General features: G+C 71.2%; 82 protein-coding genes and 3 pseudogenes. 41 read left to right on the top strand and 44 right to left on the bottom strand.

Going from position 1 to position 91,259, the window contains the following annotated elements; all coding sequences use genetic code 11:
- Positions 1 to 46: 46 nt before the first annotated feature.
- Entirely contained in the window at positions 47 to 1,930 is a 1,884-nt protein-coding gene (locus ASG63_RS10590; RefSeq protein WP_056215682.1) for a methanol/ethanol family PQQ-dependent dehydrogenase, read from the bottom strand.
- Between the two features lie 383 nt (positions 1,931 to 2,313).
- Here ASG63_RS10590 and ASG63_RS10585 point away from each other — a divergent pair, with 383 nt between their 5' ends.
- From ASG63_RS10585 to ASG63_RS10575, 3 genes are all read left to right on the top strand, one after another.
- The gene (locus ASG63_RS10585) at positions 2,314 to 2,613 is read left to right on the top strand and encodes a hypothetical protein (protein ID WP_244479867.1); all 300 of its coding nucleotides are present in this window, start codon (positions 2,314 to 2,316) and stop codon (positions 2,611 to 2,613) included.
- Between the two features lie 43 nt (positions 2,614 to 2,656).
- Positions 2,657 to 3,532 (top strand): trypsin-like peptidase domain-containing protein, encoded by an 876-nt coding sequence (locus ASG63_RS10580; RefSeq protein ID WP_056215678.1) that lies wholly within the window; start codon positions 2,657 to 2,659, stop codon positions 3,530 to 3,532.
- A gap of 413 nt (positions 3,533 to 3,945) precedes the next feature.
- Complete coding sequence (locus ASG63_RS10575) at positions 3,946 to 5,142, top strand: FAD-dependent monooxygenase (protein ID WP_056215674.1); 1,197 nt, start codon at positions 3,946 to 3,948, stop codon at positions 5,140 to 5,142.
- Between the two features lie 87 nt (positions 5,143 to 5,229).
- On the opposite strand, the gene ASG63_RS10570 is transcribed toward ASG63_RS10575, so the two are convergent.
- From ASG63_RS10570 to ASG63_RS10545, 6 genes are read right to left on the bottom strand one after another with little or no spacing between them, the layout of a single operon-like run.
- Positions 5,230 to 6,186 carry an acetamidase/formamidase family protein gene (locus ASG63_RS10570; protein WP_056215670.1) on the bottom strand — a complete coding sequence of 319 codons (957 nt, stop codon included), beginning with the start codon at positions 6,184 to 6,186 and terminating at the stop codon, positions 5,230 to 5,232.
- Between the two features lie 23 nt (positions 6,187 to 6,209).
- On the bottom strand, positions 6,210 to 6,938 hold the full coding sequence (gene urtE, locus ASG63_RS10565) for an urea ABC transporter ATP-binding subunit UrtE (protein ID WP_056215666.1): 729 nt from the start codon (positions 6,936 to 6,938) through the stop codon (positions 6,210 to 6,212).
- Complete coding sequence (locus ASG63_RS10560; RefSeq protein WP_056215663.1) at positions 6,935 to 7,645, bottom strand: ABC transporter ATP-binding protein; 711 nt, start codon at positions 7,643 to 7,645, stop codon at positions 6,935 to 6,937. Before ASG63_RS10560 ends, urtE begins: the two co-directional genes overlap by 4 nt.
- Positions 7,642 to 8,757, bottom strand: coding sequence for an urea ABC transporter permease subunit UrtC (urtC, locus tag ASG63_RS10555; RefSeq protein WP_082559257.1), 1,116 nt, complete (start codon positions 8,755 to 8,757; stop codon positions 7,642 to 7,644). Before urtC ends, ASG63_RS10560 begins: the two co-directional genes overlap by 4 nt.
- The gene (gene urtB / locus ASG63_RS10550; protein WP_056215659.1) at positions 8,754 to 10,394 is read right to left on the bottom strand and encodes an urea ABC transporter permease subunit UrtB; all 1,641 of its coding nucleotides are present in this window, start codon (positions 10,392 to 10,394) and stop codon (positions 8,754 to 8,756) included. Before urtB ends, urtC begins: the two co-directional genes overlap by 4 nt.
- Positions 10,387 to 11,613 carry a transporter substrate-binding protein gene (locus ASG63_RS10545; RefSeq protein WP_056215655.1) on the bottom strand — a complete coding sequence of 409 codons (1,227 nt, stop codon included), beginning with the start codon at positions 11,611 to 11,613 and terminating at the stop codon, positions 10,387 to 10,389. Before ASG63_RS10545 ends, urtB begins: the two co-directional genes overlap by 8 nt.
- A gap of 250 nt (positions 11,614 to 11,863) precedes the next feature.
- On the opposite strand from ASG63_RS10545, the gene ASG63_RS10540 reads away from it, so the two are divergent.
- The gene (locus tag ASG63_RS10540; protein WP_056215731.1) at positions 11,864 to 12,235 is read left to right on the top strand and encodes a transposase; all 372 of its coding nucleotides are present in this window, start codon (positions 11,864 to 11,866) and stop codon (positions 12,233 to 12,235) included.
- Between the two features lie 251 nt (positions 12,236 to 12,486).
- Positions 12,487 to 12,642: a hypothetical protein gene (locus ASG63_RS25190; RefSeq protein ID WP_156394147.1), complete on the top strand. Its 156-nt coding sequence runs from the start codon at positions 12,487 to 12,489 to the stop codon at positions 12,640 to 12,642.
- Positions 12,643 to 12,780: 138 nt separating this feature from the next.
- On the opposite strand, the gene ASG63_RS10535 is transcribed toward ASG63_RS25190, so the two are convergent.
- The 6 genes from ASG63_RS10535 to ASG63_RS10510 form a co-directional block, all read right to left on the bottom strand.
- Positions 12,781 to 13,716, bottom strand: a complete 936-nt coding sequence (locus ASG63_RS10535) for an ABC transporter permease (RefSeq protein WP_056215652.1) — start codon at positions 13,714 to 13,716, stop codon at positions 12,781 to 12,783.
- The gene (locus ASG63_RS10530) at positions 13,709 to 14,830 is read right to left on the bottom strand and encodes an ABC transporter permease (protein WP_156394146.1); all 1,122 of its coding nucleotides are present in this window, start codon (positions 14,828 to 14,830) and stop codon (positions 13,709 to 13,711) included. Before ASG63_RS10530 ends, ASG63_RS10535 begins: the two co-directional genes overlap by 8 nt.
- Before the next feature lie 10 nt (positions 14,831 to 14,840).
- Positions 14,841 to 16,355 carry an ABC transporter ATP-binding protein gene (locus ASG63_RS10525; RefSeq protein WP_244479866.1) on the bottom strand — a complete coding sequence of 505 codons (1,515 nt, stop codon included), beginning with the start codon at positions 16,353 to 16,355 and terminating at the stop codon, positions 14,841 to 14,843.
- A 62-nt stretch (positions 16,356 to 16,417) separates the two neighbouring features.
- Positions 16,418 to 17,503, bottom strand: coding sequence for a BMP family ABC transporter substrate-binding protein (locus ASG63_RS10520; protein WP_056215646.1), 1,086 nt, complete (start codon positions 17,501 to 17,503; stop codon positions 16,418 to 16,420).
- 174 nt (positions 17,504 to 17,677) lie between these two features.
- Positions 17,678 to 18,691, bottom strand: coding sequence for an isopenicillin N synthase family dioxygenase (locus ASG63_RS10515; RefSeq protein WP_056215641.1), 1,014 nt, complete (start codon positions 18,689 to 18,691; stop codon positions 17,678 to 17,680).
- A gap of 86 nt (positions 18,692 to 18,777) precedes the next feature.
- The gene (locus tag ASG63_RS10510; protein ID WP_056215638.1) at positions 18,778 to 19,458 is read right to left on the bottom strand and encodes a cysteine hydrolase family protein; all 681 of its coding nucleotides are present in this window, start codon (positions 19,456 to 19,458) and stop codon (positions 18,778 to 18,780) included.
- A gap of 590 nt (positions 19,459 to 20,048) precedes the next feature.
- On the opposite strand from ASG63_RS10510, the pseudogene ASG63_RS10505 reads away from it, so the two are divergent.
- Together ASG63_RS10505 and ASG63_RS10500 are read left to right on the top strand one after the other, a co-directional pair.
- Positions 20,049 to 20,258: pseudogene (locus ASG63_RS10505) on the top strand ((S)-ureidoglycine aminohydrolase); the annotation flags it as partial.
- A gap of 59 nt (positions 20,259 to 20,317) precedes the next feature.
- Entirely contained in the window at positions 20,318 to 20,824 is a 507-nt protein-coding gene (locus tag ASG63_RS10500) for an ureidoglycolate lyase (RefSeq protein ID WP_056215630.1), read from the top strand.
- 46 nt (positions 20,825 to 20,870) lie between these two features.
- On the opposite strand, the gene ASG63_RS10495 is transcribed toward ASG63_RS10500, so the two are convergent.
- On the bottom strand, positions 20,871 to 22,118 hold the full coding sequence (locus tag ASG63_RS10495; protein WP_056215626.1) for an MFS transporter: 1,248 nt from the start codon (positions 22,116 to 22,118) through the stop codon (positions 20,871 to 20,873).
- Positions 22,119 to 22,212: 94 nt separating this feature from the next.
- Between ASG63_RS10495 and gcvA the strand changes: the two genes are divergently transcribed.
- Positions 22,213 to 23,097, top strand: coding sequence for a transcriptional regulator GcvA (gene gcvA / locus ASG63_RS10490; RefSeq protein WP_056215621.1), 885 nt, complete (start codon positions 22,213 to 22,215; stop codon positions 23,095 to 23,097).
- Between the two features lie 46 nt (positions 23,098 to 23,143).
- Here the strand turns inward: gcvA and ASG63_RS10485 are convergent, their stop codons facing one another.
- Entirely contained in the window at positions 23,144 to 24,562 is a 1,419-nt protein-coding gene (locus ASG63_RS10485; protein WP_056215618.1) for a phosphatase PAP2 family protein, read from the bottom strand.
- A 157-nt stretch (positions 24,563 to 24,719) separates the two neighbouring features.
- A complete protein-coding gene (locus ASG63_RS10480) occupies positions 24,720 to 24,932 on the bottom strand; it encodes a hypothetical protein (RefSeq protein WP_056215615.1) in 213 nt (70 codons plus the stop codon).
- 158 nt (positions 24,933 to 25,090) lie between these two features.
- Between ASG63_RS10480 and ASG63_RS10475 the strand changes: the two genes are divergently transcribed.
- From ASG63_RS10475 to ASG63_RS10465, 3 genes are all read left to right on the top strand, one after another.
- A complete protein-coding gene (locus ASG63_RS10475) occupies positions 25,091 to 25,339 on the top strand; it encodes a hypothetical protein (RefSeq protein ID WP_056215611.1) in 249 nt (82 codons plus the stop codon).
- Positions 25,340 to 25,464: 125 nt separating this feature from the next.
- Entirely contained in the window at positions 25,465 to 26,067 is a 603-nt protein-coding gene (locus ASG63_RS10470) for an amidohydrolase family protein (protein WP_056215607.1), read from the top strand.
- A 9-nt stretch (positions 26,068 to 26,076) separates the two neighbouring features.
- Complete coding sequence (locus ASG63_RS10465; protein WP_056215604.1) at positions 26,077 to 26,334, top strand: hypothetical protein; 258 nt, start codon at positions 26,077 to 26,079, stop codon at positions 26,332 to 26,334.
- A 186-nt stretch (positions 26,335 to 26,520) separates the two neighbouring features.
- Here ASG63_RS10465 and glmS read toward each other — a convergent pair whose 3' ends face one another.
- From glmS to ASG63_RS10450, 3 genes are read right to left on the bottom strand one after another with little or no spacing between them, the layout of a single operon-like run.
- Complete coding sequence (gene glmS, locus ASG63_RS10460; RefSeq protein WP_056215601.1) at positions 26,521 to 28,347, bottom strand: glutamine--fructose-6-phosphate transaminase (isomerizing); 1,827 nt, start codon at positions 28,345 to 28,347, stop codon at positions 26,521 to 26,523.
- 34 nt (positions 28,348 to 28,381) lie between these two features.
- Complete coding sequence (locus ASG63_RS10455) at positions 28,382 to 29,311, bottom strand: NAD-dependent epimerase/dehydratase family protein (RefSeq protein ID WP_056215598.1); 930 nt, start codon at positions 29,309 to 29,311, stop codon at positions 28,382 to 28,384.
- A 4-nt stretch (positions 29,312 to 29,315) separates the two neighbouring features.
- On the bottom strand, positions 29,316 to 30,092 hold the full coding sequence (locus ASG63_RS10450) for a sugar phosphate nucleotidyltransferase (RefSeq protein ID WP_244472537.1): 777 nt from the start codon (positions 30,090 to 30,092) through the stop codon (positions 29,316 to 29,318).
- 645 nt (positions 30,093 to 30,737) lie between these two features.
- On the opposite strand from ASG63_RS10450, the gene ASG63_RS10440 reads away from it, so the two are divergent.
- On the top strand, positions 30,738 to 31,151 hold the full coding sequence (locus tag ASG63_RS10440) for a phosphorelay protein (RefSeq protein ID WP_056215591.1): 414 nt from the start codon (positions 30,738 to 30,740) through the stop codon (positions 31,149 to 31,151).
- Here ASG63_RS10440 and ASG63_RS10435 read toward each other — a convergent pair.
- Positions 31,148 to 32,449: an SLBB domain-containing protein gene (locus ASG63_RS10435; RefSeq protein WP_056215588.1), complete on the bottom strand. Its 1,302-nt coding sequence runs from the start codon at positions 32,447 to 32,449 to the stop codon at positions 31,148 to 31,150. The two genes, ASG63_RS10440 and ASG63_RS10435, sit on opposite strands and share 4 nt — an antisense overlap.
- Before the next feature lie 80 nt (positions 32,450 to 32,529).
- Positions 32,530 to 33,990 (bottom strand): tetratricopeptide repeat protein, encoded by a 1,461-nt coding sequence (locus ASG63_RS10430; RefSeq protein ID WP_056215584.1) that lies wholly within the window; start codon positions 33,988 to 33,990, stop codon positions 32,530 to 32,532.
- Between the two features lie 645 nt (positions 33,991 to 34,635).
- On the opposite strand from ASG63_RS10430, the gene ASG63_RS10425 reads away from it, so the two are divergent.
- From ASG63_RS10425 to ASG63_RS10395, 7 genes are all read left to right on the top strand, one after another.
- On the top strand, positions 34,636 to 35,415 hold the full coding sequence (locus ASG63_RS10425) for a helix-turn-helix transcriptional regulator (protein WP_056215579.1): 780 nt from the start codon (positions 34,636 to 34,638) through the stop codon (positions 35,413 to 35,415).
- Positions 35,416 to 35,839: 424 nt separating this feature from the next.
- Positions 35,840 to 36,751, top strand: a complete 912-nt coding sequence (locus tag ASG63_RS10420; protein WP_056215576.1) for a hypothetical protein — start codon at positions 35,840 to 35,842, stop codon at positions 36,749 to 36,751.
- Entirely contained in the window at positions 36,745 to 37,668 is a 924-nt protein-coding gene (locus ASG63_RS25785; RefSeq protein WP_056215572.1) for a hypothetical protein, read from the top strand. Before ASG63_RS10420 ends, ASG63_RS25785 begins: the two co-directional genes overlap by 7 nt.
- Positions 37,665 to 39,236 carry a GT4 family glycosyltransferase PelF gene (gene pelF, locus ASG63_RS10410; protein WP_056215568.1) on the top strand — a complete coding sequence of 524 codons (1,572 nt, stop codon included), beginning with the start codon at positions 37,665 to 37,667 and terminating at the stop codon, positions 39,234 to 39,236. The genes ASG63_RS25785 and pelF overlap by 4 nt, the downstream gene beginning before the upstream one ends.
- Positions 39,224 to 40,669, top strand: coding sequence for an exopolysaccharide Pel transporter PelG (gene pelG / locus ASG63_RS10405; protein ID WP_056215564.1), 1,446 nt, complete (start codon positions 39,224 to 39,226; stop codon positions 40,667 to 40,669). The genes pelF and pelG overlap by 13 nt, the downstream gene beginning before the upstream one ends.
- Positions 40,662 to 41,633 carry an endo alpha-1,4 polygalactosaminidase gene (locus tag ASG63_RS10400; RefSeq protein ID WP_056215561.1) on the top strand — a complete coding sequence of 324 codons (972 nt, stop codon included), beginning with the start codon at positions 40,662 to 40,664 and terminating at the stop codon, positions 41,631 to 41,633. The genes pelG and ASG63_RS10400 overlap by 8 nt, the downstream gene beginning before the upstream one ends.
- A gap of 128 nt (positions 41,634 to 41,761) precedes the next feature.
- Complete coding sequence (locus tag ASG63_RS10395) at positions 41,762 to 42,760, top strand: GDP-mannose 4,6-dehydratase (protein WP_082501118.1); 999 nt, start codon at positions 41,762 to 41,764, stop codon at positions 42,758 to 42,760.
- A gap of 103 nt (positions 42,761 to 42,863) precedes the next feature.
- Here ASG63_RS10395 and ASG63_RS10390 read toward each other — a convergent pair whose 3' ends face one another.
- The 3 genes from ASG63_RS10390 to ASG63_RS25185 form a co-directional block, all read right to left on the bottom strand.
- A complete protein-coding gene (locus tag ASG63_RS10390) occupies positions 42,864 to 43,103 on the bottom strand; it encodes a DUF6894 family protein (protein WP_056215557.1) in 240 nt (79 codons plus the stop codon).
- Between the two features lie 263 nt (positions 43,104 to 43,366).
- Positions 43,367 to 43,852, bottom strand: a complete 486-nt coding sequence (locus tag ASG63_RS10385) for a Crp/Fnr family transcriptional regulator (RefSeq protein ID WP_056215553.1) — start codon at positions 43,850 to 43,852, stop codon at positions 43,367 to 43,369.
- Between the two features lie 75 nt (positions 43,853 to 43,927).
- Positions 43,928 to 44,101: a hypothetical protein gene (locus ASG63_RS25185; RefSeq protein WP_156394145.1), complete on the bottom strand. Its 174-nt coding sequence runs from the start codon at positions 44,099 to 44,101 to the stop codon at positions 43,928 to 43,930.
- 1,209 nt (positions 44,102 to 45,310) lie between these two features.
- On the opposite strand from ASG63_RS25185, the gene ASG63_RS10370 reads away from it, so the two are divergent.
- The 4 genes from ASG63_RS10370 to ASG63_RS10355 all read left to right on the top strand — a co-directional run bounded on the left by ASG63_RS10370 (position 45,311) and on the right by ASG63_RS10355 (position 49,942).
- The gene (locus tag ASG63_RS10370) at positions 45,311 to 46,219 is read left to right on the top strand and encodes a LysR substrate-binding domain-containing protein (RefSeq protein WP_056215717.1); all 909 of its coding nucleotides are present in this window, start codon (positions 45,311 to 45,313) and stop codon (positions 46,217 to 46,219) included.
- A gap of 134 nt (positions 46,220 to 46,353) precedes the next feature.
- A complete protein-coding gene (locus tag ASG63_RS10365; protein ID WP_056215542.1) occupies positions 46,354 to 47,547 on the top strand; it encodes a CaiB/BaiF CoA transferase family protein in 1,194 nt (397 codons plus the stop codon).
- Positions 47,544 to 48,512, top strand: a complete 969-nt coding sequence (locus ASG63_RS10360) for a hydroxymethylglutaryl-CoA lyase (protein ID WP_244476293.1) — start codon at positions 47,544 to 47,546, stop codon at positions 48,510 to 48,512. The genes ASG63_RS10365 and ASG63_RS10360 overlap by 4 nt, the downstream gene beginning before the upstream one ends.
- A gap of 107 nt (positions 48,513 to 48,619) precedes the next feature.
- Entirely contained in the window at positions 48,620 to 49,942 is a 1,323-nt protein-coding gene (locus tag ASG63_RS10355) for an MFS transporter (RefSeq protein WP_056215539.1), read from the top strand.
- Between the two features lie 43 nt (positions 49,943 to 49,985).
- On the opposite strand, the gene ASG63_RS10350 is transcribed toward ASG63_RS10355, so the two are convergent.
- Genes ASG63_RS10350 through ASG63_RS10335 form a run of 4 tightly spaced genes read right to left on the bottom strand, consistent with a single transcriptional unit; the run spans position 49,986 to position 55,266 of the window.
- The gene (locus ASG63_RS10350; protein ID WP_056215535.1) at positions 49,986 to 53,069 is read right to left on the bottom strand and encodes an efflux RND transporter permease subunit; all 3,084 of its coding nucleotides are present in this window, start codon (positions 53,067 to 53,069) and stop codon (positions 49,986 to 49,988) included.
- Between the two features lie 48 nt (positions 53,070 to 53,117).
- On the bottom strand, positions 53,118 to 54,404 hold the full coding sequence (locus ASG63_RS10345) for an efflux RND transporter periplasmic adaptor subunit (protein WP_082559253.1): 1,287 nt from the start codon (positions 54,402 to 54,404) through the stop codon (positions 53,118 to 53,120).
- On the bottom strand, positions 54,401 to 55,030 hold the full coding sequence (locus ASG63_RS10340) for a TetR/AcrR family transcriptional regulator (RefSeq protein ID WP_056215532.1): 630 nt from the start codon (positions 55,028 to 55,030) through the stop codon (positions 54,401 to 54,403). The genes ASG63_RS10345 and ASG63_RS10340 overlap by 4 nt, the downstream gene beginning before the upstream one ends.
- A gap of 2 nt (positions 55,031 to 55,032) precedes the next feature.
- Entirely contained in the window at positions 55,033 to 55,266 is a 234-nt protein-coding gene (locus ASG63_RS10335) for a hypothetical protein (protein WP_056215530.1), read from the bottom strand.
- 233 nt (positions 55,267 to 55,499) lie between these two features.
- Here ASG63_RS10335 and ASG63_RS10330 point away from each other — a divergent pair, with 233 nt between their 5' ends.
- The 5 genes from ASG63_RS10330 (at position 55,500) to ASG63_RS10315 (ending at position 59,214) form a co-directional block, all read left to right on the top strand.
- Positions 55,500 to 57,380: a glycoside hydrolase family 15 protein gene (locus ASG63_RS10330; RefSeq protein WP_244479865.1), complete on the top strand. Its 1,881-nt coding sequence runs from the start codon at positions 55,500 to 55,502 to the stop codon at positions 57,378 to 57,380.
- An 87-nt stretch (positions 57,381 to 57,467) separates the two neighbouring features.
- Entirely contained in the window at positions 57,468 to 57,674 is a 207-nt protein-coding gene (locus ASG63_RS10325; protein WP_056215527.1) for a hypothetical protein, read from the top strand.
- Positions 57,675 to 57,743: 69 nt separating this feature from the next.
- Entirely contained in the window at positions 57,744 to 58,622 is an 879-nt protein-coding gene (locus ASG63_RS10320; protein ID WP_056215524.1) for an SDR family oxidoreductase, read from the top strand.
- Positions 58,623 to 58,691: 69 nt separating this feature from the next.
- The gene (locus ASG63_RS24110; RefSeq protein ID WP_082501120.1) at positions 58,692 to 58,967 is read left to right on the top strand and encodes a BrnT family toxin; all 276 of its coding nucleotides are present in this window, start codon (positions 58,692 to 58,694) and stop codon (positions 58,965 to 58,967) included.
- Complete coding sequence (locus tag ASG63_RS10315) at positions 58,936 to 59,214, top strand: helix-turn-helix domain-containing protein (protein WP_056215521.1); 279 nt, start codon at positions 58,936 to 58,938, stop codon at positions 59,212 to 59,214. Before ASG63_RS24110 ends, ASG63_RS10315 begins: the two co-directional genes overlap by 32 nt.
- Positions 59,215 to 59,227: 13 nt before the next feature.
- On the opposite strand, the gene ASG63_RS10310 is transcribed toward ASG63_RS10315, so the two are convergent.
- From ASG63_RS10310 to ASG63_RS10300, 3 genes are all read right to left on the bottom strand, one after another.
- A complete protein-coding gene (locus ASG63_RS10310; protein WP_056215518.1) occupies positions 59,228 to 60,778 on the bottom strand; it encodes a GMC family oxidoreductase in 1,551 nt (516 codons plus the stop codon).
- A complete protein-coding gene (locus ASG63_RS10305) occupies positions 60,775 to 62,181 on the bottom strand; it encodes an alpha/beta hydrolase (protein WP_056215514.1) in 1,407 nt (468 codons plus the stop codon). The genes ASG63_RS10310 and ASG63_RS10305 overlap by 4 nt, the downstream gene beginning before the upstream one ends.
- A gap of 103 nt (positions 62,182 to 62,284) precedes the next feature.
- Positions 62,285 to 62,731: a MarR family winged helix-turn-helix transcriptional regulator gene (locus tag ASG63_RS10300; RefSeq protein WP_443189786.1), complete on the bottom strand. Its 447-nt coding sequence runs from the start codon at positions 62,729 to 62,731 to the stop codon at positions 62,285 to 62,287.
- A 242-nt stretch (positions 62,732 to 62,973) separates the two neighbouring features.
- Here ASG63_RS10300 and ASG63_RS10295 point away from each other — a divergent pair, with 242 nt between their 5' ends.
- A complete protein-coding gene (locus tag ASG63_RS10295; RefSeq protein WP_056215510.1) occupies positions 62,974 to 64,071 on the top strand; it encodes a branched-chain amino acid aminotransferase in 1,098 nt (365 codons plus the stop codon).
- Between the two features lie 24 nt (positions 64,072 to 64,095).
- On the opposite strand, the gene leuD is transcribed toward ASG63_RS10295, so the two are convergent.
- The 6 genes from leuD to ASG63_RS10265 form a co-directional block, all read right to left on the bottom strand.
- Positions 64,096 to 64,704: a 3-isopropylmalate dehydratase small subunit gene (gene leuD, locus ASG63_RS10290; RefSeq protein ID WP_056215506.1), complete on the bottom strand. Its 609-nt coding sequence runs from the start codon at positions 64,702 to 64,704 to the stop codon at positions 64,096 to 64,098.
- Positions 64,705 to 64,706: 2 nt separating this feature from the next.
- Positions 64,707 to 66,155: a 3-isopropylmalate dehydratase large subunit gene (gene leuC, locus ASG63_RS10285; protein WP_056215502.1), complete on the bottom strand. Its 1,449-nt coding sequence runs from the start codon at positions 66,153 to 66,155 to the stop codon at positions 64,707 to 64,709.
- A gap of 297 nt (positions 66,156 to 66,452) precedes the next feature.
- The gene (locus ASG63_RS10280; protein ID WP_056215497.1) at positions 66,453 to 67,565 is read right to left on the bottom strand and encodes a hypothetical protein; all 1,113 of its coding nucleotides are present in this window, start codon (positions 67,563 to 67,565) and stop codon (positions 66,453 to 66,455) included.
- Between the two features lie 157 nt (positions 67,566 to 67,722).
- On the bottom strand, positions 67,723 to 68,745 hold the full coding sequence (locus tag ASG63_RS10275) for a glycosyltransferase family 4 protein (RefSeq protein ID WP_162248640.1): 1,023 nt from the start codon (positions 68,743 to 68,745) through the stop codon (positions 67,723 to 67,725).
- A gap of 31 nt (positions 68,746 to 68,776) precedes the next feature.
- The gene (locus tag ASG63_RS10270) at positions 68,777 to 69,595 is read right to left on the bottom strand and encodes a hypothetical protein (RefSeq protein ID WP_056215489.1); all 819 of its coding nucleotides are present in this window, start codon (positions 69,593 to 69,595) and stop codon (positions 68,777 to 68,779) included.
- 119 nt (positions 69,596 to 69,714) lie between these two features.
- Positions 69,715 to 70,944: a lytic murein transglycosylase gene (locus ASG63_RS10265; protein WP_056215485.1), complete on the bottom strand. Its 1,230-nt coding sequence runs from the start codon at positions 70,942 to 70,944 to the stop codon at positions 69,715 to 69,717.
- 290 nt (positions 70,945 to 71,234) lie between these two features.
- Between ASG63_RS10265 and ASG63_RS10260 the strand changes: the two genes are divergently transcribed.
- The gene (locus ASG63_RS10260; protein WP_056215483.1) at positions 71,235 to 71,465 is read left to right on the top strand and encodes a hypothetical protein; all 231 of its coding nucleotides are present in this window, start codon (positions 71,235 to 71,237) and stop codon (positions 71,463 to 71,465) included.
- 13 nt (positions 71,466 to 71,478) lie between these two features.
- Here the strand turns inward: ASG63_RS10260 and ASG63_RS25180 are convergent, their stop codons facing one another.
- On the bottom strand, positions 71,479 to 71,616 hold the full coding sequence (locus ASG63_RS25180; RefSeq protein ID WP_156394143.1) for a hypothetical protein: 138 nt from the start codon (positions 71,614 to 71,616) through the stop codon (positions 71,479 to 71,481).
- A gap of 275 nt (positions 71,617 to 71,891) precedes the next feature.
- Between ASG63_RS25180 and ASG63_RS10255 the strand changes: the two genes are divergently transcribed.
- On the top strand, positions 71,892 to 72,689 hold the full coding sequence (locus ASG63_RS10255) for a lytic murein transglycosylase (protein ID WP_056215481.1): 798 nt from the start codon (positions 71,892 to 71,894) through the stop codon (positions 72,687 to 72,689).
- Between the two features lie 45 nt (positions 72,690 to 72,734).
- On the opposite strand, the gene ASG63_RS10250 is transcribed toward ASG63_RS10255, so the two are convergent.
- The 3 genes from ASG63_RS10250 to ASG63_RS10240 form a co-directional block, all read right to left on the bottom strand.
- Entirely contained in the window at positions 72,735 to 73,109 is a 375-nt protein-coding gene (locus tag ASG63_RS10250; RefSeq protein ID WP_056215479.1) for a hypothetical protein, read from the bottom strand.
- A 509-nt stretch (positions 73,110 to 73,618) separates the two neighbouring features.
- Positions 73,619 to 74,971 (bottom strand): L-serine ammonia-lyase, encoded by a 1,353-nt coding sequence (locus ASG63_RS10245; protein ID WP_056215476.1) that lies wholly within the window; start codon positions 74,969 to 74,971, stop codon positions 73,619 to 73,621.
- A 180-nt stretch (positions 74,972 to 75,151) separates the two neighbouring features.
- A complete protein-coding gene (locus ASG63_RS10240; protein WP_056215473.1) occupies positions 75,152 to 75,574 on the bottom strand; it encodes a hypothetical protein in 423 nt (140 codons plus the stop codon).
- Positions 75,575 to 76,200: 626 nt separating this feature from the next.
- On the opposite strand from ASG63_RS10240, the gene sfnG reads away from it, so the two are divergent.
- Entirely contained in the window at positions 76,201 to 77,316 is a 1,116-nt protein-coding gene (gene sfnG, locus ASG63_RS10235) for a dimethylsulfone monooxygenase SfnG (RefSeq protein ID WP_056215470.1), read from the top strand.
- Positions 77,317 to 77,360: 44 nt separating this feature from the next.
- Positions 77,361 to 78,620, top strand: a complete 1,260-nt coding sequence (locus tag ASG63_RS10230) for an SfnB family sulfur acquisition oxidoreductase (RefSeq protein ID WP_056215466.1) — start codon at positions 77,361 to 77,363, stop codon at positions 78,618 to 78,620.
- Between the two features lie 165 nt (positions 78,621 to 78,785).
- On the opposite strand, the gene ASG63_RS10225 is transcribed toward ASG63_RS10230, so the two are convergent.
- Positions 78,786 to 81,644, bottom strand: a complete 2,859-nt coding sequence (locus tag ASG63_RS10225; protein WP_082559251.1) for a hybrid sensor histidine kinase/response regulator — start codon at positions 81,642 to 81,644, stop codon at positions 78,786 to 78,788.
- Positions 81,645 to 82,267: 623 nt separating this feature from the next.
- Between ASG63_RS10225 and ASG63_RS25175 the strand changes: the two genes are divergently transcribed.
- Together ASG63_RS25175 and ASG63_RS10215 are read left to right on the top strand one after the other, a co-directional pair.
- The gene (locus ASG63_RS25175) at positions 82,268 to 82,762 is read left to right on the top strand and encodes a TadE/TadG family type IV pilus assembly protein (RefSeq protein ID WP_056215463.1); all 495 of its coding nucleotides are present in this window, start codon (positions 82,268 to 82,270) and stop codon (positions 82,760 to 82,762) included.
- A 45-nt stretch (positions 82,763 to 82,807) separates the two neighbouring features.
- Positions 82,808 to 83,413 carry a TadE/TadG family type IV pilus assembly protein gene (locus tag ASG63_RS10215; RefSeq protein ID WP_162248639.1) on the top strand — a complete coding sequence of 202 codons (606 nt, stop codon included), beginning with the start codon at positions 82,808 to 82,810 and terminating at the stop codon, positions 83,411 to 83,413.
- An 896-nt stretch (positions 83,414 to 84,309) separates the two neighbouring features.
- Here ASG63_RS10215 and ASG63_RS26940 read toward each other — a convergent pair.
- Together ASG63_RS26940 and ASG63_RS10205 are read right to left on the bottom strand one after the other, a co-directional pair.
- Positions 84,310 to 84,967, bottom strand: a pseudogene (locus tag ASG63_RS26940) (pilus assembly protein TadG-related protein); the annotation flags it as partial.
- A 152-nt stretch (positions 84,968 to 85,119) separates the two neighbouring features.
- Positions 85,120 to 86,131, bottom strand: a pseudogene (locus ASG63_RS10205) (HD-GYP domain-containing protein).
- A gap of 377 nt (positions 86,132 to 86,508) precedes the next feature.
- Here ASG63_RS10205 and ASG63_RS10200 point away from each other — a divergent pair.
- The 6 genes from ASG63_RS10200 to ASG63_RS10175 form a co-directional block, all read left to right on the top strand.
- Positions 86,509 to 86,745 (top strand): hypothetical protein, encoded by a 237-nt coding sequence (locus ASG63_RS10200; RefSeq protein ID WP_156394142.1) that lies wholly within the window; start codon positions 86,509 to 86,511, stop codon positions 86,743 to 86,745.
- Positions 86,742 to 88,028 (top strand): acyl-CoA dehydrogenase family protein, encoded by a 1,287-nt coding sequence (locus ASG63_RS10195; protein ID WP_244479863.1) that lies wholly within the window; start codon positions 86,742 to 86,744, stop codon positions 88,026 to 88,028. The genes ASG63_RS10200 and ASG63_RS10195 overlap by 4 nt, the downstream gene beginning before the upstream one ends.
- 9 nt (positions 88,029 to 88,037) lie before the next feature.
- Positions 88,038 to 88,628, top strand: coding sequence for an SAM-dependent methyltransferase (locus tag ASG63_RS10190; protein ID WP_407067280.1), 591 nt, complete (start codon positions 88,038 to 88,040; stop codon positions 88,626 to 88,628).
- A gap of 11 nt (positions 88,629 to 88,639) precedes the next feature.
- Entirely contained in the window at positions 88,640 to 89,365 is a 726-nt protein-coding gene (locus tag ASG63_RS10185; RefSeq protein WP_056215447.1) for a cytochrome b/b6 domain-containing protein, read from the top strand.
- Positions 89,358 to 90,098, top strand: a complete 741-nt coding sequence (locus ASG63_RS10180; RefSeq protein WP_056215442.1) for a molybdopterin-dependent oxidoreductase — start codon at positions 89,358 to 89,360, stop codon at positions 90,096 to 90,098. Before ASG63_RS10185 ends, ASG63_RS10180 begins: the two co-directional genes overlap by 8 nt.
- A 216-nt stretch (positions 90,099 to 90,314) precedes the next feature.
- On the top strand, positions 90,315 to 91,259 hold a 945-nt coding region (locus ASG63_RS10175; protein ID WP_156394141.1), incomplete at its 3' end, for an MCP four helix bundle domain-containing protein.

Genomic DNA, 91,259 nt, shown 5'->3' with positions numbered 1-91,259 from the left:
GGGGGGGGGACACGCGCACGCTGCGGGCGCGGCCTCGTCGTGCCGCCTACTTCGCGGCCGCCGTCTGGTACTCGCCGACGTTCGGGTCGTCGTAGGGGCCCTTGCCGCCCAGCGAGAACACCATCACGCCGCCGCCCATCTGGGTGTAGTTGGCGAGCTTCTTGAAGGCGCCCACCGCGCCGAGGCCGGCGGTCGGGTCCTGCAGGTCGAAGACCAGGCCGACGCCCGGCCAGCCGCCGACGCCGTAGTAGATCGCCACGTACTGCTCACCCTTGTGGGTGTAGGTGATCGGGTAGCCGATGGCGCCGGAGGGCATCTTGAACTTCCAGAGGAGGTCTCCGGTGTCCGAGTTGCGCGCCTTGATGTAGCCGTCGAGGGTTCCGTAGAACACCAGCCCGCCGGCGGTGGCCGTCGTGCCGCCCCAGACCGCGAAGCGCTCCATCTTCTCCCACTGGAACGCGCCCGTGATGGCGTTGTAGCTCTTGATCTGGCCGAGGCCCTCGTAGTTCTGCCGGTCGCCCTTCGGACCCGGATACATGTTCAGCGTCGCGCCGACGAAGAACTGACCCGCGCGGTAGGGCAGCATGAAGGGCTCCCAATCCATGCAGATGTGGTTGATGCCCATGAAGAACGCCTTGCGCTCCGGATCGTAGGAATCGTGGCCCTGGTTGTGGTAGCCCATCGCCGAGGGACAGATGTCCTTGCCGAGATGGTCCATCCGGGTGCCGTATTCCGGGTCGCGCACCGGCTGGCCGGTCTTCAGGTCCACCGACTTGAAGACGTTGACGGTGTCGTCGATCTTGTTGGCCGAGACCAGCGAACCGTCCGTGCGGTCCAGGGTGTAGACGATGCCGTTCCGGTCCGGATGGGTCAGGAGCTTGCGGTCCTTGCCGTCCTTGTCCTTCTGGTTGGAGAGCATCATCACGTTGACGCCCGCGTAGTCCCACTCGTCGTGCGGGGTCTTCTGGTAGCCGAACTTGGCCTCGCCCGTGTCGACGTCGCGGCCGAAGATCGTCATCGTCCACTTGTTGTCGCCCGGACGCATGGTCTCGTTCCACGGCGCCGGGTTGCCGGTGCCGAAGTAGATCAGGTTGGTGCCGGGATCGTAGGCGTACCAGCCCCAGTTCGTGCCGCCGCCGATCTTCCAGGCATCGCCCTCCCAGGTGGAGGTGCCGAGCCCCTTCTGGCCGTAATGGGCGTTGCGGATGTTGAAGTCGTCGGCCAGCAGCAGGTCCTTGTCCGGGCCGGTGGCGTAGGCGCGCCAGACCTGGGCGCCGGTCTTCACGTCGTAGGCGGTGAGGTAGCCGCGCACGCCGAGCTCGGCGCCGGAGGAGCCGATGATGACCTTGTCCTTGACCACGTAGGGCGCGATCGTCAGCGTCGAGCCGACCTTGATGTCGGAGTTCTCGACCTTCCAGACCGTCTCGCCGGTTTCGGCGTTGAGGGCCATGACGTTGCCGTCGAGGAGCGTCTTGAGGATGAGCGCCGGGGTCTTGCCGTCGCCGGGCCAGTAGGCGAGGCCGCGGTTCACGAGATCGCAGCAGGCCACCGCGCGGGCGGCCGGGTTCTGCTTGGGCTTGTCCTGCCAGAGGATCCTGCCCGGATCGTCGAGGCCCAGCGCGAAGGTGTTGTTGGGGAAGGAGGTGTGGACGTACATCTTCCCGTCCACCACCACCGGGGCGCCCTCGTGGCCGTTGAGCAGGCCGGTGGAGAACGTCCAGGACACCTTCAGGTCCTTCACGTTGCTGGTGTTGATCTGCTTGAGCGGGCTGTAATTGTCCGAGTCGTAGTTCTTGCCGGGCATCACCCAGTTGGCGTCGTCCTTCGCCATCTCGACGAGCTTGTCGTTCGCGGCGGCCATGCTCGGCAGACCCATCGGCGCCAGGGCGCCCAGCGCCATCACCGAGACCGAAGCCAGAAACCTGTTCATCCCAACGTCTCCTACCCTGATGGCCGCGTCCGTCGACCGTCCGGTCCGGCACAGCCTTTGATTTCGCCGGATCAGGACAAGCTCCTGTATTGATCCCAGGAGCCCGTCGCATTCATAAGACTATCTTGAGATATAGAGCTTCTTATGAAAGTTTTATTACTGATCGGCTGGCTATTTATAAAAGCATTTGTCTTTCCCGCTGTCTGCGGCCAGTTGGCACTTTTTTATCGGGATCAATCGGCAATCATTCGGTTGAAATCCGGTATTGAGAACGCTTTGATCCGGCAATCCGATGAATTTCGGCAAGACAATTGACACGGCATCCCCAGTGGAATGATGGTGCCCCCCAGCGGTAGGCTTGGGCGCCCAGAGAGAGACTTGCGATGATGATCCGCTGTCTTAGTATATTATTATGTTGTGCTGTCGGCGCGGCGTCGACCGCCGAGGCCGCGCGCCTGACGCTCGACGATCCGGTGGCGATCTGGTCGCGCACCCCGACCGCCGACCGGGTCGATTTCGCGACCCGGATGGGCAAGGCGTTCTCGAGCCTCTCGCCCCAGCTCGACCGGGACTACTTCGTCCGCTGCCTCGAAGAGACGGCCAACATCGGCAATCCGCGCGAGACCAAGCTGGAGCAGGCGGTGAAGATCTGCGTCTCCGTCCACCAGACCGCCGACGAGTAGGCGCTTGGGCCAGGTACCCTTAGGTCAGGGGAGCAGCGGACCGGTGCGGTCGGGTCGGGCCAGACTCACGCGGACCCGGGTCCCAGGGGGCAGGGCGCTCTGGCGCCTCGCGCTCGCCGGTGCCGGGCTCGTGGGCGCCGGGCTCCTGCACCTCGGCGGGAGCGGTGCGGGTCGGGCGGAGGGTCCGCAGCGATGGGCGGCGCTCTATCCGCAGGACGACCGGCGCGAACTGGCGGGGGCGGACTACGCCCGCTATCCCGGCGCCGGCGTGCTCTACTGCCGGTCGGACGGCATTCCCCGGAAGGCGGCCGCCGCCTGGCTGATCGGCAGCCCGCGCCTCGTGGTCCTGAACGCCCACAACTTCCGCAGCCGGCACCTGGAGCCCACGCGCGACGTCGCCGACTGCTTCTTCCAGATCGGGGGCCGGAACTACGCCTTCGCCCCGGGGACCCTGCGCCTCGGCACCGTGCCGGGGGCGATGTCGCTCCACATCACGGACGACTGGGCCCTGGTCGCGCTGGCGGAGCCGGCCGAGGGCGTGCGCCCGCAGCCGGTACCGGCCTTCCCCGACCTGCCGACCGGGTCCGTGCCGGTCCCGGTCGTCATGGTCTCCCCCGGCGGCCACGCGAACTATCCCGGCCAGAGCAGCCTCGAGCCCTGCACGATCCACCGGATCGACCCGCCGAGCGAGGACGCGATCCGGGGCGTCCGGCACGATTGCAACAACGGCTATGGCGGCTCCGGTTCGGGCCTGTTCGACGCCGAGGGCCGCCTCCTCGCCCTGCACAGCGCCTCCCTGTCCATGAACTCGCGCCGGGCCTTCGACATCGAGTACCATTACGGCTCGGCCCTGCTGTTCGAGGGCGGGCTCACGGATGCCATCCGGGCGCGCCTCGCCGCCGATCCGACGGTTCGCTGACCGGCGGGCGGAGCGGAGGGCGCGGCGGCCGTTGGGGTCGCGTTCCGCGCCGGCACCGGTTTCTTCCCGCACCGCCATGCCCCCGGGTTTCCATGCCCCCGGGGTTCCATGCCCCCGGGGTTCCATGCCGCGCTTCGCTCGACCGCCACCCGGTTCCCGGCCGCGTATCCCACCGCACCGGCCATTGAGGCACGCGACGCAAGGCCCGATACGGAACCGAGAGGCGCTCCGACCCAGACGACGCCCATCGCCGAACGACCGCGTTCGAGACGCCCCGGTTTGGCCACCCACGGCGGGGTCGGGACCCGCCGGTCCGCTCGATGACCGGATGGGCTGGACGTGCCCTGGTCCGCTGCCAGACGGCGACGCATATAGGCGGAGGTCGCGGCCGTTTTCCGCGCCCGGAAGGATCCATGACCCATCGTATCCTGGTCACCGGCGCCAGCGTTGCCGGTTCAGCCCTCGCCTGGTGGCTCGCGCGCCTGGGAAACGAGGTCACGGTGGTGGAGCGCGCGCCCGCGTTCCGGGACGGGGGTCAGAACATCGACGTGCGTGGCGTCGGCCGCGCGGTGTTGCGCCGGATGGGACTGGACGAGACCGCCCTCGAACAGGGCACGGGAGAAACGGGGACGGCTTGGGTCGACGGCGACGGCCGGATCGTCGCGACGTTCATGACCGACGACCTCGGCGGCGACGGGCCGACGGCCGAGATGGAGATCCTCCGCGGGGACCTGGCGCGTCTCCTGTTCGACGCGGCGCGGGACACCGTAAGCGTCCGTTTCGGCGACAGCATCACGGGCCTCCACGAGGACGGCGACGCCGCGACCGTGACGTTCGCCAGCGGCCTCACGGAGCGGTACGACGCCGTCGTGGTCGCGGAGGGCGTGGGCTCGGCGACGCGCGAACTCGTCTTCCCCGGGGAGAACGACCCGCGCTGGATGGATCTGACCATCGCCTACTTCACCGTTCCGCGGGTCGCCGACGATGATCGGCTGTGGCGCTGGTACAATGCGCCCGGGGGCCGGAGCGTGTCGCTGCGCCCCGACCGGAAAGGCACCACGCGGGCGATGCTGTCCCTCCAGCAGCCGCCCGCGGGCGAGCAGGCCTGGGATGTCCGCCGACAAAAGGCCTTCCTGCATGAGCGGTTCGCCGATGCCGGCTGGCAGGCCCGGCGCGTCCTGGCGGGCCTGGACACCACCGAGGACTTCTACTTCGATGTCCTGCGGCAAGTGCGAATGCCGCGTTGGTCGAAGGGCCGCATCGCCCTGACGGGGGACGCCGCTTGGTGCGCCACGCCGCTCGCCGGCATCGGCACCACCCTGGCCATCACCGGCGCCTTCGTCCTCGCCCAGGAGCTGTCGCGGACCTCCGATGTCCGGGCCGGCTTGGCCGCCTACGAGCGGGCCATGCGTCCGATGGTCGAGGCGGGCCAGGGCGTTCCGAAGATCGCGCCCCGGTTGGCGAACCCGCAGAGCCGGCTCGGGATCCGGCTGCTCCATGGCGCCCTGCGCGTGGCCAGCACGCGCTGGGTTCGTCGGGCTTCGGGAACGCTGTTCGCGCGTCCCCCGAAGGCGCCCGATCTCTCGGCGTACGACCGTCCGGTGCGTTGAGGCCCCAACCGGACGGTCCCATTCCAGCCCGCGCCTCCGGTGTCTGACGGCCGAGGCAGGGCCGCCTTCGGGACGCGCGCTTCCACGTCAGAGCGCGCGCTTCGGCTTCAGAGCGCGCTTCGGCATCAGCATGTGCACGCCCTTGTTGCCGTCCACCGTCTGGGTGATGCGCAGGTTCCCGGCCAGCGAGCAGAGCATGTAGGCCTGGTTGCGGGTCAGGTCCGTGCGGTCGCAGACGTGGCGCACCATCTCGCGCACGGCCTGGCGCATCGCCTCGTCCAGGCTCTCGTGCAGGCCGATCGACATCAGGTCCGTGGGCGTCTCGGCGAAAGGCCACGCGTAGCCGAGATCCTTGCGCACGGTGAGGCGGACCGTGCCGGTGAGGCCGGTCTCCAGGGCCGTGATGCAGACCTCGCCGTCGCCCTGCACGCCGTGTCCGTCGCCCGCGTAGAAGCCGGCGCCCGGGTTATAGACCGGCAGGTACAGGGTGGTGCCGACCCGGAGCTCCTTGTTGTCCATGTTCCCGCCGAACCCGCGCGGGACCGGGGTTCCGACCCGCCCCCAGGCGGCGGGGGGCGCCGTGCCCATGATGCCGAAGAACGGATCGAGGGGGAGTTCCGTGCCCCAGGGCAGCACGGCGACGCCGCGGGCGAGGTCGATGTCGGGGTGGATGGTCTCGTAGTCCGTGAACTCGTCCGGCAGGGTGCCGAGGAGCGGCAGGATCGCCACGAAGCCCCAGTCCATGCGGACCTTCAGGTCCAGGATGTCGACCTGGAGCACGTCGCCGGGCTCGGCACCGCGCACGTGGACGGGTCCGGTGACGAAGTGGGGGCCGGGCCCCTGCGCCAGGGTGTCGAGGGCGAGCCGGTAATCCGCGGGCACGCGGGCGGGATCGGGATGAAGCGTTTCCCGTCCGCCGGCCGGGAACGAGTGCAGCGTCACGGTATCGCCGGAGGCCACCTCCAGCACGGGGGGCAGGGTGGCGTCGAAGTAGCCCAGCACCATGCTCTCGGGGGTCGCGGGAATCTCGTGATGCATCGACATGCGGGCTCCTGGGTCGGGGGGGGTCAGACGGCGATGTGCCGGGAAACGGCGTCGTGGTTCAGGTCCTGGCGCAGGCCCTGCTCCACCACGGCGCCGCGGGAGAGAACCACGAAGGCGTCGGCGAGGCGGATCGCGAAGGCGAGGTACTGCTCCACCAGGACGACGGTGATGCGGCCCTGGAGCCCCGCGATCACGGCCTCGATGGCGGCGACGATCGAGGGCTGGATGCCCTCGGTCGGTTCGTCGAGGAGCAGGATGCGGGGCCGCGTCGCCAGGGCCCGGGCCATGGCGAGCTGCTGCTGCTGGCCGCCGGAGAGGTTGCCGCCCGGGCGGTGCCAGAGCTCGCGCAGGGCCGGGAACAGCGCGACGGCCTCGTCGACGGCGCCGCTCCGGTCCAGGCCGTGCGCCCGGGCGGCGACCCGGAGGTTCTCCGCGACGCTGAGGTCGGCGAAGATCTCCCGGCCCTGCGGCACGAGGGCGAGGCCGGAGCGCGCCCGCCGGCCGGGGGACCACCGCGTGAGGTCCACGCCATCGAGGGCGACCGTCCCCCGCGTCGCCGGGATCAGGCCGGCGAGGCAGCGCAGCAGGGTGGTCTTGCCGGCCCCGTTGCGGCCGAGCACGGCAAGGCAGGTGCCGGGCGCGACATGGAATCCGACGGTCCGGAGCACCTGGGCGCTGCCGTAATGCTGGTCGAGCCCCGACACCGTCAGGCCGGCCGGAGGAGCGGGGGATGGGTTGAGGGCTGGCGTCATCGGCCGAGGAACACCTCGATTACGCGGGCATCGGCGCGGGCCCCCGCCATGGCGCCCTCGAACAGGGTCCGGCCCTCGTGCAGCACCGTGACCCGGTCGGCCACCGCCTCGACGAAGGCCATGTCGTGCTCGATCACCAGGATGGCCCGGTCGGGCCGGCGCAGGGCGCCGATGAGGTCGGCGGTGCGCGCGGTCTCGTCGTCGGACAGCCCCGCCACCGGCTCGTCGAGGAGGAGGACCCGTGGTTCGGAGGCCAGCACCATGCCGATCTCGAGCCATTGCTTCTCGCCGTGGGCGAGGGCGCCGGCCGGCACGGCGGCGCGCGCTTCGAGGCCGGTCTCCGCCAGGGCCCGGGCGAGGCGGGCCGGCCGCTCCCGCGCCGGGCAATCGGGGCCGCAGCCGAGGGCGAGGTTCTCGCGCACCGTCAGGGCCGGGAAGACGCTGGGCTTCTGGAACTTGCGGCGCACCCCCGCCCGGGCGATCTCGGCCTCCGACGCTCGGGTCAGGTCGCGCCCGTCATCGAGGCGGATGCGCCCGGAACGCGGGCGGGTGATCCCCGTGATCGCATCGAGCAGCGTGGTCTTGCCCGCCCCGTTGGGGCCGATCACCGCGCGGACCTCGCCCGGATCGACGGCGAGGGAGAGGCCGTCCAGGGCCCGGAAGGCGCCGAACACGACCGTGAGGCTGTCGATGACGAGGGCGCTCACGGCCGCGATCCCGCGCGCCGGAGCCAGGTCGGCGTCAGCCGGAGCGCGGCGAGGTCGAGGAGGCCGTTGGGCAACCCGAGGACCACCACGAGGACGAGGCCGGAGAGGATGAAGGGCCAGGCCTCCGGCATCGCCGCGCTGAGCCAGACCTTGAGGGCGTTGACCGCCACCGCGCCGATCACGGCGCCCCCGAGCCGGCCCAGCCCGCCGATGGCGACCCAGACCGCGATCTCGATGGAGAGGTCGGGGCTGAGCACCCGTGGATTGATGATGCCGACCTGGGGCACGTAGAGGAGGCCGGCCAGCGCCGCGATGACGGCCGAGAGGCACCAGATCCCGAGCTTGAGGCGCGTGGTGCCGTAGCCGAGGGTGCGCAGCCGCGCCTCGTCGTCCCGGCAGGCCAGCATGCGGCGCCCCAGCGGGCTCGCCACCAGGACCCGCGCCCCGACGAGCACGGCCGCGAGGCACAGGAGCGTCGCGACGGCGAGACCGGTGACGACCCCGGGCGCGCCCATGGGCCAGCCGAACAGCCGCGAGAACCCCGTCATGCCGTTGTTGCCGCCCAGACCGGTATCGTTGCGAAACATCAGCAGCATGGCGACGTAGACCAGGGCCTGGCTGATGATCGAGAAGTAGACGCCGTTCACCCGCGAGCGGAACGAGGCGAGGCCGAACACGAAGGCGACGGCCGCCGCCAGTCCCAGCGCCAGGGCGAGGGCGTAGGGCGCGCTGGTCAGCCCGGTCCAGTAGGCCGGCAGGCTCTTCCAGCCCATGAACTGCATCAGGTCCGGGGGTGTGCCCGTGACCGCGTAGGCATGGGCCAGGAGGTGCATCGCGCAGACGTAGCCGCCGATGGCGAAGAACAATCCGTGCCCGAGGCTGAGGATGCCGAGATAGCCCCAGACGAGGTCGAGGGAGACGGCGAGGATCGCGAAGGCCGCCAGTTGCCCGACCAGGTTGACGAGGTAGGGGGCGGGCTGGAGCAGCACGAGGGCGAGGGCCGCCGCCAGGACGAGGCCGACGAGGCCCGCGAGCAGCGGGTCGCCCCCGAGGCTCGGGCCGGGCCGTCGGGCCGCCGGCACGCCGGGCGACAGGTCGAGGGCGCCGCTCATCGCCGACGCCGCACGGCGAACAGGCCCTCGGGGCGGCGCTGCAGGAACAGGATGATGCCGGCGAGCACGATGACCTTGGCGGCCACGGCCCCGTAGAGGGGCTCGATGAGGACGTTGGCGCCCCCGATGCCCAGCGCCGCGACCAGGGTGCCCACCACGGTGCCGACGCCGCCGAGCACCACCACCATGAAGCTGTCGACGATGAAGGTGGCGCCCATCCCGGGATTCACGCTGTAGATCGGGCAGAGGGCCACGCCGGCGAGGCCGGCGAGCCCCGAGCCGAAGCCGAAGGCGAGCCGGTCGACCCGCCGGGTGCGGATGCCGAGGCAGGCGGCCATGTCGCGGTTCTGCGTCACCGCGCGGATGTCGAGCCCGAGCGGCGTCCGCTTCAGGATGACGAGGGTCAGCACCAGGGTGACGGCCGCGAAGGCGATGGCGAACAGGCGGTTCCAGGTGACCACGAAGTCGGCATAGAGGGGCACGCCGCCGCTGACGTAGGGCGGCATCGCGAATTGCAGGTTCTGCGATCCCACCGCGACCCGGACCCCGTTGATGAGGAGCAGACTCACCGCCCAGGTGGCGAGCAGGCTCATCAGCGGGCGCCGGTAGAGGTGGCGCAGGATCAGGGCCTCGATGGCGATGCCGACTCCCGCCGCGGCCAGGAACGCGACGGGAATCGCGGCGAGGAGGTAGGCGTCGAGCCAGGCGGGCGGTGCGAGCCGCCGGAAGGCTTCCTGCACGCCGTAGGTCGCGTAGGCGCCGATCATGATGAACTCGCCCTGGGCGAGGTTGATGACGCCCATCAGCCCGAAGATGATCGCCAGGCCCGCCGCCGCCATGAACAGGATGCTGGCGAAGCTCAGGCCGTTGTAGAGCACCGCCAGACCGTCCCCGATCGACACCGCCCGCGCGACGCGGGCCAGGGCGGCGTCGAGGGCGCCGCGAAAGGCGGGATCGCTGCCGTAGGCGGGATCGGCCTTGAGGGCGGACAGGCGGGAGAGGGCGGCGCCCGAGGGCGATTCCGAGACGGCCCGGATCGCCCCGAGGCGGCGCGCCGGATCGGCGGAGGACAGGGCGGCGGATTGCGCGAGCGCCGCGAGGCTTACCTTGAGGCCGGGATCCGTCTCGGCGGAGGCCGCGCGCAGGAGGAGGGCTTCCGGCACGCTGGTGATCCGGCGCTCCAGGGTGGCGAGGCCGGCCCGGCGTGCCGCGACGCCCGACCCGGTCAGCAGCGACGCCGCTCCGGAGGCGGTCTCCGCGAGGGCGCGCTGGCGCAGGCCGAGCACCGGCGCGCGGCCGCCCGCGACCGGGCGCACCGTCCCGGTGGCCGCGTCGCGGCCGTCGGCGGCACCGGCCCGGTCGAGGAGCAGGGCGGACCCGCCCAGGCAGGTCAGACGCCGGTCGAGGAGGGCGCGCAGGACCGTGCCGGCCCAGGCGACGTCGCCGGACTCCGCCTCCGCCGAGGCGTGGAGGACCCCCTCCACCGCCGTGCCCTGTGCCGCGCCGTCGCCGCAGAGGGCGGTGGTGAAGGCGCCCCGATCGAGGGGCGCTCCGGCCGCGAGGGCCGGCGACGCCACCAGGCTCGCGGCCCACAGCAGGAGGGCGACCAGGCCGAACCGTCCCGGACCCTCAACCATACGGGCTGAACGGCACGGGCTTGGGGGCATCGGGCGATTGCCAGAGGATGTCGAAGCCCTGCTTCTCGTTGACCGAGCCGATGAAGACGCCCCGGGCGACGTAGTTGTTCTCGCCGCCCATGGTCAGGGTGTAGCCGGACGGGTCGGCGAAGCGGAGGCCGGGGAAGGCCTTGCGCACCTCCGGGACGTCGAAGCTGCCGGCCTTGGCGGCGGCGAGCGCCCAGAGCTGGACGCTGTCATAGGCCGAGACCATGGGGTCGATGACCGTGTCGGCGCTGAAGGGCACGCCCTTGGCCTTCACGTAGGCCGCCCACTCGGACAGGAACGTCGTGTTCGCCTCGGCCTTGGCGGCCTGGAGATAGGCCCAGCAATTGAGGTGGCCGACGAGGGGCGCGGTGTCGAGGCCCTCGAGGTCCGCCTCCACCATGTCGAGGCCGAGGATCGGCACGTCGGTGGCGCGGATGCCCTGATTGGCGAATTCGCGCAGGAAGTCGGGAATCGAGGAGCCGACCACCGTGAGGACCACGATGGGCTGGCCGCCGGGCTGGGCGGCGAAGCTGCGGATCTGGTTCACCAGGGTCTGGAAGTTGGAGAAGCCCAGGGGCACGTATTCCTCGCGCCACGCGGTCTCGGGCACGCCCTTGGAGGTCCAGTAGGCCTTGAGCTGCTTGTTGATGGTCCGCGGCCAGACGTAGTCCGAGCCGACCATGAAGAACCGCTTGGCCCCGACGCCCTCCGCACCCATGAGGTAATCGACCGCCGGCAGCACCGAGCTCGCCGGGGGCGAGTTCACGTAGACGACGTTCTTCGAGTTCTCGTCGCCCTCGAAGTGGAGCGGATAGAAGAGCAGCCCGTCATTCTGCTCGACCACCGGCAGCACGGACTTCCGGGAGACCGAGGTCCAGCAGCCGAACAGGGCGGCGACCTTCTCCTGCTGCAGCATCTGTCGGCCGATCTGCGCATAGAGCGGCCAGTCGGAGGCGGGGTCCGAGGTCACCACCTCGATGCGACGCCCGTTGACGCCGCCCTTCGCGTTGAGGCCGTCGGCGGCCATCCGCACCACGTGGTTCAGGCGGCCCTCGATGTTCGCCATGGTGCCCGAGGACGAGAACAGGCACCCGAGCTTGACCGTGTCGGTGGCCCAGGCCGGGCGGATGAGGGCCGGGGCGGACAGGGTCGCCGCCGTTCCCAGGAAGCCGCGTCTCGTGAATCCGACCATCGCTCTCGCCTCGTTCCGTGACCGGCGGATTGTCCGAGTTGAGCGTCCGGGGAGGAAGGCCAAATAGGCTGCAGAGCGGCTGCGGCTTGCGTAAAACCACGGCGTTCCGCCCACGACGCGTGCGCCGCTGCAGATCAAACGTCAAAATTCGCACGCCGCACCGCGCAGCACGTCTGTCCGCGCCCCTCGGCCGACGGTGCGTTTCTTGCTGGACCGCCTCCTCGGATACCGACTCGATTGGCTGATGCGCATGCGTCGATCCCGACATACCGATCAAGAGATCGCGTTCCTCCTGCGGGAGGCCGCGAATGGCACCGCCATCGCGGCCATCTGCACGGCCGCGCACGTCTCCGTCGGCACGTTCTACCGCTGGCGCCGACGCTTCGGCGGCCTGTCGCCGGCCGGCGTCACCCGCCTCGGGGACGTCGAGCGCGAGAACGCGCGCCTGCGGAGCGAGATCACCGCGTTGCGGCAGGCGCTCCGCGCATCGGCGTCGGCCGGGCGGGACCATGGCCCCCCGCCACGCGGGACCCCGATGCCCGGATCGGCCGTTCCGTCGACCGGCTTCCGGGGCGGCCACGCCTCGGTCGGACGCTATGCCGGCCTCAGGACCGCGACCTGACACCCGAACGGCGGGAAACGGGGCCGGCTCTACCGGGCCGCGCCGATGCGGACGGCGATCGTGGCGGACGGGATCGGTGGGCAGATCCCGCACGGGCCATCCCGGCGAGACGGCACCGCCCGGCCGGGGTGAACCAGGCCCGGTGGCGGGGGCAGAACAGGCGGCGGGCGGCGAAGACCCGGTGGGAGAAGGGGCTGCCATGCCCGACATCGACCCGCAGGCCGCCCTCCATCGCCGCCCGGATGATCGTGTTGGCCTCCTCGCCCATGGAAGAGGCCGCGCGCCAGGCCCACGACGCGCCCCTCGAACCGCTCGCGGGCCACGAGGGGGAGACCCTGATCCGGCTGATGACGACGATCACGGCAGCCCATCAGCCGCGGCACGGCGGCGATGGCGTGGCGATCTGAGGCGGCGCACGACCGGCCCGTGTCGACCCGTCACCGTCCCGGATCGGGCTGTCCGGCGCCCCGGGGCCGCCACCCCGCGATCGCCGCGCGCCGGGCTCGGTCCCGGAAGGCCGGCCGGGTCGGAATCGGCGAGCCCTCTCAGCGGCGCTCCTCGCGCAGGTGGGCGACGCCGAGGGCCCGCGGCTCCAGGCTGCGGCCGTCCTGGCGCAGGCAGATCCAGATCATCACCGCGAGGGTGGCGAGGTAGGGCGTCATCAGGACGAGATATTGCGGCAGGGCGACGCCGATGGCGGCGATGCGGGGGATCAGCGCCTCGATGCCCCCGAACAGGAGGGCGCCCCCGAGCGCCCGCCAGGGCTGCCAGCGGGCGAAGATGACGAGGGCGACGGCGATCCAGCCGCGCCCGCCGCTCATGCCCTCGACCCAGATCTTGGCGACGCCCACCGAGAGATAGCCGCCCGCGAGGCCGACCAGCGCCGAGCCGAGGGCGATGGCCCCGTACCGGGTCAGGGCGACGCGGATGCCGGCGGCATCGGCCGCGTCGGGGCCGTCGCCGACGGCCCGCAGCCGCAGCCCGAACATCGTGCGGTCGAGGACGTAGGCGACGAGGGCGACGAGGGGCACCGTGGCGAAGACCAGGGGATCGTGCTGGAACAGGATCGGCCCCAGCACCGGGATGTCGGCGAGCGATCCCAGGGGAACGGTGTGCAGGCCCTCCACGGGCCGGCTGGTCCAGCCCGCGCGCGTCGCGATCACCCCCGTCATGCCCTGCGCCAGGAAGACCAGGGCGAGGCCGCCGATGACCTGGTTGACCCGCAGCGTCACCACGAGGAGCGCGTAGACCAGCGAGAGCGCCGCCGCCGCGAGCGCGGCCACGGTGAGCGCGAGGAGGGGGTAGTCCCCGACCCCGAGCAGAACGCCGATGCCGCTCATGGCGCCGATGAGCAGGAAGCCCTCCGCGCCCAGGGAGAGCACGCCCGCCTTCTCGGTGATGATGAGCCCGAGCGCGGCCAGCGCATAGGGCAACGCGAAGGTCGGTACGTTGGCCAGCCAGTTGACGAGGAAATCAAACATCGGGGCGCCTTCCCGGCACCCACCGCACGCGGTGCCGCAAAAAGAAGTCGGAGGCGGCGACGCCGATCACGATCACCGCCTGGATGAGCTGCACCATCGCGCTGGGGATGCCGTAGAACACCTGCAGGCTCTGCCCGGCCACGTAGAGCACGCCGACCAGCACCGCGGTCACGAAGGTGGCGAGGGGGTTGTTGCGGGCCAGGAACGCGATGAGGATGCCGGAGAAGCCGTAGCCGTTGAAGAACGACTGGGTCAGCCGGTACTCGACGCCCGCGCAGATGCTGAAGCCGGCCAAGCCCGCCAGCGCCCCCGAGAGCAGGGCGGCGGCCAGCATCACCCGCGTCATCGGCAGGCCCTGGCCTTCGCCGAGGCGCGGATTGGCTTCGGCCACCCGGGAGAGGAACCCGAAGCGGCTGACGTTCAGGAGCCACCAGCACAGGAGGGTGAGGAGGCCCGCCAGCGGCAGGGCCCAGGTCAGGTCCCCCCAGCCGAGACTGCCCAGCCGCTCGGCGAGGTCGTACTGCTTGGAATTGGGGAAGCTGCTCACCGGGTCCTGCCAGGGTCCGTAGAGCAGCTGCAGCAGCCCGTTGAACGCGACGTAGTTCAGCAGCAGCGTCGAGATGACCTCGTTCAGTCCGATGCGGATCTTCAGCACGGCCGGGATCAGGACCCAGGCCATCCCGGCCAGGGCCGCCGCCAGCATCATGAGGCCGAGCCGCACGGGGGCCGGCCCGACGTCGTGGATCGCGATCGCGGTGGCCGCGATGGCGCCCAGGATCATCTGCCCCTCGATGCCGATGTTCCAGAACCGGACGCGAAAGGCGACGGCCGCCGCGAGCCCGACGATGGCGAGGGGGCCCGCCTGGACCAGCACCGCCGCCAGGCTGCCCCGGCTGGTCACCATCACGATCACGAATTCCTGGAGGAGATCCGAGAGGCCGACGCCGGAGGCGACCAGGATGGCGGTCGCGAGCCCCATCCCGACGACGAGGCCGCAGGCCAGGACCACGCCCTGATACCAGCGAGGGACGTGCTGCCGGATCTCGACCGTGATGCGGCCGCGCCCGGGCAGCCTGGGGCCCGGCCGCTGGGGGGCGGTAGACAGGAGGGGCATGGAACGAGCCTCAGGCATGGTGCACCATGGCGGCGCCGATGGCCTGCCGGTCGGCGGGCGCGTCGAACTCGCGAACGATCCGGCCCCGGCTCATCACGCCGATCCGGTCCGACATCAGCATCACCTCGTCGAGATCCTCGCTGATCAGGAGCACGCCCGCGCCCGCGTCGCGGGCCTCGCGCAGGCGCCGGTGGATGTCGGCCGTCGCCCGCACGTCGAGGCCGCGCGCCGGAGAGTGGGCGAGGACGACGCGGGGCCGGCCGGCGAATTCGCGGGCGATGACGAGCTTCTGCGCATTGCCGCCCGAAAGCAGGCCGGCCTTCTGGCGGGGGCTGCGGGCGCCCCGGATGTCGAAGGCCGCGATGGCGGCCTCGGTCGCGGCCCGGATCGCGGCGCGATCGACCCGCAGCCAGCCGCCGAAGCGCCCGGAGGCCAGGCCGCCCACCGCATAGTTCTCGGCGACCGAGAGGTCGCCGGCCAGGCCGTAGACCTGCCGGTCCGCCGGGATCGCGGCCAGTCCCCGCGCCCGGCGCAGCTTGGGACCGGCGCCGGTGACGTCGTCGCCCGCGAGCGCGATGCGCCCGGTCCCGGCGCGCCGGACCCCCATGAGGATCTCGGCGAGCTCGGTCTGACCGTTCCCGCCGACGCCGGCGAGGCCGTAGATCTCCCCCGCGCGGATCGTGAGGTTCAGGCCGTACAGGGTCTGCAGCCCGTCGGACCGGGTGCCCGCGAGACCCTCGACCGCGAGCACCGGGCCTTCGATCCGGGTGGCGGGGCAGTGCACCGGGTTCGCCGTGGCGCCGACCACCAGGGTGGTGAGCTCGGCCGCCGAGAGGCTCGCCGGATCGGCACTCGCCACGATGCGGCCGCCGCGCATCACGGTGACGCGGTCGGCATGGCGCTGCACCTCGCCGAGCTTGTGGGTGACGAGGACGACGGCCGCGCCCTGGCGCGCCAGGGCCCGCATGGTCGTGAGCAGCGCCTCCGCCTCGCGGTCGGTGAGCACGGCGGTGGGCTCGTCGAGGATGAGGATGCCGGCGCCGGCCACCAGCACCTTCAGGATCTCCACGCGCTGCTGCTCGGCCACCGACAGGCTGCCGACCGGCCGCCGGAGATCGACGGCGAAGCCCACCGCCTCGCTCTGCGCGCGGATCGCCGCCTCGACCTCGGCGAGACCGGCGCCGTAGCGGGCGGCCCCCTGCGCCAGCAGGATGTTCTCCACGGCGGTAAAGGCTTTGACGAGCTTGTAGTGCTGGTGGACCATGCCGATCCCGAGCCGCCGGGCCTCGACGGGGCCGGTCAACGAGACCTCGCGGCCCCGCACGCGGATGCGGCCCTGGTCGGGCCGGTAGAGCCCCGCCGCCACGTTCATCAGGGTGGATTTGCCGGCGCCGTTCTCGCCCAGCAGGGCGTGAACCTCGCCGGATTCCACCGCGAAATCGGCCTTGGCGAGCGCCTGAAAGCCGTCGAAGGTCTTCGAGACGCCGAGGAGTTCGAGGGCCATGCCCATCGCTGCACCGTCCATGGGGTTGATCGGTCCGCCGGATCCGCGCGGCCGGCCGGGTGCGAAACCCGGCCGAAGCGCGGTCATTTCTGGGTGGTCACGCCCTTCACGAACCAGTCCATCTTCCAGAGGTCGGCATCGCTCAGGACCTGTCCGGCCGGCACCCGCAGCTTGCCGTCGCGATCGTCGAGGGGGCCGGCATAGATCTGCTTGCCCTCGATGATCGCCTTGCGCTCGGCCAGGATCTCCTTGACCGCCGCCGGAGGCACGGCCGCGCCGCAGCAGGCGATGTCGGTGCCCCCCTTGGCCATGCTCATGAAGGCCCCGTTGGGCGCCGGCACCCAGGTGCCGGCCATGATTTTCCGAATCTCGGGCACCAGGGCCTTGTCCCAGGTCCAGACCGAGGAGCAGATCGTCGCCTTGGGGGCGAATTCCCGCATGTCGCGGTGGTGGCCGGTGCCGTAGATCCCGCGCTCCTGCGCGACGATCTGGGTCGCGGGCGTGTCCACGTGCTGGCCGAGCACGTCGGCGCCCTGATCGACCAGGGCCTCGGCCGCGGCGCGCTCCTTCACCGGATCGTTCCAGATGCCGGTATAGACCACGTTGAGCGTGGCGTTGGGGTTCATCTTCCGGGCGCCGAGCTCGTAGGCGTTGATCGTCCAGTTCACGACGCCGAAGGGATTGGCCGCCACGAACCCGAGCTTGCCGGTCTTGGACACGGCGCCCGCGGCCATGCCGCAGAGATACTGGCTCTCGTAGGTGCGCCCGTAGACCGATTCGAGGTTCGGCCCGTTGGTGGTGCCCGACAGGTTGAGGAAGGCGACGTCGGGATACTTCTCGGACAGTTCCTTGAAGGTGTCGGAATAGCCGAAGGCGGTGCCGATGATGATGTTGTAGCCGCGCTTGATGAAGAGCTCGACCACGGGCCGGATCGCCGTGGCGTTCTCCTTCACCCCGTCCACCGCCGGGATCTTCATGTCCAGCGCCGCTTCCATCTTCACGCGGGCCTCATCGGCGGCCTGCGACCAGCCGCCGTCGTTCTTCTGCCCGAAGATCACCATGGCGACCTTGGGTTCGTCCTTCAGCTTGAAGGGCGCGGCCACGGCCGGCAGGGTGGGGAGGGCCGCGAGGCCTACGGCCAGCAGCGATTTCAGGAACGGTCGGATCATGGCTTCGTGTTCTCCGTCATGAGCGGCCGCAATCGGCGGGCACAGGGAAGGTCGTGCGCGCGCCGCCGTCTGCGTGGCGCGCGCGGGTGTGGTCACGGCACGGTGTCGATCCGGAAGGCGTCGCCTTCGGGGTCGCGCGGGACGGGGTGCTCCCCGTCGCGGTCGGGCAGCACGTCAGGCCGCCTTGTCGACCTTGCCGAAGGTCGTCTGCTTGACGAACTTCGCGCGCAGGTGATCCCCGGAGGACACCGGGGCATACTTCGCCGGATGCTCGGCGTCCTGGCAGGTGGGCAGGCAGGCGACGTCGGCGTCGTAATTCGGCTGGTGGAAGAACACGATCGACAGGCGGTCGACGTTGTCCTCCGATCCGAACGCGGGATTGACCACCCGGTGCATCGTCGAGGACCAGGTATCGTTGGTCCATTGCTGCATCAGGTCGCCGATGTTGACGATGAAGGTGCCGGGAATGACCGGCACGTCGACCCACGCGCCGAGCTTGTTCTTGACCTGCAGGCTCTTGTCACCGAGTTCCTTGCGCAGGATCGTCATGCTGCCATAGTCGGAATGGGCACCGGCGCGGAGCTGACCGGGCAGCGGCGCGCTGGTCTGAGCCGGGTAGCGCAGCACGCGCATCATCGAGATGTTCTTGTCGATGGTCGGGTCGAAGTGGGTCTCGTCGAGCTTCAGTCCCAGCGCGAAGATGCGCATCAGGTCACGGGCGAGCGTGTCGACGGCGCGGAAATACGCGCTCCAGACCTCCTTCAGATCGGCAGGCTCGGCGGGCCAGACGTTCGGCGCGAAGTGCGGACCGGCCGCTTCGCTGGTGTAGTAGGGGTCGCCCGCCGGCACGTCGACGGGGCCGATGGACAGCGACTCCTTGATGTCCGGCGGTGTCGGCTCGTCCAGGCTGAAGGACAGGCCTTCCCCGCCCACGGCGCTGTAGCCCCGGACCTGATCCGGGGCGGGCCGGTCGACAGCGAGCTTCTCCGCATGCGGCCGGTCGAAGAACTGGCGCGACACCGCGTGGGTGCGCGCGATCAGCGCTTCCGAAATGCCGTGGCCGGAGACGACGAGGAAGCCGATGTCGCGGCAAGCCTGGTCGACCTGGGCGGCGACGGCGGCTTTGCCCTCCGGCGTACCCGAGCGGTAGGGGCTGAGATCGATGACGGGAACCTGAAGCAGAGGCATGGCGGCATCCAAAGTTTGACCACCTGGTCCGACATGCCATGGCAACGACCGTGCCAAGCCGGGCCCCGGCGCCACCGGCCGCGTCCTCACGCCGCCCGGACGCGCCAGGCCGCCAGGATCTCGGCGGCCTCCGTGACGAGGCCGAGATGCGTCGCGACGATGCGCAAGGCCGCGTCCTCCAGCGCCGCACTGGTGCCGGCCACGAGGTCGGCGGCCACCACGACGTGGTAGCCGAGGTTCGACGCATCGAAGGCGGAGTTGAGAACGCAGCAGTCGGTCAGGCAGCCGTCGAAGACAACCGTGCGGATGCCGAGGTTCCGCAGAAGAAAGTCGAGGTCTGTCGGGTAGAAGGCCGAGAGCCTCTTCTTGGTTTCGACGATCAGGTCGTCGTCCGTCACCTGGGTGACGAACGCGTTCCAGCGCGTCCCCTCGATCGCATGCTCGTCGGCGTTCGGGATTTCGCCCACATGCAGGGGGAAGACGAGGCGCCAGGCCGCCTTGAGGCCGTTGACGTCGTCGACTCCGCCCCGACGCAGCTTGCTCCGGACGTGGATGATCCGGATGCCGGCCGCCCGCGCGGAGTCGTGAAACGCATCGACCGCCGGCACGATGGCGCGGGCGCGCGGTGCCGGACAGGGGCAGGCGGGATCGTCGTCGAGATGGCCGCGGTGCAGGTCGATCGACACGATCGCCGTGGATTTCGGATCGAAATACGGAGCGAAGGCCGCTCCGAGATCCCGCATTTCGCCGTCGACGTAGCTTCGCATGGGTACCGCTCCCCGCTCCGGCACCGAAGGACCGGCGCCGTGTTCCGACACAGACTTTTCAAGCGATCCACACGGCCTTGAACGCGGGACCGTATGTCCGGGCATTGAGAGGAAGGGGCATGCACAGAGCCCCCCGCCAAGCTCAGAAGCCCAGCAACACCGGAGACGAAGGGGTGAGCCTTTGGCTGCCCTCTCGCCGGATGCATCGATTTTTCTATCTGGACCCTTCTCGGCGTTTCGCGGCGCAAGGCCGGACGACGAGACGATGAACAAATCAGCTGAGTTATTTCTTGGACCCGAATATCGATATCCTATTGGCAGTTTAAGCAATATAAAAATTTGAATTGCTAGGGCAATAGGCAAACTGATGGACCAATAGGCAAGTCGTGCCGCAACGTCTTGCTGCAGCGGTCCGGTGACCGGACGCCAGGGGGCTCCTCCCGGCCCGACGCCGTCGCGGCGCGCTCGGCAGGGCTTCCCATCCCCTGGGAAACGGGACCGTCGAACCGCCACGGCCCGTGGTCCGCGTCCCGGCGTCTTGACGCGCTCCGGTGAAGTTCGTCACACCTGCCCGGCACGGAGCCCTCTGGATGACCGCCTCGCCCGACAACCCGCCCTGCGGCGGCCTGCCGCCCCAGACCGCGCTGATGACCGGCAGGGCCGTGTTCACCGAGGCCTACGCCGTCATCCCCCGGGGCGTGATGAGCGACATCGTCACCTCCGTCCTGCCCTTCTGGGAGCACACCCAGGCCTGGATGCTGGCCCGCCCCCTCTCGGGCTTCTGCGAGACCTTCGGCCAGTCCCGCCTCCACAAGGACGTCGACCGGCATCCATCCCTCGCACCCCTCCGGGGAAACCCATGAGCGACCGTCGCATCGTCGCCGCGCCGCTGACGGCGGAGGCCTTCGCCCCGTTCGGCACGGTCATCGACAAGGACGCCGTCGCGCCGCGTCCGATGAATGCCGGCAAGGCCCGCCGTTTCCACGACCTCGCACAGGTGCATGTGGCGGGCGCGGACGGGCACGTGGTGATCGGCTACGTCGAGGCCGACCCCTACGGCCTGCCCCTCGCCGTCAGCCTCGTGGAGCGCCATCCGCTGGGCGCACAGGCCTTCCTGCCCCTGAATGGGGCGCCGTTCCTCGTGGTGGTCTGCCCCGACGAGGGCGGCCGCCCCGGCCGGCCGCGGGCCTTCGTCACGGCGTCGGGGCAGGGCGTCTGCTACGCCATCGGGACGTGGCACGGGGTGCTCACCCCCGTCGGCGCCCCCCAGGACTTTCTCGTGGTCGACCGCGGCGGGCTGGGCACGAACCTGGAGGAATACGTGTTCGATCAGCCCTGGACGATCCAGGCGCCCCCGGCGCCCTGAGCGGTCTCGAGCCTCCGGACCGGACAGGCGGGACCGCGCCCGCCCGTCAGCGCGGCTCCGCGGCCGGGGAGGCGCCGGCGGCGAGGCGGGGCGACAGGACGACCATGAGCGGTACGACGGCCAGCGCCGTCGCGGCGGCGGCGAGCATCGCGACGCGGGGCCCGGCCGCATCGCCCAGCGGCCCGTAGAGCAGGGGGGCCGCCAGGGCGCTGCCGCCGAGGGTCCAGGTGTAGAAGACCGCGAAGGCCCTCTCCACCTGCCCCCCCGGCGCCAGCTCCGGCACCGTGCCGTAGAGCACGGAAGAGGTCCCGTTCAGCATGATGCCGAGGACCGGCAGGAGTGCCAGGACCGGCCAGAGCGGGAGCACGGTCACGGCCAGGATCGCCAGCGCCGTGCCCGTCTCGGTCAGGATGACGGTCCGGGTCACGCCGAATCGCTCGCCGAACCGCCCGCAGACGGCCTTGCCGAGGGCGCCTCCGATGAACACCGCCGAGAGGGCGAAGCCCACCAGGGTCAGGCCGGCGCCCTTCTCCTGAAGCAGGAAGGGCAGGTAGAGGAGGAAGGCCGGACGCGCGGCGTTGTCGAGGGTGCCGATGGCCACGAGCAGCCCGAAGCCGGCGCCTCCGGTCCTGCCGGGCGCAGCGGCCCGCGGCGATCCGGCCGCCCCCCCGTCCCGTGACGCGGGATCACGCGGCAGCAGGCGCAGGAGGCCGAGCGCCACCGCGAGGCCCAGGGCGGCGATGAGCCAGAGCGCCGAGCGCCAGTCCATCAGCGACAGCAGCAGGCCGAGCAGGGGCGGCACGCTGGCCTTTCCGAGGTCGCCCGTGAAGTTGTAGGTGCCGAGCGGGCCGCGGGCCGAGCGGCCGTAGGCGCGGGCGATCACCGCGGAGGCCAGGGGATGCTGGGTGCTGCTGCCGATGCCCCCGAGGGTCAGGGCCAGGCAGAGGCCGGCCAGGCTCCCCGAGAGGCCGGCCAGGGCATAGCCGCCGGCGCTCAGCAGGGTTCCGAGCACCAGCACCCGCCGCGCGCCGAACAGGGCCGCGAGTCGGGCCGACGGCATCTGCAGGGCGGCGAGGGCACCGTTGTACAGGCTGCGCAGCAGGGCGAGGGCGGCGTAGCCGAGGGCGAACTCCGCCTGCCAGACCGGCAGGAGCATGTAGATCAGGTCCGTGTAGCCGTCGTGCAGCGCGTGGTTGAGGCCGACGGCCGCCAGCGTCCGCCGCGCCCCCGGGCGGGGCGGGGCGCCGACGACGGACGTTCGAAACGGAGCGCTCAGGTCCTGTGCGGACGACATGCGGAACTGATCCTGGTTTGCCGACGCAGGATCACCCGCTCGTCCGCGGCTGACAAACGCCTTATGCTGACGCTCGCGTGAGGAAACCTGACCCGTGCTGCGTCGCCTGCCGCCCCTGAACGCGCTGAAGGCCTTCGAGGCCGCCGGGCGCCATGCCAGCTTCACCCGGGCCGCCGAGGAGTTGCGCGTCACCCACGGGGCGGTGAGCCGGCACGTCCAGGCGCTCGAAGCCTGGCTCGGCCAGCCCCTCTTCGAGCGGCACAACCGCCGCGTGGTCCTGACGGAGGCGGGCGCGAGCTACCTCGCCGAGATCGGCGCCGCCCTGGACCGCATCGCCCTCGCGACGACGCGACAGGTGGAGCGCGGACGGCCACGCCTGCTCCGCGTGAACGCGCTGGCGACCTTCACACTGCGCTGGCTGATCCCGCGGCTCTCCGGGTTCCAGCGCGCCAATCCCGCCGTGGAGGTGCGCCTGACCACCTCGAACGTGCCCCTGGCCAACCTGGCCGAGCCCTTCGACGTCGCCATCCGGGGTGGCCCCGACCGGCGGACGGGCCATATCGGGCGCCCCTTCCTCACCGAGCGCCGCATCCCCGTCTGCAGTCCCACCCTGCTGCGGCGCCTGCCGCTCACGGAGGCGGGACAGCTCCGGGGTCACACGCTGCTGCACGCGGCGACGCTGCCCCAGGTCTGGCCGCAATGGCTGGAGGCCGCCGGGGTGCCGGGCCTGGAGCCGCGGGCCTCGGTGACGCTGGAGCATTTCTACCTCACGCTCCAGGCCGCCCTCGACGGCCTCGGCGTGGCGATGGGGCCCGAGCGGCTGATCGCCGACGACGTCGCAGCCGGCCGGCTGACCTGCCCCTTCGCCGGCCCCTCCCTGCCGGCCCGAAGCTACTTCACCTACGTGCCGGAGGCCCGCGCGGACGACCCCTCGGTCCGCGCGTTCTGTGCCTGGCTGGTCGCCGCGGCCGACCCTTGAGGCCCGGGGCCGTCGCCGGTCCCCCGGCGAGCCCCGTCCGCCGGTCTCACCGGGGGGCCGGAGACGGGGCCTGCTTGGCGGCGGCCAGGGCGGCCGCCTTGCCGGCGGCGGCGTAGAGATCGAGACGCGCATAGATGCCGAAGGCCGATCCGTCGTCCAGGAACCCGCCGCCCGGTCCCTGGGTCTCCGTCAGGATCGCGTTGGCCTCCGCGAGGCTGAGCACCGGGAAGGCGGCCGTGAGCAGGTGTCCGGCCTCCGGCGCGAGCCGGCCGACATCGTCCGTCGTGCCGACCCGCTGCGGATGCACGACGGGCAGGCCGTAGGTCTGGGTCGCGTCGTAGAGGGCCGCGTTGGCGGCGGCATCGCGGAAGCGTCCGGTATCGGCGCTCGCGCAGGCTGCGACGGTGCCGCCGCAGGCGTCTTTCAGGAAGGCGGTCAGGTCCGTGCGGGCGGCTTCGACGGCCGCCCGATAATCGGGGATCGTCACGGCCGCGTGGGTATCGCGGCCCATCTCGGCGACCACCGCCGGGTTGCGACGCATCTGGCCCACATAGGCGGGATCGTTGGCCAGGAGATGGGCGACCGCGTGCAGGGCGACCGCCCGTCCGCCCAGCACATCCATGGCGTAATGCGCCCCGACGACGATGCGGTTGGTGCCGTACTCGGCGGCGCGGGTGATCATCTGCTGGTAGCGCTCCGGCACCAGGATCGCGAGCACGACGGATTCGGTGTAGCCGTAGGTGGTGTGCCCGCTCGGATACGAAGGGCTGTCGAGCAGGTTCATGCGCGGGCCGCGCAGCCAGTCCAGGCTGTGGGACGGCCGGCCGAAGTAGTCGGTGCCGCGATAGGCGAACAGGCTCGGCAGGGTCTGGAACGGACGGGCATCGCCGTGGGCATCGCTCCCCGGCGTCCCGGCGGGTCGGCCATAGGCCTTGCCGAACACGTCCGTCGTGCCGCCGCGCTCCGTCAGGAGGACGGCGGCGGCCTCCGAGACCGGCGCCTTGCCGTTGGTGGTGGCGTTCGCGAAGAAGTACTTGCCCGCATTCGAGTCGGACTTGGCGACGTGGTTGGTGTAGCCGAGGAGGTCGGCGACGGACGGCGCCACGTTGGTGAAGGTCTCGTCGGCGGCGTAGCGGGCCTTGGCCTGGTAGACGCCGCCGAGCCTGCTGCCGAGCCCGTCGGCGAGTTCCGTCGCGTTTCCGTCGGTGATGAAGGAATCGCGCAGGGCGAGCTGACGCTGATCGCGGAGCGGCAACAGGAAGGGCACCGCGCCGGTCCCGGCCTGAATCGCGCCCGTGACCGTCAGGTTGGCATCGAGGGCGGCCCGTCCCGTCTCGCTCGCGCCCAGGGCGCTGACGGGCGCGAGCCCCTTCAGGGCGGCGAGGGTCTGCGCCGACTGCGCCGCGGCCGGGAGGGGCGACAGGAGGCACAGGGCCGTCGTCCAGGATCTCAGCGTCTTCGCCATGGTGTCGTCTCCGGTGCCCGGTGCCGCTCCCGGTCCAGAGGCTCCGGCCCCCGGGAATCCCGGGCCCGGACCGGACGGGATCGGGAAGCTCGGATCGGGTCATAGAAGTTGTATGTGACGGCCGGACGTCGGGACCGTGCCGGATGCGGTCGACGGGTCAGGCGGATCGACCGGGGCCGATGGAGGCGTCCCGGTCCGCGTCGAGCTGGACCATCAGCTCGGCGAGCCGCGGGTCGAGGGGCTCGTCGATGACGGGCTCGTAGAGGGCTTGCAGCTGACGGCCGAGACGGAGCCGGGTGGCCTCGTTCAGGGTCGGCAGGGAAATCTCATCGGGACGGCGATGCCGTTCGTGCTCAAGATCGCTGGCCATACGCCTCATGTGGCGGACGAACGGTTGCCGGCAATGGGCGCGGCCGGCCCGGACCACAGCCTTTCGCGCCGTCGCCGATCCGTCCCGTCTCCGTTCCCCGCTGGAACACGCCGATCCCGCATCCGGTTGGACGCTCACGGCAATCGGAGGAATCATCCATGAACAAGGCGTCATCCGTGAAGACCAGTCTCGCCTGGACGGCCGGCCTCGCCCTGGGTCTCATCGCCCTCGCGGGCCAGGCGGAGGCCAAGGGCTGCATCAAGGGGGCGGTCGTCGGCGGCGTCGCCGGACACATGGCCGGGCATGGAAAGATGGGCGCCGCCGCCGGCTGCGCCGTCGGGCACAGCAAGGCGAACAAGAAAGACAAGCAGCCGAGCGGGGCTCAGCAGCCGCCGCAACAGAACTGAAGCCCTGAACCTCCAGCCGCGGCGGCGGCCCTGAACGCGGGTGGGCCCGGAGGAGCCGGCCGGGCTTCTCCGGGCCGGGCGTCATCGAGAAGGCCTGCGCGGATCGACAGGAGGTCGGACAAGACTTGATTCCCCTCGGCCTGCCCCACCGGGCGCTCGCCGCGCTCCAGGAGGCCGGCGTGACGGCGCTTTGCCTCAACGTCCTCGTCGGCGGCGGCGTCGGTCTCGCCGACGTCGAGGCCTACGAGCAGCTCGCCCGCGAGATGGGCTGGCACCTGCAGGTCCTCCTCGACGCGCGCGACCTGCCGGTGCCGGTGGTCATCGATCACATGGGCGATCCCATGGGCGATTCCATGGGCCATGTCCCCACCTCCGCGGGCCGCGCGGATCTGGGCTTCCGCACCCTCGTCGACCTCGTGCGCGACGGCGCCTGGCTGAAGTTCCAGGGCGCGTCCCGCACCTCCACGGCGGGGCCGCCCTACGCCGACACGGTCCCGTTCGCGCGGGCCCTGAACGAGGCCGCGCCGGATCGCTCCCTACTGGGGCTCGAACCGGCCGCACGTGGCGACCTGGGGCCCGATGCCCGCCATCGGCGACCTGCTCGACCTGGTGGCGGACTGGGTTCCGGACCCGGAGCGGCGGCGGAAGTACTTCGTCGACGATCCGCACCGGCTCTACGGCTTCCCGCCAGGGCTTCGTTAAGGCTCCGTGCAGGGGAGGCGGATTAGGGTCCGGTCATGCGCTACATCTCGGCCGCCGGCCTGCTCCTCTGCGTCTCTCTCCACGCCGCGGCCGTGGCGGCCGGACCGCTCGATCGCCTGATGGGTGCGCCCGACACCCCCGGCGTGGTGACCGGCGGATCGTTCGGCCCGAGCGGAAACGACTATTACGGCGACATGCGCCTGCAGCCCGCGGGCTCACGGTCCCTCGCGACCCGTTACGCCAGGGTCAAGCCGCGCCACCCCAAGGTCGACAAACCGGTTCCGAAATCCTGACGCCCGCACAAGAAACCCGCCGCGGCCGGAGCCGGGCGGGTGGAGGTGTTCGCCTCTGGGAGGAAAGCGTCCGTCCTTCCTAACGGGTCCTCCGGCCGGCACCACTTCGCCGGGCGCGGGTCTGGTATGCCAGAACGGCGCAAGCCCCGGGATGGGCCGTTTCCCTGGGGGCCGACCCCGTGACGGTCACTCCACGGTAACGGACTTGGCGAGGTTGCGGGGCTGGTCGACGTCCTTCCCCATGGTCACGGCCGCGTGGTAGGCCAGGAGCTGGATCGGGACGGCGTAGAGGATCGGAGCCACCACCGGTTCGACCTCCGGCATCATCACCGTCGCCAGGGTATCCAGGCCGTGCGCGGCCGCCCCGGTGGCATCGCCGATGAGGACGATCCGTCCCCCGCGCGCGGCGACCTCCTGCATGTTCGACACCGTCTTCTCGAACACCGCGTCGTGGGGCGCGATCACGATGACCGGCATCGCCTCGTCGATCAGGGCGATCGGGCCGTGCTTGAGCTCGCCCGCCGCGTAGCCCTCGGCGTGGATGTAGGAGATCTCCTTCAGTTTCAGGGCCCCTTCGAGGGCGAGCGGATAGGCGGTGCCGCGGCCGAGATAGAGCACGTCGCGGGCCTTCGCGATCTCCTGGGCCAGGCCCTGGATCTCGGATTCCTGCCGCAGGGCCTGCGCCAGGAGGCCGGGCATGGCGATCAGCGCGTCGACGAGCCGGCGCTCCGCGTCGGCGTCGAGATGCCCGCGGGCCCGGCCCGCCGCGATGGCGAGGCACAGGAGCGTCGTCAGCTGGCAGGTGAAGGCCTTGGTGGAGGCGACCCCGATCTCGGGTCCGGCGAAGGTCGGCAGCACCACATCGGATTCCCGCGCCATGGTGGAGGTCGGCACGTTAAGGACCGCCAGGATGTGCTGACCCTGGGCGCGGGCGTAGCGCAGGGAGGCGAGGGTGTCGGCGGTCTCGCCCGATTGCGAGATCACCAGGGCGGCCTCGCCCCGGCTCAGCGGGGCCTCGCGGTAGCGGAACTCGGAGGCGACGTCGATTTCGACCGGCAGGCGCGCCAGGCTCTCGAACCAGTACTTGGCCACGAGGCCGGCATAGTAGGCCGTGCCGCAGGCGGTGATGGACAGGCGCGTCAGGTCGGCGAAGTCGAAGGGCAGCGTCACGGGAAGCCGGACGCGGCTCGCCGCGAGGTCGATGTAATGGGCCAGGGTCCGGCCCACCACTTCGGGCTGCTCGTGGATCTCCTTGGCCATGAAGTGGCGGTGGTTGCCGCGGTCGACCAGGTAGTTCTGCGTCACGATGGTCTGGCGCGCCCGGGTGGCCGGCGCCCCCGCGGTATCCCGGATCTCGGCCCCCTGGCGCGTCAGCACGGCCCAGTCGCCGTCCTCCAGGTAGGTGATCGAATCGGTCAGCGGGGCCAGCGCCAGGGCGTCCGACCCGAGATAGGTCTCGCCCGCGCCGAACCCCACCGCCAGGGGAGCGCCGTGGCGGGCCCCGATCAGCAGGTCGGTCTCGCCGGCGAAGAGGAAGGCGAGGGCGAAGGCGCCGCGCAGCTGGGGCAGGGTGGTGGCCACCGCCTCCACCGGGTCCAGGCCGCGCTCCATGTGCCAGCTCACCAGCTGGGCCACGACCTCGGTGTCGGTTTCGGTCTCGAAGGCGACGCCGTCGGCCTCCAGCCGCCGCTTGAGCGTGCGGAAGTTCTCGATGATGCCGTTATGGACCACCGCCAGGCGCGCGGTGGCATGCGGATGGGCGTTGGTCTCGTTGGGCCGCCCGTGGGTCGCCCACCGGGTGTGGCCGATCCCGATGGGGCCGGTGAGCGGCGACTGGATCAGCTTGAGCTGGAGGTTGACGAGCTTGCCCTCGGCCCGGCGCCGCTCCAGCCGGCCCGCCTCCAGGGTGGCCATTCCGGCGGAATCATAACCCCGGTACTCCAGGCGCCGCAGCGCCTCGACCACGGGCCCCGCAACCGCCTCGCGGCCGACGATTCCGACGATTCCGCACATGGGTGGACTCCTGAAGGCTGGAAGGACGGCAGGCTCAGGCGGCGCGCAGGGGCGCCGTCAGCATCGTACCGGCGGCTTGGCGCAGGTCGCGCCGCGGCGGCTTCGCGCCGAGGGCGGCCAGGGCGTCGGGCGAGCCGACGATGACCCGGCGCTCGCCGCGGCGCAGCCGGGCCGGGTCATGGGCGATCGTGATCGGCTTGCCGGAGGCCAGGATCATGCCCTCCAGGAGGTCGCCGATGCGGGTGGGGACGCCGGTGCACAGGTTGACCACCCCGGAGGCCGCCGGATTGGCGGCGAGCTCGGCGAGGGCCCAGGCGACATCCTCGACGAGGAGCATGTCACGGCAGACCTCGATGTCGCCGGTGACGAGGGTTCCGCCGCCGGCACCGAACGCGTCGATCTGGCGGGCAAAGTCGCCCAGCGCGAGATGGCCGGGCAATCCCCGCCCGATCGGGTTGAAGATCCGCGCCACGAGCACGCGGATTCCGGTCTCGGCCGCGAAGGTGAGGGCGGCCCGGGTCTGGGCGAGCTTGCTCCGGCCGTAGGCCGTGAGCGGTGCGCAGGGCGCGTCTTCCCGCACCGGAACCCCGTCGACCACGGCCTCGCCGTACTCGGCGGCGCTTCCCGCCAGGATGACGGTCGGGCGCAGCCCGGTGCGGCGCAGGGCGGCGAAGAGCGCCTGGGCCAGGCCGAGATTGACCGCCTGCAACCCCTCGGGCGTCCCCTGCGTCGCGCCGGCGAGGTGGAACACCGTGGCGGGCCGGAAATGGTCGAGGGCCTTCCCCCAGGTCGCGACGCTCCAGTGCCCGGGCGCCACGGTCCAGTGCTCGGCCCGGACATCCCGCCGGGTGCCGACCGTCGCGACGGGCAGTCCGCGCCCGTCGAGATGCGTGGCGAGGGCCCGGCCGATGAAGCCCCCCGCGCCGCTGATCAGGATGCCGCCACCCGGCTGGTGCGACGACATCGGGTCACGAGGCCAGGAACAGGCTGCGATCCGAGACGAACATCTGCTGGGCGAGGGCGAAGTCGTCGGGACGCCCGATGTCGAGCCAGACGCAATCCTCGTGGAAGCAGGCCACGTCGCCGCCGGCCGCCTTCACCTGGGCGATGAGGTTGGGCATGTCGAGGAAGGTGTTGGGCACGAGGTGCTGGCGCACCGCCTCCCGCGACAGGGCGTAGACGCCCATGCTGACGAAGTGCGTGCTCTTCGGCTTCTCGCGATAGGCCGTCATGCGGCTGCGCTCGTCGATCTCGATCAGGCCGAAATCGATCTTCACCTCGCGCTCGAACACGCCGATCGAGATGTCGGCCCCGGCCTCCCGATGGGCCGCCATCATGTTCTTCAGGTTGAGGGTCGTGAGAAGGTCGCCGTTGGTGACGAAGAAGGCCTCGTCGAGGTCGTCCAGCATGGCGCCGAGGGCGCCGGCGGTGCCGAGGGGCTGGTCCTCCAGCCGGTAGCGGATGTTGAGGCCCAGACGCTCGCCGTCCCGGAAGAACGCCTCCAGCAGGTGACTGAGGTGGTTCACCGCCAGGATCACGTCGGTGATGCCCGCGCATTTCATCTGGCGCAGCAGCAGCTCCAGGACCGGCATGTCGTTGAGCGGCATCAGGGGCTTGGGGAACAGCGCCGAGTAGGGATGGAGCCGCGTCCCCTTGCCGCCGGCCATCACCACCGCCTGCTTGATCGCCGGCGTCGAGGTGATCTGCGGCGCCAGGCGCTCGGATGCCGCGTCGTAGAGATGCAACGCATGCGCGGATTCCGAAGATCTCAGATGATGATCTGCCCGGTCCGGAACGACCTCAAGCATTGCGCCCTCCTAAATTTTCCGATTGAAATTGAATTTGTGGCTGACGAATATTGTCCTCGCAGTAGGGATTAACGGATTTTTAAGACTTCATAGCAACCGCCATGGTGGGCTTAGCGGCCGCATCCAAGGGACGCGCGCACTAACCCGATTTCGCTACGGTGTAGAGCAGTTGGGGGGAGCCCCTCCAAAGCGTGAAGCCCGGACATCGCTCCGGGCTCCCACGTGCCGCCGGGACGTCCCTCCCGCAAAGTCGCATGGACCGACATTCGTCGACGAGGTTGATGCGTGGCCTGCCCGGTCACGGCTCCGCTCCAGGCGAGCGCACGCGCAGGTCGCCGATCGCATTCAACGACGCCGAACGCCTGGCGGCGCCGATCATCGCCATGACGGCCAACGTCCTGCCCGAGCAGATCCGGATGTTCCGGGAGGCCGGGATGGACGACCCTATCGGCAAGCCGTTCCACCGGGCCGCCCTCGACCGGATGGTCGACAAATGGCCGTGCTCGGGGTCGGGGGCGATGCCGCCCGCCGACCAGGCGGCCGCGGAATCCGGCCTCGTCGATCGCCGCATCGAAAACCGAGATGGTCGTAAGACGAGATCGTCGCCCTATCGGCGCGCCGCTCACCACCGGCCTCCTCCTGGCCTTCGCGGAGGAACTGGACACGCGCTTCCTGTACGAGGCCGAGACCGAGGAGGCTCGCAACGGCCTGCGCTTCGAAGCCCGAAGTTGCGTCTCATCGGCGGGGACGCTCGGCTTCACGGCGCTCTCGGACGCCTGCCGCACCCTCGACGGCCGCGACGAGCGGCGAATCGCGCAGGCCGGGCCCGAGACCTTCCGCCGGCGGCTCGGCGCGGTGCGGATGCTGGCCCGCCGGTCCGCCGCATGCGCGGCGGCGCTCGCGCCCCACGGCCGGCCGCGGGCGACCAGCCCGGCGACCCATCCGCGATCCGCCGCCGGCCAGGGCCGACCGTCCGGCGTTCGATCCGACGGCTAGGGTGCCGCGTCGGCCCGGGATGGGGTCGCCTCGGCCGTGGCGTTCCGGGGATGCTCGTCTCCGCGCGGATCGATCACGACCTTGAGCACGTCGCCGGGCTCGAGGGTGTCGGTCTCCGTGACGGAGAGGACCTGTGCGCCGCCGGCCCCGCTGCGCACGATGCGATAGGCGAGGACCGGATCGCGTGCCCAGCCCGCACTCATCGTCGCGCCCACGACGGAGGCCGTCGACAGGGCGCGTTCGGCGGAGACGATCTCGGCATCGATCAGGGCGATCTCGCGCTCGGCGGCGAGGCGGTGCCGGGCATTGCCCTGGTCCAGGGCCTCGCGGGCCATCCTCTGGCGCTGCTCCGCCTGCAGGATCCCGACTTCGTAGTCGCGCCGGCGTCCCTCCATGTCGATGAAGTCGCGGCGGACGTCGGCGACGCGCTCGCTCTCGACCACCTGCCGGGAGAACAGCGCCTCCATAGTGCGCAACCGGTCGCCGCGGGCCGCGATCTGGGCCCCATAGGTCTCCAGGCGCTTGCGCAGGAGGTCGACTTCGGTGCCGGAGGCGTCCGCCGCGGCCTTGCGCGATCCCTCGTCGCTGGTCTGGAGGCTCGCCTCCAGGCGCAGCACCTTCGCTTCGGCGCCCAGGAGAGCCGTCGCCTCCTCGGGTCCCGCCAGGGTCCGAAGCCGCTCCTGCGCCTCCGTGCCCATCCGTCCCGTGGTCAGCGCGGCCTTGCGCGCCAGCGCGCGCTTCAGCCGGGTGCGGGCACCGTCCTCCCGCTCCCGTTCCCGCAGGGTCTCCACCACCCCCGAGAGGGTGGCGGGATCCTTGTCGCGCCCCCCCGCGAGGGCCACCGCCTGCAGCACGATCATGCCGCCCGCGTACGGGTAGGCACCCGGCGCGCGGACGGACCCCACGACGAAGACGGGCGCACGCTGCACGAGGCCGACCGTGACCCCGCCGTGCCGGCCGAAGGCGGTCTCGAAGACGCCCATCAGGTCGGTCTTGAGCGTCTCCAGGGGCTTTCCGGCCGCCGGGACGAAGCCGAAGAACGGCAGCGAGAGGGCGCCACCCTGTTCGACGGCGTATTCGCCCGAGAGGTCCACCCGCTGGTAGAAGGTCTGGATCACCGCGGCGGCGCCCGCGGACTGGCCCTTGTCGCCGGGCGCCGGATTGGGGATCTCCATGGTCTCATAGAAGGTGATCTTGAGCCGGTCCCCGGCGCGGAGGACCGGCCCGCCCTCGGCCAGGGCCGCCCGACCGGCCAGAAGGGTGAGCACCGCGAAGGCGACGGCTCGGCATCTCGACATGACCTCGGCTCCTTGAGTTCGTGGGATTCGGCGTGTTCGTGGGATTCGCCCCGGTGATCGGGGTGTCGTCGGGGCGCCGCTCACTGCACACTCCGGGCGTCGAGCCCGGCCTTCGCTGTGGATTGAACCTGCGCCTGCTGGGCCTGCGCCTGCCGCGCGATGGTCGCCGGGGCGAGGGCGCTTCGACGCAGGGCGTCGAGGCCGAGGCGCTGCTCTCCGCCATGGTTGAGGCGCTCGGCCAGCCGCAGCTGGACCGGGAGCAGGTCGGTCGGGAGCCGGTCCCGGCGCAGGAGATCGCCCAGGGCCGCCAGGGCCGCCGCGTCGCCGGAGATCAGGCTGACGAGCGCCACCCACTCGATCCGGGCCGGAGCGGTCAGGGTCTCCGGATCGACGGATTCGAGGACGCGGCGGGCCAGGAACGGGTTGCCCTCGTGCAGCGCCAGCCGCGCGGCGAACAGGGGCTGGCGCTGCAGGGCGGCCCAGGGCAGGCGGGGCCGCAGCGGCGCGATCGCATCGAGGCCGTAGCGCAGGGCCAGGGCTTCCACGATCGCGATCTGCGCCTCGTACCAGCCGGGTTCGGCGAGGATCCGCGAGGCCTTGCGCCAGAGCGCCGCGACGTCTCCCACCGCATAGGCGGCCGCCACGTAGCCGGCCACCGCGTCGGAGGAAGGCTGTGGACCGCCCTGCGCCCAGTCTTCGAGGAGCATAGTGGCGATGCGCCGGCTCCCGTCCTCGGCCACCACCCGCGCCAGGTAGAAGCGCGTCGCCGGGCTGAGGGCGATCACCTGCGCGCCGAGGGCGACGGCGGAAGCCGGGTCCCCCCGCGCCGCCATCCGGCGCACCACGTGCACGCCGAGCCAGGGCTTGTCGCGCCAATCGGCGACCCAATGGCCGGCGCGCTCGGCGGCCTCCTCCCGCAGGCCTTCGGCGAGAAGGAGGTCGAATAGGACGATCCGACCGATCTCCTGCGTGGCCGGCATCAGCGCGTCGGCCCGGCGCAGGGCGTCCAACGCCGCCGCGCGCTCCCCGGCCCAGGACAGGAGAATGCCCAGGCGCTCGACGTCCACGGGCCGCAGCAGCGTCTCGTCGACGATGCCCTTCAGGAATTCGCGCTCCTCGTCGAGGCGCTCCTGGGCCCGGTAGAGGTCGAGGAGCGCCCACAGGCGCGGCCGGGTCGGGGCCAGGGCCACCAGGGTCACCAGGGTACGGGTGGCGGCCGGACGGTCGTCGGACGCCCGGTAGAGATTGGCGAGCCATTCCAGGACCTGCACGTCCCCGGGCCGCTCCACCAGGTACCGCTCGAGGAGATCCTCCGCGAGCCCCCGGTTGCCGGTGGACTCGAGGGCGCGCGCGGCCGCCGCGAGGAAGGCCGGATCCCGGCGTCCCAGGGCGAGGAGCCGCGCCAACTCGCTCGCAGCCTCGCTGGTTCGCCCGTCCCGCGCCAGCATCGCGAGCTGCTCCTCGGAGCCGGGCGAGAGGGCGTAGGCGGTCGCGGCGGCGGCAAAGGCCCAGAGACCGAGGAAGCGCCAGCCGATCCTCATGGCCGCCCCGCCGCACCCGCGCGTCCGGGTTCACGAGGACGACCGATCGACGATGTGCCGTGACTGGCCAACATGACGCGTTGTCCGCACCCAAGCTCCGATGCGAGCCATGAGAGCAAGTAAAAAACAAAACACAAGAATTCAAAACTAAGGTTTTCAAGCTGGATGATACCGCGAATGCGTCCAAAACCGGTGAAACTAATTCCTTTTCGCTAAAGGATGGACTCCTTTTTTATCGGGATCTGCTCGACAGACGCAGACGATCCTCGGTCAACAGACGTAGGAGACCGTGAGCGTTGCCGCTTGGGAACCGTACCGTCCGCTCCCCCTGTGGCTCACGGAGGACAGCTCCCAGCCGCGCGTGGGGAGCCTGCGCGCGCCGAGGCCAGCGCCCACAAGGTTTCAGCAGAGCATTCGGAGCCGGCTTTCCACGATCGATCCCGAAGGAGACCGGTAATTCCCTATTCCGGAAGTCGAAAAACTACCGATATTCTATCAAAGATTAATACTGAAACGATCGTTAAGTAATCGCTTGTAATCCGCACAATCCCAATGTAGCTAATCAAATCGTCGCGGCACACATCTCGGATCTCACGAGTGGCGCTGGAGTCGGCGCATGCCGAAGACCGCATGGGAGGGCTGACTATGTCACTCGTCGCAATCGAATCGGGCATTTCCGTTGCGAGGGCGGAACAATCCACGGTCGTCATCATCGACCCCCGGGTCCTGTTCCGGGAGAGCTTGATCTCCCAGATCCAGAAAAGTGCCGACGCCCCCCAGGTCCTGGGCTTCTGCAGCGTCGGACTTTGGCAGAAGGCCGCGACGGAACGGCCCCCGGCCTCCGTCATCGTGATCGCGGCGACCCATCGCAGCATCGCCCAGATGGAGAGCGAGCTGGATACCCTCGTCAGCGTCAGTCCCGGCGTTCCGATCGTCCTTCTGTCGGAACTCGAGGATTACCATCAGGTCACCGAGGCGATGCGACGGGGGCTCAGCGGATTCATCCCGATGACGAGTTCCGTGAAGGTGGCCCAGAGCGCCATCGCCCTGGTGCTGGCCGGCGGCTGCTTCGTCCCGTCCGGGATCGTCTGCACGCCCCCCGCGCCTCCGGCCGCGGAGGCGCGCGGACGCGGGTCGGTCCGGCTGACGGAGCGCGAGGCGGCCGTGCTCGGCGTCCTGCAGATCGGCAAGCCGAACAAGGTGATCGCCTATGAGCTCAACATGTGCACCAACACGGTGAAGGTGCATGTGCGCAACATCATGAAGAAGCTCCAGGCCAAGAACCGGACCGAGCTCGCCTATCTGGTGAACACCAAAGGCGTGGTGTCCTGGGCTCCCCATCTCGGCGGCGCCTGGTTCCACGCCCGGCCCTCCGCGGATCAGGCGAAGGCCGCGCAGACCCTGACGGTGACGCACAACGCCTGATGCGGGCTCCGCTCGATCGCGAAGCGGTGTCCGTATCGGCAAGCCGGCGCGGCGCTCGAGCGAAGCCCGCATCCGCCATCCCCAAGGGATCGGACGGATGTGGTCCGACACGGGGCTTCGTCCGCCGCCCGGATCCGAGCCGCGCCCGGCCGACCGGGCGCGCCCCCTCGGCCGGGCGGAAGACGGGCGGCCGGACGGGTAACACGGACGGATGACAGCATTGGTCCTGCGCTAATCCAAGATCGCTAGGTCCGGCGATATTTCTTCCCAGCTGAATTCCTGCTCTTTTCAAGATGTTTCAGGATCTTGCGGTGCGCCGGCGATCGACTTCGGTGGCCTGCCGCGGATGCCTGTGGGAGGCCATGCGGTGACGACTGCGGCGGCGGGTGAGCGGGGCGCATCGGATCAGGATCGGTCCAGCCCGTTGCTGGGATGGCGGCGCTACGTCCCGGAGGCCATCGGCCTCGTCCTGCTCCTGGTCCTGATCGACCACCTGGTCTTCGACGGCAGCCGCTACGCCTGGATGACACCCCGGCCGTTCTGGATCCCAGTCATCCTGATCTCGGCGCAGTACGGCCTCGCGGGCGGCGTCTTCGCCACCCTGGTGGCGACCCTGGCGCTGTACAGCTCGGCACTGCCCTCGCAGCTCGCGACCCAGGATTACTACGCCTACTCACGCCAGGTCGTCGCCGAGCCGACGGCGTGGCTGGCCTGCGCCCTGGTCCTCGGCGGGTTGCGCAGCCTCCACATCTTCCACGCGGCCGAGTTGCGCCAGCAGCGGGACGACGCCCTCGACGAGGCCGACAGCCTCGGCCGGGGCCTCTCCGCCGCCATGGCGGAGATCGGTCGCCTCGAACTCCGATTCGCCGCCGAGACCCGCACCCTCGGCAGCGTGAGCAAGGCCTTCGCCTGCCTGGACGCCGAGGATGGCCTCCGCCTGGCGACGAGCCTGGCGGAGCTGGGCCGCCGGCTCGTGGGAGCCTCCCGACTCACGGTCTACGCGGCCACGCCCCGGGGCCTCGCCCCCCTGGCCACGGTCGCGGAGGGCGGAGCGTGCGACCGGGCCACCGCACCGGCCATCGATGGCATGCTGGCCGAAGCCGTCGCGCAGGCGCCGGACCGGCTCTGGCGCCGGGATCGCGCCGCGGATGCCCGGAGACTGCCGGACGGCGCGGTCCTCGCCGTCGCCCTTCCGGCCCACGGCGCCCCGGGCCCGCGCGGCCTGCTCCTGATCGAGGGCCTGCTGCCCAACCAGACCCTCGCCGAAGCCGCGCCGCGCGCGCTGGACCTGGCGCTGGCCATGGGAAGCCTGGTGGCCGGGGCGGAGCGATGCTGATCGACCTCCCCGATCCGCTCGCCGCCGCGCGGCCCCGGACCGCCTGGGACGCGCACCTTCGCGTCCCCCGTTCCCCGACCGTGGTCGCCCTCGCCACGGCGCTCGGGGAGCTCGCCCTCGCCGCGGCGCTGCTCCATGCCCTCGTGGGTCCCGTCGTCGTCCTCGCGGGGCATGTCGGCCTGTGCCTGATCCTCGGCCTGCGCACCCTGCAGGACGCTCAGGCACCGGGCGAGGCGGCGCGGCTGGCGCACCTCACCCTCTGGACCTTCATCGGCGGTCCCTTCGGCACCCTCCTGGCGATCGGCCTCGCCCTCCTCGATCGCGGCGCGGCGCCTCCGCGACCGGCCGAGCCTTTCGGAACCTGGCTCGAGACGGAGGGTCATCTCGACCCGCGAACGGATTGCGGCCGGCTCAGCAGCGACCTGCGCGATGGGCGTCTCCGGGTCGGCAAGGCCAGCAGTGTGGTGCCCCTGGCGGACATCCTCGATGGCGGCGCGAAGGAAGCCAAGTTCGAGGCGCTGGCGATCGTGGGGCGGCGCTTCGATCCGTGCCTGACCCATGTGATCCGCGCCGCGCTCCAGGATACCGACGCCTCCGTGCGCGTGCTGGCCTCGACGGTCCTCGCCAAGCTCCAGACCCGCTTCACCCGGGACCTCATCGCCCTGGAGGTGGCCGTCGCCCAGGCCCCGGGCGCGGCCGGCCCCTGGCTCGCCCTCGCGGCGGCGCGCCGCGCCTACGCCGAGTCGGGCCTGACGGAGCCCCTGCAGGCCCGCACGGAGATGGCGGCCGCCCGCGTCGCCGCGAGCCAGGCCCTGGCGGCCGAACCGGAGAACACGGCCGCCCGGGCGCTGCTGGCCGCCATCGAGGCCGAGAGCGGCGCCTCGACCCCGTCTCTCCCGCGGGAGGCCCTGCCGTGAGCGCGCAGACCGCCTCCGGCCCATCGGACGTGTGCCTGCTCGTGGAGGGCGGGTACCCCTACCTCCTCGGCGGCGTCTCCTCCTGGACCGACAGCTTCATCCGCAGCTTTCCGGACAAGCGCTTCAGCCTCGTGGCCTTCACGACCTCGGACCAGGAACGGACCCGGAAGTTCGACCTTCCGGCGAACGTCGAGCGCATCGTCGACGTGCCCATCGACGCCTGCCCGCCGGGACGCCTGCCGCTCCTGCGGGGGCGGGAAGCGATCGCGCCGCTGATCCGGGACCTGCAGGCCGTCCTCACCGATGGGGGCGCGCAGGCCTGGGTCCGGTGCGTCCGGGAGCTCGACCGGTGCGATCTCCGGCAGCGGGCCCTGCTCGATTCGCGCCCGGCCTGGACCGCGCTCGAACGGATCTACGAGGAGATGCTCCCCGGGGCGCCCCTCGTCGATTTCTTCTGGACCTGGCGCTTCCTGGCCCGCAGCCTCATCGCGATCGCCACCGCGCCGATCCCGCCGGCCCGCATCTATCACGCCATCTCGACAGGCTATCCGGGACTGTTCGGGGCCCGGGCCAAGGCCCTGACGGGGCGGCCCTTCGTGGTGACCGAGCACGGCATCTACACCAACGAGCGCCGGATCGAGCTCTCCGTCGCCGACTGGATCTACGAGTCCGGCGCGGGCGGGTTCGACGTCACCGGCACGGCTCCCGAGCTGCGACGGGTCTGGCTGAACGCCTTCAACGCCATGGCGCGGATCACCTATGACGTCGCCGACCTCATCACGACGCAGTTCCGGACCAACCAGCTCTACCAGATCGAGGACGGGGCAGCCGAGGCGAAGCTGCGCATGATCCCGAACGGCATCCGCCTCGACCAGTTCGCCGACATCCCGCCCGGTCCGCAGCCGCGCCGCCCCACCGTCCTCCTGGTCGGCCGCCTCGTCCCGATCAAGGACATCCGCACCTTCATCGAGGCTGCCGGCCTGCTGCGCCGTCAGGTCCCCGACGTCGACGCGATCATCATCGGGCCCGAGGACGAGGATCCCGCCTACGCGGCCGAGTGCCGGGCCCTGGTGCGCCAGCTCGGCCTGCAGAACACCGTCCGGTTCCTCGGCCGGGTTCGGGACGTGAAGACCTATTTCGGACAGACCGACGTCATCGCCCTCACCAGCATCAGCGAGGCCCAGCCCCTGTCGATCCTGGAGGCGGGAGCCGCCGGCGTGCCCGCGGTGACGACCGATGTTGGCTCGTGCCGCGAGATTCTCGAAGGACCGGACGGGCCCGACTCCGACACGGCGGGCGGATTCGTCGTGCGCGCCTGCGACCCGCAGGCGACGGCCGATGCCCTCGCGCGCCTCCTGCGCGACGGCGACCTGCGGGCGCGCATGGGCCGGAGCCTGCGCGCGCGCATCCGTACGGTGTTCGATCAGGACCGGGTCGTCGGGCTCTACGAGGCGCTTTATGCGTCGCTCGACCCGGCCTCGCTCGATCCACCAGCCCCCCGAAGCTCTCAATCCCTGCGGGATGACGGTCCGGCGGCGGAGATCGGGAGGATTCCATGGCCGGCCTAGGCTTCGCCCTCGAGCGCATGACGCAGGGGCGCTCCCTGACCAGCACCGCCGGAGCCTACGTCTACGCGGCCCTGCTGGTGGCGGGTCCGTGGATCTTCACGGTCCTGGCGATCGGCGGCATCGATCTCGCCGCCTGTCCCACCGACGACTGTCCCGGACTGCCGCTCTTCCGCTCGGTCATCATCTACAACGCCCTGATCTCGGCGATTCTCACCGGCCCGATCGCCTTCGTCTGCACGCGCTTCGTCTCGGACCAGGTCTGGCTGAAGCGCGACACGAGCGTCACCTACGCGTTCGTCGCCGCGCAGGCCCTCTTCGCCGCCGCGGCCCTCGTCGTCGCCGGCCCGCTCTATCTGTTCGCGGCGGACCTGCCCGGCCCGGATACGGTGGCCGGTCTGCAGAACCTGCTGCTGATGGGCGCGGCCTGGCTCCTGATCCCCTTCATGGGCGCGATCCGGAGCCACGTCATCGTCGCCGTGGCCTTCGGCGCCGGTGCGGCCGTCATGGTCGCGCTCATCGCGATCGCCCCGAGCAGCGAGCCGCTCCGGCTCCTCACGGCCTTCAACATCGGGCTGACGGTCGTCGACCTCGTCCTCGCCCGCCGCCTGCTGCAGGAATACGGGGTGGCGCTCGTGCCCGATGCCGCGCTGGCGCGGTCCCTGCGCACGCACTGGGACCTGCCGCTGATCGGGCTCACCTGCGCCCTCGGCCTCTGGGTCGACAAGCTCATCATGTGGGTCGCCGCGCCCATCGGCGTGACCACGGTGGGCGGCGCCTTCCGGACCATGCCGAACTACGACACGCCGATGTTCTGGGCGCAGCTCGCGTCGATCCCCATCCTGGCGGTGTTCTTCGTCCACGTGGAGACCAACTTCTTCCGCCTGAGCCGCGCCTTCTACGGCAGCCTCGCCCACGGGGTCAGCCGTCGCGACCTCGCGCGAAAGCAGGCACGCCTGTCGCGCTTCGTCATGGCCAAGCTGTCCGGGTTGTTCATCGCCCTCGCGGCCGTCGCCCTCATCGCCATCCTGGTCTCCTACGTGGCGATCGAACCCCTCGGACTGCGGGCGAGCCAGATGGGCATCCTGCGGGCGGCCCTGGTCGGAATGGTGTTCCAGACCAGCGCCTCCTTCTGCTTCATCTTCCTGCTCTACTTCGACCTGCGCCGCCACGCCCTCGCGGTCTCGGCGACGTATTGCATCCTGAACGGAACGCTCACCGCCGCCCTCCTGCCCCTCGGATTCCCGTTCTTCGGATACGGCAACCTGTTCGCCTCGGCCCTCACGTTCCTCCTCGCGGTGACGCTCCTCGCCCACGAGCTGCCCTGGCTGCATTTCCATGCCTTCGTCACCAACAACACGTCCCTGCGCCCGGCCGAGGCACGGGCCCGGCCGGTTCGCCGCTACTTTCGATTCAGAAGGTCGAGCGATGCGTGATCCCGCCGATGGACGCCGCAGCGTCGGGCGCCCAAGCATCCTGCGTCCAAGCATCCTGCATCCCAGCATCCTGCGCCCCAATATCTTGCGCCGAAGCGTCCTGCGGCTGCTCGCCGGCCTCGGGGCCGCGGGCCTGCTCCTCGACCGGCCGGCCCGCGCGCGCGACCGGCTCCGCCACCCCCATCTGGCCTGGACGCTGTTCTACGGCGAAGACCTGGAGCCGGCCGCATTCGAGGGCTTCGACCTCGTCGTGCTCGATCCGGGCTTCAAGAGCCCCCTGACGCCGATGCGGGACCTCGGAACCGAGGTGCTCGGCTATCTCAGCCTCGGCGAGATCAAGCGCACGAGTCCCTTGTTCGCGCAGCTCGACGACCCGGATCTCCTCCTCGGCGAGAACCCGAACTGGCCCGACACCGTGCTGTGCGACGTGCGCCGGCCCGCCTGGCGTGCCCTGATCCTGGACGTCGCGATTCCGGCTCTGCTGGAACGCGGGTTCTCCGGGCTGTTCTTCGACACCCTCGACACCCCGCCCCATCTCGAGCAGACCGACCCCGAGCGCTATGCCGGCATGCGCTCGGCCGCCATCGACCTCGTCCGAACCATCCGCCGGCGCCATCCCGACCGGATGCTGCTGATGAATCGCGGCTACGCCCTGCTGCCCGAGCTCATCGGGCAGGTCGACGGGGTCGTCGCCGAGAGCCTGCTGACGACCTACGACGCCCCAGCGAACGGCTACCGCTGGACGGAGCCCCGCGAACTCGACCCGCACCGGCAGGCCCTGCGCCCCCTCGCCGAGGCGGAGCCGCCGGTGCCGATCCTCAGCCTGGATTACTGGGACGCCGAGGACAGCGCGACCATTCGCGAGATCTACACCCGTGAACGCGCCCTCGGGCACCGCCCCTACGTCGGGCAGATCCTGCTCGACCGGGTCCTGCGCGAGCCGCACGCCCGTGCTGAGCGCTGAGCATCCTTCGGCCCACGCCCGAAATCCCGCTGAAAACTTCCTAATCCGTTTGTGTCGATTGCGCAGATCCTGACCGTGCGCTGAACTACTTGAAACTGTGTTTCGGTAAAGCCGTTGGGGAGCATGAGATGGACGGAACAGCATGGCAGGGCAAGCGGGTCGCGGTGACCGGCGCCGGCGGATTCATCGGCAGCCACCTCGTGGACGCCCTGGTGCGGGCCGGCGCCGAGGTCACGGCGATCGTGCGCTACAATTCCGGCGCCCGGGTCGGCAACCTCGACTTCCTCGACCCCGAGGTCCGGGCCGCGATGACGGTGGCCTTCGGCAACATCGAGGACAGCGACTTCATCTACCAGACCCTCGAGGGCCTGGACGTCGTGCTGCACCTCGGCGCCCTGATCGCGATACCCTATTCCTACGAGGCGCCGCGCAGCTACGTCCGCGCCAACATCGAGGGCACCCTGAACGTGCTCCAGGCCGGGCGCCGCAGCGCCGTCGGGCGGATCGTCCATACGAGCACCTCGGAGGTCTACGGGACGGCCCTGCGCACGCCGATCGACGAGACCCACCCGCTCCAGGGGCAGTCTCCCTATTCCGCCTCCAAGATCGCCGCCGACAAGCTCGCCGAGAGCTATGCCCGCTCGTTCGAGCTGCCGGTGGTGACCCTGCGGCCCTTCAACACCTACGGGCCGCGCCAAAGTGCCCGCGCCTTCATCCCGACTATCATCTCGCAGGCCTTCGCCCGGGACGAGATCCGCCTCGGCTCCCTGACGCCGGAGCGCGACATGACCTACGTCTCCGACACGGTGGCGGGCTTCCTCGCGGCCGGCTCGCAGCCGGGCATCGAGGGGATGACGATCAATCTCGGCACGGGCGAGACCTACTCGGTCGGCTGGTTCGCCCACCGCATCCTCGAACTGATGGGTGTCGACAAGCCGATCGTGACCGAGGCGCAGCGGATGCGGCCGGAGCAGAGCGAAGTGCTCAAGCTGATCTCCGACAACGGTCTGGCGCGCCGCGCCATGGGCTGGGCGCCGCGGATGTCGATCGATGACGGCCTCTGCCGGATGATCGACTTCGTCCGCTCGAACCCCGGCTTCTACGCCACCGACCGTTACGTCACCTGACCCGGGCGCCCTGTCCCTGGCGCGGCGTTTCGCCAACCCGGCCCGGGCCGGCGCCGGACGCAGCCGGGGCTTCCCCGGCGTGACGGGGGGCCCGGACCGGCGATCAGCGAAGCAACCAGGTTCCGATGCAACACAGGGCGGCCGAATACACCGGATGGCCCTCGTCGTCCGTCACCAGCACCGTGAAGGCTTGGCAATGTCCGTCCGCCCAACCTTCGTGGATCGCGATCTCGGGCAGGATGCGCTTGGCATGAAGGACGGCTTCCCGCGGACCCGCGAATTCCGTGCCGACATCGTCGCGCTCGGTGTGTCCGTCGTAGATGTCGAAGAAGTACCGAGGCATGGATCCCTCCGCACAGGCCCCGAAGAGCCGCGACGGCTCGTACGTGCGGGAAGGCCTCAAAGGAGCGCGATCACCGGACGCGAATCCTGTTCAGCACGCCGCCGGGCGGCATTGATCCATCGCAATGCAGGCGAAAGACCGCGGATCATGGTCGGCAAGCTGTCCATGATGACAGCCGCTACCGCTGGTGTCTGGACCTCTCCAAACAGGCGCCGGCGGTGGCGTCATGCCTCCGAACGGCCGCGGCATCGCGGGCCGACGGCCTACGCCACACGCGGTGCGTTCGCCTCGGGCGCGAGGTGCAGGTAGGCCGGGTCGAACATCGCGAAGTCCTTGAGCGCTTCGACATCGGGGATGGCCACCCGCTTGCCGTCGAGGGCGATCAGCCTCCGGCGCTTCAGGCTCCCGAGCGTCCTGTTCACATGAACGGGCGACAATCCGAGCGCATCGCTCAGGTCGACCTGCGTGAGGGGAAGCTCGTACCCGTTCCCGGTCGCCAGCCCGACGGATTGGAAGCGCACCAGAAGTTCGCAGAAGACATGCGCGAGCCGCCTGTCGGCCGGGCGATGCCCCACGACGAGCAACCACTCGCGCAGGATCGCCTCATCGACCAGCGCGGCGCAGCGAAGGACGTGATCCAGCGACGGATAGCTGGCCGTGAGCCGGCCCAGAACGTCGTGCGGGACCCGCGCCACCTCGCACAGGGTGAGCGTCGCGATGGAATGGTCGAGCGCACCGATGATCGGCACGTTGAGATCGCAGACATCCCCCGGAATGAGGAAGGCGAGGATGACCCGGGTCCCGTCCGGCAGGAATTTGCAGCGTCAGGCCAGTCCGCTGCGAATGATGTGGAGGTGATCCGGAACGTCGCCCTCCGAGACGATGTCCGTCCGGGGACCGACGAAGCGGCCGTGAACGTTGGCCTGCTCGAGAGCGTCCCGGTCCGCATCCGAAAGACTGAAACGAGGTTCGAACTTGCGGATAAAAGATCCGAACACGTGCCCCTCTGAAGTCGCCACCGAAGATCAACATTTGATATTAGATCATAGCGATCCTCGAAAATATATAGTCAAAAAGTATGATCGTCTCCGATCAGCATCAGGATCGAATAAGTCGCTTTTGACGGATCATGCTGGGTCTGACGCCGGATATCGCGATCATCCAGGGCAGGATGCTTGCGAAGGGGTAGAGAATCCGAAGCATTACCCGAAGCTCTGATCTTCGGAAGAGTGTCGCGGCCGAGACCCATCGCAGGGCCCGCGATGGCGCGCTCATTCTCACCCGGGCAGCGCCTTCACCTCTCCGGGGCCTCTGTCCGCCCCCTTGGGCGTTCGGAGGGTGGCACCGGGAACGTCGGCGGCGCGGGAACCTCCGGCACTGCGGGCGGCGCGAGGGGCCGCGTCGTGGCGGCCGAGATCCGTCGGGGTCCGGCAGCGCCCGTCGTTCAGGGGCAGCGACGTGTCGAGGTCGTGGGGCAGAGCGGGAAGCCGAAGCGGGAGACCCCGAAAAGGCAGGGCGAGCGTCGGCCGCCGCCACGCGGTCGCGATCGATCCGAACCGCTGCGCCGGCGTGGTCACCCCCCGGACCTCGTCCGCACCGCCGGCCATGGCGTGCGGGACGATTCCGTCGCCTCGGCGGTCGTCCGGTCCGAAGGGGCCCGCCCGAGCACGCGGACCGACCGGGTCGCGGCGCTCGCCCGCTGCGACACCCTCCCGGACGACCTGCCGTCCGCGTCTTCCCGCCTGCAGCCCTGTCCCTCGACACCGCCGTCCTGCGGCTCTCCCGGCCCGTGCCCGGACGCGAACCGCTCCGGCTCGGCCGGCCCACCGTGCCCCAGGCGCTGCCCCTCACCGGGGCGGGGCTGTCGCGCCAGGGGCATCGGCTTCCTCAGGACGACCCGCCTCGACCCGGTGCTGCGCACCACGACGGGCCTCCTCATCGCGGTCGCCCGCGGCGGGGCTGAGGTCTGCATGGGGGATTCGCGCGGCCCCGTGGTCGCCGACGGCCCGGGCGTCTGGGGCGTCGCCGGCGCCGTCCGCTGGCCCGAGGCCGACCCATCGGCCCCGGAGGCCGGTTCTCCGGGCCTTCGGAGACGGACGCGCCGATCTGCCGCCGCCGGGCTGGTCCGTCGGGCCGTCCGGCGCTGTAGTCTCGCCGGAGCCCCGGGGTGCAGTCCGCGCCGGTCGGGGCCGGTGAGAGGGATGGACATGCTGGCCCCGACGCTCCTGCGGCGCCTCGATCCGACGACGCTGCGCCTGTTCGTGGCGATGTGCGAGGACGGCACCCTGACCCAGGCGGCCCGGCGGGCGGCGATCGCCCCCTCCGCCGTCAGCAAGCGCTTGGTCGAGCTGGAGCAGAGTCTCGGCGTCCAGCTGATGACGCGCCAGGCGCGGGGCATGGTGATGACCCCGGCCGGGGAGACCCTGCTCCATCACGCCCGGCGCATGCTGCACGACGTCGAGCAGATCGTGGTGGAGCTCGCCGAGCACGCCAAGGGCGTCCGGGGCATCGTGCGGATGTTCGCCAACCTGTCGGCTATCGTGCAGTTCCTGCCCGAGGACCTGCGCGCCTTCCTGGCGCGCCAGGAGGCCATCAAGATCAGCCTGGAGGAGCGCCCGAGCGGCGGCGTGGTGGCCGGCGTCGAGGCGGGCCTGGCCGAGCTCGGCATCTGCTCCGGCAGTATCCCGGCCCGGGACCTGACCAGCGTGCTCTACCGCCGCGACAGCCTCGTCGTGGTCATGCGCCACGACCATCCCCTGGCGGACCGGCCCGCACTCGCCTTCCGGGACACCCTCGACCACGACTTCGTCGGGCTGCACGCCGAGAGCTCGATCTATGCCAGCGTGCGCGGCGAGGCGCAGAGCATCGGCCGCCCCTTGCGCCTGCGCGTCCACGTGCCGGGCTTCGACGCGGTCCTGCGCATGGCCCAGGCCGATATGGGGCTCGGCGTGGTGCCCCTCGGGGTCTTCGCCCTCCTGGGAAGCGCCATGGACCTCGCCGCGATCCCCCTCACCGACCCCTGGGCCCAGCGCGAATTGCGCATCGTCTCCCGCCCCGGCGAACGCTCCCCGGCGGCGAGCCTCCTCGTCGCGAGCCTCACCGCCGACGCGGCCTGAGCCGCGAAGCGTTCTCCGGACGCGAACGGTCGTCGCCGAAAGACGGTTGGCCTTCGCCGGCCCTGCGCGGCTATCGATGGGCAGGAAGACGATCCGAGAAGACCGTCGCCGACAGACCACCGGAGGAACCGTTCATGGCCGGACCGCTCGCCGGAATCCGCGTTCTCGAACTCGGACAGCTCATCGCCGCCCCCTTCGCCGCCCGCCTGATGGCGGAGTTCGGTGCCGAGGTGATCAAGGTCGAGGCACCGGGGGAGGGCGATCCCCTGCGCAAGTGGCGCAAGCTGCACGAGGGCACCTCCCTCTGGTGGTACCTCCAGTCCCGCAACAAGAAATCCATCGCCGTCGACCTGAAGGCGCCGGAGGGCGCCGCGGTGGTGCGGGCGCTCGCCACCAGCGCCGACGTGGTCATCGAGAATTTCCGCCCCGGGGGGCTGGAGAAGCTCGGGCTGGGCTGGGCGGACCTCTCCGCCCTCAACCCCAACCTCGTCATGGTCCGGATCTCCGGCTACGGCCAGACCGGTCCCTACCGCGACCGGCCGGGCTTCGGCGCCATCGGCGAGGCGATGGGCGGCCTGCGCTTCACCACCGGCCATCCGGACAGCCCGCCCGCCCGCGTCGGCGTCAGCATCGGCGACACCCTGGCCTCCCTGCACGGGGTCATCGGCGCGCTGATGTCGCTCCTCCACGTCAAGACCGCCGGCGGCAAGGGCCAGGTCATCGACGTCTCGCTGGTGGAGAGCGTCTTCAACGTGATGGAGAGCCTCGTCCCGGAATACGATCTCCTCGGCGAGGTCCGCACCCGGACGGGCGGCGCCCTGCCGGGCATCACGCCCTCGAACACCTACCCGACCCAGGATGGCGGCTACGTCGTCATCGCGGGCAACAGCGACCCGATCTTCCGGCGCCTGATGCGGGCGATCGGCCGGCCCGACCTCGCCGACGACCCGGCCCTGCGCAGCAACGACGGCCGCTCGGCCCAGGCCGCGCGGCTCGACGCGGCCATCGCGGACTGGTCGGGCGCGCGCAGCATCGCCGATGCGCTGGAGGCCCTGGAGGCGGCGCAGGTCCCCGCCGGCCGGATCTACTCGGTGGCCGACATCCTCGCCGACCCGCACTACCAGGCCCGCGACATGATCCTGCCGACCGCGCTGCCCGGCGGCACGGCGGTGAAGATGCCCGGCATCGTGCCCAAGCTCTCCGAGACCCCCGGAGAGGTGCGCTGGTCCGGTCCGGCCCTCGGCGCCCACACCGACGCGGTGCTGGCGGATCTCGGCTACGACGCCGCGGCGATCGCGGCCCTGCGGACCACGGGAGCGGTGGCGTGAGCGGCGGCCTGAGGCGCAGCGGGACCGGAAGCCCGGGCGACGAGACGCCCCTGATCGTCCAGGAGGTCGCGCCCCGCGACGGCCTGCAGATCGAGCCCGCCTTCGTCGAGACCGCCGACAAGGTCGCGCTGATCGACGCCCTCTCGGCGGCGGGCTTCAGCCGGATCGAGGCGACCTCGTTCGTCTCGCCCAAGGCGGTTCCCGCCTTGCGCGACGCCGCCGAGGTGCTGGCCCGGATCACCCGGCGCCCGGGCACGCTCTACGTCGCCCTGGTGCCGAACCTGAAGGGCGCCGAGCGGGCGCTCGCGGCCCGCGCCGACGAGCTCAACCTCGTCATGTCGGCGAGTGAGACCCACAACCGCGCCAATATGGGCCTGACCCGCGAGGCCTCCCTCGACGCCTTCGCGCGGATCGTCGCGGCGGCGCGCGGCACCGGCGTGCGCCTCAACGCGACGGTGGCCACCGCCTTCGGCTGCCCCTTCGAGGGCGGCCAGCCGGCGGAGCGGGTCCTCGACATCGTCGCGCGCTACCGCGCCCTCGGGATCGACGGCATCACGCTGGCCGACACCACCGGCATGGCCAACCCGCGCCAGGTCGGCGACCGCGTGGCCCGCGCCCTCCGGCTCGTCCCGGCCGAGGCGCTGACGCTCCACTTCCACAACACCCGCGGCCTCGGCCTCGCCAACGTGCTGGCGGCGCGGGCGGCCGGCGCCCGGCGCTTCGACGCGGCCCTCGGCGGCCTCGGCGGCTGCCCCTTCGCCCCGGGGGCCACCGGCAACATCTGCACCGAAGACCTCGTGAGCATGGCCCACGAGATGGACATCCCCACCGGCCTCGACCTCGACGGGCTGATCGCCCTGTCGCGCGGGCTGCCGGCCCTCGTCGGCCATCCCGTCCCGGGGCAGGTGGCCCAGGCCGGGCGCCCCGGCGACCTCCACCCGCCGCCGCCCGGGATCGCGGCCTGAGGCGGGGGTTCGACGCAGGACAAGCCCAACACGCAAGATCGGCAGAACCCGCAAGACCGCCCGGATAAGGGCGGCGCGCCATCGAGACGCCTCCAGGGAGAGACACCATGACCCTCGCCGCTCCGGCCGCCCTCGGCGCGCCCGCAGAGACCCGCGAAGCCGCCACCTACCGGAAAATCGCCTGGCGGCTGATGCCGCTGATCATGGTCTGCTACCTGTTCGCCTTCTTCGACCGCATCAACATCAGCTTCGCCAAGTTCCAGCTCCAGAGCGACCTCGGCTTCAGCAACACCGCCTACGGCCTCGGCGCGAGCCTGTTCGTGGTCGGCTACGTCATCTTCGAGGTGCCCTCGAACCTGATCCTGTACCGGGTCGGCGCCCGGCGCTGGATCGCCCGGATCATGATCTCCTGGGGGCTCGCCACCGCCGCCATGGTGTTCATCACCCAGGAATGGCACTTCTACGCCCTGCGCTTCCTCATCGGCGCCATGGAGGCGGGCTTCGCCCCCGGCATCCTCTACTACCTGACCCTGTGGTTTCCGGCCTCGCGCCGCGGGCGCATCACCTCGATGCTGTTCGTGGCCTCGGCCTTCTCGGGCATCGTCGGCGCCCCGGTCTCGGGGCTGATCCTGAGTTCGCTCAACGGCGTCGCGGGACTGGCCGGATGGCAGTGGCTGTTCCTTGCCGGCGGCCTGCCCTGCCTGCTCCTTGGCGCCCTGGTGATGCGCCGCTTCGACGACCGCGTCACCGATGCCCGCTGGCTCACCGACTCCGAGAAGAGCCTGGTGGCGAGCCAGATCGCCGAGGCCAACCGCGGGATCGGCGACCACTCGCTCCTGGGCGCCATCCGCAGCCCCGGCTTCCTCAAGGTCGGGCTGATCTACTTCCTGCTCCAGATCGGCTCCTACGGCCTGAACTTCTGGGGGCCGGACCTGATCCGGACGGCGAGCGGGGCCAGCACCGGCCTGGTCGGGCTCCTGGCGGCGCTGCCCTACATCTGCGGGGCGATCAGCATGGTGGTGATCGGGCGGCTGTCCGACGCCTCCGGGAACCGACCGAAATTCGTGGCCGGCCTCGCCATCGCGGCGGCCCTGGGCTTCTTCGCCGCCGGCCTGTTCGACCGGCAGATCGTGCCGCTGATGCTGGCCCTCTGCCTCGTCGGCACCGGGATCGTCGCCTCGATCCCGACCTTCTGGACCCTGCCGCCGAAGCTCGTCACCGGGGTCGGCGCCGCCGGCGGCATCGCCCTGATCAACACCCTCGGGCAGTTCGGCGGCATCGTCAGCCCGGTCATGGTGGGCTGGGTCAAGGACCTGACCGGGTCGACCACCCCGGCCATCTGGGTGATCGCCGGGCTCTGCCTCGCGGCCGCCGCCATCAGCCTGTTCGCCCTGCCGGCCCAGCTGCGCCGCAGCGACCGGATCGACTGATCCGTCGCGGGGCGCCCCTTGCCCGGGGGCGCCCCGCGTGACCTCAGGCGTGGGGGACGGGGAGGGGCGCCTCGTCCGTCGCGCCGACGAAGGGGCCGAGGAGCCGGCCGAGGACGGCGCCGAGGCTGTCCATGAGCAGGAACACCGCCGGCACGAAGACCAGCGAGAGCAGGGTCGAGACGATCAGGCCCGAGATCACCGCCACCGCCATCGGCGCGCGGAACTCGCCGCCGATGCCCAGCGCCATGGCGGAGGGCACCATGCCGGCCGCCATGGCGATGGTGGTCATCACGATGGGCCGGGCGCGCTTGCGGCCCGCATCCACGATGGCGGTGACCCGGTCGACGCCGCGGGCCATCTCCTCCACGGCGAAGTCCACCAGCATGATGGCGTTCTTCGTCACCAGCCCCATCAGCATCAGGATGCCGATCACCACCGGCATCGAGATCGGCATGTTCAGGATCAGCAGGCCGAGGATCGCGCCGCCGATGGAGAGGGGCAGCGAGAACAGGATGGTCAGCGGCTGCAGGAACGAGCCGAACAGCAGCACGAGCACCGCGTAGACCATCATGATCCCGGCCCCCATCGCCATGAGGAAGCCCGAGAACACCTCGCCCATGATCTCGGCGTCGCCGGTCTGCCGGATGGTGACGCCCGGCGGCAGGGTCTTGGCCGTGGGGGTCTCCAGCGCCTGGGCGATGAGGGAGCCGAGGGCGTCGGAGCCCTCCATATTGGCCTCCACGGCCACGCGCACCACGCGGTCGTAGCGCTCGATGGCGCCGGGCCCCTGGTCGAGCTCGATGTCGGCGACGGCCGCCAGCGGCACGGCGGCGCCGTTCTTGGCCGGCACCTTGAGGTTCTCGAGACGCGAGACCGCGCCGCGGGCGCTCTCCGGCAGTTGCACCCGGATCGGCACCTGCCGGTCGGGCGCGTTGAACTTCGCCAGGTTCAGCCCGATGTCGCCGATGGTGCCCACCCGGACGGTCTCGGCGATGGCGTCGGTGGAGACGCCGAGATCGGCCGCCGCCCCCGCCTTCGGCCGGATGCGGACCTCCGTGCGGTTGAGGGGGGCCGTCGACATCACCGAGACCAGGTGGGGGATCGCCGCCATGTCGCGCTGGAGCCGGGCGGCGACCTCGGTGACCACGTCGACATCGGGTCCGCCGACCACGAGAGCGAGGTCGCGCTGGCCGCCGTCGCGCAGGGTCCAGGAGCGGATGTCGGGTTCCTGGGCGAGCAGGCCGGCGATCTCGGTCTCGATGGCGGCCTGCTTGGCGGAGCGCTGATTCTTCGGCGTCAGGTTGACGATCAGGGTGGCGAGCCGGGTCTCCTTCTTGCCGCCGGCTTGGCGGCCGCCGTCGACGAAGACCGAGACCACCTCGGGCAGGGCCCGGATGCGGGCCACCACCCGGTCCGAGACCGCGACGGTGTCGGGCAGGCGGGCGCCGGGCGCGAGCTCGACCATGAACAGCGTGCGGGCATTGTCCTGCTTCGGCACGAACCCCGAGGGCAGGAGGCCGGTGGAGGCCAGCGAGCCGGCGAACAGCGCGAGGCCGACGATCAGCGTGACGACGCGGTGGCGCACCGACCAGCCGACGACGCGGCCATAGGCGCGCATCACCGGGCCCTCCTTCGCCTCCTCGTGGTCGTGGTCGCGCAGGAAGTAGGCGGCCAGCATCGGGGTGATCAGGCGCGCGACCAGCAGCGACATGAACACCGAGACCGCGATGGTGAGGCCGAACTGCATGAAGTAGCGGCCCGCGATGCCGCCCATGAAGGAGACCGGTGCGAACACCGCGATCAGGGTCGCCGTGATGGCGATGACCGCGAGCCCGATCTCGTCGGCGCCCTCGATGGCGGCGCGGTAGGGCGATTTGCCGAGCCGCATGTGCCGGACGATGTTCTCGATCTCCACGATGGCGTCGTCGACGAGGATGCCGGTGACCAGCGTGATGGCGAGCAGGCTGATGCCGTTCAGGGTGAAGCCCATCGCGTCCATCGCCCAGAAGGTCGGGAAGACCGAGAGCGGCAGGGCGATCGCGGCGATCAGCGTCGCGCGCCAGTCGCGCAGGAACAGGAACACCACCAGCACGGCGAGCGCCGCCCCCTCGATCAGGGTGTGCATCGCCGAATCGTAGGAGCCGATGGTGGCCGCCACCGAGGAGTCGATGGTCTCGAACCGGATGTCGGGATAGGCGGTCTTGAACGCGGCGATGCGCGTCTCGACACCGGCCGCGACCTCGGCGTCGCTGGCGCCCGAGCCGCGCGAGACCGCGAAGGCGACCACCGGCTCGCCGTTGAAGCGCGCGAAGGTGCGCGGCTCCTCGATGGCATCCTCCAGCGTCGCCAGTTCGTCGAGGCGGACCTTGCGGCCCCCGGAGAGCACGATGGAGGTTGCCTTGAGGTCGCGCAGCGAGCGCGAGGCGGCCAGCGTCCGGATCGACTGCTCGCGCCCGCCGACCTCGCCGCGGCCGCCCGCCATGTCGGCGGAGGTCAGGCGCAGCTGACGGTTCACGTCGGCCGCCGTGATGCCCAGGGCCAGCAGGCGGTCGGGGAGCAGGGTGACGCGCATCTCGCGGGCGACGCCGCCGACGCGCTCGACGCCGCCGACGCCCTTCACGCCCTGGAGCGAGCGGGCGACCTTGTCCTCCACGAACCAGGACAGCTCGGCCGGCGTCATGCCGGGCGACGTCACGCCGTAGATCAGGATCGGCAGGCCGGTGATCTCGACGCGCTGGATCACCGGCTCGTCGATGGTGCGGGGCAGGTTGATGCGGATCTTGGAGACCGCGTCCTTGACGTCGTTGACGGCCCGGTCGGTGTTCACCTCCAGGCGGAACTCCACCGTGGTGACGGAGGAGCCCTCGGTGATGGCCGAGGTGATGTGCTTGACCCCGCGCACCCCGGCGATGGAATCCTCGACCCACTTCGTGACCTGCGTCTGCAGCTCGGCGGGGGCCGACCCGCTCTGCGTGATCGTCACCGAGACGATCGGCACGTCGACGTTGGGCATCCGCGTCACCGCGAGGCTGCGGAAGCTGACGAGACCGAGCACGATCAGCACCAGGAACAACACGAGCGGCGCGATCGGGTGGCGGATCGCCCAGGCGGAGATGTTCAGGCGCATGCGTCGGCTCGATGGGGGTTTCGAATCGGGAGACGAGGCGGCGCCCGGTCAGGGCGTCCCGGCCTCGGCGGTCTCGCGCGGGGAGGGGGCGGCGGCCACGGCCGGCTCCGGCACGGCCAGCGCCACCGGGCGGACCCGGTCGCCGTCGCGCAGGAAGCTGCCGGCGCGGGCCACCACGCGCTCGCCGTCGGCGAGTCCGGCGCGGATCTCGATGTCGTCGTCGTCGGACAGGCCGGTGCGGACCTCGCGGGCCTCGACCACGTCGTCGGCGACCACGAGGACGGAGCTGCGCTTGCCCCCGCCGTACAGCACGGAGGCCTGCGGCACGGTCACGCCGCGGGTCCGGGCGAGCTCGACGGCGCCCCGCGCGAAGGTGCCGATGCGCAGGCGCGGATCCGGCTCCAAGCGGACGCGGACCTTGCCGAGGCGGGTCGCCCGGTCGACCTCCGGGTAGACGGTCCGCACGCTGCCCGACAGGCGGACACCGTCGCCGAGGTCGATCCAGGCCGGGGCGTTCTCGCGCAGCTGCGGCAGCTTGGTCTCGATGACCTCGCCCTCGAGTTCGATCTCGCCCCGGGCGATCAGGCGGAACAGGGGCTCGGCCGAGGCGGAGGCGGCCAGGCCCACCCGGGCGGTGCGGCGACTGACGATGCCGGCCTCCGGCGCGCGGATCTCCGTGCGGGCCAGGCGCAGGTTCAGTTCCTCCAGCACGGCCCGGGCCTGGGCGAGGTCGGCCCGAGCGATGCGCAGGCCGTTGCGGGCGAAGGCGAGCTTGCCCTCGGCCTGGCGCAGGCTGGCGGTGCGGCCCTCCATCACGGCCGCGGTGGCGTTGCCGGTCTTCAGGAGCTGCTGCACCCGCTCGAAGGCGAGGCGCGCCTCGGTCTCGGCGGCCTCCGCCTGCTCGATGCTGCTCTGGGCCTGGGGCACGGCGGCCTCGGCCTTCTCCACCAGGGCCGCCTGCTGGGCGAGCTGACGGTCGATGAGGTCGCGCGAGAGACGGGCGAGCACCTGCCCCCGGGCCACCCGGGCACCTTCCTCCACCAGCACCTCGGTGACCCGGTAGCCCTCGATCTCGGGCGTCACCAGGATTTCGTCGCGCGGGACCAGGGTGCCGGTGACGACCACCGACTCGACGATCTCGCGCCGCTTGGCTCCGACCACGCTGATCGTCGGCACGAGGCCGGCCTTGACCGGCTGGGCCGCGCCGGCCAGCGGCTGGGTGGAGCCTGCCGGCGGCTGGGTGGAGCCTGCCGGCGGCTTGGCCGGGCCGGCGAGAGCTGCGGAGGCCGGCAGCGCCAGGGCGAGCAGGGCGAGGCCGAGGCGGGCGGCGGTCATGGGCGGGGCTCCACGGCGGGGAGGGGGGCGCGGCCGGCGAGCCCGGCCTCGATCAGGGCCTGGAGCTGCGCCACGGCGAGACCCGTGTCGAAATCGGGGAGGATGGCCCGGCTCAGGACGATCCCCTTCAACTGGGGCGCCAGCAGGGCGTAGAGGGCGACGGGATCGCAATCCGGAGCGGTGGCGAGGTCGGCGAAGGTCTCCTCGAACCAGGCCCGGGCCTCCGCCTCGGTCTCCGCCGTGAGCGCCGCGATGGCCGGGTTGCGGGTGCCCTCGGACCAGATCTCCAGGCGCAGCACCGCCGCCTCCCGGGTCAGGGCGCCGAAATACTGGCCGAGCACGCCGAACAACGCGCCGCGCCGGTCGCCCTCCTGCTGGAGGCGCGTCACCAGCTGGGCGCCGCTGATCCGTTCCCGCTCCACGAGGCCCAGGACCAGCGCCTCCTTGGAGCGGAAGTAGTGGTAGAAGTTGCCCGCCGTCATGCCGGCCTCGCGGGCGAGGTCCTGCATCGTGGTGCGGTGGAACCCGTTGCGCACGAAACAGGCGCAGGCGGCGTCGAGGATCTGTTCCCGGCGCGCGGCCTGGCTGGCGCGGGCGTCGATGAGGGTGCCGACCGGCGAGGCCATGGTCAGGAGACCCGTCCGTCCGCCGACGGCGCGACCACCCGGCAGGCGGCGACCGAGGCGTCCGCATCGGCGCAGAGGCGGGCCTGCCAGCCGACCGGGCCGTTGCCGGTCCAGGCGATGAGCGCGGCCCAGCCGAGCACCAGCACGGCCCCGAGCAGCAGGTGCTCGGGCGCGAGGAGCGCCCGCGCCTTTCGCACCAGCGCCTCGAACGGGAAATCCTCGTGCGTCCGCTGCATCGTATCCTCCAACCGACACCATCGTCGTATTGAATGTTCATTCACTGGTCAATGAGCGTTCATTCTGGCCGTGCGGAAGGGCACGGCGATGGGGCCTCACGGCCACGAGCGCCCTGCCCCGCGGGCCGCCGTGTCAACATGAAGCAAGCCGGGACCGGAACGGCCGCCCGCCGCGCGGGTTCGAGGAGACCCCCGCGGAGGATCCCGGTCGGCTCGGTTCGGACACGCGCGACGTGCGCGGACGGCCCGTGGCGCCACGCCCGGCCTCGGCCGGTATCGTCCGCTCACCACCCGAGGTCGCCCGCACCGTGCTGAAGCCTTTCCCCCGCGAGGGCGGTGCCGTCGGCCGCACCGACGGATTTCTCCCGATCGAGGGCTACGCGGCGATCGGCGAGGGCCGCTCGGTGGCACTCTCGGGGGCCGACGGCTCCATCGACTGGTGGTGCTGTCCCAATCTCGACTCGCCGCCGCTGTTCGACCGCATGCTCAGCCCGGAGGAGGGCGGCTACTTCGCGATCACGCCGGAGGAGCCCTTCACCGCCGAGATCGGCTACCGCGACGGCAGCAACGTCCACGAGACCGTCTTCACCACGAAGACCGGACGCGCGCGCCTCACCGAGAGCCTGAACAGTGGCCCCGCCGGGCGCCTGCCCTGGGCGGAACTCGCGCGCCGGATCGAGGGTCTGGAGGGGCACGTGCGCTTCCGGGTGGCCCTGGTCTTCGGCACGCGGGGCGACACGGCCGCCCCCTATCTCTCGGGCAACAGCAACGGCACCGCCTTCCACGTGGCCGGCATGATGGGCCTGTTCCGCACCAGCGACGGCATCCGGATCGAGACGGAGAACGACCACGTCATCTCGGGCTCCGTCGAGGTGCGGGCGGGTCAGCGCGAGGTCGTCGCCATCGTGGCCGCCGAGAACCAGCCCCTGGTGGTGGCGCCGATCGACGAGATCGACGGGCGCATCGACGTCTCGTGCCAGGAATGGCGGGACTGGACCGAGCGTCTCGCCTATCGGGGCCGCTATGCCGAGCAGGTCGAGCGCAGCGCCCTCGCGCTGAAGCTGCTGCTCTACTCGCCCACCGGCGCCATCGCGGCGGCGGCCACGAGTTCCCTGCCCGAGGGCATCGGCGGCTCCAAGAACTACGATTACCGCTACGCCTGGATCCGCGATGCCGGCTACGTCATCAAGGCCTTCCTGCGCCTGGGTGCCCAGGCCGAGGCCAACGCGGCCCTGTCCTGGCTGATGCGCCACATCGGCGAGCACGGGGCGCAGGTGCTCTACACCCTCGACGGCGGCTGCGTGCCCGGCGAGCGGGACATCGACCTGCCGGGCTATCGCGGCTCGCGCCCCGTGCGCACCGGCAACGCCGCCACGGGCCAGCACCAGCACGGCATCTACGGCGACATCTTCGAGACCGCCGAGCGCTTCGTGGCCGACGGCAACATGCTCGATCTGCGCACCGGGACGCTGCTCGCCCAGCTCGCCGACCAATGCGCCGAATCCTGGAAGCTCAAGGATGCGGGCATCTGGGAGTTGCCGGAGGCCGAGCACTACACCGGCTCCAAGATCAGCTGCTGGCAGGCGCTGGCCCGGGCGGTGGAACTCGCCGATGGCGGCCACCTACCGGGCACCTGCCGCGAGCGCTGGGCCCGGGCCCGCGACCGCGTCGCGGACTGGATCGACCGGAACTGCTGGTCGGAGGCCAAGCAATCCTACGTCATGTATCCCGGCACGGAGAAGCTCGATGCCTCCCTGACGCTGGCCGTTCGCTTCCGCTTCGGCAACCCCGAGCGCCTCGCGGCCACCTGCCGGGCCATCGACCGGGAGCTCGGACGCGGCCCCTATCACTACCGCTACACCGGCGCCGAGGCGGAGGAGGGCTGCTTCCTCGCCTGCACCTTCTGGCTCGTGGAGGCCAGGGCCCTGCTCGGGGAGACGGCGGAAGCGCAAGCCGCGTTCGAGGCGCTGGTGAAGGCCCTCGACCGGAATTCCGGCACCTATTCGGAGATGGCCGACCCGGCCAGCGGCACCTATCTCGGCAACCTGCCGCAGGGGCTGACCCATCTGGCCCTGATCCAGGCCGCCGCCACCCTGTCGGGCCTGAGCCTGTAGATGGCTGCGGCGCCCGGCGGGAGCTTTGGTCGCAGATCCGACCCGGGCCCTGCCGCGTTGCCGGGGAGCCCATCAGGAGACGGCAGCATGGCCAAGACCACGGACACGACCAATCCGGACGTGACGACCTACATCCTGAAGCAGGCCATGGCCGCACGCGTCGACGATCACGTGGAGATCGCGGTCGAGGCCGAGGACGGAACCACCTTCAAGATCCGCGCGACGCCCGACCAGCTCGATGCCCTCACGGGCGACCTCGAGACCATTCTCGAGGCCGACGACGCGGACGCCTGATCGTCCCGGGGCCCGCCGCCCGGTGGGCCCCTTTTTGTTGAAGACAGCCCCGGAAGGCCTCAGACGCCGATGACCATCGATCCCCGCGACGCCGGCCCGCGGCCGCCCTTTCCCAGCGACCAGCAACAGGAACGGCCGGGCCTGACCTCGCGGATGCGTCCGGCCCCCGACCACGGCGAGACGAGCTACGTCGGCAAGGGACTCCTCACCGACCGCGTCGCCCTGGTGACCGGCGGCGATTCCGGGATCGGCCGGGCCGTGGCCATCGCGTATGCCCGCGAGGGCGCCGACGTGGCGATCGCGTACCTGCCGGTCGAGCAGTCCGATGCCGAGGACACCGCCGAATGGGTGCGCAAGGCGGGCCGGCGCGTCCTGCTCCTGCCCGGCGACCTGCGCGACCCGACCTATTGCCGCGACCTCGTCGCCCGCACCGTGTCCGAACTCGGCGGGCTCGACATCCTCGTGAACAACGCCGCCGCGCAGGTGGTCAACGAGGACCTCGACGACGTGACGGCGGAAGACCTCGAGGGATCGTTCCGCGCCAACGTCTTCGCGATGCTATACCTCGCCCAGGCGGCCGTGCCGCACATGAAGCCGGGCTCGGCGATCGTGAACTCCACGAGCCAGCAGGCCAAGATCGCCGACAAGACCATGCTGGTCTACGCCGCCACCAAGGGCGCCATCGCGAGCCTGACCATCGGCCTGTCCAACCTGCTGGCGCCGAAGGGCATCCGGGTGAACTGCGTCGCCCCGGGCCCGGTCTGGACCCCGATCCAACCCATCGTGAAGAGCCCCGAGCAGATCGCCTCCCTCGGCGCCGACACGCCCCTCGGCCGCGCCGGCCAGCCGGCCGAACTCGCCCCCGCCTACGTGCTCCTCGCCTCGCGGGAGGGCAGCTACATGACCGGTGCGCTGGTGCCGGTCACGGGCGGGACGCCGATGTATTGAGGGGCTGTGCAGGCGAATACCGCTGAGAGACTTTACAGACCGTACGGAAATTCCGTATGTTCACGGCTGATGACGCGGGAGCGGTATGACCCTGTCAAGAACGCAGCCAACCTGGAGAAACACCGGGTCTCGCTCGCACTCGGGGATCGGATTTTCGCGGACGACGATCATGTGATCGTTCCATCCATCCGTGAGATCGATGGAGAGGAACGATTCAAAGTGATCGGGATCGTCGGCGATAAGCTCTTTACGGGCGTTTTCGTCCGCCGGTCCGGTCAGCCCCGCTTCATTTCGGTTAGAAGGAGCAACACGGGTGAAGAACGAGCCTATCGCGCTTCCGACTGATCCGACCGACGATCAGGATTTCGACGCGACGTCCGAGGCCTTGGATCGAGGCCAGCGCGCGCGGCTCATCCGTCGAACGCGGACCGGCCTCGGTCTGTCGCAGTCCGAGTTCGCGAGCCGATTTCGGGTTCCGGTCGGCACCCTACGCGACTGGGAACAGGCACGTGCGACCGCACCGGATTTCGCCATCGCCTATGTCAGGGTGATCGGCCGCTACCCGGACATTGTGGCTCAAGCGGTGGCCTGAGCCGAGTCGACTCTCAGCGTTCGGCCTTGAGGAAGGCCTCGGCGCTGCGCAGGCTCAGCGCCATGATCGTCAGCGCCGGGTTGGCGGCGAGCGAACTCGGGAAAGTCGAGCCGTCGCAGATCCAGAGGTTCGGGACCTCGAAGCTGCGGCCGACGGGGTCGACCACCGCCGTGTCGCCGTCGCGGCCCATGCGGCAGGTGCCGATGGTGTGGGCGACGCGCTCCAGGGTCCAGAGATCCGTGGCCCCGGCCGCCTCCCAGACCTGATTCAGGAAGCGGGTCGCGTGAGCGTTGAGGCGCTCCTCGTTCCGGCTGTAGCCGAAGCTGATCGCGGCCTTGCGCATGCCCAGAGCGTCGACCTCGTCGGACAGCGTCAGGACGTTGGCGTCGCAGGGCAGGGTCTCGCCGTTGATGCCGATCCCGGCCATGTGGTTGTAGCGGGCCAGTTGGTCGGCCAGCGCCCGCCCCCAGAGCTTGCGGCCCCGCGCCAGGGAATTGGCGAAGGTGAGGGGCACCACGCCGAGGCTCTGGACGAGGTAGCCGCCGGCGAAGTCCGCATCGGCCGGGCGGATCATGTCCTCGGTGATGAGCGAGGACGGGTAGCCCTTGTTCATGCGCATCTCGGGCTCGAAGGTGCCCCAGACCTGGGTGGCGACGTGGCCCATGTAGTTGCGCCCGACCTGGCCGCTGCCGTTGGCAAGGTCGAGATGCAGCAGGAGACGCGCGGATTCCACCGAGCCGGCGCAGAGGAAGACGGTGCGGCAAGGCTGACGATGGTCGACGCCGCCCTGGCGATAGATCACCGCCGTCACCCGGCCGTCCTTCGCGCGCTCGATGCCGTGGACCCGGGCCTCGGCCCGGATCTCGGCGCCGTGATGGACGGCGAGCGGCAGATAGGTGACGTCCATGCTGGTCTTGGCGCCGGTGCGGCAGCCCTGATGGCAGTAGCCGCAATTGATGCAGCCGGGCCGGGTCGGGCCGTGCTCCTGCGCGAAGGCGCGCGAGACCACGGCCGCCGGCGCATCGGCGTAGCGCACGCCGAGCGCCGCGCAGGCGCTGGCCATGGCCTGGGCCGGGGCGTTGCGGGCGACGGGGCCGAGCGGGTAGCTGCGCGCATCGTCCCAGGGATACGAGGCCGGGCCGGACACGCCGATGAAGGCCTCGACGCGCGCGTAGAAGGGCAGCAGCTCGGCGTAGTCGAGGGGCCAGTCGACGCCCTCGCCGGTCTCGGTGTGGAGGCGCAGGTCGCGGGCATCGGCCCGGGGCGTGAAGGCGCCCCAGTGCAAGGTGGAACCGCCGACACCGGTGCCGCTGTTGTTGCCGCCGAAGGCCTCGGGCGTCGAGCCGCCGCTGATCCGCTCCTCGGTCCAGTAGATCTCGTCGGCCAGGGTCTCGTCGAAGGCGAATCCCTTCGGGTCAAAATTCGGACCCGCTTCCAGGGCGACACAGGAGAGGCCGGCCTGGGCGAGGCGCGCCAGCAGGGGGGCACCACCGGCGCCGGTGCCGATCACCACCGCATCGACGGTCTCGGAGGTAGCAAAGCGACGCATCGCATCGAGGTTCATCGGGCGGTCTCCAGGGGGGCGTTCGGTTCCCAGGCCTCGCGCTGGCCGATGCCGACCGCGTGGAACCCGGGCAGGGGTTCGGTGTCGCCGCCGGCGCCGATGCCGCCGAAGTTCATGCGGGCGAGGGCGACAGGGTGGGCAAGATAGGTGCGGGCCACGTCCGCGCGCAGGTCCTCGAACCAGAAGCCCATCTGCTCCGCATCGAGATCACCGGAGACCGCACCGGATTCCAGGCTTCCGAGCATCGCGTCCTGCGCCTCGGCCCCGAGGGCGACGAAGGGCGCGTCGTGGGCGGCGCGGGCGGCAGCGTTCAGGGTGCGAAGGGCGCGCCGGTAGGCTTCCGGGTCGGGGGGAAGCCGGGCGAAGCGCCAGCCATCCCCCGCCCCGCTCGCCAGCCGCGCGTCGATGCGGGCGGCAAAATCGATGGTCCCGGCACCGTCCAGCGGAAGCACCCGGGCGCAGGCGGCCCGCAGGATGGCGAGGCCGACCGGATCGAGGGCCCGGGGCTGATAGGCCGGATCGTCGGGCTCGGCGCGCTGCAGCAGGGCCGCGCGCAGGCGGGAATTCACCCGGTCGGACCGGATCAGGGCCGCGTAGGAATCCGGGATCGCGGGCGCCTCGGCTTCGTTCGAGACCGCTCCGGCCGCGAGGCTCCGCACCGCTTCGGCCACCGCCTCGGGGCGCTCCAGGGGGATGAGGTGCCCGGTCCCTGCGAGAGACACGAGACGATGATGGGCGAGGTGCGGCGCCGTCAGCGCGGCCTGGGCGGCGGGGCCGAGATCGGCATCCTCCGCACCCGCCAGGAGGATCGCCGGGCTGCGCAGCACGCCGATGCGCGCGCACCAGTCCTCGCGGCTGCCCGCGGTGAGCCAGAGCGTCCAGGCATCGGGGCTGGCACGCAGCACATCCGCCACCGTCCGCGCCATCCGGTCCGGGTCGAGGGGCCGGGCGATGTTCGCGGCGACGAAGGCCTCGGCCTCCCGCTGCCGGGTCTCGGAATCGGCTCCGATCCAGGCGATCATGGCGGCGCGCTTGTCCTCGCCCATGGGCTCGGGGGAGGGTGGCGAACCCGCCATGAGCACGAGGCCGGTCAGGCCTTCGAGACCGGGCGCGCCGTCCTCCGCCTGCCGGGCGACCGCCAGAGCGACCTTGGCGCCCATGCTGTTGCCGGCCAGCATCCACCGTTCCGGCGCGTCGGCGCGAATCCGGGCGGCCACGCCCTCCGCCATCGCGGCGACGTCCCGGCCGGCGTCGGCACCGTCCGCGCCGAAGCCCGGCAGGTCGAGGGCGACGCAGGTCACGGCATCCGCGAGGTGTTGCGCGACCATCTCGAAAGTCCCGGCACTGCCGCCGAGATAATGAAGACAATATAAGACCGGGCGGTCGGATGATGTGATCGACATAGGCCCGAAAGAGCGCGCGGCGTCGCGCGTTCAAGTCATCGGGGACGCGGCGTTCGGCAGCAGCCCGGGCGCGGAACGAACGCCTACGCCGGTTGCGCGGCCTTCAGCGGGGCGCGGAGGCCTGCAGAGCCGCGAAGACGCGCAGGCTCGCCTCGAGATCGGCGGTGCCGACCTCGGCGAAGACCGCGGCGCGCAGGCGGGCAAGATCGGCCTCCATGCGGGCGACCACGGCCATGCCGGCGGGCGTCAGACTGAGCACCTTGGCCCTGCGGTCGGTGGGGTCCTCCCGGCGGAGCGCGAGGCCGGCCTCGCAGAGCTGGTCGAGGAGACGGACCAGCGACGGGCCCTCGATGCCGACGGCCTCCGCGAGGGCGTTCTGACGCGGAGCGCCGTCGAGACGGGCGATCATGATCAGCGGCACGGCGGTGGCGTCCGAGAGGCCGTGCGCCTCCATCACGGCGTTGGCGGCGCGGCGCCAGTGCCGCCCCGTCAGCAGCAGGGTGTGCGTGTAGGCGAGGCGGAGCTGGTCCAGGCGGCAGTCGGGCGGCACATCGACCGGCGCCGGATCCGCGGACGGTTTTCGGGGCGGCACGCGTGAGGCTCCTGTAACACCGACCGGTGGACGATCCGGTTCTCTTTTCGTTTGCGCATTATTAGGATGCAATCCGTTTGATCGCAAGCGGACATCGTCGTATCAGGGCACCAGCCCACGTCTCGTCGTCCGGATGCGCCCGGCGGCCCGCGCCGCACCGGCCCTTGATTGATCCGACGAGACGTAAGTAAGGACTGACGATGAGCGCCCCCGACGACCTCTCCTTCACCACGCAGCCGCACGCCTCGCCCGTCTCGCTGGAGCGCCGGGCCGAGCTGCTCGTCGATCCCGGCTTCGGGCGGGTGTTCACCGACCACATGGTGACGATCCGCTACGTCGAGGGGCGGGGCTGGCACGATGCCCGCGTCGAGGCGCGCGCGCCGATCGCCCTCGATCCGGCGGCGGCGGTGCTGCACTACGCCCAGGAGATCTTCGAGGGGCTGAAGGCCTACCGCACCGCCGACGGCGGCGCCGCCCTGTTCCGGCCGGAGGCCAACGCCCTGCGCTTCCGCCGTTCGGCCGAGCGCCTGGCGATGCCGCCGCTGCCCGACGCCGTCTTCGTCGAGTCCGTCAAGCAACTGGTCAGCGCCGACCGCGACTGGATCCCGTCGAGCGAGGGCGGCAGCCTGTACCTGCGCCCCTTCATGATCGCCAGCGAGGTGTTCCTCGGGGTCAAGCCGTCCTCGGAATACCTCTACCTCGTCATCGCCTCGGCGGTGGGCGCCTACTTCAAGGGCGGCTCCGAGACCGTGACGGTCTGGGTCTCGCGGGACCAGACCCGCGCCGCCCCCGGCGGCACCGGTGCAGCCAAGTGCGGCGGCAATTACGCGGCCAGCCTGCGCGCCCAGGCGGCAGCGGTGGAGCATGGCTGCGCCCAGGTGGTGTTCCTCGACGCGGTCGAGCGCCGCTGGGTCGAGGAACTCGGCGGCATGAACATCTTCTTCGTCTTCGACGACGGCTCGATGGTCACCCCGCCCCTGAGCGACACCATCCTGTCGGGCATCACCCGCGACTCGATCCTGACCCTGGCGAAGACCGACGGCATCACGGTCGCCGAACGGCCCTATTCCATCGACGACTGGAAGGCGGACGCCGCCAGCGGACGGCTGCGCGAGGTCTTCGCCTGCGGCACCGCCGCGGTCATCACCCCGGTCGGGACCGTGCGCAGCGCGGACGGGGAATTCTCGGTCTCGGACAACGTCGCCGGCCCGGTGACGAAGCGCCTGCGCTCGGCCCTCGTGGACATCCAGCGCGGCAACGCCCCCGATCCCCACGGGTGGGTCACGCGGGTGTACTGAGCCGCCGGCAGCCCCGAGCCCGGCTCAGGCGAGCCAGGGCTGGGCCGCGAGGTGCCGGGCCTGGAACGCCCGGATCGCCTCCGCGTGGTCGAGGGTGGCCCCGATCGCGTCGAGGCCCCGGACGAGGTGATCCTTGCGCCGGGCCGGGATGGCGAAGCCCTGCACCGCGCCGTCCGCGGTGGTGATGGTCTGGGCGGGCAGGTCGATCGTCATATGGTTCCGGGCGGGGTCTGCGGCCCGGGCCGACAGTTCCGCGACGGGTCCGGGCGCCAGCTCGATCAGCAGCAGGCCGTTATTGGCGGCGTTGTCGGCGAAGATGCCGGCGAAGCTGGTGCCGATGACCGCGCGGATGCCGCCCTGGAGCAGGCCCCAGACCGCGTGCTCGCGCGACGAGCCGCAGCCGAAATTCGGGCCGACCACCAGGATGCAGGCCCCCTGCCATGCGGGCCGGTTGAGGACGAAGTCCGGGCGCGGCTGGCCGGGGCCGGCATAGCGCAGGTCGTGGAAGGTGGCCGCCCCCAAGCCCGCGCGGTCGATCCCCTTGAGGAACTGCTTGGGCATGATGACGTCGGTGTCGATGTTGGCCCCGGGCAGGCCGGCGGCCGGGCCCGCGACGATCGTGAACGGCTGCATGGTCAGGTCTCCGGCGCGAGGCGGTTTTCCGGCGCGAAGCGGCGGCTGTCGGTGAGGTGGCCGGCAATGGCCGCGGCCGCCACCATGGCGGGGCTCATCAGGTGGGTGCGCGCGCCCACACCCTGACGGCCCTCGAAGTTGCGGTTGGTGCTGGAGGCGCAGCGCTCGCCCGGCGCCAGCACGTCGTCGTTCATGGCCAGGCACATCGAGCAGCCCGATTGGCGCCACTCGAAGCCGGCATCGCGGAAGACCCGGTCGAGCCCCTCCGCCTCGGCCGCCCGGCGCACGCTGGAGGAGCCGGGCACCACCATGGCCTGGACGCCGTGCGCGACCCGCCGGCCGCGCACGAGGGCGGCGGCCTCGCGCAGGTCGGAGAGCCGGGCGTTGGTGCAGGAGCCGATGAAGGCGCGCTGGATCGGGATGGCCTCGAGGGGCGTGCCCGGGACGAGGTCCATGTAGGACAGTGCCCGAACCATGTCCCGGCGACGGGCCGGATCGGGCTCGGCCGCCGGATCGGGCACGCGGCCGTTGACCGGGCCCGCCTGGTCCGGGCTGGTCCCCCAGGTCACCATCGGCTCGATCGCGGCGGCGTCGAGGGCGACCTCGCGGTCGAACAAGGCCCCGTCGTCGCTGCGCAAGCTCGGCCAATGGGCCGCGGCGGCCTCCCAGAGGGCGCCCTTCGGCGCGCGGGGCTTGTCCGACAGGTAGTCCAGCACGGTCCGGTCGGGGGCCATGACGACGCCGCGGGCGCCGCACTCGACGGCCATGTTGCAGATCGTCATGCGGCCCTCGACGGACAGGGCCTCCACGGTGGGGCCGGCGAACTCGACGGCGTAGCCCGTCGCCCCGTCGGCGCCGATGCGGCGGATCAGGGCCATGACCACGTCCTTGGCGGTGACGCCCGGCGCCAGGGTGCCCGAGACCGTGACCCGCAGGGTCTTCATCCGGCGGTACACCAGGGTCTGGGTGGCGAGGTAGTGCTCGATGTCCGAGGTGCCGATGCCGAAGCCGAGGGCGCCCAACGCCCCGTAGGTGGTGGTGTGGCTGTCGCCCGCCGCCACGATCATGCCCGGCAGGACGAAGCCCTGCTCGGGGGCGACCACGTGCTCGATGCCCTGGAGCGGGTGCAGCACGTCGAGGAGCTCGATCCCGAAATCCCGGCAGTTCTCGTCGAAATACGCGACCTGCCGCGCCCCGCCGGGATCGGGCATGGCGGCGACGCGCTCCGCCGCCGTGGGATTGACGTGGTCGACCACCGCCAGGGCGGCGTCCGGCCGCCAGACCCGGCGCCCGGCGGCCCGCAGGCCGCTGAAGGCCTGCGGGCTGGTGTACTCGTTGAGCACCGTGCGGTCGACGTAGAGCAGGACGCTGGCCCCGGGGCCTTCGGCGTCGTCGAGGCGGCGCATGGTGTGGGCGTCCACCAGCTTGTCGTAGAGGGTGCGGGCCTGCATCGATCGGCTCTCGGGCTCCGGCGGGACTGGGCTCAAACGGGAAACGCAGTACGGGACTGAACCCGATCCAGGGCCGCGAAGCCAATGCCGATGCGGCATCGGGTGATGCCGGGCGCCGCACCCGGAGCCCGCCGGCCGAACGCCTTCGGGCGACGGTAGCGGCCGGGTCCGGTGGAACCAGGGGCGGATACGGGCTTCGCTCGATCAGAGCGGAGACCGGATCGGCAAGCCCGCGCGACGCTCGAGCGAAGCCCGAATCCGCCGCCCCGAGGGATCGAACGCATCGGGTTCGAGGGGTCAGGGCAGGGCGGCGCGCTTGCGCAGGATCAGGTCACCCCGGAACAGGAACTTCTGGGCGCGCTTGCCGGTGTCGACCTCGGTGGTGAAGACGTTGCCGTGGCTGTCCACCGCAAGGTTGTGGACCCAGTGGAAGTCGCCCGCCATCCGGCCGTTGCGGCCGAAGGCGCCGAGCACCTCGCCGGTCTCGCGGCTCAGGGTGCGGACCTCGTTGTTGGCCCCGTCCGCGTTCAGGAGGTAGCTCTGCTCGGCGTCGGGCCAGAGCGCCAGCTCCCAGACGGAGCCGTTGGCGCGGGTGTTCGCCTCGACGAAGAACTCCTTCACGAAGGTGCCGTCGCGGCGGAAGACCTGGACCCGGTCGTTGGTGCGGTCGCAGACGTAGACCAGGCCGTCGCGGGCGATCTGCACGCAGTGAACGGGATTGCGGAACTGCTGGGCCGGAGCCGCGACCGGGTCGTAGGCCGGCAGGGTCTCGTCCGTGGGCGGCTTGCCGTAGGCGCCCCACATCCGCTTGAACGCGCCGGTCTCGGCATCGAATACGATGATCCGATGGTTGAAGTAGCCGTCGGCGACGTAGAGCTCGTTGGTCTCGGGATCGACCTGCATCGCGGCCGGCTTGCCGAGCCGCGAGGTGTCGAGGCTGTTGGTCTGCGGGCCCTGCTTGCCGATCTGCAGGACGAACCGGCCCTCGGTGGTGAATTTCAGGATCTGCCCGTCCGTGTCGCCGTTCCCGGCAAGCCAGACGAAGCCCTTGTGGTCGATGTGGATGCCGTGCTCGTTCTGCGGCCAGTCGTAGCCCTCGCCGGGGCCGCCCCAGCTGCGGATCAGGGTGCCGGCCTGGTCGAACACCAGTACGGGGGGCGCGGGGCGGCAGCACTTGGTGCGGGGCGGCGAGAGGCTTGCGGCCTTCTCGTCATCGGTGAGGGTGCGCGGGCGCTGCACCACCCAGATGTTGTCCTGCGCGTCCACGGCGACGCCCGAGGCCTGACCCATGATCCACTGATGGGGCAGCGGCTTAGGCCAGGCCGGATCGACCTGGAAGGTCAGCGGATCCGCACACGCCACACCCGCCCACGCGACCGCGAGCGCGGCCAGACCAAGCCGAAGCCTCATGCTTTCCTCCCGATGTCGTCCGGCCTTGGCGACCGTCTCTTGATGATCGGCTGTTGCCGATCAGATCTTTCTGATCCGATCTTGCACACAGTATTCGCGCCCGGCGGGGAGGCGTCCAGTCGCGCCTGGGCGGAGGCGTGTCGCCGACCCGGATCTGTCACCCGGCCGGCGCGCGTCGGACCCCCTCCTGGGACGCCCCCCGGAGGACCGCCTCCCACAGGATCGCCGCCCGCTCCCAGGTCAGGGCCCGGCGCTGGAGGAGCGCGCCGGCGCTGAGCTCCGACCAGAGGTCGTCCTGGGTGGCGAGGCTCACGACGGCCTCGGCGAAGGCCGCATCCGTCCCGGCGATCCAGCCGTTCACGCCGTGCTGCACCCGCTCGGCGAGGGCGCCGATACCGGCGGTCACCACCGGCAGCCCCATGGCCTGGGCCTCCGCCGCCGCGAGGCAGAAGGTCTCGTCGGGGGAACCGGGGCAGACCATGGCGCGCGCGGTGCCGTAGAACGCCGCCAGGGCGGCGGCCCCACGGCGGGGGTGGAACACCACCGGTCCGCGATCGTCGGGCGAGTCGGGCTGTTCGGATCCGAAGACGTGGAGCTTCGCGCCCGAGGCGATCAGGGGCGCGGCGCTGCGCCAGAGCCGCAGCATCCGGTCGAGGCCGCGCTGGGGCTGGGAGGCGTAGACGAAGTCCCGGCTCCGGCCCCGCGTCGGCTCGGGCGTCAGGAAGACGGGCGAGACGCCGTGCGGGACGACGTGGCGGCGCCGGAAGGGATAGAGCGGCGACATGTTCCGCGCCGCGAGGGTGCCGACGAAGACGGCCTCCGGCCGCAGGGACAGGAAGGGCAGGAGGTAGCCCTTCCGCACGGACTTCTCGACAATCAGCGGATTGTGGACCCAGACGATGCCGCGCCGGCCCGGATGGGCGCGGAGCGGGCGGGGGTCGTTGCTGGTGACCACCGCGTCGGCCTCGCAGGCCGCCGCCTCGCCGAGGGGGATGTTGCGGACGCCGTCCCGCTCCACCGTCCCGCTCCGGCGGGTGGCCAGGGTCACCGCCCAGCCCCGTCGGGCCAGGGCGCGGGACAGGGCGATGTTCGTGCTCTCGATCCCGCCGAGGCCGATCGCGGGCGGCGTGTCGAGGCCGAAGGCCACCGGCGTCGCGCAGATGAACAGGACCCGACGCATCGACATCTCCAGGGATCGCGTGTCCGGCCGGTCAGAGGCCGAGGCTCCGGGCCTGCTGGCCGAGCCAGGAGGTGGGCGGCGGGGGAGCGTCCCGGCCGATCGACCAGAGCTTGCCGCGCCAGGCATGCACCGAAACCGTCTCGGGCCCGATGAGCGTGCGCGCCGCCCGGTCGTCCGCCTCGGTCAGGAGGTGGGCGTCGTCGTCGCCGAGGGGATAGAACACCGCCCGCGCCCGGGCATGGCCCTCCAGGCGGAGCTTGCGCACGAAGTAGGTGAGGGCGCGCGGGCCGATCGCCAGGCGCTCCGGGTGGAACGGGATGCGCTTGCCGACCAGCAGTTCGAGGCGGCGCTTGACCCGGATGTGTCCGGTCGCCCAGGGCGCCCGGATCGGCACCGTCGAGATCGCGTCCCAGTAGCGGGTGACGAGCTCGGACTCCGGGGGGGCCGACAGGATCGCGTTGTTGAGGCGGCTCGCGTTGAGCCAGCCGAACAGGTACTCGGCCGCGCCGGCGGGCGTCTCGAGGGGGCGCTGGAAGACGCAGTCGAGGTCCGACCAGATGCCCTTGCCGTCGCGGATCAGGCTGAGGCGCAGGTAGTCGGCGTAGAAGGCGAGGACCCCGCGGCTGCGATAGAGATCCGCCATGACGTTGGGGCCGATCCCCTCGCGGGCATCGATCACCGAGCCGGGCAGCCCCTGCGCGCGCAGGGCGGCGACATCGTGCGCGTAGATGTGGAGCGGGTGTCCGGCCGCGACGATCGAGGCGGCGCTGAGCCGTTCGAGCCAGGTCACCGGCCCTTCCCAGTAGGTGACGATGGTCCTCGGTGGCGTTCGCTCGGGCGCAACGGGCATGGCCGCGGATCGACTCATTCCCTCTCATGCCCTTCCGTCTCGCCGCCGCGCGGCCTCGGTTCCCCGGGGCTGCTCTATCGCGGCCCCTCCGGCGCGACCACCGCTAAATCCGGTCCGGATCACGGGGAGGCCAGGATCCGCTCCCGCAACGGGGCATCCGCGTAACCGTCGGGGGGCAGGCCGTTGGCGGCCTGGTAGGCACGGATCGCCGCCCGCGTCCGGGGGCCGATCTTGCCGTCGGCGCCGCCGGCCGGAAACCCGCGCTCGGCGAGGCGCAGCTGCAGCGCCCGGACGTCGCCGGTACTGGGCATCACCGCGTCGCGCGGCCAGTCCCGGATGAAGCCCGGCTCGCCGCGCAGGCGGTCGGACAGGTGCGCCACGCTGAGCGCGTAGGCGAGGGCGGTGTTGTAGCGCAGGATGACCCGGAAGTTGGGCTGGAGCAGGAAGGCTGGCCCGCGCGCGCCCGCCGGCAGAACCAGCGTCGCCGGGCCGCCCGCCTCCGCGAGCGGCTGGACCGGGATCACGCCGCGGTCGCGCCAATCCGCGAGGCTGCGCTCCGTGGTCTCGTCGGCCAGGGCGAGGTCGAACCCCTCCGGCAGCCGGGCCTCGCTGCCCCAGCGCGCGCCGGAGCGCCAGCCCATCGCCACGAGGTAGTTGGCCGTGGAGGCGAGGGCGTCCGGCACCGAGGTCCAGATGTCGCGCCGGCCGTCCCCGTCGAAATCCACCGCATAGGCCTGGTAGACGGTCGGCATGAACTGGGTGTGGCCCATGGCCCCGGCCCAGGATCCAGTGAGCGGCCCGGGGGGCGCCTTGTCCAGGGCCTGGATTTCCAGGGCGGCGATCAGCTCCGCGCGCCAATAGGGCGCCCGCGCCGTCTCGGTGCAGGCCAGCGTCGCCAGAGCGCGCAGGACGGGACGGACGATCCCGGGATCCTCGAGCACGCTGCCGTAGGTCGATTCGACCCCCCAGAAGGCCGCCAGGACGAAGCGGTCGACGCCGTATCGGGCCTCGATGGCATCGAAGGTCGCGGACCATTCCGCCAGCTTGCGCCGGCCTTCGGCGATCCGCGCCTCGGTGAGGTTGGCATCGAGGTAGGACCAGATCGGCGTCACGAATTCCGCCTGGGCCTGCGGCGCGGCGGCCACCTCGGAATCGGGGGAGAGGGCGCGCAAGCCGTCCGCCACCCGCGCAGGAACGCCACGCGCCTCCGCTTCGGCGGCGATCGCCCCGGTGCACAGCCCGAAGGCGCGGGGTTGCGCCTCGCCCCCGGATGCGGCACCCGCGGCGGGGGCCGCGGTCTCGGCCGACGCGGTACGGCCCGCCTCCGGAAGCAGGAACAGGGCGGCCATGAGAGAGATCGCGGCGGCAGGCCCGCGCAAAACCCCGGAGCGTCGCTGGCGGCACCACATGCGGGTCGTCTCCTCTCCTCGTTCCGTCGGGAGCCTAGCGTCGCCGATCGGAGGGCGGAAGCGGTCCCTGGCGACGCCTCGCTCCCCGCGGACCGCCGCGTGATCGGGACGCGCCTGCCTGGCCGCGGCACCCACCGGCCGTTGCGAAGCCGGCGCTGCGCGTCCACGATCGGGCGAGGGAGGAACGTTATGCGTTGCCGGAACCGGCGTGATCGCCCGCGAGGCGGCCGATGCTGATCGCGCTGCTACTGGTCGTGGGCGGGATCGCGATCGGCTTCTGCAGCCGGGTCATGACCGCCGTCGGATTGTCCGGTCTCGTGGTCGTCCTGTCGGTCGTGGTCTGGATCGCCCGGGGCGACGCCTCTGGCATCGGCGGCCTCGTGCTGCTCGCCCATCTCAGTGCCCTGCAAAGCGGCTACCTGCTCGGCGCCTATCTGCGCGTCCGCGCCGACGACCCCTGACGGCGCGGCGGCCTCACCAGAACCAGACCGCCGTCTCGCAGAGCGCCAAGATCGGCCACCACAGAAGCAGGGCCGTCGCGCAGGAACCGAGCACCAGCGCCAGGGGCGGGCGCCGGTTCGGACCAGGACGGCGTGTCTTGATGCGGAACATGATCGATGCGGCCCGGGACAGTTCGACGTTCGTCTAGGGCTGAACTGCAGGGTCCGGACCGTCCCGGCGGCGAGGTCGACGCGACGGCGCGGCGCTGTATTCGGACATCTCTGCGTAACCAAACGCGGGGAAGTGATGTCCGTGGCCTGGTTCACAAGCAAAATTGCCGCAATGTGGCTCGACTCACGGCCGCGTTTGCCGCCTTGCTCCGCGCAAGGGGTCACCATCGATCCGTGCGGCCCCGGGGCGGCGCCGCACGGCCAGGGAGTTTTGACATGATCGGACGTGGGTATCGGACGCCGTGGCTCGCGGCGGCCTTCGCGGCGCTCGTCTGTGCGACGGGCGGGGCGAACGCGGCGCAATGCGGCAACAGCGCGGCCGGCTTCGAAGCCTGGAAGCGGGAATTCGCCGAGGAGGCGCGCGGCCGGGCCAGCGCCGCGAGCCTCGCCGCCCTGATGGGCACGTCCTACTCGACGGCGACGATCTCGGCCGATCGCGGCCAGAAGAGCTTCAAGCTCTCGCTGGACCAGTTCCTGGCCAAGCGCGGCGGCAACACCATCGTATCCCGCGGCCGCGCCCTCAAGGCCCAGAACGCCGCCCTGTTCGACTCGATCGAGCAGCGCTACGGCGTGCCGCCGGGTCCGCTCCTGGCGATCTGGGGCATGGAGACGGGCTTCGGCGCGGTGAAGGGCAACGTGAACACGCTCTCGGCGGTCGCGACGCTGGCCTACGATTGCCGCCGCTCGGCCTACTTCACCGACCAGCTCTACGCCGCCCTCACCCTGGTGGATCGCGGCGTCCTGACCGCGAGCACTCGGGGCGCGGCCCACGGCGAGGTCGGCCACACCCAGTTCCTGCCCAAGAACGTCCTGAACTATGGCGTCGGCGGCAACCTCGACAGCTCGGCCAACGCCCTCAACTCCACCGCGAACTTCCTCAAGGGCCATGGCTGGCGCGCGGGCGCCGGCTACCAGCCGGGCGAGCCGAACTTCGCCGCCATCCAGGGCTGGAACGCCGCCTCCGTCTACCAGCGCGCCATCGCGCTGCTCGGCGAGCGCATCGACGGCCGCTAGCGGCCCGGTCCGCGCTCCGCGCCCCGGCGCGGAGCGCGTCCGGCCTCAGGGCCGCAGCCCGGCGACGTCGTCGCTGCAGAGCATCAGGTCGGTCGCGCCCGCCACGAGACCGGCGACGGCGCGCAGGTCCTGCGGCTCGCGCGGGCTCGCCGCCACGCGGCCGGCATCGCGCTTGAGGGCGCGGTTGCAGCCGCAGGAGGGCAGGCCTCCGTCGGGCGTGCAGGCATCGTGCCTGCGGCACGCGGCATCCAGCGCGTCGATCGGAGCCACATCCATGCCGTCGTTGCCGGGGCCGCAATAATGCCCGTGCATGAGCAGGGTCGGGCGCGGCGTCTGACCGGGACCCGTTAGGTCCTGGGCGGCGAGGGGCGTGGCGAGGCTGAAGGCTCCGAGAAGCAGGGCGAGCGTCAGGGTCCGCATGGCGGGTCTCCGGTCAGGGGATGGGGTCGGGAAATCGCGGGGTTCGAGCCCGCCGGACGCGTGGCGGCACCGACCGTGGAATCGGGCGGACGCGGGCGCGGGGCTGCGCCCGAAGGCGGCAGGATGCGACGCGCTCAGGTCGGGGAAGCGCGTCGGATGAGCGCCCGGACGCGGTCCGGCCCGGCGGTTCCGATGGTCGGCGATGCGAAGGTCATGGTGTCACGGTCCCGCGTCTTGGCAGGACGGATCGGACGCGGGCCGCACGCGCTGGCCGCATCTGCCGTCCGGTAGACCCCTCGGGCGTTACAACCGGATCGGAACCGCTGCGTTCCATAGTTTTCGCAGAGCCTCCGGTCCGGACCGGCGAACGTTGGCCAGGCTCACGCCTGCAGGCGGGCATGCGCAGCTGACCCTGACAGGTCAGGAGAGGTCCAAGCCGGGCACCGTGCCGGACTGAGCGCCCTTCCGCCGCGATCAGGAAACGCAATCGTTCCTTTTCCCGGCCATCCTCAGCAGGCTGCGACGTTCACCGCGAGGCCGCCCAGCGAGGTCTCCTTGTACTTCGCCTGCATGTCGTGGCCGGTCTGGCGCATGGTCTCGATGACCTCGTCGAGGCTGACGCGGTGAATCCCATCGCCGCGCAGGGCCAGGGACGCGGCCACCACCGCCTTGTTGGCCCCGAAGGCGTTGCGCTCGATGCAGGGGATCTGCACCAGCCCGCCGATGGGATCGCAGGTCATGCCGAGATGGTGCTCCATCGCGATCTCGGCGGCGTTCTCCACCTGGGCCGGGCTGCCGCCGAGGAAGGCCGCGAGGCCCGCCGCTGCCATCGCGGCCGCCGAACCGACCTCCCCCTGGCAGCCGACCTCGGCGCCCGAGATCGACGCGCGGGTCTTGATCAGGCCGCCCACCGCCGCGGCCGTGAGCAGGAATTCCCGGGCGCGGGCCTCCGACCAGTCGGGGCAGAAGTCCCGGGCGTAACGCAGGACGGCCGGCACGATCCCGGCCGCGCCGTTGGTGGGCGCCGTCACCACCCGTCCGCCCGCCGCGTTCTCCTCGTTCACCGCCAGCGCGTAGAGGCTGATCCAGTCCACGATCTCGTGGGCGGCGCGCGCATTGCGCAGGCGCCCGGCGGTGAGGTCCTCGTGCAGCCGCTTGGCCCGCCGGCGCACCTTGAGGCCGCCGGGCAACTCGCCGTCCTGGCGCAGACCCCGGTCGATGCAGGCGAACATCGCGTCGCGGATGACGTCGAGGCCGGCCTCCACGGCATCGGGCGTGCGGGTGCCGCACTCGTTGGCGAACTGCACCTCGGCGATGGTCCGGCCCTCGGCGACACAGAGGGCGAGGAGGCCGGCGGCACTGGCATAGGGCAGGGGGCAATCCGCCTCCGCGCCCGCCCCCCCTTGCGCCTCCGCCTCCGTCACCACGAAGCCGCCGCCGATGGAGTAGTAGATCTCGCTGTCGCGGATCGCCCCGGCGGCATCGAGGGCGCGAAAGCGCAGGCCGTTGGTGTGCAGGGGCAGCACGTCGGAAAAGTTGAACGCGAGGTCCGCGGCCGGGTCGAAGGCCGGGCCCGCGGGGGCCAGCCGCTTCTCCGCACCGAGGGCCGCGACGAGGCCGGCCACCCCGTCCGGGTCGACGGATCGGGGGTCGTGGCCGAGGAGCCCGAGGAAGATCGCCGTGTCGGTGCCGTGCCCGCGTCCCGTCCAGGCCAGGGAGCCGAAGATCTCCGCCTGGATGCGGGCGAGCCCGGGCAGCCCCGCGGTCCGGGCGCGGAAGCGGAGCGCGGCCAGCATCGGGCCGACGGTGTGCGAGCTCGACGGGCCGATCCCGATCTTGAAGAGGTCGAAGGCGCTGATCATCGGCTCTCGCGTTCCGGATGGGACCGACGCCCGGGCCGGAGCGCCGCCACCGCTCTTCCACGCTGCGGGCGGGCGCCGGCCGGGAGGCGGCGCCCCGCCTGATACACCGCCGGGCCCGGGCCGCGCATCCTGAATTCGCGCCGCTGCCGACCCAGGGCCGCGCGGTGGAATCCCGGCGGATCAGGCCGCGGCGCGGTCTAAATCGGTCCGGTCGGCGGCCGAGGCCAGGAGCTCGGCGACCAGGGCGACGAGTTGATGCCCGTGATAGGGCGTGCGCAGGCACAAGGCCCCCGGCTCCAGGGTCTCGCCGTCGAGCTGGCGAAGGGAGCGGGCGGTGTAGACGACGCCCACCGCCGGATCGAGACAGCGGGCCACGCCGGCGAGCGAAAGGCCGTCCACCGTGTCGCGCACGTCGGCATCGGTCACCAGCACGTCGACGCGGCGCTCGCCGGTCTGGGCGAGGAGCAGGCTCTCGACCTCGCCGGCCGTGCGCGCGCCGAGCACCGCGTAGCCCGACATCTCCAGGCAGCTCGTGGTGATGGAGCGGGTCAACTCGTCTCCGGCAAGGAGAACCACGAGCGGTTGGCGGAACGCGGGCATCATGCGTGAACTTCCTGGGTAAACCGATCTCGCGCGCTTCGGCTTTCAAGTGGACGGTGGTTCGACGGTAGGATCGATCAATTAACGCGTCCTTAAACGACCGGTTTCACGAGGCAATATCGATTTGCTCGACAAGCACACAAGTTCGGCAATTTGGAGGAAATGCCCGCCTTATCAGCATCGACCTGCCTGAAAAGATAGCGCCCCAAGCAGGTCGGCCGCGTCGACTGGATTTTATACCCGATGGCCGCCTGGAATCAGGGCATCGCCGGGGTGAAAACCGGACGGCTCCGCTCTCCGCAGTCCTCCGCTTGCCCCAGACCCGGGCCGGGCGGGCAATCCCGCCTCGCGCTCGGGCCCACGACGCAAACCTTCGGCCAGCGCCCGCGATCGGGGAAGGAGCTTTTCCGTCCGGGCCGAAAAAAGCCGTTCGCTTCCTTTGACGCGCAATCAATACCAAGCAATCTTAAGAACAGAACGACGAACCCAAACACAGATCTGGGCAAGGCCAGCATTCACGAGCATGTGAACGCTCTGGTTTTTGTATTCAGTCCGTCAACCGATCGACATCGGGCGCACTCCGTGCGCCCTGCCGGAACGCGCGGCCCGATCAACGCAGGGGTGGGAACATGGCCTTTCAAACAGGAACTCGCGACGGCAGCGAGCCGATCCGCTTCGCCTACTGGGTGCCCAACGTCTCGGGGGGCCTCGTCATCAGCAAGATCGCCCAGCGCACGAGCTGGGACGCGCCCTATAACCGACGCCTCGCGCAGATCGCGGAGGAGGCCGGGTTCGACTACGCCCTCACGCAGATCCGCTTCACGGCCGGCTACGGTGCCGAGTACCAGCACGAATCCGTCGCCTTCAGCCACGCCCTGCTGGCGGCCACCTCCCGGCTGAAGGTGATCGCCGCCCTTCTGCCCGGGCCCTGGAACCCGACGCTCGCCGCCAAGCAGATCGCCACCATCAGCCAGATCACGGAGGGGCGCATCGCCATCAACGTGGTCTCGGGCTGGTTCTCGGGCGAGTTCCGCGCCATCGGCGAGCCATGGCTCGACCATGACGAGCGCTACCGCCGCTCGGAGGAGTTCATCCGTGCCCTGCGGGGAATCTGGACCCAGGACAACTTCACCTTCCGGGGCGATTTCTACCGCTACAGCGACTACACCCTGAAGCCGAAACCCGCCGATCCGCAGCCCGAGATCTTCCAGGGCGGCTCGTCCCGGGCGGCGCGCGACATGGCGGCCCGCGTCTCGGACTGGTACTTCACCAACGGCAACACGCCCGAGGGCATCCGGGCCCAGGTCGACGACGTCCAAGCCAAGGCGCGCGCCAACGGCCACGCGGTGAAGGTGGGCGTCAACGCCTTCGTCATCGCCCGCGACACCGAGGAAGAGGCCCGCGCCGTCCTCCAGGAGATCATCGACCAGGCCGACCCGGACGCCGTGAAGGCCTTCGGGCACGAGGCGAAGAACGCCGGCAAGGCCTCGCCGGAGGGCGAGGGCAACTGGGCCAAATCGAGCTTCGCGGACCTCGTCCAGTACAACGACGGCTTCAAGACCAATCTGATCGGCACGCCGGATCAGATCGCCGAGCGCATCGTGGCGCTGAAGGCGGTCGGCGTCGACCTCGCCCTGCTGGCCTTCCTGCACTTCCAGGAGGAGGTCGCGTATTTCGGCGAACACGTCATTCCGCGCGTCCGCGCCCTGGAGGCGGCGCGCCGCGAACAGGCGCAGGCGGCCTGAGCCGAGCCGGTCCCCGAACGCGCCCCCTGATCCGGAGACACCCCATGAACATCGCCGTCAGTCCGCCCCCGCGGGACACCGATCGCTGGCCCGCCGGGGCACCTGGCCCCGAGCGCCCGGCCGCGCCGGCCCACGTCATCCGCGACGCAGCCGAGGCCCTGCGCGTCGCCCACGCCCTGGCGGCGACGTTCCGGGTCGGCGCCTCCGAGCGCGACCGCACGGGGCGCCGACCCCTGGCCGAGCTCGACGCGTTCTCGCAGAGCGGCCTGTGGTCCATCAACGTGCCGCGGGCCCATGGCGGGCCGGGGCTGTCCTACGGGACCTTGGCGCAGGTCATCGCCATCGTCTCGGCCGCCGACCCGTCGATCGGGCAGATCGCCCAGAACCACCTCGGCATCGTGGCGGCGATAGACACGGTCTCGGACGAGGCTCAAAAGGCCCTGCTGTTCGGCCTCGTCCTGGCCGGCACCCGGTTCGGCAACGCCTTCTCGGAGATCGGCACGCCGCGCGCCGCCGACTTCGAGACCCACTTCGTGGAGGACGGCGACCACGTAGTGGTGCACGGCACCAAGTTCTACGCCACCGGCGCGCTGCTGGCCCACCTCGTGCCCATCGTGGCCCTCGATGGCGAGGGCCGGGCCTGGTACGCCATTGCCGAGCGCAACGCGCCGGGACTCACGGTGATCGACGACTGGTCGAGCTTCGGCCAGCGCACCACCGCGAGCGGCACCGTGCGGATCGACGGCGTGCGCGTGCCGAAAACCCACCTAGTGCCGGCCTGGAAGGGCTACGCGCAGCCGAGCGCCGACGGGGCGATCTTCCAGATCATCCAGGCGGCCGTGGATGCGGGCATCGCCCGGGCGGCGCTCGCCGAGACCATCGACTTCGTGCGCACCAAGTCGCGCCCCTGGGTCGACAGCGGCCTGGCGCGCGCCTCCGACGACCCCCACACCATCCGCATCGTCGGCGACCTCACGATCCGCCTGCACGCCGCCGAGGCGCTGCTCGACCGGGCCGGCCTCGCCCTCGACGCCGCCGTGGCGGCGCCGGATGCCGAGACGGTGGCGGCCGCGCAGCTCGCGGTGGCGGAAGCCAAGGTGCTCACCACCGAGGTGGCGCTCGGCGCCAGCAACACCCTGTTCGAGCTCGCCGGCACCCGCGCGACGCTGGCCGAGCACAATTTCGACCGGCACTGGCGCAACGCCCGCACCCACACGCTCCACGACCCCGTGCGCTGGAAATACGCGATCGTCGGCAACCACGCGCTCAATGGGGTGAACCCGCCCTTCCACGCGTGGAGCTGAGGCGGGACGCCGACACGCACCCTCCTCGACGACGCCCCCCCGACGCCCGATTCGGTGCGCCGGAGCGCGGACCAAGGCGCGGGTTCCACCGGGTGTCCGGCCCCGCACGCATGGGACCCGCCGGCACCCCATCGCGGACATCGTCCGCTCCGGGGGCGGGGTCCCTCAGGCGGAGCGCCGCGCCGCGGCCCCTTCCTCCGGATCGGGCGTCTGCCCAAGGCGGGCCTCGAGGGCCTCCAGGGTCCGGTCCAGGAGCGGCGACAGGCCGGCGATCTCCGCGTCCGTCGGGAGGACGGCGCTGGAGCGAGCCCTGCTCTCGATCTCTCCCAGCACCAGGCCCAGGGCCCGGCCACCGATGTTCAGGCTCATCGACTTCAGGCTGTGCGCCGCGCGCGCGATCGCCTCGGCATCGCCGCGGCTTGCCGCCGCCCGGAGGTCCGCGAGGGCCTTGGGCGCGTGGTCCCGATAGAGGCCGAGCACGCGGGCGCTGAAATCGCCGCCGGCCCGGGCCGCCATGTCGATCAACCCCGCGAGCACGTCCTCGTCCAAGAGGCCGTCCGCCTCCGGCTGGGGCGCGGCGTCGGGCGAGGGACGTCGCGGCGCGACCGCGGTCTCAGTCTCGGCCTCGGGCACGAGGAAGGCCGCCAGCGTGTCGGCGAGGGCCGCCAGGGTGAAGGGCTTGGCGAGCTTGGCATCCATGCCGGCCTCGCGCCAGGCCTCGGCGCCGGCCCCCACCACGTGGGCCGTGAGGGCCACGATGGGCGTGCGGACGCGGCCCTGCGCGATGGCCTCGGCCCGAATGGCCTCGGCCGCCGCGTAGCCGTCGAGGACCGGCATGCTACCGTCCATCAGGATGAGGTCGAACGCCCGGTCGCGACAGGCTTCGAGGGCCGCACGGCCGTCCTCGACCAGGGTGAGGGCGGTGACGCCGCAGCGAGCCAGGGCCTCGCGGGCGACCTCGCGGTTCACCGGGCTGTCGTCGGCCAGGAGGATGCGCGCGGCGGGGAATTGCGGCAGGCGCGTGCGGGCGGACAGGCGGGGGCCGGAGACGAACGGCGTCCCGCCGGCCAGCGCGTCCAGGGCGCCGCGCCACTCCTCCTGGACGACCGGCCAGCTGAGGAGGTGGTCGGCCAAGCCCGCCTCCAGGACCGGGGCCGCGGCGGCATCGCCGAGGCGCGCCAGGGCCAGGACCCGGCCCGGCCCGCTCGGGCGACGGCCCAGGGCCAGGATCGTGGCCGCATCCGCGATCCAGTGCGCCGCCCCGGCCTCGGCGGCCTCCGCCGGAAGGCAGGTGAACCCGGCCTCGGCGAGGCGGAGCCCGAGGCACTCCCGCGTGGCGTCGCCCGACAGCGCGAGCACGATCCCGGCTCCGACCGCGTCGGTGCGCCGGACGAGGGTCGGCGCATCGGCGTCGCCCGCCTCCAGGGGCAGATCGGCCCAGAAGGTCGAGCCGGCGCCGATCTCGCTCTCGACGCCCATGCGGCCGCCCATGGCGAGGGCGAGGCGATGGGCGATCGAGAGGCCGAGGCCGGTGCCGCCGAAGCGTCGGGTGGTCGACTGATCGGCCTGCGCGAAGGCCGAGAACAGGGTGCCGACCTTGTCGGCCGGGATGCCGACGCCGGTATCCCGGACGCTGAGGCGCAGCATGCCGGCCGCGCCGCGCTCCAGCCGCACCAGGACCGAGCCGGACGGGGTGAACTTCAGGGCATTGTTGACGAAGTTGCTGAGGATCTGGCCGAGGCGCACCGGATCGCCGATCACGTGGCGCGGCACGTCCGGCGCCACGTAGGCGGCGAGGTCGAGGCCGTTCTCGACGGCCTTCTCGGCGAAGAGCGAGATCACCGTGTCGACGACCTCGGACGGATCGACGGCGATCCGCTCCAGATCGAGCTTGCCCGCCTCCACCTTCGCGAAGTCGAGGATGTCGTTGATGATCGCCAGCAGGCTCTGCCCGGAGCGGGCGACCACCTCGGCGTAGCGCTGCTGCCGCTGCGACAGGTCGGAGGCCGCCAGGAGTTCGGCCATCACCAGCATGCCGTTGAGCGGCGTGCGGATCTCGTGGCTCATGGTGGCCAGGAAGGTCGACTTGGCGGCGTTGGCGGCCTCGGCCGCCTGCTTGGCCTCGTGCAGGTCGGCGGTCCGTTCCGCCACGTCGGCCTCCAGGCGCTGCATGTGCTGCGCCAGGCGGGCATCGCGCTCCCGCACGGTGTCGAGGAGCGCGTTGAACGAGCGCGCCAGCACGCCGACCTCGTCGTCGCGCGCGATCACCGCGCCTTGCGTGTAGTCCTGCTCGATGCGGACGCGGTCCATGGTGCCGGCGAGCGCCGCGATCGGCTGGGTGATCCCCCGCTGGATAGCGTAGGAGATCGCGAAGCCCAGGACCATGACGAGGCTCGAGATCAAGGCCGAGGTCCGGAGCAGCGCCAGCAGACGGTCGTTGAGGTCGGCCAGGTCGGAGACGAGGATGAGATTGCCCACCGTCCGGCCCGCCTCCTCGACGGTCACCGCCACCAGGGCGGTCCGGCTGGCGAGGAGGGCCAGGGGCGACTGCCCCTTGCGCAGGTCGAAATCATCGGTGAGGCGGGCCGTGAGGCCCCGGTCCGCCAGGATCGAGCCGTCGGGCCGCTCGATGGCCGCATAGACCAGCTCGCTCCGCTCGGCCGCTCCGGGACTGCCGTCCGGGGTCTCGCCGTCGTTCGTCTCGCCGTTGAGGATCCTGGCGTCGCGGGTCTTGCCGATGGCGTTCAGGACGCGGGCCGCCGCCGCCTCGTCCCCGGCCGCCGTGGCCCCCGCGCTCGCCGCCGCGAGCACGTTGGCGATGGCGACGAGGGCATCCCGCTTGTCGTCGGCGTAGCGGTTCACCTCCTGCCAGAGCGAGAGCAGCGTTCCGGCCAGGAAGGCGATCGCCACGGAAGCGCACATCGCCAGGGCCAGGCGTCCGGCCAGGGTGCGCTGCCGACCCGGACGCCGGGCGGACGGACGGGTTTCGCGGGACGGGTCGGGCGCGTGCCGGGAATCGGTCATGGTCGCGCCAGCGTACCGGCTGTTGGTTGGAAGGGTCTTAATCGTCCACCGAGCGCACAGTCGCGTCACGGCCGGAACGGGCCCAGAGGCACGAATTCGGCCAACCCCATCCGCAACCAGTGCGAGTACCGAAAGTCCCGCAGCGCTCAGGCGCTGAACCTCTGCTTCCGGATTCGGTCATCGGGAGAGACGATCCCTCACAAACTCCCGGTGGTGCGGCGGCGAATGCGTCGATGCATTCAGGGCGGGAAACCTTTTAGGCTGGCTTGCCGGAATCTTAAGGGCTCGGCGCTAGACCAGGGCAGGGCTGCCGACGCCCCCTCGAACGCGTTCCGATCGGCCGCCCGATCCGTATGCCGCCCCTCCCCATGTGCGATCCCGCGAAACCCGAACCTGCAAATGCCGAACTCGCAAATGTCGAACTCGCAGGTCCTGATCGCGCGAGTCCTGATCCCGCGAGTCCTGAGCTCGCAAATCCCGAGCTCGCAAGTCCCGAGCTCCCAAGTCCCGATCGCGTCGTCGCGGGTCCCGGCCGCTCACCCGGCGACGGAGGCGGGAGGCGCCTGCGCATCGTCCCGGCACGATCCGGTCCGCAGCGGTTCGGGCAGGATCAGTCGGGCGCCATGGCGGTCGAATTCGCCCTGGTCCTGTTTCCGCTCTGCATCCTGATCTTCTTCGTCCTCGAGAACGCGCTGGTGTTCTGGGTCACGTCCGCGCTGGACAACGGCCTCGATGCCTCGATGCGGCAGTTCTACGTCCAGTCCGGCGCCTCGGCGACCTCGCTCCTCGACGCCGTGCGCAGCGAGGTCTGCCGCCAGGTCAATCCGTTCGTCCGCTGCGAGAATCTGAAGATCGACATCGGAGTCTACGACAGCTTCACCCGGATCGACCGGACCAGCCCCATCGACCCCGCCTCGGGGACCTGGCGGGCGAATTTCGGCACCCAGCACGGCTGTCTCACGAAGGGCAGCGTGGTGGTGGTCCAGGCCGCCTTCGCGCAGCACACGTTCCAGAAGTTCGGCGTCGTGAAGACCCAGTTTCAGGACGGAAGCTGGCTCATCAACGCCACGTCCGTGCTGCAGCTGGAGGGTAATTCCACCGGCGGCAGCGGCTGTTGAGCCATGCTGGCCGCGCGCCTCCGCTCCGCGATCGCGATCCGTCGGATGGGTGTGCGAGCCGCCGCGGGCTTCGCGCGGGCCGAGGACGGCGTCGCGATCGTCGAATTCGCCCTGATCGTCCCGGTGCTGCTGCTCATCTACTTCGGGACCGTGGAGATCACGAGCGTGATGCGCAACGTGCGCAAGGTCGACATCCTGTCCCGCACCATCGGCGACACGCTCTCCCAGCGCACGATGCCGACGGCGGATGAGGTGAACGACGTGTTCCAGGTGGGACCCATCGTGCTCGCTCCCTTCGATGGCACCGGGCTGCAGATGACGGTGAGCGCGGTCGGGGTGGTGGGCGACACCGAGACGGGCCCGCTGCAGATCTGTTCCAGCGTGGCCGCGGCGGGATCGCCGGTCCGCACCGCCGGGGCGCCGGCCCCCGTCGCCGTCGCCGACAGCCTGCAGCCGAAGGGGACGCGCCTGCTGCTCGTGGAGATCAGCGTCCCCTACAGGCCGGTGACCGGCTCCTCCCTGTTCAGCGATGGCGGCCCGGGCTTCGTCATCACCCGCAGGACCCTATGGCCGGTCCGGTACGGACGGCGCTACGCGAGCATGAGCCCCGAGGTCGTCCTGGGCAACGGCGCCTCCTGCCCGCCGCGCTGAGCGGCCGGCCCGGTCGAGTGCAGGAGCCGGGGGCCGGGGGCCGGGGGCCGGGAGCCGATTGCGCTCGACCTACTGCGTGAGCTGCGTGTCGGCCGAGCTCGGTCCGACGCCGGCCGGCACGGGCACGTCGGTGCTGCCGTAGCGGGCGTTCAGCATCAGGTTCGGGCCGTCATAGAGATTGATCGTGCGGGCGATGATCACCGTGTAGGCCGACTGGTCGGCCACCGGCTTCTTGGAATCGATGATCAGGCGTCCGAGGGGCAGGTAGATGGTCCCCAGGAGCGTGCGGGCGTTGTCGCTGATGATGCGGTACTCGCGCAGGGCGACGAACCCCCCGGGCGCGGGCTTGGGCTTGCCCTTGCCGCTGAGGGGCGGGGGCAGGGTGGCCGGAATGGTCGCGTTGCGGTCCTCGAAGAACAGCAGCCCCGCCAGGAGGCCGTCCTTCGGCGCGGTGAGGCTGACGACGCTCTTCTCATCGAAGAGCAGGCCGCCGCGCACGCCGGTGAAGTAGAAGCCCGTGTTGACGCCGCTCAGGCTGGCGCCCTTGTCGACGACGAGGGGGCCGTCCTTGAGGATGTAGATCCCGGGCTGCAGCGTCACGGTCGCGCCCTTGGTGAGGTGCAGGCCGCCGCAATAGGTGCCGGGCTGCAGGGTGACGATCCCGCTCACGACGTTGACGCCGTAGGTCGGGTCGTCGATGCCGTCGACGAACTTCTTCGGATCGACGAAGAACCCGAGGCTGACGCAGGAGCCCGGCGTCGGGCCCTGCCGGTCGATCAGGGGATCGCGCAGGGCGGGGCACCCGGTGGCCGGCGGCGGCGTGAAGTTGGCGCCCGACCCGGAATAGCCCCCGGCCGAGCAGGTGGAGAGGGCGGTGGCCACCGCCGCGTTCTCGNGGCACCCGGTGGCCGGCGGCGGCGTGAAGTTGGCGCCCGACCCGGAATAGCCCCCGGCCGAGCAGGTGGAGAGGGCGGTGGCCACCGCCGCGTTCTCGCCCTGGATGCCCTCCGGGTTGGCGGAGTTCGAGTAGAGCGAGCAGTCGGTGGCGGTGATGCGGGCCGCGCTCTCCAGGTGGAAGGCGCCCATCGCCTGACGATCGAGGGCGAGCAGGCACAGCCGCGTGGTGCCGGCGAGCTTCGCCGTCGAGGTGACGCTCACCTCCAGGCTCGGGGTATTGAGGAGCTTGCCGAAGGACAGGGCGACCTGCTCGGTGAGCGTGAGGCGGACACCGGAATGGTTGTTGAGCACCTCCGCCGTCACGGCCGGGGGCGCCGCGCTGCCGCTGCGGGCCTGGGCCAGGGCCATGGCCTTGGCGGTGCGGAGCGCCGCCGCGTCGTCGGCATTGGCGAGCTTGAACTGGTTGACGCCCGCGATGCTGCCGCTGTCGGCGGCACGCTGGAGCTCGGCCCGCCGCTTGACCAGGGAGGCGTAATCGATCGCCACGGCGCTCAGGCCGGTCAGGATCGGAAACAGGAGGGCGACCAGAACGAGGACGCCGCCACGTTGGTCCGTGCGGAAACCGGCAGCAAGCTGGGCGGTGTGGAGGGGAGTCATGCCGCTACGCTTACAAGGGACGGGTTACCGACCTCCTGAAACCGTCCCGGAAAAATCACCGTGTTCAGCCGAAGACGGGATCAAGGTTAAGGTCACGGAGTAGAATCCCGGAGTCTTCCTGAAGGTCAGCGCCGCGCCACGACCTGTCCGGTTCAGCGCGTACGAGATTTCAGGAAGGCTTCCACGCAGGCCGGATCGAAATGACGCCCGGCCTCAGCCTGGAGATGGGCCAACGCCTCCGCGTGCGACCACGCCGTCTTGTACGGCCGATCGGAGGTCAGGGCATCGTAGACGTCCGCCACGGCCACGATCCGTCCCGACAGGGGAATGGCCTCCCCGCGGAGGCCGGCCGGATAGCCGCCGCCGTCCCAGCGCTCGTGATGGGTGGCCGCAATCTCCGCCGCGAGGCGGACCAGGCGCGAGTCGCTGCCTTCGAGGATGCGACGACCGCGCTCGGCATGCGCCTCCATCGTCCGGCGCTCGTCCGCGGACAGGCGTCCGGGTTTCAGCAGGATGGAATCCGGAACGCTGAGCTTGCCGATATCGTGCATGGTGGAGGCCAGGCTGAGCTGTTCCACGTCCTCCGCGGCAAGGCCCAATCCCTCGGCGATCCGGGCCACATATTCGGCGACCCGCGCCACGTGGTTGCCGGTCTCCGAGTCGCGATGTTCGACGGCCTTCATCAGCAGGCTGATGATCTCACGCTCGCGGGCGACGATGAGGGCGGTGGCGGCCTTCACCTCGCGATCGAGCGAGCCAGGCCGCGCGGTCGATCTGCGCCAGGCGCGCCTGGTTGAGGGCCAGCAGATTCGAGACACGGGCGCGCACTTCGACCGGATCGAAGGGCTTGGCGAGGAAATCGGTGGCGCCGGCGGCCAGAGCGTCCCGGCGCAAGGCGCGCTGGTCCAGGCTCGTCACCATGATCACCGGCACGTGCTCGAAGCCCGGGATGTCGCGGGCGGCGCGGATGAACTCGATGCCGTTCATGCCCGGCATCTCGAAGTCGGAGATGGCAACGCCGATCGCGGCCGGATTCTCGCGGACGAACGCCAGGGCATCGGCGGGCTGGAGGAAATCACGGGCCGTGCCGCCGGGCAGGTCGCGAAGGGCCTCCACCATCAGCATGTTGTTGAGGGGCGCATCATCCAGGATGAGGACGAACATCAGAGCAGCCTTGGTTCAACACGCCTCGCGGAGGCCTTCCTTTACCGGAGGGTGTGCCGCCGGACCTTTAACGAAACAGCCCGGGCCGCTCGACCCGTGTCCGGGGGAAGCTTGCTCTGCGGCGCTCGCCCAAGCAATATCCTCTCTCCCCAGTACGATCGCACGCCCCGCGATTCCGGTCGGCGTGACCTGCCGGCCTCGACGGCGGGTCCGCCCCCCCCGTGTGCGGCCGCACCAGCTGGACACGGAGCGATGCAGGGCGGCGTTTCGCCGGGCGGGCCTGCGCGGCTCCGGGCCCGAGGCGCGTCTTCGAGACCATCCTCATGGTTTTCGTCGCGGAATGCGACGAAGCGCGACGGTCTTCGAAAACCCGGACCGTGGATGTCGAGACCGCCCAGATGCTGGTAGGAGCGGCCCTGCTGGTGGCCATCGGCGCCTTCACCCTGGTCACGGTGGGCTGGACCCTGCGGGCCCTGCTGACCGACCTGCGGGCCGGCCGCGGCGAGCGGGCACGGATGTCCGCGGTGGATCGATCCGGGGACGCCAGCGCCCTTCGACGCGGGAAAAATCGGCCGTCTGTGTGCAAACACCGACTGGAGATCGCGCAGGCGTGATCCATGTGCTGGAGATGAACTTCATTCCACCGCATCGGCATCTTCAGGATTGTTCGGAGACCCACGCCGCCCGCATCCAGGCCGCGGCCCGCGCGGTCGCGGACCGCGCGGGCGAACGCGCCGATGCCCTCGACCGGGACGGCGGCTTTCCGGCCGAGGATATCGCCCACGCGCATCGGGCCGGGCTGCTCGCCGCGCCGCTGCCCGTGGCCCTGGGCGGTGCCGGCCTCGATGCCCCCGCGATGGCGCCGGTTCTCGCCGATGTCCTCGCGCAGATCGGGCGGGGCAGCCTCGCCCTGGGTCGCCTCTACGAAGGGCACGTCAACGCCCTCTCCCTGGTCCTGCGCTATGCGGCGCCGGCGGTGATCGAGCGACTGGCCGGGGATGTCCGTGCCGGACACCTGTTCGGCGTGTGGAATACCCAGCCCCAGGCCGGCGGCCTGAGCCTCGAGAAAGTCGGCGGCCTCAGCCTCGAGAACAGCGGCGGCCTCAGCCTGGAGAACGCCGGCGGCCTCGCACCCGCCGGGGATGCCTGGATGCTGAGGGGGGTCAAATCCTTCGCCTCCGGAGCCGGCTCGGTCACCCGCCCCCTGGTCACGGCGCGCCGACCCGACGGCCGCCAGCAGATGCTGGTCGCTGATCTCGAGGCCGGGACCCGGGCCGACCTGTCCGGCTGGCAGGCGCAGGGCATGCGGGCCTCGACCTCCGGTCTCCTCGACTTCACCGGCCTGCCCGCCGGCCCCGGTTGCTTCATCGGTGACCCGGACGACTACTTCGCGGAGCCGCACTTCTCCGGCGGCGCTTGGCGCTTCGCCGCGGTGCAGCTCGGCGGCATCGAGGCGGTGTTCGACGTCCTGCGGGGGCATCTGCGGTCCACCGGACGCGGCGGCGACCCGCATCAGGCGGCCCGCCTCGGCGAGGCCGCGATCGCGGTGGAGAGCGCCCGCCTCTTCGTGGCCCAGGCCGCCCGCCTCGCCGCCGACCCCGAGGCGGAGCCGGACCGGGTGATCGCCTACGTCAACCTCACCCGCCTCGCGGTGGAGCGGGCCGGCCTCGACGTGCTGGAGCGGGCCCATCGCTCCGTGGGACTGGCGGGCTTCCTCCGTCCGCATCCCCTGGAGCGCCTGGCGCGGGACCTGACGACGTACCTGCGCCAGCCCGGGCCCGACCGGGCCCTCACCAGCGCGGCGGCTCACGTCCTCGGCGATGTGCGACCGGCGGACCGGCTCTGGCGCGACCTCGCCGGGGCGCCGAGCCCCGACGAGGTTCCGGCCGATCTTTAGGCGGTGACGGTGATGAGACGCTCCCCGCAGACGCTGCCGCCGGATTACTTCACGGATCTCTACGCCGCGAACCCCGATCCGTGGGACTTCACCACCAGTCCCTACGAGCACGCCAAGTACGACGCCACCCTGGCGGCGCTGGGCCGCGAGACCTACCCGGAGGCCCTGGAGGTCGGGTGCTCGATCGGCGTGCTGACCCGCCGGCTGGCCGACCGCTGCGCGGGGCTGCTCGCCCTCGACGTGGCCGAGACGGCCCTCGATGCCGCCCGCGCCCGTTGTGCGGCGTGCCCCCACGTCGCGTTCCGGCGCGCCGCGGTGCCGGCGGAGTGGCCCCCCGGCCGGTTCGACCTCGTGGTGCTCTCGGAGGTGCTGTACTTCTTCACGCCGGACGATCTGGCCCGCATCGCCGAGCGCCTGGTGGCGGCCCTGAAACCGGGGGGCGAGGTCATCCTGGTCCACTGGCTCGGTGAGACGAACTTCCCCTTGAGTGCCGATGCGGCGGTGGAGACGCTGATCGATCTCACCCGCGGCGCCCTCGAACCCGACCGCAGGGGCCGCACCGAGCGCTATCGCCTCGACGTGCTGCGGGCGCCCGCGTGAGCCGGCCCCCGATGGTCGAGGAGCCGGGCCCGTCCCTGGTTCACCGGCACGCCGCCTGGGTGCGCCTGACCCATTGGCTCAACGCCGTCGCGTTCCTCGCCCTCCTGGCCAGCGGCATCGCGATCCTGCTGGCCTTGCCGCGGCTGTTCTGGGGCGAGACCGGGGCCAACGGGGCGCCGGCCGCCCTCGAGCTGCCGCTGCCGGTGAACCTCGAGCAGACGGGCTGGGGCCGCAACCTGCACTTCCTCGCCGCCTGGGTGCTCGTCCTCAACGGGATCGTCTACCTCATCGTGGCCTTCGTCGGCGGTCACTTCGCCCGCGACCTCGTGCCGGATCGCGATCAGCTGGCCCCGGGCCACCTCGCCCGCGAGATCGCCGACCACGCCCGCCTCAAGCCGGCGCGCGGGCGCGAGGCCCTGCGCTACAACGCCCTGCAGAAATTCGCCTATCTGGTCGTCCTGTTCGTGCTGTTTCCGCTGATGGTGCTGACCGGGTTGACCATGTCGCCGGGGGTCACGGCGGCCTACCCGGAACTCTTCGCCCTGTTCGGCGGCCGGCAATCGGCGCGCACCCTGCACTTCGCCGTCGCCTGCCTCCTCGTGCTCTTCCTCGTCGTCCACGTGGCCCAGGTCTTCGTCGGCGGGGCCGGCAACCTGATGCGGTCGATGATCACCGGACGCTTCCGGGTTCCCCCGGAGAGGGTCCGGGCGACCTTTGCGGAGCCCCCCGATGCGTGACCTCTCGCGCCGCCGCCTCCTCACCGGCTCGGGCAGCCTGATCGGCGCCGGCCTCCTCGGCGGCTGCGACGCCCCGGCGCTGTCGCGGCTCGCCACCCCCTACGACTGGAGCAACGGCCTGACCTTCGCGGTCCAGCGCTGGCTCCAGCGCCACCAGCCCCTGGTGCGCGAGTTCAAGCCGGAGGCGATCTCGGCGGTGTTCCCGACCATCAACACCACCGACCCGGACAACCCCGATTACCGGCGCTCGAAGGCGCTGGGTTTTTCCGACTGGACGCTTCCGGTCACCGGCCTCGTGGCGCGCCCGGGCGCCTTCTCCCTGGCCGACCTGAAGGCGATGCCGGCCCGCACCCAGATCACGCTTCATGCCTGCGAGCAGGGCTGGTCGGCCATCGGCGGCTGGACCGGCGTGCCCCTGGCCCACCTGCTGGCGCAGGTCGGGTTGCGGCCGGAGGCGCGCTTCATCGTGGTGCGCAGCGTCGACGGCTGGTGGGACAGCTACGACCTGTTCGACGCCCTCCACCCGCAGACCATCCTCGCCTATGGCATGAACGGCGACGCCCTGCCGGTGGCGCACGGGGCGCCGGTGCGCCTGCGGGTCGAGCGCCAGCTCGGCTACAAGAGCCTGAAGTACATCAGCGCCATCGAGGCCGTGGACCGGGTCGACGTGCTCGGCAAGGGGCGCGGCAGCATGGTCGCCGAGCTCGGCTTCCCCTGGTACGCGGGCATTTGATCTCACGCGGCGCGTGTATCCGGGCGCCACTGGACCGTATAGCGAGTTTCATCGCGCGTTGAACGGACAACCCTGTACGTCATCGCCAAGGCAGCATCGGACATCGGAAACATAACAAAACAGTTATCGTTACTCTCTGCGCCAATCCGATAACGTCGTGTTAAGCACGCAGTTGTTTCCTCCGGTCGGAATGCAAATCCGGACGGTCCCTCAACGATGCGCGTATCCCTGAAATCCATCCTGATCGGTTCGGCAACTCTGCTCGGCGTCGCCGCGGCGGGTCAAGGCGTGGTCAGCGTCGTGAAGCTCAGGGCGATCGAGCGCGAGGTGAACGAGGTCGCGACGAACTGGCTTCCCTCCGTCAACGTCGTGAACACGATCAGCACGGCGACGCGCGACGTGCGGGTGAAGCTGTACCGCTTCGTCGTGGCCTCCGAGACGCCGCAGGCGCTGGCCGAGAACGAGGCGGGCCTGAACACCGCCCTGAAGACCCTCGACGGCCTGCGCCGGACCTACGAGCCGCTGATCAGCTCCGCCGAGGAGAAGGCGCTCTACGACACCTTCGCGCCCCTGTGGTCGCGCTACACCGAGGGCCAGCAGAAAGTCATCGACCTCATGAAGGCCGGCCGCCAGGCCGACGCCCTGGCGCTCACCACCAGCGCCGCGATGGCCGACCTGAACAACGGCGCCATCCGGGCCCTGCAGCGGGCGGTCGACTTCAACCGGGAGGGCGCCCAGCGCAGCACCGCGCTGAGCATGGCCAGCGCCGGCTCGGCCATGCTCACGGCCTGGATCGCGATGGCGATCTCGGTGGTGGCGGCCCTCGGCGCGATGCTGTTCAGCCTGTTCGGCGTCGCGCGTCCGATCGAGCGCATGACGCGCACCATGGGCAGGCTGGCCGGAGGTGACACCGGCGTGGAGATTCCGTCCCGGACCCGCCGCGACGAGATCGGCGACATGGCCGCCGCCGTGAGCGTGTTCCGGGACAACCTGCTCCAGACCCGCAAGCTCGAGGCGGAGACGGTCCTGGCGCGGGCCGGGGCGGAAGCGCAGCGCCAGGCGGCGATGCGGGCGATGGCCGACAGCTTCGAAGGGGCGGTGGGCGGCATCCTCGGCATGGTGACGAGTTCGGCCACCGAGCTGCAGGCCACCGCCCAGAGC

The sequence above is a fragment of the Methylobacterium sp. Leaf94 genome, assembly GCF_001426045.1.
Classification (GTDB): Bacteria; Pseudomonadota; Alphaproteobacteria; order Rhizobiales; family Beijerinckiaceae; genus Methylobacterium.
Note: the sequence above shows the minus strand (reverse complement) of the source record. Positions and strands in the feature narration are given on the sequence as shown.

Coding starts and splice junctions, on each gene's coding strand:
- ASG63_RS10430 (WP_056215584.1), bottom strand. CDS start 33,990: ATGAGGATCGGCTGGCGCTTCCTCGGTCTCTGGGCCTTTGCCGCCGCC.
- ASG63_RS10495 (WP_056215626.1), bottom strand. CDS start 22,118: ATGTCGTCCGCACAGGACCTGAGCGCTCCGTTTCGAACGTCCGTCGTC.
- ASG63_RS10455 (WP_056215598.1), bottom strand. CDS start 29,311: ATGTCGTCGCACCAGCCGGGTGGCGGCATCCTGATCAGCGGCGCGGGG.
- ASG63_RS10510 (WP_056215638.1), bottom strand. CDS start 19,458: ATGCGAAGCTACGTCGACGGCGAAATGCGGGATCTCGGAGCGGCCTTC.
- ASG63_RS10515 (WP_056215641.1), bottom strand. CDS start 18,691: ATGCCTCTGCTTCAGGTTCCCGTCATCGATCTCAGCCCCTACCGCTCG.
- ASG63_RS25785 (WP_056215572.1), top strand. CDS start 36,745: ATGCTGATCGACCTCCCCGATCCGCTCGCCGCCGCGCGGCCCCGGACC.
- leuD (WP_056215506.1), bottom strand. CDS start 64,704: ATGCAGCCGTTCACGATCGTCGCGGGCCCGGCCGCCGGCCTGCCCGGG.
- ASG63_RS10520 (WP_056215646.1), bottom strand. CDS start 17,503: ATGATCCGACCGTTCCTGAAATCGCTGCTGGCCGTAGGCCTCGCGGCC.
- ASG63_RS10295 (WP_056215510.1), top strand. CDS start 62,974: ATGAGCGCCCCCGACGACCTCTCCTTCACCACGCAGCCGCACGCCTCG.
- ASG63_RS10540 (WP_056215731.1), top strand. CDS start 11,864: ATGCGTCGATCCCGACATACCGATCAAGAGATCGCGTTCCTCCTGCGG.
- urtB (WP_056215659.1), bottom strand. CDS start 10,394: ATGGTTGAGGGTCCGGGACGGTTCGGCCTGGTCGCCCTCCTGCTGTGG.
- ASG63_RS24110 (WP_082501120.1), top strand. CDS start 58,692: ATGACGCGGGAGCGGTATGACCCTGTCAAGAACGCAGCCAACCTGGAG.
- ASG63_RS10250 (WP_056215479.1), bottom strand. CDS start 73,109: ATGCGGACCCTGACGCTCGCCCTGCTTCTCGGAGCCTTCAGCCTCGCC.
- ASG63_RS25175 (WP_056215463.1), top strand. CDS start 82,268: ATGGCGGTCGAATTCGCCCTGGTCCTGTTTCCGCTCTGCATCCTGATC.
- ASG63_RS10435 (WP_056215588.1), bottom strand. CDS start 32,449: ATGTCGAGATGCCGAGCCGTCGCCTTCGCGGTGCTCACCCTTCTGGCC.
- ASG63_RS10335 (WP_056215530.1), bottom strand. CDS start 55,266: ATGCAGCGGACGCACGAGGATTTCCCGTTCGAGGCGCTGGTGCGAAAG.
- ASG63_RS10500 (WP_056215630.1), top strand. CDS start 20,318: ATGAGCGACCGTCGCATCGTCGCCGCGCCGCTGACGGCGGAGGCCTTC.
- ASG63_RS25180 (WP_156394143.1), bottom strand. CDS start 71,616: ATGTTCCGCATCAAGACACGCCGTCCTGGTCCGAACCGGCGCCCGCCC.
- ASG63_RS10260 (WP_056215483.1), top strand. CDS start 71,235: ATGCTGATCGCGCTGCTACTGGTCGTGGGCGGGATCGCGATCGGCTTC.
- ASG63_RS10340 (WP_056215532.1), bottom strand. CDS start 55,030: ATGGCCTCGCCGGTCGGCACCCTCATCGACGCCCGCGCCAGCCAGGCC.
- ASG63_RS10585 (WP_244479867.1), top strand. CDS start 2,314: ATGATGATCCGCTGTCTTAGTATATTATTATGTTGTGCTGTCGGCGCG.
- ASG63_RS10370 (WP_056215717.1), top strand. CDS start 45,311: ATGCTGGCCCCGACGCTCCTGCGGCGCCTCGATCCGACGACGCTGCGC.
- ASG63_RS10240 (WP_056215473.1), bottom strand. CDS start 75,574: ATGATGCCCGCGTTCCGCCAACCGCTCGTGGTTCTCCTTGCCGGAGAC.
- sfnG (WP_056215470.1), top strand. CDS start 76,201: ATGGCCTTTCAAACAGGAACTCGCGACGGCAGCGAGCCGATCCGCTTC.
- ASG63_RS10350 (WP_056215535.1), bottom strand. CDS start 53,069: ATGCGCCTGAACATCTCCGCCTGGGCGATCCGCCACCCGATCGCGCCG.
- ASG63_RS10345 (WP_082559253.1), bottom strand. CDS start 54,404: ATGACCGCCGCCCGCCTCGGCCTCGCCCTGCTCGCCCTGGCGCTGCCG.
- ASG63_RS10480 (WP_056215615.1), bottom strand. CDS start 24,932: ATGGCCAGCGATCTTGAGCACGAACGGCATCGCCGTCCCGATGAGATT.
- ASG63_RS10215 (WP_162248639.1), top strand. CDS start 82,808: ATGGGTGTGCGAGCCGCCGCGGGCTTCGCGCGGGCCGAGGACGGCGTC.
- ASG63_RS10535 (WP_056215652.1), bottom strand. CDS start 13,716: ATGTTTGATTTCCTCGTCAACTGGCTGGCCAACGTACCGACCTTCGCG.
- ASG63_RS10395 (WP_082501118.1), top strand. CDS start 41,762: ATGGACGGAACAGCATGGCAGGGCAAGCGGGTCGCGGTGACCGGCGCC.
- ASG63_RS10525 (WP_244479866.1), bottom strand. CDS start 16,355: ATGGACGGTGCAGCGATGGGCATGGCCCTCGAACTCCTCGGCGTCTCG.
- ASG63_RS10400 (WP_056215561.1), top strand. CDS start 40,662: ATGCGTGATCCCGCCGATGGACGCCGCAGCGTCGGGCGCCCAAGCATC.
- ASG63_RS10530 (WP_156394146.1), bottom strand. CDS start 14,830: ATGCCCCTCCTGTCTACCGCCCCCCAGCGGCCGGGCCCCAGGCTGCCC.
- ASG63_RS10575 (WP_056215674.1), top strand. CDS start 3,946: ATGACCCATCGTATCCTGGTCACCGGCGCCAGCGTTGCCGGTTCAGCC.
- ASG63_RS10310 (WP_056215518.1), bottom strand. CDS start 60,778: ATGAACCTCGATGCGATGCGTCGCTTTGCTACCTCCGAGACCGTCGAT.
- ASG63_RS10545 (WP_056215655.1), bottom strand. CDS start 11,613: ATGGTCGGATTCACGAGACGCGGCTTCCTGGGAACGGCGGCGACCCTG.
- ASG63_RS10305 (WP_056215514.1), bottom strand. CDS start 62,181: ATGTCGATCACATCATCCGACCGCCCGGTCTTATATTGTCTTCATTAT.
- ASG63_RS10265 (WP_056215485.1), bottom strand. CDS start 70,944: ATGGCCGCCCTGTTCCTGCTTCCGGAGGCGGGCCGTACCGCGTCGGCC.
- ASG63_RS10225 (WP_082559251.1), bottom strand. CDS start 81,644: ATGACCGATTCCCGGCACGCGCCCGACCCGTCCCGCGAAACCCGTCCG.
- ASG63_RS10590 (WP_056215682.1), bottom strand. CDS start 1,930: ATGAACAGGTTTCTGGCTTCGGTCTCGGTGATGGCGCTGGGCGCCCTG.
- ASG63_RS10320 (WP_056215524.1), top strand. CDS start 57,744: ATGACCATCGATCCCCGCGACGCCGGCCCGCGGCCGCCCTTTCCCAGC.
- ASG63_RS10425 (WP_056215579.1), top strand. CDS start 34,636: ATGTCACTCGTCGCAATCGAATCGGGCATTTCCGTTGCGAGGGCGGAA.
- ASG63_RS10275 (WP_162248640.1), bottom strand. CDS start 68,745: ATGCGTCGGGTCCTGTTCATCTGCGCGACGCCGGTGGCCTTCGGCCTC.
- glmS (WP_056215601.1), bottom strand. CDS start 28,347: ATGTGCGGAATCGTCGGAATCGTCGGCCGCGAGGCGGTTGCGGGGCCC.
- ASG63_RS10180 (WP_056215442.1), top strand. CDS start 89,358: ATGCGTGACCTCTCGCGCCGCCGCCTCCTCACCGGCTCGGGCAGCCTG.
- ASG63_RS10390 (WP_056215557.1), bottom strand. CDS start 43,103: ATGCCTCGGTACTTCTTCGACATCTACGACGGACACACCGAGCGCGAC.
- ASG63_RS10280 (WP_056215497.1), bottom strand. CDS start 67,565: ATGAGGCTTCGGCTTGGTCTGGCCGCGCTCGCGGTCGCGTGGGCGGGT.
- ASG63_RS10325 (WP_056215527.1), top strand. CDS start 57,468: ATGGCCAAGACCACGGACACGACCAATCCGGACGTGACGACCTACATC.
- urtE (WP_056215666.1), bottom strand. CDS start 6,938: ATGACGCCAGCCCTCAACCCATCCCCCGCTCCTCCGGCCGGCCTGACG.
- ASG63_RS10570 (WP_056215670.1), bottom strand. CDS start 6,186: ATGTCGATGCATCACGAGATTCCCGCGACCCCCGAGAGCATGGTGCTG.
- urtC (WP_082559257.1), bottom strand. CDS start 8,757: ATGAGCGGCGCCCTCGACCTGTCGCCCGGCGTGCCGGCGGCCCGACGG.
- ASG63_RS10255 (WP_056215481.1), top strand. CDS start 71,892: ATGATCGGACGTGGGTATCGGACGCCGTGGCTCGCGGCGGCCTTCGCG.
- ASG63_RS10185 (WP_056215447.1), top strand. CDS start 88,640: ATGGTCGAGGAGCCGGGCCCGTCCCTGGTTCACCGGCACGCCGCCTGG.
- ASG63_RS10475 (WP_056215611.1), top strand. CDS start 25,091: ATGAACAAGGCGTCATCCGTGAAGACCAGTCTCGCCTGGACGGCCGGC.
- ASG63_RS10355 (WP_056215539.1), top strand. CDS start 48,620: ATGACCCTCGCCGCTCCGGCCGCCCTCGGCGCGCCCGCAGAGACCCGC.
- leuC (WP_056215502.1), bottom strand. CDS start 66,155: ATGCAGGCCCGCACCCTCTACGACAAGCTGGTGGACGCCCACACCATG.
- ASG63_RS10245 (WP_056215476.1), bottom strand. CDS start 74,971: ATGATCAGCGCCTTCGACCTCTTCAAGATCGGGATCGGCCCGTCGAGC.
- ASG63_RS10230 (WP_056215466.1), top strand. CDS start 77,361: ATGAACATCGCCGTCAGTCCGCCCCCGCGGGACACCGATCGCTGGCCC.
- ASG63_RS10485 (WP_056215618.1), bottom strand. CDS start 24,562: ATGGCGAAGACGCTGAGATCCTGGACGACGGCCCTGTGCCTCCTGTCG.
- pelG (WP_056215564.1), top strand. CDS start 39,224: ATGGCCGGCCTAGGCTTCGCCCTCGAGCGCATGACGCAGGGGCGCTCC.
- ASG63_RS10270 (WP_056215489.1), bottom strand. CDS start 69,595: ATGCCCGTTGCGCCCGAGCGAACGCCACCGAGGACCATCGTCACCTAC.
- ASG63_RS10465 (WP_056215604.1), top strand. CDS start 26,077: ATGCGCTACATCTCGGCCGCCGGCCTGCTCCTCTGCGTCTCTCTCCAC.
- ASG63_RS10365 (WP_056215542.1), top strand. CDS start 46,354: ATGGCCGGACCGCTCGCCGGAATCCGCGTTCTCGAACTCGGACAGCTC.
- ASG63_RS10440 (WP_056215591.1), top strand. CDS start 30,738: ATGGTCGTAAGACGAGATCGTCGCCCTATCGGCGCGCCGCTCACCACC.